The sequence below is a fragment of the Oerskovia gallyi genome (genome assembly GCF_014836745.1).
Taxonomy (GTDB): domain Bacteria; phylum Actinomycetota; class Actinomycetes; order Actinomycetales; family Cellulomonadaceae; genus Oerskovia; species Oerskovia paurometabola.
Genome location: NZ_JACSQE010000002.1, coordinates 1 through 100,425 on the forward strand (window position 1 = coordinate 1; position 100,425 = coordinate 100,425).

A 100,425-nucleotide genomic window follows, 5' to 3' on the forward strand; every position below is an offset into this window, starting at 1 on the left:
GCCCGGCTCCCGGGCGAGGCGGCGCTCCCGGGGACGTGGCGCCGTCGGGCTCGCGGTCCTGGGGGCGGGTCGTGACGATCGCGCCCGTGCTCGCTCCGTCGCGCATGAGGACGACCAGGTCGTCCCAGATCGCCCGCAGCGTCTCGGCGGGCACGTCCCTGCCCGGGGTCAGCGGGTCCAGCCCCGCGCGGAACAGCACCTCGGCGCGGTAGATGTTGCCCACCCCGGCGACGACGTCCTGGTTCATGAGGAGCTGCCCGACGGTCGTGCGCGAGCGCCGCACGGCCGCCACGAAGCGGTCGGGCCCGCCGGCGGGGGCGGGGTCGTCCCGGATCGGGTCGGGGCCCAGGCGCGCCTCGACCGCGCGCACCTCGTCCGCCGAGACGACCTCGCAGGCCGTGGGCCCGGTGAGGTCGGCGACCGCGTGCTCGCCGACCAGGCGCACCCGCACCGCGCCGCGGGGCGCGGGAGGGGCCCAGTCGTCGCCCGGGGCGGGAAGCGACGCGAGCGGACCGGCCGGGACCGAGTCCCGCTCGCCGATGCGCTTGCGCGGCGCACCGATCGCGTGCACGACGGCGGCGCTCCCGTCGCCCGCGAACGTCCAGGCCCCGTAGAGGCCCAGGTGGACGCGCAGCCAGCGCAGGTCGTCGTCGGACGGCGGCCCGCCGGGTCCCGCGGAAGGGTCCGCGAAGCCCAGGAAGAGCTGCTTGCCCCACGCGCGGGACGCGACGAGGCGCGCGCCGTCGAGCAGCGCCGCCCCGGCCGCGAACCGGCCCTGCGGGCTCGAGACCGCCAGGACCTGGCCCGCGAAGAGCTCGGCGAAGGTGCGCGCGAGGCGGTGGACGGTGTGGCCCTCAGGCACGGCCCGCGCCGCCCACCGCGAGCAGGGTGCGGTCGGACGTCACGCCTGGTGGCGCGAGGCCTCGTAGGCCGCGAGCTGGTCGATGCGGCGCTGGTGGCGCTCGTCACCGCTGAAGGGCTCGGCGAGGAACGCGTCGACGAACGACGTGGCCTCCTCGACCGTGTGCTGGCGCCCGCCGACCGAGATGACGTTGGCGTCGTTGTGCTGGCGGGCCAGCCTCGCGGTGTCGAGGTTCCAGGCCAGGGCGGCGCGCACGCCGTCGACCTTGTTGGCGGCGATCTGCTCGCCGTTGCCCGAGCCGCCGATCACGACGCCGAGGCTGCCCGGCTCCGCGACGACGGCCTCGCCGGCCGCGATGCAGAACGACGGGTAGTCGTCGAGGGCGTCGTACTCGTGGGCACCGTGGTCCACGACGTCGTGACCCGAGCTCTTGAGGTGCGTGACGAGGTGAGCCTTGAGCTCGTACCCCGCGTGGTCCGCTGCAATGTGAACGCGCATGCCCCCATCATCCCCGATGCGCTCCCCGCCCGCGCCACTGCTCGCATAACCTGAGACGCATGACACAGACCTCACCCTCCGCCGCGGGCCAGGCAGCGAGCGCCGCGGACGCCGCGCGCACGACGGCCTCCGGTATCGACCTGTCCGCCCTCGACCCGGCCGTCCGCCCGCAGGACGACCTGTACCGGCACGTCAACGGCCGCTGGCTCGAGACGCACGAGATCCCCGCCGACCGGTCGATGGACGGCGCGTTCCGCGCGCTGCACGACCAGGCCGAGGAGCACGTGCGCGAGATCATCAACGACAGCGCCGCCGCGGCGCAGTCCGGGGACGCCACGGGCGTCCAGGCGCAGATCGGCGCGCTCTTCGCGAGCTTCATGGACACCGACGCGATCGAGGCACGCGGTGTGAGCCCGCTCGCGCCGGACCTCGCCCTGATCGCCGCCGCCACGAACCAGGCCGAGCTCACGGGCGCACTGGGCGCGCTGCAGCGCACGGGCGGGGCGGGGGCGTTCGGGTTCTGGGTCGACAACGACGCCAAGGACCCCGAGAAGTACGTCGCCTACCTGTACCAGGGTGGGCTCGGACTGCCTGACGAGGCGTACTACCGCGAGGACCAGTACGCCGAGATCCGTGCGAAGTACGTGCCGCACGTCGCGCGCATGCTCACGCTCGCGGGCGTCACGGCAGACACGTGGGGCGCGTCCCCCCAGGACGCGGCCGAGCGTGTGCTCGCCCTCGAGACGCAGCTCGCGGCACACCACTGGGACGTCGTGCGCGACCGCGACGCCGACCTCACGTACAACCCCATGACGCTGCGCGCGCTGGCCGACTCGGCCCCGGGCTTCGACTGGCACGCGTGGGTCCTGGCCCTGGCCGCCCCAGCCGGGTCGCTCGACGAGCTCGTGGTCCGCGAGCCCGGCTTCGCGACGGGCTTCGGGGAGCTGTGGCAGACGGTCCCGGTCGAGGACTGGAAGCTGTGGGCCGTCTACCACCTGGTCTCGGCGCGCGCGCCGTACCTCACGGACGAGCTGGTCGAGGCGAACTTCGACTTCTACGGCCGCACGCTCTCCGGGGCGCAGGAGGTCCGTGAGCGCTGGAAGCGCGGTGTCTCGCTCGTCGAGGGCGCACTGGGCGAGGCCGTCGGCGCGGTGTACGTCGAGCGGCACTTCCCGCCCGCGCACAAGGCGCGCATGGAGGAGCTCGTCGCGTACCTCGTCGCGGCGTACCGCGAGTCCATCGAGGGCCTCGACTGGATGACCGAGGAGACCAAGGTCAAGGCGCTCGCCAAGCTCGAGGCGTTCACGCCCAAGATCGGGTACCCGGTCAAGTGGCGCGACTACTCGGCCCTCGTGATCGAGGCCGACGACCTGCTGGGCAACGTGCGCCGCTCGAACGCGTTCGACCAGGACCGCGAGCTCGGCAAGATCGGCAAGCCGCTCGACCGCGACGAGTGGTTCATGACCCCGCAGACGGTCAACGCCTACTACAACCCGGGCATGAACGAGATCGTGTTCCCGGCCGCCATCCTCCAGCCGCCCTTCTTCGACCCGGACGCCGAGGACGCGGTCAACTACGGCGGGATCGGGGCCGTGATCGGCCACGAGATCGGGCACGGGTTCGACGACCAGGGCTCCAAGTACGACGGCGACGGCCGCCTCGAGGACTGGTGGACGCCGCAGGACCGGGCCGAGTTCGAGGTCCGCACCAAGGCCCTCATCGCGCAGTACGACGCGTTCCGCCCGGTCCAGCTGCCCGACGACGGCCCGCACGTCAACGGAGCGCTGACGATCGGGGAGAACATCGGCGACCTGGGCGGTCTGTCGATCGCGCTCAAGGCGTACCGGATCGCGCTGGGCCGTCCCTTGTCCGAGGCGCCGGTGATCGACGGCCTGACGGGCATCGAGCGCGTCTTCCTCGGCTGGGCACAGGTGTGGCAGTCGAAGGGCCGTGACGAGGAGGTCGTGCGGCGACTCGCGACGGACCCGCACTCGCCCAACGAGTTCCGCTGCAACGGCGTGGTGCGCAACCTCGACGAGTTCTACGAGGCGTACGACGTGTCGGAGTCCGACGCGCTGTACCTCGCCCCCACCGAGCGCGTGCGCATCTGGTGACGCCTGGGCGCCGCGGGTCTCGCGGCGTCACGGTCGAGCGACGACGGCCGGTGCAGCCCCCGCGGGGGCTGCACCGGCCGTCGTCGTCGCCGGGGGCGCCCGGGCCGCCGTCGGACCACCTACCGGGCGGCCGGTCGGAGCGGGACAAGCACGCCACTTCTTGTGAAGAAAAGTACAAGCCGCTTGTTTCCGCGCCTCGCGACCGTTCGTCTTAAAACCGACCGCCCGGTAAGCAGGTTCTTGCACTCAAGCTCGGCCGCTCCTCTACTCAGGTCCGCAGCGCCCCCTACGCACCTTGTCGTCATGACGCCGAAACCCTCCCCTGTCATCTCCTCGAGAGCGCAGTGTGGTCCACGTCGCACTACGAGAGTGCGTGACAGCTCTGAGGAGGGCACATGGCGATCGTCGCCAAAGGAGAGAAGAAGGCCGCAGACCTCACGACCTTCCGTCGGTGGTTCATCCTGATCCTGGTCAGCGCCGGGAGCAGCACCATCTACGGTCCGGCCTACCTGAAGCAGGCCTTCTACGACGCGCAGAAGACCGCGCTCGGCCTGTCCAACACGCAGATCGGCGCACTGCTCGGCGCCTACGCCATCACCGCGACGATCTGCTACCTGCCCTCGGGCCTCGTCGCCGACCGCGTCCGCATGCGCACCCTGTGCTCGACCGGGTTCGTCCTCACCGCGGCACTGACCTTCTGGTACGCGATGCTGCCGTCCTACGGCACGCTCCTGCTGATCTTCGTCGCCATGGGCATCACCACGATCCTGCTGTGGTGGGGCTGCCGCTACAAGCTCGTGCGGTTGATCTCGGCCGAGAACGAGTACTCGCGCAACATCGGCATCAGCTACGGCTTCTACGGCCTCGCGGGCTTCCTCGCCGGCCTCGTCGGCACCTGGGTCCTCGCCCGCGCGGCGGGCGACGCCGCCGGCGCCTTCCGGACCTTCCTCCTCTTCTACGCCGTGCTCATCCTCCTGCTCGGCATCCTCGCGTTCGTCATGATCCCGAAGTTCGAGGGCGAGATCGGCAGCGTCCGCTCCGCCAAGCAGGTCCTCGTCGACACCGGGCGCGCCCTGACGAACCCCGTCGTCCTCATCACCGCGGTCACCGTCTTCTTCGTGTACTTCTACTACACGGGCGTCAACTACGCGACGACCTACCTGACCTACCTCGGCGCCGACGCCACGCTCAACAACATCCTCAGCGTCCTGCGCCAGTACGGCGTGACCCTGTTCGCCGGCCCCGTCTTCGGCGCCCTCGCCTTCCGGGCGAAGAAGCCGTCGCGCGTCATCTGGATCGGTTCGCTGATCGCCGCCGCCGGCATCGCCGTGCTCGCGATCGTGCCCGTGCCGGGCGTCCTGCCCGCCGGCACCGGCCTGATCCTGTCCGTCGCGCTCATCGGCGTCGCGCTCGGCTTCATCGCCAACGGCGTGTTCGGCATCGTGTCGTCCCAGCTCACCGAGGGCAAGGTCCCGCTCGCCGCGTTCGGTGCCGCGACCGGGGTCGTGTCGCTCGTCGGCTTCCTGCCGGACACCTTCTCGAGCACCTGGTTCGGCTCGATCATCGACACGGCCGACGCCGCCGGGAACGAAGGCGCCGCCTACCCGCAGATCTTCTGGATCCTCGTGGGCTCCGCCGTCGTCGCGTCCGCCTGCGCACTGCTGCTCAACCGCTACGTGCGCGCCAACCAGGCGAAGCTCGACGCGCGGTACGAGGCGGCGCAGGCTCTCGCTGCCGGCGAGTCCGCCGAGCCCGAGCCCGTGAACGCCTGATGTCCGCCGTCGACGTCCTCGCCCGCCTGACGCCCCGCATGCGCGAGGTCCTCGCCCTCCAGGAGCGGCTCCAGGGAGCAGCGCTCGCCCCCGACGCCACCGTCCGCGAGCAGCGCTGCCGGTACGCCACCGAGCGCGTGTACTGGAACGAGGGCGGCCCCCGCATGGCGCGGACCGTCGACGACACCGTGGCCGGGCCGTACGGACCGGTCCGGACCCGCCGGTACCACCCCGTCCAGCAGACCGACGGCGCCGCGCTCCTCTACGTCCACGGCGGCGGCTTCGTCGTCGGGAGCCTCGACACGCACGACCGCATCATGCGAGCCCTCGCGGACGCGACCGGGGCCGTGGTCGTCGGTGTGGACTACGCACTGTCCCCCGAGGCGAAGCTCCCGCAGGCCGTCGAGGAGTGCGCAGCCGTCGCCCGTCACGTGGCGGAGCACGCGGACGAGATCGGGGTCACCGGTGGACGCGTCGCGTTCGCCGGCGACTCCGGCGGGGCCAACCTGGCCCTCGCCGCGACCCTCTGGCTCCGTGACCACGGCGGCCCCGCGGTCGAGTCCCTCCTGCTCTACTACGGCCTCTTCGGCCTGCGCGACTCCGCGTCCCGCCGACTGTTCGGCGGGGCGTGGGACGGGCTGACCCCGGAGGACCTCGACGGCTACCTGGCCGCGTACACCTCGGGCCCGCAGGACCTTCGCAGCCCCTCCCTGGACTGCCTCTCCGCGGACCTCTCGCAGGGCATCCCTGCGACGTACCTCGTGGCGAGCGCGCTCGACCCCCTGCTCGACGACAGCCGAGCCCTCGCCGCACTGCTCGCCGCGCACGGCGTCGAGCACCGCCTGCACGTCGTCGACGGCGTCCTGCACGGCTTCCTGCACCACTCGCGGATGCTGCCCGAGGCCCGCGAGGTCCTCGCGGAGGGCGCCGCGTTCCACCGGCGCGTAGCCGCCGCGCTCGTCTGAGCGCACCACGACTCCCCCACCACCCCGAACGAAAGGCCCTCTCATGGACTTCTCCCTCACCGAGGACCAGGAGCTGATGGTCCAGGCCGTCCGCGAGCTCATGGCCCGCGAGAGCTGGGACACCTACTTCGCCCAGTGCGACAAGGACCACGAGTACCCGGAACGGTTCGTCGCCGAGCTCGCCGAGCTCGGCGTCGACACGATCCTCCTGCCCGAGGACCGCGGCGGCCTCGACGCCGGCTGGACCACGATCGCGGCGGTCTGGGAGGAGCTCGGACGCCTCGGCGTCCCCACGTACGTGCTCTACCAGCTCCCCACGCTCGAGACGGTCCTGCGCGTCGGCAGCCCCGAGCAGATCGAGAAGATCCTCGCCCTGGTCGGCACCGGCAAGCAGATCTGGAACTTCGCGATGACGGAGCCGAGCGCCGGCTCGAGCTTCGCCAAGATGGCCACGACCTACACGCGTCGCGACGGCAAGGTCTACCTCAACGGCCACAAGACCTTCATCACGTCGTCCAAGCACGTGCCCTACCTGGTCGTCATGGCGCGCAACGCCGAGGACATGGACCAGTACTCCGAGTTCTTCGTCGACATGACGCTCCCCGGCATCAGCAAGGAGCCCCTCGACAAGCTCGGACTGCGCATGGACTCGTGCTGCGAGATCTACTTCGACGACGTCGAGCTCCGCGAGGAGGACATGTTCGGCGGCGAGGGCGAGGGCTTCGCGCGCACCGTCGCGGACTTCGACCTGGAGCGCTTCCTCGTCGCCGCGTGCGACTACGGGTGGGCGTTGTGCGCGTTCGAGGACGCCGCACGGTACGCGAACCAACGGGTGCAGGGTGGCGAGGCGATCGCGCGCTACCAGCTCATCCAGGAGAAGTTCGCGAACATGAAGATCAAGCTCACGAACATGCGCAACATGGTCTACGAGATCGCCTGGAAGGCCGAGAACGGGCTGCTCGGCAAGGGCGACTGCTCCATGGCCAAGCTGTACTGCACGCGCGCCGCGTCCGAGGTCGTGGACGACGCCATCCAGGTGCTCGGCGGTATCGGCGTCACCGGCGACCACCGCGTGGCCCGCTTCTACCGCGACCTGCGCGTGGAGCGGATCTCCGGCGGCACCGACGAGATGATGATCCTCGCCGCCGGCCGCGCCGCACTCAAGGAGTACCGCTGATGTCCGGCGCGATCCCAGGGTTCGGCGTCCTCGAGGGCGTCAAGGTCGTCTACTCCGCGGTCGAGATCGCGGCCCCGTCCGCGGCCGCCGTCATGGCCGAGTGGGGAGCCGACGTCGTCTGGATCGAGAACACGCGCACGGGCGACTCGATGCGCGACACCACCTTCGTCAAGGAGATGGAACGCCGCAACCAGCGCTCGATCTCGATGAACCCGTTCACCGAGGAGGGCCGCGAGGTCCTGTTCTCGCTCGTCAAGGACGCGGACGTCTTCATCGAGTCCTCCAAGGGCCCCACCTACGCCCGCCGAGGGATCACCGACGAGATCCTGTGGGAGCACAACCCGCGCCTGGTCATCGTGCACGTGTCGGGCTTCGGCCAGTACGGCGTCGAGACGCGCGTCAACCGCGCCGCGTACGACCTGACGGTCCAGGCCTACAGCGGGTACATGGCGCAGAACGGCACCCCCGATCAGCCCATGGCCGCGGTGCCGTACGTGGGCGACTACTTCACGTCGCTCATGGTGACCTCGTCCGCGCTCGCCGCGCTGCAGAAGGCGCGCACGACCGGCCAGGGCGAGAGCGTCGACGTCGCGATGTACGAGGTCCTGATGCGGGTCGGGGCCTACTACATGATGGACTTCCTCAACGCGGGCACCGTCTACCCGCGCCCAGGCGCCCGCCACCCCAACCTGTGCGGGATCGGCGAGTACCGCACGTCGGACGGCTTCGTGGGCCTGTGCGTCTACGGCGTCAAGCAGAACAAGTACCTGCTGGAGCGCATCGGCCTGGGACACCTCTGGGGCACCGAGGAGTACCCCGAGGACACCAGCGCCCTGTGGCTCGACGGACCGCAGGCCGAGCTCATCGAGCGCCACCTGGACGCGTTCTGCCTCACGCAGAAGGCCCTCGAGCTCGAGGAGGAGTTCTCCGCCGTGGGTATCGCCGCCAACGCCGTGCTGGAGTTCGACCAGCTCCTCGCCGAGGACCACGTCGCCCAGCGCGAGGCGATCGTCGAGTGGGACACGCTCGACGGGACGCCCGTCAAGGGGGTCGGCATCGTGCCCAAGTTCTCCCGCAACCCCGGCAGGATCTGGCGCCCCATGCCCTCGCTCGGCATGGACACCGACGCCGTGCTGACCGAGGCCGGCTGGACCCCCGAGCAGATCCAGGCGCTCGAGGAGAACGGCACGATCCGCAGGGGCTGAGCGACAGGGTGCGCGCGGGACGAGGACCGCGCGCACCCGCCGACCGACACAGCGCGCCCGGAGAGCCGGGCGCACCGAGGAACGGGTGAGGTGGATGGACATCGTGGGCAGCAGGACGCTGCGAGACCTGTGGGAGGAGCTCGCCCGCACCTCCGCGGACAGGACCTTCCTCGTCTTCGAGGACCGGGACGGCGTCGTGACGGAGTGGACGTACGGCCAGTTCGCCGTGCGGATCGTCCGCACGGCCAACCTCTTCCGCTCCCTTGGCGTCGCCCCGGGCGACCACGTCGGCGTCCACCTCGGCAACTGCCCCGAGATGCTGGAGTGCCTCTTCGGCCTGGCGCTCGTCGGCGCCGTCAGCGTCCCGTTCCACCCTCGCAGCACGGCGACCGAGTGCAACGACATCCAGCGCCGGGTCGGGGCGCGCGTCGTGGTCGCCGAGCCCGACGTCCTGCCCGAGGACGGCTACGCCGGCGACCCGCGCATCCTGCTCGCCCGCTCGCAGCACGACGTGCCCGGCACGACGCCGTACGGCCCCGCCCGCGACGCCCAGCCGGACGTCCTGGTGGACCGTGTCCCGGTCGCGAGCGAGGACCCGGTCGGCATCGTCTTCACCTCCGGTTCCACCGCGTGCCCCAAGGGCGTCGTGCTGACCCACGCGAACCTGCTGTTCAGCGGGCTGTTCGTCGACTGGCAGGCCACGATGACGGCGCAGGACCGCCTCCTGACGACCATGCCCGCGTGCCACGTGAACTTCCAGCTCAACGCCCTGATGCCCGTGCTCACGGCCGGGGCGACGCTGGTCGCCGTCGAGCGGTTCAGCGCACGGCGCTTCTGGGCGCAGGTGCGCGCGCACCGCGCGACCGTGGTGCAGAGCATCGCCATGATGCTGCGCACGACCATGCTCCAGCCCGTCGCCCCGGACGAGCGCGACCACCAGGTGCGCGAGATCCTCTACTACCTGCCCGTCACGGACGAGGAGAAGTCCGCCTACGAGCAACGCTTCGGGGTGCGCCTCCTCAACTCCTACGGCACGAGCGAGACCCTCGTCGGCGTCCTCACGGACCCTCCCGTGGGCGAGCGCCGCTGGCCGTCCGTGGGCCGCGTCGGTCTCGGGTACGAGGTGCGCATCGCCGACGGCGACGGGCACGAGGTCCCGGTCGGCACCGTGGGCGAGATCCAGGTGCGCGGGATACCCGGCCGCACGCTCATGAAGGAGTACTTCCGCGACCCCGAGGCCACGGCGGCCGCGATCACCCCAGAGGGCTGGTTCCGCACGGGCGACCTCGGTCGCGTGGACGCCGACGGCTGGCACTGGTTCGTCGACCGCCGCACGCACTTCGTCAAGCGGTCGGGCGAGAACGTCTCCCCGACCGAGGTCGAGGAGGTGCTCACCCGGCACCCGGCGGTCGCCGAGGCCGCCGTGATCGGCGTCCCCGACCCCGTGCACGACGAGGCCGTCAAGGCGTTCGTCGTGCTCGTCCCCGGCCAGGTCGTCACCGTGGCGCAGGTGCGCGCGCACTGCGCCGCCCACCTCGCCGGCTTCAAGGTCCCCACGATCGTGCAAGTCGTCGACGACCTGCCCCGCACCACCACCTTCAAGGTCGCCAAGGCGGCGCTGGTCTGAGGTCGACGTCACGGGGGCCGGTCGGCTCCCGCACCCCGAACCCCGCGCACGTCCCCCGGCGCGCGCAGAGCACGCAGAGAGTAGGAAACGATGGTCATCAAGACCGAGATGGTCGGCCAGTGGTTCGGCCCGTTCGAGCGCGAGTACACCTTCCGCGACCTGAGCCTGTTCGCCCTCGGCTCCGGCTGCGCGATCGACGGGCGCACCGACCTCGAGTACGTCTACGAGAAGGACATGAAGGTCCTGCCGACCTTCGCCGCGATGCCGATCGTCGACTCCGAGGTCACCCGGACCATCGACTACGGCTACGACTACGCCGGGTCGCTGCACTGGAGCTTCGACGTCACCTTCCACCAGCCGATCACCCGGCTGAACGGCAAGCTCTCGACCAAGGTGCTGCTCAAGGGCCTGTACGACCGCGGCGAGGGCAAGGGGCTGCTCGCCCAGCACGTCGGCGACACCTACGACGACGCGGGCAACCTTCTCTTCACGAACGAGAGCTGGGACTGCCTCATCTACGACGGCGGGTGGGGTGGACCGGCCGCACCCAAGGACATCGTCGAGATGCCCGACCGCGAGCCCGACGTCGAGACCATCGAGACCATCCCGGAGAACCAGGCGCTGATCTACCGCCTCTCGGGCGACTACCACCCGCAGCACGTCGACTGGGAGTACGCGGCCGAGAACGGCCAGCCCCGCCCGATCCTGCACGCCGTGAGCTTCGCCGGCATCGTGTGCCGCCACTTCGTGCGCGCGTTCGTCCCGGGCGAGCCCGAGCGGCTCAAGCGCTTCAAGACGCGCATCACCGCCTCCGTCCTGCCGGGGACCCGGGTGGCGACGCAGATGTGGCGCATGGAGGACGGGCGGGTGCACTTCCGCCTGGTGGACGCCGACGACCCGTCGGCCAAGCCCTTCCTCAACTTCGGCGTGATCGAGTGGGCCTGAGCCAGGACGACCGTCGCCCCACGGGGGCGGCGGTCGTCACCGCGGCCCCCGCGCGGGTCATGCTCGACGACGTCGAGATGACCCCGTTCCTCAAGCGGGTCACCCTCTTCTCGTCGGGGGGCCCGTTCCTCGACGGCTACGTGCTGTCCATCATCGGCGTCGCCCTCATCCAGCTCGGCCCCGCGCTCGACCTCGACGCGACCTGGACGGCCGTCGTCGGGGTGGCCGCGCTCGTCGGCCTCTTCCTGGGGACGTCGGTCGGCGGTTGGCTGACCGACGTCATCGGGCGCAAGAAGATGTTCGTCATCGACATCGTGGCGATCGCCGTCCTCTCGGTCGGCACCGCGTTCGTGGGCACGCCGCTCATGCTCGTCGTCATGCGGTTCCTGATCGGCATCGTCATCGGTGCCGACTACCCGATCGCGACGTCGCTCATCGCGGAGTTCACCCCGCGCAAGCACCGCGCGATCTCCATGGGCATCGTCGCGGCCGCGTGGTACCTCGGTGCGAACGTCGCCTTCCTCGTCGGCTACCTCCTCATGGACGTCGACGGCGGCTGGCGGTGGATGCTCGCGAGCGCCGTCGTGCCGTGCCTCGTCATCCTCGTCGGCCGTTGGGACATCCCCGAGTCGCCCCGCTGGCTCGCCCGCAAGGGGCGGGGCGAGGAGGCGCGCGCGATCGTGTGGCGCATCTTCGGCGCGGACGTCGAGCTCGAGCCCGAGACCACCTCGAAGGTCGGGTACGCGACGCTCTTCCGCCGCGGGTACGTCGGCAAGATCCTGTTCGTCGGGACGATCTGGATGTGCCAGGCCGTGCCCATGTTCGCCATCTACACGTTCGGCCCTCGGATCATGACGGAGTTCGGGCTCGGAGCCGGCCAGACGGCGACGATCGGCGAGATGATCATCGGCACGTTCTTCATGGTCGGGTGCATCCCGGCCATGTTCTGGGCGAACTCGATGGGGCGCCGCAAGCTGCTCGTCGGCAGCTTCGCGATCATGACCGTCGCGCTCGCGGTCCTGGGCATCCTGCCCACCGCCGCCATGCCCGTCGTGATCGTCTGCCTCGCCCTGTACGCCTTCTTCTCGGGCGGCCCCGGCAACCTGCAGTGGCTGTACCCGAACGAGCTGTTCCCGACGGACGTCCGGGCCTCCGCCGTCGGGGCCGCCATGGCCTTCAGCCGCATCGGCACCGTGGTCTCTACCTACGTGCTGCCCGGTTTCCTCGCCGCCTACGGCACCCGCGCCACGATGGCGGCCGGCGCCGTCATCTCCGGCCTGGGCCTGCTCGTCTCGGTGCTGTGGGCACCCGAGACCCGCGGCCTGACCCTCGTCGAGGCCAGTGCGCTGCGCCTCGGCGTCCGAGGCCGGCGGGCGGGCTCCGGCCCCCGCACGGCCGGGACGCCCGACTCCCCGGCGGGTACGGGCGCCCCCCTCACCACCAGCGACCGCGGACCCCGCGGCGACCTCCAAGGAGATGGATCACGATGAAGATTGCCGTTGCCTACAAGTGGGCACCGAACCCGCAGGACGCCGCGGTGGGAGCCGACGGGACCGTCGACTGGGGCCGCGCCAAGGCGTCGGTGTCCGAGTACGACCCGGTCGCCGCGGAGCTCGGCCGCCGCCTCGCGGACGCCACGGGCGCCGAGCTCGTCGGCATCAGCGTGGGCGGCCCCGACGTCGCGTCGCCGATGGCCCGCAAGTCCGCGCTGTCCCGTGGGTTCGACCGCGCGGTCGTCGTCGCGGACCCGGCCCTCGAAGGTGCCGGCCCGACGCTCACCGCGACGGTCCTCGCCGAGGTCGTCAAGCACGTCGGCGACGTCGACCTGGTCCTGACGGGCGACTCGTCGCAGGACGTCGGCGCGCAGCTCGTGCCCGCGATCCTCGCCGGCGCGCTCGGCTGGCCCGCCCTCGCGAACGTCACGGCGATCTCGGGCGGCGCGGGCGACCTCGTCGTCGAGCGCCTGCAGGACTCCGGTTCGCAGGTGCTGAACGCCACGGGCCCCGTCGTCCTCGCGGCCGCGACCGACGCCGTCGTGCCGCGCGTGCCCGGCATGAAGGACATCCTGGCCGCCGGCAAGCGCCCCGTCGAGGTGCTCTCCCTCGCCGACGTCACGCCTGCCGCACCCGTCGCCGCCACCGCGGTCGTCGCCACGGCCCGCCCCGCCCTCGCAGCGCGCAAGCAGCACGTGATCGACGGTTCCGACCCGGTGGCCGCGGCCGCCGAGCTCGTCGCCGCCCTGCGCGCCGACAACGTCCTCTGACCACCCCGATCTCCCGGGAAGGAACACCCTCATGAGCAGCACCTACATCCTCGTCGCCGGGGACGCCCGCATCGACGCCCTCGTCGAGCTCGCCCAGGGCACCAGCACCACCGCGGTCGTCGTCGGGACGCGGTCCGTCGCCGAGGCCGTCGCGGCCTCGGGCGTGGACGCCGTCACCTGGCTGGGCGAGCCGGGCGACGCCCCGGTCGAGGCCTACGCCTCGACGGTCGCCACCCTGGTCGCGGCCGCCCAGCCAGACGTGGTCCTCGCCTCGAGCCGCCCGGCGGACCGTGTCCTCGCGGGGGCCGCGGCAGCCGTTCTCGGCGCACCGGCGTTCACGCAGGTCTCCGCGGTGGCGGTCGTGGCCGACGGCGTCGAGCTGACCCGGTCGGTCTTCGGCGGCATCGCGCAGGAGACCGACCGGGTCTCCGGCCCGGCGGTCGTCGTGGTCGACGGCGGTGCCGTCGCCACGGGCGGCTCCGCCGCGATCGCCGAGGTCACGGCCTCGGCCGTCCCCACGCTCACGGTCACGGAGAACCGCCCGGCCGAACGCGCGGTCGTCGACCTCGGTCGCGCACAGCGCATCGTGTCGGCCGGCCGCGGCGTCAAGGCGAAGGACGACCTCGGGCTCGTCGAGTCCCTCGCGGCGGCGATCGGCGCCGAGACCGCGTGCTCCCGCCCCCTCGCCGAGGGCCTCGGGTGGTACACGCACGACCGCTACGTCGGCGTCACCGGCCAGCAGGTCTCTCCCGAGCTGTACCTCGCGATCGGGATCTCCGGGCAGCTCCAGCACACGGTCGGTGCCCGTGGCGCGCGCACGGTCGTCGCGATCAACTCCGACAAGGACGCGCCCTTCTTCGCCGAGGCCGACTACTGCGTCGTCGGCGACCTGTACCAGGTCGTCCCGGCCCTCACGGCGGCGCTGTCATGACGAGCGAGGCGGTCGAGCCCGACTTCGACGTCATCGTCGTCGGTGCCGGCGTCGCCGGGTGCGTGACCGCGTACCGGCTCGCCGAGGCCGGCCGCTCGGTCGTGCTCATCGAGCGGGGCGAGGCGCCCGGCGCCAAGAACCTGTCGGGCGGGGTGCTCTACTCGCGGGTCATGGAGGAGGTCTTCCCCGACTTCCTCACGCAGGCCCCGGTCGAGCGGCGCATCACCCGCAACTACGTGCAGTTCCTCAACGGCACGTCGTCGGTCGGGATCGACTACCAGGACTCGCGGCTGTCCGACCCCGTGAACGCGGTGACCGTGCTGCGCGCCAGGCTCGACGCGTGGCTGGGCGAGAAGTGCGAGGAGGCCGGCGTGTTCCTCATGCCGGGGGTCCGCGTCGACGAGGTCCTCACCGAGGGCGGCAAGGTCGTGGGCGTCCGCGCCGGCGACGACGAGCTGCGGGCCCACGTGGTCGTGGCCGCCGACGGCGTCAACTCCTTCCTGGCGCGCGCCGCAGGCCTGCGCCCCCAGGAGCCGACGAACCACCTGGCGCTGGGCGTGAAGGCGGTCGTCTCGCTGCCCGCGTCGACCATCGAGGAGCGGTTCCACTGCGCCGACGACGAGGGCGTGGCCTACGCCGTGGTCGGCGACTGCACGCTCGGGATCGGCGGCGGCGGGTTCCTGTACACGAACCGCGACTCGATCTCGGTCGGGGTGGTGCTGCGGCTGGACGACCTCGTCGCCAAGGGCGTGCCCTCGTCCGAGGTCTTCGAGCACTTCCTGACCCACCCGTTCGTCGCCCCGCTGCTCGCGGGCGGCGAGGTGTCGGAGTACGCGAGCCACCTGGTCGCCGAGGGCGGCCTGGACATGGTCCGTGAGATCACGACGGACGGCATGGTCGTCGTGGGCGACGCCGCGGGCCTGACGCTCAACACGGGCCTGACCGTCCGCGGCATGGACCTCGCCACGGCCTCCGGCATCGCCGCGGCCACGGGGATCGAGTCGGCGCTCGCCGCCGGCGACACGTCCAAGGCCGGGCTGGCGGGCTACCGGACGGCGCTGACGGCGTCGTTCGCCGGCCAGGACATGCAGACCTACGCCAAGGCGCCCGCGTTCCTGGAGCGCGAGCGCATGTACGAGCAGTACGGCTCGCTCCTCGCCGACATCATGTACGGCGCCTTCAACCACGACCTCAGACCGCGTCGCCACCTGCGCGACGTGGCCAAGAGGGCCTTCAAGCGCTCTCCCGTGCGCCTGCGGGACCTGTTCTCCGACGGGCTGGCGGGGGTGCGTGCGCTGTGACGACGTCGACTGGATCCGTGACCCGGGGGCTCAGGATCGGGACCGTGGCCGAGCGCCTGGCCGGCAACCGGTACGAGACCGACGAGGAGGAGAGCCACATCCACCTCGACCAGGGCCTCGCCCGCGCCACCGGGTGCGCGCGACGGCTGGTCGCGGTCTGTCCGGCCAAGGTCTACGCGGAGGAGGCCGACGGGACGATCTCCGTCGAGTACGCCGCGTGCTTCGAGTGCGGCGCCTGCGCCGCGGTGGCCGAGCCCGGTGTGCTCACCTGGCACTACCCGCGCGGCGGCATGGGCATCTCGCTCCGCGAGGGCTGAGCCCTCGCGCCCCAGGTGGTCCGGGCGCCCCCGGGCGGGATGCCCGGACCACCCCGACAGGGCCCTGCGCCGACGTCAGCGCCGGCCGCACGTGAGCCAGGTGCGCGCCGCGCGCGCCAGCCCTTCGCGACCGTCCGCACCGACCTTGTGGCTGGCGCTGAAGACGTGGTTCTCGACCGTGCGGACGCTGAGCACCATGCGTGCGGCGATCTCCGGCAGCGAGTACCCGCGGGCGACGAGCACGGCCACCTCGCGCTCGCGCACCGTGAGGTTCACCGCGCGGTCGAGCGGCGCGAACAGCCCGCACAGGTCTCGCCCGCGCAGGCCCGCCTGGCTCCAGGCGGAGTCCGCGTGCTCGAGCGCGGCCCGCGCCTCGCCCGCCTCGAGCAGGAGGACGGACCGGGCGACCGCGGTCCGCACGGCGAACTGGCGCAGACCTGCGCGGTTCAGCGCCGACTCCTGCACGGCGAGCTGCTTCTCGTCGGCCGACGCGATCGCGACGGCGTAGTCGGCGAGGCGGCTGAGCAGGGGCGCGTCGCAGGTCGCCGCCATCGCGGACACCTGGGCGGCCCGTCCGGCCGACGGTGACCGCTCGACGGCGCGCACGCCGGCCGTCACCGCGGCGGCGAGGAACCCGGCCTCGGCCCGCTCCAGGGCGACCTGCCAGATCGCGTCCGCGGCCGCGTCGTCGTCGGGGTCGTGCACGAGCGCCGAGAGCAGGTCCGCGGACATCCACGGGTGCGGGCCGCGGGGGCCGCGCAGGGCCGAGGCCTGTAGGGCCGTGGTGCGGGCGTAGTCCCGCCTGCCCTGCCACTCGGCCGCGTTCGCGGCGAAGGTCAGCAGCGCCGCCTGGACGTGCGGCAGGTGCCGTGGCGCCGTGCCGAGCGCGAGGACCGACGACGTGAGCTCGTCGAGCTCCACGACCCTCCCCTGCAGCTGCATGCCGTAGCCGGCGACGTACGCGTGCTCGTGCAGCGCCTCCGGTGCCAGGTCGCGGCGGGCGCGTTCGACCCCGGCCAGGGCGTCGTCGACGGCGCCGCGCACGTCGCAGGCCAGCACCCTGGACAGGGCGCGCAGCGAGGCGACGTGCTCCCGGCGCCCGTCCACGTCGGGGACGGCGTCGAGCAGCTCGTCGGCGCGGGCCGGGCGTCCCGCGGCGAGCGCGGCCTCGGCCCGGCTCACGAGGAGGGCCGCGCGGGCGACGGGCTCGTCGTCGGCGGGAGGTGCTGCGGCGTCGAGCGCGGCGGCGGGCACGTCGCCCACCAGGAGGCTGACGTCGATCGCCGCCGCGTCGAGCAGGCTCTCGCAGCCCGGCAGCGTGCCCCGGTGCTGGTCGACCTCGTCCAGGGCTCCGGCGGCCGTGCCGGACGACAGGGCGCGGTGGGTCGCGGTCCACGCCACGAGCCGGGCGCGGTCGAGCGCGGAGCCCCCGGAGGACGTGCCCTGCAGCACGGCCTCCACCTCGTGGTGGGCTCCCGTGGTGAGGACGACCGACTCCAGGAGCGCGACCGCCGCCGCGGGCGTCGCGTGCCTCTCCCAGGCATCCCGTCGGGCGACGCGCTCGGCGGTCCAGTGCTGGGCGAGGAGGCGTGCCTCGAGCGGGCCCCCTGCTACCTCCGCGCCCCGGTCCACGTGCACCACGGGGACGACGTGCCTGTCTACCTCGGCGAGCCGGTCCCGGGCCAGGAGGTTGCGCATGGTCGCCCCCTCGTGGGTGATGAACTCTGCGACGAGCGGCGGGAACACGCCCACGACCGGCTCGTCGCCGTCGGCCAGGACCTGCAGCAGCCCGGCGTCGTCGAGCGACGCGAGGGTGTCGGGCGCCACCATGCGCTGTGCCGTGCGCAGTGGCAGGGTCCCGGCGCAGGACAGCAGGGTCACGGCGTCGAGCCCGGCGTCGTCGATGTCGGTGAGGAACGGCTCGACGGACTGGGACATCGCCGTCGTCCACAGGCTGTCCCGCGTGACCCAGAGCCCGTCGCGCTGGACGATCCGGTTCTCCCGGCGACCCGTGTCGACGACGGCCGCGACGAGTCCTGGCAGCCCTCCGGACTTCGCCGCGACGCGCGCGACCGTGGCCGGGTCGACGGCGCCGCCGAGCAGGTCGTGGACGAGGGTGTGGACCCCCTCGAACCGCAGCGGGGAGAGGGTGACGCGTGCTCCTGGCTGCAGCTCGGCCGTCAGGGCGCTCGTGCCCGGCTGGCGGCGGCCGCCGGGACGGGACGTGGTGAGCACGGGCGTCCGGGCGCGCGAGTGGACGGCGACGATCGCGCCGACCGTCGTGGGGTCCAGGTCGTCGGCGTCGTCGATGACGAGCACGGAAGGGCGCGCGGACAGCAGGACCTCGAGGGATCCGACGGCGGAGCTGAGGGCCGGCAGCTGCCCGGGGGTGGCGGCGATCTGCACCCCTGCGACGGCGAGCGCGCTCAGCGGACGGTCCTGCAGCGCGCGCACCCCGCAGATGCGGGTCACCGAGGCTCCGCCCGCGTTGAGCCTCTCGACGACGCGGCGCACGAGAGCCGATCGACCCGAGGACCGCATGCCGACCACGTTGACGTTGGTGCCGTCGCGCAGGTATCCGAGCACCTGCTCGAGATGGCGGGCGTGGAGCACGACGTCGTCCTTGGTGGGACGGACCGGCGAGGGTTCTGGGTGGGTCGCGGGGGCGGACCCGGGAACGGGCTTGGGCATGTGGGGCGTCTCCCTCCGCCCTCCATTCTGCCTACCGTTGCGGCGGGTGGGCCAAGAGACCGGTGCGTGGTCGGTTCGTGTCCGCGGGCGGCGGCCCTGTGGTCCGTTCACCCTGCCCGACGGCGTCGCTCCCCCGGGTGCGTCGCTCGCCCGGGCGCGCACCTGGGTGTCCGACGCCGTCGGGCGGGCGAGGGCGGTCGCGCGGGCGAAGGGACCGGCGGCCGCGGGAGCAAGCCCTCCCGGACCTGCTCCCGCGTGCTCAGCCCTGCTCGGGGAGGCTCACCGCCCCCGCTCAGAACGAGGAGAGCCCGGCCTTCGCCACGTTGAACCCCTTGCCGGTCTCGCTGTCGGAGCAGCGCATGCCCGTCTTCGAGCTCGTGCAGGTGAACGAGCCGACGGTCTTGCTCTGGTCGTAGTCGAGCACCGCGACGTCGTCCCCGGCCTTCTTCGGCTGGTCCGCGGTCGGGACGCAGGGGATCTCGACGCCGCCCGAGGTGAGCGTCACCAGGTATCCCGTGGTGCCGGTGCACCCGTCCACCGGTGCCGGCTGGGTCGCGAGCTCGGCGATACCGCACGAGACGCCCTGCTCGCCGATCGTGCACGTGATGTTCCGGCTGGGGCTCGTCACGGACTCGCCCGTGACCGCGACGGGGCCAGGGTTCTCGACCGGGGCGTCGGGTGCCTGCGCGGGCGCCTCGGCGGACGTACCCGGCGCGTCGGCCGCGTCCTGGCCCGACGCGCCCCCCGCGAGGTTGATCGCGAACGCGATCACGATGCCGACGAGGATCACGTCGACCGCGATGAAGGCGATCCACCCGGGACTGAGGCGACGCCTGCCGCTGCCCGGGCGTCCGCCCGAGCCGCCGCCCGGGGCCGACGGCTGCTCGGCGTAGGCGGGCTGGTAGGCCTGCTGCGGCGGCTGCTGCGCGGCGTACTGCGGCTGGGCCGCGTACTGCGTCGGCTGCTGGGCCGCGTACTGCGCCGGCTGCTGCGGGGCGTACGCCGGCTCGGGGGCGGCCGACTGCGCCTGGTAGGCGCCCTGCTGGCCGCCGCCGGGCGCGAACGCGGGCGGCGGTTGATACGCGGGCGGCGGCGCCTGGTACGCGGGCTGGGCCGGCGGCTGCTGGTAGGCGGGCGGCTGATAGGCGGGCTGCGCCGGCTGGTACGCCGTGGCCTGCTGGTCGGGGGCTGTCGGCACCGGGGGCAACGGGCTCGCCGACGGCGTCACGGGCTGCTGCGACCTGGGCTGGAAGACCGGAGGCTGCTGGGCAGGCTCGGAGTGCGGGGGCGGCGGAGGCACGGGGGCGTTGCCGGACATCACAGCTCCTCAGGGGACTCGGACCCCGCATTTTCGGGGCAGAAGTACGCAGCATTGCACGGCCGTCCCGCCGCGGTCGAACTGCGAACGTGTCCGATCGGTCCCGTATGCCCCCGACGCGAGGTCGGTTCCCCAGGGGCCGCGCGGCCGGCCTGCCTCTGCGTCAGTCCCGCTGCTCCACGACCTGCACCCCGGCGCCCGGACGCCACGTCTCGACCCGCGTCGCGTCGCCCTCGACCGTCGTGAGCACGACCCGGGACAGGTCGAGCCAGAAGAGCTGGAACGGCTCGGTTCCGCCCGTCGCGGCCAGGACCGCGGACCGGCCCGGGTCGTCCTTCGGAGCGCTGCGGACCGTCCCGTCGACCTTGACGTCCCCGTCGGTCCGCGAGCCGTCGCCGGGGTTCGAGTGGAGCACGAACCGCGGGTCGACGAGCAGGTCCATCGACCTGCCCGAGCGTGACGTGGAGCCGACCCACACGTCGTCCTGCCAGAACCCGACCTCGGTACCGCTGACCCGCGGGGAGCCGGTGAGCGTCCGTGTCGCCAGGACGTGCCGACCAGCGGCCTCGAAGCGGGAGCGCACACGCGCGGCGAGGTCGGGGGCGTCGTCGACGAGCTGCTTCCAGGAGGCCATGGCGTCGATCCTTCCACGGCCCGTCGGGTCCGGTGCACGTGCCCCGGCTCGTCCGGTCGCCCCGGCAGCCTCCCCCGACGCGGTCGCCCAGGCGCACGGACGGCGCACCCTCGCGCACGAGCGAGGATGCGCCGTCGGGCGGGAAGCCCAGCGCGGCCGCTACGGCCGGGTGTTGCCCGTCAGTCGAAGACCGGGCCCTGCGTGCGCGTGCGCTTGAGCTCGAAGAAGCCGGGCGTCGAGGCGACCAGGACGCACCCGTCCCACAGCCGTCCGGCGTCCTCGCCCTTGGGCGCGGGCGTCACGACCGGGCCGAAGAACGCGACGTCGCCGAACGCGACGACGGGCGTACCCACGTCCTCGCCCACGCGCGAGATGCCCTCGGCGTGCGAGGCGCGCAGCTCGGCGTCGTAGCGGTCGCTCGTCGCGTGCTCGGCGAGCGACGCGGGCAGGCCGACCTCGGCGAGCGCCTCGGCGATCACGGCGTCGAAGTCGCTGCGCCCGCCCGGGTGCAGGCGCGTGCCGATCGCGTCGTAGAGGGGCTTGACGACCTCGTCACCGTGCTCCTGCTGCGCCGCGACCACGACCCGGACGGGGCCCCAGCCGCGCTCCATGAGGTCCTGGTACTTCTCGGGCAGCTCGCGGCCCTCGTTGAGGACCGACAGGCTCATGACGTGCCAGCGCACGCTCACGTCGCGGACCGCGGAGACCTCGTCCATCCACCGGCTCGTCATCCAGGCCCAGGGACACAGCGGGTCGAACCAGAAGTCGGCGGTGCGCACGGGCGCGTCGTTCTCGTGCAGGTCTCGCGCGGTGTCCGACGTCGTCACAGCAGTCACGGGGCAGGTCTCCTCAGCGGGTGGGAAGGTCCGGAGGGGGTGCGGGCCCGCTCCCCCGGAGCCTCAACACGCCCGACGACCCCGACATTCCGACCGGCAGGACGGTGCGTCAATCACGGCGACCGGCGGGGCGCCCCGTGGGAGAATCGACGCGGCCCACCCGGCCAGCCCGATCCGTACTGAGGAGATGTTTGTGCCCGGAGAGAACCTCACCCGCGCCGAAGCCGCCGAGCGCGCCGGTGTCGTCACCGTCCGTTCCTACGAGGTCGCCCTCGACCTCACGACCGGACCCACGACGTTCGGCTCGACCACGGTGGTGCGGTTCGCCGCGACCGCCGGGGCGAGCACCTTCATCGACCTGATCGCGCCGACGGTGCGCGAGGTCGTGCTCAACGGCGAGGAGCTCGACGTCGCCCGCGTCTTCGCCGACTCCCGCATCCAGCTCGACGGTCTCGCCGCGGAGAACGAGCTCCGCGTCGTCGCGGACGCCGCGTACACCAACTCGGGCGAGGGCCTGCACCGCTTCGTCGACCCGGTCGACGGCGAGGTCTACCTGTACAGCCAGTTCGAGGTCCCCGACTCGCGCCGCGTGTTCGCCGCGTTCGAGCAGCCCGACCTCAAGGCAACGTTCCAGTTCACCGTCACGGCCCCCTCGGCCTGGCAGGTCGTGTCGAACTCCCCGACGCCCGAGCCCGTCCCCGCGACGCACGCCACGGACCCCGCGGTCGACGCCTCGACGTGGACGTTCGAGCCCACGCAGGTCATCTCGACCTACATCACCGCGATCGTCGCGGGCCCCTACGTCGTCGAGCGCTCCGAGCTGACCTCGTCGGACGGCCGCGTGATCCCGCTCGGCGTGTTCGCGCGCAAGTCCCTCGCGCCCCACCTCGACGCCGACTACATCTTCGAGAAGACCCGCCAGGGCTTCGCGTTCTTCGAGGAGAAGTTCGACTACCCGTACCCGTTCGCGAAGTACGACCAGCTCTTCGTCCCCGAGTTCAACGCCGGGGCCATGGAGAACGCGGGCGCCGTGACGTTCACCGAGACGTACGTCTTCCGCTCCAAGGTGACGGACGCGATCAAGGAACGTCGGGTCGTGACGGTCCTGCACGAGCTCGCGCACATGTGGTTCGGCGACCTGGTCACCATGAAGTGGTGGAACGACCTGTGGCTCAACGAGTCCTTCGCGGAGTGGGCGTCGACGCTCGCGACCGCCGAGGCCACCGAGTGGCACGAGGCCTGGACGACGTTCGCGGCCATGGAGAAGTCCTGGGCCTACCGCCAGGACCAGCTCCCCTCCACGCACCCGATCGTCGCGACCATCAACGACCTCGAGGACGTGCAGGTCAACTTCGACGGCATCACCTACGCCAAGGGCGGCTCGGTCCTCAAGCAGCTCGTGGCCTGGGTCGGCATCGACGCGTTCATGGCCGGTGTGGCGCAGTACTTCAAGAAGCACGAGTACAAGAACACCGAGCTCACGGACCTGCTCACCGAGCTCGAGGCCACGAGCGGTCGCGAGCTCGGCTCGTGGGCGCGGCTGTGGCTCGAGACCGCGGGCGTCAACACGCTGCGCCCCGAGATCGAGCTCGACGCGCACGGACGCATCGTGTCGTTCGCGGTGCTCCAGGAGGCGCCGGCCGACTACCCGACGATCCGCCCCCACCGCCTCGCGATCGGCTTCTACAACGTGGTCGACGGGAACCTGGTGCGCGAGCACCGCGTCGAGATCGACGTCGACGGCGAGCGCACCGAGGTCCCCGGGCTCGCGGGGCTCGACCGCCCGCAGCTGGTCCTGCTCAACGACGACGACCTCGCGTACGCCAAGATCCGTCTCGACGAGGCGTCGCTCGCGGTCGCGGTCGAGCACCTCGCCGACATCACGGACCCGCTCGCACGCTCGCTCGTGTGGGGCTCGGTGTGGGACGCGACGCGCGACGGCGAGACGCCCGCGAGCGAGTACGTGCGCCTGGTCCTGGGCAACATCGCCAGCGAGACCGAGTCGACGACGATCCGCACGACGCTCAACCAGCTCGCGCTGGCCGCGAAGTCCTACGTGACGCCCGGCAAGCAGGCGGCGACGCTCGCGGTCGTCGGCGACGAGCTGTGGCGTCTCGCGCAGTCGGCCCAGGCCGGCACGGACTCCCAGTTCCAGTTCGTGAAGTTCTTCGCGCACCTCGCCTCGACGCCGGCCCACGCCGACGCGCTGCGCGGGCTGCTCGACGGCTCCCTCGCCCTGGACGGCCTCGAGATCGACACCGACCTGCGCTGGGAGATCCTCGAGGGCCTCGTCCTCCTGGGTCGTGCGGACCAGGCCGAGGTCGACGCCGCGCTCGCGCAGGACCACACGGCCACGGGTCAGCAGTCCGCGGCCCGCGCGACCGCGACCGCGCCCACGACCGAGGCCAAGCTCGCCGCGTTCGCGTCCCTCGTGGACTCGGACGAGGCGCCCAACGCGATCGTGCGCGCCACGACGCAGGGCTTCCAGCACGTCAACGACCCTGCGGTCCTGGCGCCCCTGGTCGAGAAGTACTTCTCCTCGTTGACCACGCTGTGGGCCGAGCGGAGCTACCACATCGCCGAGACGCTCGTCGTGGGCCTCTACCCCGCGCCGCTCGCGAACGCCGATCTGCGCGACGCGACGCAGGCCTGGCTCGACGCCCACACCGACGCGGCCCCGGCGCTGCGACGCCTGGTCGTCGAGAACCTCGCGGGCGTGGAGCGGGCGCTCACCGCGCAGGGCGCGGACTCCTGACGCACTGACGCACTGACGAACGGCGGACGCCGGGGTGGAGGGACGGTTCCCTCCACCCCGGCGTCCGCCGTCTCCGCTGTCGACCGCTGGCCGAGGTCTACCTCGGCGGAGAAGACATCGACTCCCGCATGACCTTCGCGAGCGAGAGCAGCCGGGCGTTGTCGAAGAGGTCCTCGAGCAGCACCACGTTTCCCGACGAGTCCCCCAGCGGCACCTTCCAGTTGGGGTACTCCTGGTCCGTCCCCGGCTGGTTCTGCGTGCGACGCTCCCCCACCGCGTCGGCGAGCGATACGCCGACCAGCACGGCGGGCGTCTGGGCGATCAGGACGTGCAGCGCCTCGACGAGCTCGCGCTCGGACGGGTCCTCACCGATCAGCCCGCGCTCGGCGAGGAGCGCGACCATGCCGTCGCGTTCCGCACGCGCCGCCTGGCGGACCTGCATCGCCGACTCGGTGAGCAGGCCCAGCCGTTCGCGCAGGTCGACGTGCTCGCCCGCGAGGTAGCCCGCGGTCGGCGGCAGGTCGTGCGTCGTGACCGTGGCCAGCGCGAGTCGGCGGTACGCCTCAGGGGCGAGCGGGCGGCCGCCCTCGCCCTTCTCGAACCACAGCACCGAGGTGCCGAGGATGCCACGCTCGGCCAGGTAGTCGCGGACCCAGGGCTCGTACACCCCGAGGTCCTCGCCGATCACCAGCGCACCGGCGCGCTGGGCCTCGAGGCACAGGATGCCCACGAGCGCCTCGTGGTCGTAGCGGACGTAGGCTCCGGCGTCGGCGCGCGCCGCGCCCGGGATCCACCAGAGCCGGAACAGGCCGATGACGTGGTCGACCCGGACCGCGCCCGCGTGCCGCAGCACGGTACGGAGCAGGTCGCGGAAGGGGGCGTACCCGGCACGAGCCAGAGCACGGGGGTCCCACGGCGGCTGCGACCAGTTCTGGCCCTGCTGGTTGTACATGTCGGGCGGTGCGCCGACCGTCACGCCGCCCGCGAGGACGTCGTGGTGCGCCCAGGCGTCGGCCCCGTGCGGGTGCACGCCGACCGCGAGGTCGTGCATGATCCCGATCGACATGCCGGCGTCGAGGGCCGTGCGCTGCGCGACCTCGAGCTGCTCGTCGGCGACCCACTGGAGCCAGCAGTAGAACTCGACCTGGTCGTCGAGCTGCTCGCGCAGCGCGGCGATCGCGGGCGACGACGGGTCGAGCGCCTGCGGTGGCCAGTCGCGGTCGCCGAAGTGGTCGGCGAGCGTGCACCAGGTCGCGAAGTCCTCGAGCCCCTTGCCCTGCTCGGCGCGGAACGCGTCGAACGCCGCCTGGCGAGCGGTCGACCGGGGCGCCGCGAACACGACCTCGAGGGCGGCCTTCTTGGCCTCCCACGCGGCGTCGCGGTCGATCGGGCCGGCGTCGGCGCTCAGGTCACGGACCGGGTCGAACGCCCACTCGACGAGCGAACGGTCCGCCGCGGACAGGTAGCCCGTCTCGCGCACGTCCTCGACCCGGATGTACAGCGGGTTCACGAAGCGCCTGCTCGTCGGCAGGTACGGGGACGGGGTCATGGGAGTGCGGGGTTCGGCCGCGGCCAACGGGTTGACGAGGACGAAGTCGGCCCCCGCCCGGTGCGCGCCGAGCCAGGCGAGGTCCGCGAGGTCCGCGAGGTCCCCGACGCCCCAGGACGCCTTGGACCGCACCGAGTAGAGCTGGGCCATGAGCCCCCACGCCCGCCGCTCGCGCACGACCTCGGGCAGCTCGAGCCGCTGCGGTGTCACGACGAGGGTGGCCCGCGCCTGCGTGCCCTCGCTCGCCGCGTGGATCTCGTGCCAGCCCAGCGGGAGGTCTGCCGGGACCGCGAACGTCGCCCGCCCGATCGCCCGCCCGTCGACCGTGCGGGGCTCGACGTACGCGTCGACCTGCGCCAGCGCGCGGCGCTCCCGCACCGCGGGGGCCGTCGACCGGTAGCCCGGACCCTCGACGGGCTCGAGCTCTGCCCACACCTCGACCGACGCGCCGTCCGCGACGTGCACCGGGAACCGCACCTCGTCGCCCTGTCGCACCACGACCGTCGGGGGCAGCATCTGCCGCCACTCGTCGTCGACCGAGTGCTCGAGGCTCACGGCGACCTTCTCGGGGGACGACGCCGGCACGCCCAGCGCCTCGAGCACCGCGACGAGCGTCTGCGCGCTCACCTGGCGCTGCGTGCCGTCGAAGCCCCAGAAGTCGGGCGCGACGCCATGGGCCGCGGCCAGCTGGACCAGCGGTTCGGGCACGTCGGCCGTGACATGTTGTGGAACGCTCACGAGGGTGATCCTGCCAGAGCGCGGGGGCGACGGCAGACCTTGGGCGCGGTGTGGCGCGCGTGGTCGCCAGGTTCAGCCCCTCGAGCACGTGCGCACACCGCCCGCCCACCCTCCACACAGGCCCTCCGCAGGACCCGCCCGCCGGCTCCCGGTGAGGCTCGTCACGTGCGGCGAGAGACGCCGTCGGGGGGCGCGTCGGGGCGGGTAGCCTGCCCAGATGGCTTCTCCGACCCCGTCCCCCACAGACCTCGGCGACCAGATCGCCGGACAGGCCAACGTCTGGCTCGAGTGGTTCCTCGGCACCCCCCTGAGGATCATCCTCATCGTCGTGATCGGTTCGATCCTGCTCGCGATCCTTCGCCGACTGATCAACCGCGTCGCCGAGCACATCGCCGACGGCACGCCCCTGACCGAGCGGCGCGGCATGAAGGGTCTCAAGGGCCTCAGCCAGTCCGCGGTGGGCAACGTCCTGCTGCGCGCCAACCCGCTCGCGAACGCCCGTCGCGCCCAGCGGGCCCGCACGATCGGCTCGGTGCTGCGCTCGACCGCCAACATCCTCGTGGGGACCACGATCGTCCTCATGGTCCTGACCGAGCTGGGCATGAACATCGCCCCGTTCCTCGCGTCGGCCGGGATCGTGGGCGTGGCCCTGGGCTTCGGTGCGCAGAGCCTCGTCAAGGACTTCCTGTCGGGCACGTTCATGCTGCTGGAGGACCAGTACGGCGTGGGCGACTCGGTCGACTTCGGGGTCGTGTCCGGGACGGTCGAGGAGGTCGCGCTGCGCGTCACCAAGGTCCGCGACGGCGACGGCACCCTCTGGTACATCCGCAACGGCGAGATCCTGCGCACGGGCAACAAGTCGCAGGAGTGGGGCCGCGCCTCGGCCGAGGTGCACGTCGCGTACTTCGCGGACCTCGCCCAGGTCGAGCGGGTGCTGCGCGAGTCCGGCGAGGCGGTCGCCGCGGACCCCGTGCTCGGCACCTACCTCCTGGAGCAGCCGGCCGTGTCCGGCATCGAGTCCATGACGCCCGAGGAGATGGTCCTCAAGGTCTCGGTCAAGACCCAGGCGTCGATGCAGGGCGAGATCTCCCGCGCGCTGCGCACGACCGTCCGCGAGCGCCTCGCCGCAGCCGACGTGCCGCTGGCCGGGGCCGAGCGTCCGGCTGTCGCCGACGAGGCTCCCTCGTTGGCGGCCCCGTTGGCGGCCCCGGTGGCGGCCGCGGCGCCCGGACCGGCCCAGGTGCCTGCCCACGGCACTCCCCCGGTGCCCGCCGGGTCCGTCGCCCGAGACGCGGTGAACAACCGCGACACCGCACAGAACCAGGACTCCCTGCAGGCTCGTGACGCGGTGCAGCCGAAGGACGAGGTGCAGGTCAAGGACTCGGTCCAGACCCGCGACACGCTGCGGGACGACCCCTCGCAGTCCGACCGGTAGCCTGCTCGGTCGTCAGGTCCAGGACAGGACGGGTTCTCCGGCGCCGACCGTCCGGCCGGGTTCGACCAGCAGCGTCAGGAGCGACGGGTCGCCCTGGAGGGCGATGACCGAGCAGAGGGTCGAGAGCCCCAGCGCGGCCACGCGCGGCGGCTCCCAGGAGAGCAGGGTCGTACCGGCCTCCACCCGGTCTCCGGGTTCGACGTGGAGCTGGAAGCCCTCTCCCCCGAGCCTCACGGTGTCGATGCCCAGGTGGACGAGGATCGTGCGTCCGCCCGAGGCCTCGAGCGCGAAGGCGTGCGGGAAGAGGGAACCGACCGTGCCCGCGGCGGGGGCCACGACGGTCGCGATGCCGTCTGGGTCCACCGCGGGTTCGATCGCGAGGCCGGGCCCCGCGAAGGACTGCGCGAACACGGGGTCAGGGACGTCGGCCAGAGCCACGACCGTGCCGCTCAGCGGTGCTCCGACGCGCAGGACCGGCTCGTCGGTCGACGAGCCGGCCCTCGCGGGAGGAACGGTCGGTGGCATCTGCTCGGGTCAGCGCAGGGTGTCGAGCTCGGCGGCGAGGTTGTCTGCCTCGGGTCCCACGATCACCTGGATGACCTTGCCCGAGCGGACCACGCCGAACGCACCCGTGGCCTTGAGCCCGACCTCGTCGACGAGCGCGGGGTTGGTCACCTCGACGCGCAGCCGGGTGATGCAGGGTTCGAGGTCGACCACGTTCGACTGTCCGCCGAGCGCCTCGAGGATCTGCTGTGCCTTGCTCATCTACGAACTCCTGACTCCTGTGCTGCGGGGCGCCATTGCCGGGGCGACGGCCTGCGAGCAGGCCTCTTCCTCCCACCCTAGTCTCACGACCCGGCGCGGTGAGGGACAAGGGCGGGCGATTTCCCCTGCCCGACGACGCCGCGCGCCACCTGCGCGCACGCCCGCGGCGACCGGGTGCCCGCTTGGCGCTCCGCTCACGGCTGGGGAACACTGCCAGGTAGGGGAACCCGGCCGACCGCCGGGACCGGGCGAGCTCAGGAGGACGTCGTGGCCAGCGAGGAACAGCGGACGATCACCGGCATCGGGGTGTGCCCCGGGAAGGTCGTCGGACCGGTCGTCTTCCTGCCCGAACCGCTCGCCGAGCCCTCCCCCGGGCTCCGCCTGCGCCCCACGGCCGACCTGCGCGCCGAGGCCGACCGCATCCCGGTAGCGGCTGCCCAGGTGCAGGCCGACCTCGAACGGGCCGCGGCTGCCGCCTCCGGGGACACGCGCGACGTGCTGGAGGCCACGGCCGCGATGGCCGCCGACCCGACGCTCGCGGGCGACGCCGCACGGCGCGTGGTCGACGAGCACCTGATCGCCGAGCGCGCCGTGTGGGAGGCCGCCGACTCCGTCGCGCAGCAGTTCGAGGCCCTCGGCGGGTACTTCGCCGAGCGTGCGCGTGACATCGCGGACGTGCGCGACCGGATCGTCGCCGCGCTCTCGGGCCGCCCCGCGCCGGGGGTCCCGGACCACCCCGAACCGTTCGTGCTCGTCGCGCTCGACCTGGCCCCGTCGGTGACCGCGGGCCTCGACCCGGCACGCGTGCTCGCGATCGTGACCGACGGCGCCGGCCCCACGTCGCACACCGCCATCGTCGCGAACGCCATGGGCATCCCCGCGGTGGTCGCCGCGGTCGGCGCGAGCGAGGCGCTCAACGCGGGAGACACGGTCCTCGTGGACGGGTCGGCCGGGACCGTGCTCGTGCACCCCACCGACGAGCAGGTCGCGACCGCACGGGCGCTCGCCGCGACCGTGCGGACCTTCTCGGGAGAAGGACGCACCGCGGACGGCCACCGGGTCCAGCTCCTCGCCAACATCGGCGACCCCGCGGGGGCCGAGCCCGCCGCGGCCGCCGGGGCCGAGGGCGTGGGGCTCTTCCGCTCCGAGTTCGCCTTCCTCGACCGCGAGGAACCGCCGACGGTCGACGAGCAGGTCGCGGCCTACCGGACGGTCTTCCACGCCTTCCCCGGCCGCAAGGTCGTGATCCGTACCCTCGACTCGGGCGCGGACAAGCCCCTGCACTTCCTGTCGGTCGACGACGAGGAGAACCCGGCCCTGGGGGTGCGCGGGCTGCGCACGGCCGAGAAGTGGCCCGACCTCCTGGAGCAGCAGCTCGAGGCCGTCTCGCTCGCGGCCGCGGCCGAGGAGGCCGTGGTGTGGGTCATGGCCCCCATGGTCTCGACCGTCGCCGAGGCCGAGTGGTTCGTGTCCCGGTGCGCGGCCCACGGGCTCGACACCGCGGGCGTCATGATCGAGGTGCCCAGCGCAGCCCTGCTCGCCGGTCCCGTGCTCGCCCGCGCGCACTTCGCCTCGATCGGCACCAACGACCTCACGCAGTACACCATGGCGGCCGACCGCCTCCTCGGCTCGCTCGCCGAGCTGAGCGACCCGTGGCAGCCCGCAGTCCTCCAGCTCGTCGCCGCGACCTGCCGCGGCGGGGACCTCCAGGGGCGGCCCGTGGGCGTGTGCGGTGAGGCGGCGTCGAACCCCGTGCTCGCGGCCGTGCTCGTCGGGCTGGGCGTGTCCTCGCTGTCGATGACGGCGCGCGCGATCCCCGACGTCGCCGCGCTGCTGGGCGCGGTGACGATCGCCGAGTGCCGCGAGGTCGCACAGCTCGCCCTGGCGGCCGAGAGCGCGGCCGACGCACGCGCCTCGGTCCGGGCAGCCCTCCCGCAGCTCGACGAGCTGGGGCTGTGAGGAGCCCGACAGCGGCGAGCGTCACGTCGCCCGGACGCCCGGGCGTGCGCGACCGGGTGGGATGATGGCCGCGTGACCAGCGATCCCGTCCCTGCCCCCGGCGGCACGCCCGCACCGCTGCCAGGCGGCTCTCCCGCTGCCCTCCCGGTGAGCGCCGCGACCCCGCGCCTGCGCGAGTCCGTCGCGTCCTCGGACAGCTTCTACGACGCGATCGGGGGGCACGAGACCTTCGTGCGGCTCGTCGACGTGTTCTACGAGGGCGTGGCCGCGGACCCCGTGCTCAAGCCCATGTATCCCGAGGAGGACCTCGGCCCCGCCAAGGTCCGGCTCACCATGTTCCTCGAGCAGTACTGGGGCGGCCCCACGACCTACTCGGAGCAGCGCGGCCACCCCCGCCTGCGCATGCGCCACGCCCCCTTCAAGGTCAACCCCGACGCGAGGGACCGCTGGCTCGCGCACATGCGTGCCGGCGTCGACTCGCTCGACCTCGCCCCGCTGCACGAGGCCACGCTCTGGGACTACCTGGAACGTGCCGCCCACTCGCTGATCAACACCTTCGAGGAGTGACGTGACCGACGTGACGGCCCCCCGCGCCCACCAGTCCGAGCAACGCGACCAGCCCGAGCCCTTGCGTACCAAGGTCACGGCGGACGAGCTCGCGCGCGACCCGCTCGGCAACCTGCTGCGCGCGCTCCGGCTCGAGGAGAAGCCCGCCGACGACTCGCGTTCCGACGGCGCCGACGTGCGCTTCGGCGGCCTGAGCGTCGACCAGCCCAACGCCCGGATCTACGGCGGTCAGGTGCTCGCCCAGGCGCTCATCGCCGCGGGCCTGACGGTCGAGGGCGACCGTCGGCCCCACTCGATGCACGGGTACTTCCTGCGCGCGGGCGACCTCGACGCCCCCATCGAGTTCGCGGTCGAGAAGCTGCGCGACGGCCGCTCGTTCAGCGCGCGCCGCACGCACGCCGTCCAGCACGGCAAGCCGATCCTGTCGATGATCGCGTCGTTCCAGGAGGAGCAGGACGGTGTCGAGCACACCTCACCCATGCCCGAGGCCCCGGACCCCGAGACCCTGCCGTCGGCGTTCGACGAGCTCGGCAAGATCCCGCACCCCGCCGCGCGCTCGCGCTCGCACGAGGCCGCGTTCGACCTGCGCCACGTGGGCGGCTCGCTCTACCTGGGCCCGGGTGCCGAGCGCACCGACCAGCAGATGGTGTGGATGAAGGCCCGCGGGCCCGTCGAGGGCGACCAGCTCCTGCACCGCGCCCTCATGGCGTACGCGTGCGACCAGATCATGCTCGAGCCCGTGCTGCGCAAGACCGGGTCCAGCTGGGTCACTCCCGGTGCCTCGATCGCGAGCCTCGACCACGCCATGTGGTGGCACCGCGACGCTCGCGTCGACGAGTGGCTCCTCTACGTCCAGTCCTCCCCGAGCGCGCAGGGCGGGCGGGGCCTGGGCGCCGCACGCGTCTTCACGCGCGACGGTCGCCTCGTGGCGAGCATCGCGCAGGAGGGCATGCTGCGGCTGCCGGTCTGACCGGACCGCTGACGAGCGAGTCGCCGGGACGCGGGGCAGGATGACCGGATGGTCCGCCTGCGCCGCGTCTCGGTCTCCTCTCCCGGGTACGGCCGACGCCGCCACGGCAAGGGGTTCTCGTACCTCGACGTGGACGGCTCCCGCTTGACCGACCCGGACGAGCTCGCGCGGTGCACGCGCCTGGTCGTCCCGCCCGCCTGGTCCCAGGTGTGGATCTGCCGGTACCCGGACGGTCACATCCAGGCGTTCGGCTACGACGCGGCGGGGCGCGGCCAGTACGTCTACCACGAGCAGTGGCGCGAGCGCCGGAACCGTCGCAAGTTCGACCACGTCCTCGAGGTCGGTGCCCGGCTCCCTGCCGCACGCCGCCGGGTCGCCAAGGACCTCGCGCTGGACGGCATGCCCCGGGACAAGGTCCTCGCGCTCGCGTTCCGGCTCCTGGACCTCGCGTACTTCCGGGCGGGCAGCGAGGCGTACGCGCGGCAGAACGGCAGCTACGGGCTCGCGACGCTGCGTACCGAGCACGTGCGCGTGCGGCGCGACGGCTCGGTCCACTTCCACTACCCCGCGAAGTCGGGGCAGGTGCGCGACGTCGTCGTCGAGGACGAACGGGTCCGCGAGATCGTCACGACGCTCGTGCGGCGTCGGGACGCGGGCGACCTGCTCGCGTGGCGCGAGGAGACGCCGGGCGGCGTCGTCTGGCACGACGTGACGAGCGCGGACGTGACCGCCTACCTCAAGGAGCGCCTGGGCGAGGACGCGACCGCGAAGGACTTCCGCACCTGGCACGCCACGGTCCTCGCGGCCCGTGCCCTCGCGGACGCGGGCGCGCCGCCCGCCTCGGCCCGCGCCCGGCGGGCCGTGGTCGCGGGCGTGGTCCGGGACGTCGCCGAGGAGCTGGGCAACACCCCGGCCGTCGCGCGGTCGTCGTACATCGACCCGCGACTGATCGACCTCTGGGAGCGGGGGCAGACCATCGCGCCGCTCCTGGGCAGGCGGCGCGGCCAGGCCGCGTCCGAGCGCGCCGTGCTGGACCTGCTGGCCTAGACGTCGGCATGGTACGAGCCGTCCCGAAGGTCACCGGGCCCCACGGGACGAACGCCCCTCCCTGGGAGTCTCCTGAACGTGCTACCTTCTGCCGCCATCTCATCACGTTCAAGCAGGAGCATCGACGATGATCTTCTTCGGCCGGGGCCGCAAGGCCAAGTCACAGCACATCTCCCCAGAGCAGGCCCTGGTCCTCGCCTACACCTACGTCCACATCTTCTGGCTCTTCCGCATCACGGTGCCGCGGGAGTACAGCCTCGCGACGCTCACGCCGTCGGGCTGGGCCCAGCGGCCGCTGACCGCGGACGAGGCGACGGACGCTCGTGGTGAGCTCTCGATCCACTGGTGGTGGAAGTGGGGCCTGGCGATCATCGGCGTCCCCCTCTTCGCGCTCTTCGTCCTGGCCCTCGCTCTCCCGGCCTGACGCGAGACCTCCGGAGCAGGTCCGGGAGACGGCCGGTCGCGAGCGGCCGCCCCCCGGGTCACCATGGGGAGCATCATGACTCCAGCCGACGCCGCCGCTCCCCCGCCCTCCGTGACCGCCCCTGCCGACGGACCCACCGCCCCTTCCGGGCCCACCCCGCTGACCGTCGCCGTCACGGGGGTGACGGGCTACGTCGGCGGCCGCCTGGTACCCGAGCTCCTGGACGCCGGGCACCGCGTCCGCGCGGTCGCCCGCCGCCCGGAACGCCTGGCCGGACGCGACTGGGCCCAGCACGTGGACCTCGTGCAGGCCGACGCGTCCGACCTCGACCAGATCCGCGAGGCGCTGCAGGGCGCGGACGTCGCGTACTACCTGATCCACTCGCTCGGCACGGGGCGCTCGTTCGCGGCCCGCGACCGCCGCACGGCCCTGACGTTCGCCCGGGCGGCACGCGAGGCGGGCGTCGGGCGGATCGTCTACCTGGGCGGCCTGTTCCCCGACGTCGACGACGCCGACCTGTCCCCGCACCTGGCCTCGCGCAAGGAGGTCGGCGAGATCCTGCTGGCCTCGGGCGTCCCGACGACGGTGCTCCAGGCCGCAGTGATCCTCGGCTCGGGCTCGGCGTCGTTCGAGATGATGCGCTACCTCACCGAGCGCCTGCCCGCGATGACGACGCCGCGCTGGGTCGACAACCGCATCCAGCCGATCGCGATCCGCGACGTGCTGCGCTACCTGGTCGGTAGCGCGACGATGCCCGCGGACGTCTCGCGCGCGTTCGACATCGGCGGACCCGACGTCCTGACCTACCGGCAGATGATGCAGGGCTACGCGCAGGTCGCGGGCCTCCCTCGACGGCTCATCGTGAGCGTCCCCGTGCTGACCCCGCGCCTGTCGAGCCACTGGGTGGGGCTCGTGACGCCCGTGCCCGCGAGCATCGCGCGGCCCCTCGTCGAGTCCCTGGTCCACGAGGTCGTGTGCGACGAGCACGACGTCGCGCGGTACGTCCCCGACCCGCCCGGCGGGCTGATCGGCTTCCGTCGCGCGGTCGAGCTCGCGCTCGAGCGCATCCACGACGGGGAGGTGACCACCCGGTGGTCGTCGGCTGCGGTCGAGGGGGCGCCGAGCGACCCCCTGCCCTCCGATCCCGACTGGGCGGGTGGCTCGCTCTACGTCGACGAGCGCCGACGCGTGGTCGACGCCCCGGCAGACGTCCTGTGGTCCGTGATCGAGTCGATCGGCGGGCAGCGCGGCTGGTACTCGTGGTCGCTCGCGTGGCGGGTGCGCGGCCTCCTCGACCGGCTCTCGGGCGGGCCGGGCCTGCGCCGCGGGCGCCGCGACGAACGCACGCTCGTGGTCGACGACGTCCTGGACTTCTGGCGGGTCGAGGCCATCGAGCCCGGCCGGCGCCTGCTGCTGCGCGCCGAGATGCGGCTGCCGGGTCTCGCGTGGCTCGAGCTGCGCGTCGACGAGGCGGCCGAGGAGATCACCGGGCCCGACGACGTCGGTCCCGCTCCCGAGGAAGCGTCCGGTCCGGGCCGGAGCTACTTCGCGCAGCGGGCGCTCTTCCATCCCCACGGCCTCGCCGGGCAGGCCTACTGGTGGTCGGTCAAGCCGTTCCACGGCGTGGTCTTCGGAGGCATGCAGAAGAACATCGCCGAGGCTGCCGAGCAGGCTGCGCGCCGGACGGAGGAGCAGGCCCGGCGGCCCACCGCTACTCCTCGAGCGCGGTGAGCATCCGGTCCACGAGGGCGAACGCGGTCTCGCTGACGACCATCCCGGCGAGCGTGACGTCCGTCAGGTCCGCGTAGTCCTCGATGAGCTCGCGGATGTCCTCGTCGAGCACGCCGGGCCGGTGCACGGCACCACGCGCGGGGACCGCGCCCGAGACCAGGTCGAACGTGAGGGACGCGATCGCGGCGAGCAGCGGCTCGTCGGCCGCGACGAGCCGTGCGATCGCGGCACGGCCGGCGGCGGACGTGGCCTCTCCCGTGACGGCCTGGAACGCGAGCAGCGCGACCTGGAGCGTCGCGGGACCGTGGAGGAAGGACGCGTCGAGGCCGGGCAGGACCTCCTGCGCGGCGAGCAGCACCTCGAGCTGGAGGTCCACCTGGTCGGCGGGCTCGCCGGGCAGGTGGGCTGCCCCCATCGTCAGCAGGAGCAGCGCGACCCCGCTGCGCACGTCCTCGGGCTGGTGGTCGTCCCGGACGACGGCCGCGAGCACGCGCAGCGCGGGCACCGAGACCTCGTAGAGCGCTCCCTCGTGGTTCACGACCTGCCACAGCAGGTCCAGTGCCTCGTCCTGCTCGGCACCCGCCGGCCCCACCACGGCGCGTACCAGGGCAGGGATCACGTCGGCCGCGCCGAACGCCCCCTGGTAGGCGGCCCAGTCCACGGCGCCGAGCTCGACCTCGACGTCCGAGACCGACGCCGCGGACCGGGGCAGAACGGGCAGAACGTCTTCGGGTCCGGCATCGACGGCCACGTCGGCGCCCACAACCTCTACGGTGTCCACGCGCGCATCATGACATCAACCAGGGGCATCCGTCACGGTCGTGTTCGTCACCGGACCTGCGGACGTCTCACCGGGGGGTCCGGACGGGGCAGGACGGCGGCGCGGCCGAGCGCCTCAGCGCCCCCGACGACGGAACTCGAGCGGTTCCTCGACGAAGGGCTGCCAGGCGGCGCGCTCGGGCTCGGTGATGCGTCGCGGGGCACCCGTCGCCGCGTCCACGACCACGATGGTCGTCGCTGCCTTGGCGTAGGGCCTGCTGCCGATCGAGGGCCCCGTGCGCTCGGCGCCGTCCGGCCACTCGGTGTGCACCTCGTAGCAGACCTCGAGGCTCGCCCCGCCCAGGTGCCCGAGCCACATCTCGACGCGTACCGGGCTCCGCGTGAACCCCAGGGGCCGCAGGTACTCGATCTCCTGCCGGGCGACCAGGGTGTGCGACGTCGCGTGCGGTCCCGTGTCGAGGACCGCCGTGGGCCAGCTCTCCTCGATCGAGGCCTCGGGGTGGCGCCAGAACGCGGTGATGCGGGCATCCTCCAGGAGCCGCAGCATCTCGACGTTGTTGACGTGCTGATAGGCGTCGAGGTCGGACCAGCGCAGGGCGACGGGGACGTGCAGGCGGGTCATGGAAGTCCTTTCTTCGCGAGGGGCACGCGCCTCTCGTCCGCCGGAGATCGGTGGGGAGGCACCCGGGTCACCTTACGCCCGCCTCAGGTCGCCGCGACCTGGGCGGCCACGCGGCAGGTCGTGAGCGCCGAGAGCTCCTCCGCGACGGGCAGCCAGACGAGGTGCCCCGCGACCTCCCCGATGCTCTCCCGCAGCCTGCGGCGCGCGCGGGCCGCCCGCCGTCGGGCACCGAGCGCTCCCGCGACGCGCGACGCGAGGGCCAGCACGACGCCGACCACCACCCCGCCCAGGGCCAGGAGCGTCGGCCAGGGAATCCCCCGCCACACCGGGGTCGCCGGGGCCGGGAGCTGGAGGTAGGCGAGCACCGCGAGCACCCCCAGCCACGCGAGCCCCGCGACCAGCGCCCCCAGCACGACCCACTGCAGGAAGCTCACGACGCCCCACCAGCGCGGGCGGCGCGTGGCCTCGAGCTCGGTGCCCGCGACGGCCTGGTCGAGCGCGTCCGCCAGGCCCCCCGTGCTGTCGGTCACGCTCGCCCGCGCCGCGAGCACCCAGTCCTGCGGGGCCCCGGCCGTCATGGTCGAGACGTACTCGCGGACCGCGACCTGCGCGCGGGCCGCGACCGTGGGCGAGGTCCGCGGGATCGACGTGCGCGCCAGGTCCGGCCGGTCCGTGCCGCGCGTGAGGCCCAGGCGCCGCAGCGGGTCCACCCGCAGCCGCCCGATCCACCGCGTGGGAGGCCACCCGGTCGCGGCGCGTGCGCGGCGGTTCGCCGATCCCCGCACGGCGTCGACCACGGTGGGCACCCCGGCCGCGGCCTCGAGGGTGTCCACGAGGCGGGCCCGTGCCGCGTCCTGCGAACGCGCGGGCACCGTGTCGCCGCACGCGTCCGCGATCCGCCTCGCGACGCCGCGCACGTCCGCGGCCATGCGCGCGACCGCGGCCTCCCGGCGGGCCGCCGCGCGGTCCAGGAGCGCGTCGAGCTCGTCGATCCCCTGCCCCGTGGTCGCCGAGACGCCCAGCACCCGCGCGGCGGCCAGGCCGTCCTCGGCCACGAGCCGGCGCAGGTCCGCGAGGCACGCGGTCGCCTCCTCGGGCGTCAGCCGGTCGATCTGGTTGAGCACGACCACGACGACGTCCCCGTGCCCGGCGAGCGGGCGCAGGTACCTCTCGTGGAGTGCCGCGTCCGCGTACTTCTGGGGGTCGACGACCCACACCAGCAGGTCGACGCGCTCGACCAGGCGCTCGGCGACCGCCCGGTGCTCGGTCACGACCGAGTCGTGGTCCGGCAGGTCCAGCAGCACGAGCCCGTCGGTGGCCACGGCCGCACGATCCGCGGCATGGTGCCGGTCGCCCACCTCGAGCCAGCTCAGGAGGGGGTCCGCGCCCGGCCCCCAGACGACCGCCAGGGGGCGCGACGTCGTCGGGCGCGTGATGCCCGCACGCGCGAGCGGCGCGCGCGCGATCGCGTTGAACAACGACGACTTGCCGGACCCGGTGGACCCCGCGAGCGCGACGACCGTGTGCTCGGCCGACAGCGCGCTGCGCGCCGCGGTCCGCGCGAGGACGGCGCGCGCGTCGTCGAGAAGGTCGTCGGGCAGGCGCGCCGTGCCGGCCGAGACCGCGGTCTCGAGCGCCGCGACACGCGCCGAGAGGTCGAGGCGGGCCATCAGCGCTCTTCCCCGGTGGTGGTGGCGTCGCCCGGCTCGTCCGTGCGGGCGCCGAACAGGCGGCGCCAGAACCCGGGACGCTCGGTCGCCACCGCGTCGTCCGGGGCCGCTGGTGCGGTCGCAGGACGGGTGTGCGCGCCGCGCAGGGCGCCCGCCTGCCCGACGACGCCGCTCGCCTCTCCCGCCACGCCCGCCCGGTCGCGGCTCTTCTGCTCGCGCCGCGCGGCCTGGCGCACGTCGTACGCCGCGGCACGGAGAGCGGCGCCCGTCGTGTCCCCCGTGCCGAGCGCGTCGAGCTGCGACGTGTAGCGCCGGGCCTCGCCGTCGAGGACTGCCGTGACGCGGTCCACGAGCCGGTCCTGCGCGGTGCGGGTCAGGCGGCGGACCGCGTCGTCCCCGAACACGGCCTCCAGGAGCTTCTGCGCGAGCACCGCGGTCCCGCCCGCGATGCCGATCTCCGCCCCGGTGATGCCGCCCGTCGAGGCGAACACGAGGATCATGAGCGCCACGCCCAGCCCGTTGAGACCGAACGACAGCGCCCTCGCCTTGCCGCGCCGGGCCGCGGCCTGCTCGCCCACGAGCGCCAGGACGTCGGACTGCCAGCCCCGGATCTCCTCCGCGACCCGGGCGCGCAACGAGGCCGAGGCGCGGGACAGGTCGAGCCCGTCGAGCAGTGCGGAGCCGGCCGGGTCGGCACGCCACGCGCGGTACGCACGTTCGGCGGCCTCCTCCGCGGCGTCGAGCACCACGGACTCCAGGCCGTGCGAGATCGCCTCCTCGACACCCGGGACCTTGCGGCCCTTGCCGCGGAAGAACCCGCCGATCGCGTCGCGCACCGAGCCGACCTTCTGCTCGACCGCCCGGAAGAACTCGCCCGTACCCACGAAGTCCTGCCAGCGCGCGAGGACCTCACCGCGCAGCATGGCACCGTCGCTCGTCGCGGCCAGGACCGTGCGCCGCGCGTCGTCGTAGGCCGCGTCGACCGCGGACCTCAGGTGGTCGTCGGCCTCGTGCTGCACGTCGACCGCGCCCGCGAGCCGCAGCGCACGCCGCACCAGGTCGTCGACCACGCCGTCGCGCGTCGCGTCGATCACGGCCGAGCGCGCGCCCGCGTCGCCGCCGAGCGCGGTCAGCCAGCGCGAGATCTCCCCGACCGCGGTCTCGGGCAGCAGACCGTCCGTGAGCGGAGCCTCGGGCACGAGGAAGATCGGCGCGTCGCCCAGACCGTTCTCGGAGGCCAGACGCTGGAGGTCCGCGCCGACGGCCTCCGCCCCCGGGTCGACGCGGTCCAGGACGAGCGCGACCTGCGCGCGCCGGGTCGCCGCCTCGACGAGCAGGTCCCACGGCACCGCGTCGGCGTAGCGCGCGGCCGTGGTCACGAAGAGCCACAGGTCCGCGGCACCCAGGAGCTGCGCCGCGAGCTCGCGGTTCTCGACCACGACCGAGTCGACGTCCGGGGCGTCGAGGAGCGCGAGGCCCTGCGGCAGGACCTCGGACCCGACCAGCCGGACGGACCGGTGCGATCCCTCGGCCGCCCCGTGGTCCGCGGGACCCGTGACGCGTGCGAGCCCCGGCAGGATGCGGTCCGTGCTGAACCAGCGGACGTCGAGCGGGTGGTGCACCAGCACGGGCGAGCGGGTCGTGGGCCGCAGGACCCCCGGGACCGTGACCCTCTCCCCCAGGACCGAGTTCACGAGCGTCGACTTGCCCGCCCCCGTCGAGCCGCCCACCACCACGAGCAGCGGCGCGGACCTCGACCGCAGGCGCGGGAGGAGGTAGTCGTCGAGCTGGTCGACCGCGAGGGCGAGCGTCCGCCGGTCCTCCTCGACCCCCGGCGTCACGAGAGGCAGGCGCTGCGCGGTGAGCTCGCCCCGCAGCACGTCGAGGGCCGCGACGAGCTCGTCGGTACCCTGCGCCGTGCGCGCGGCATGCCCCACGACCGGGTCGTCCTCGGCGACGTGGCGACCGTGACCGGCCTCGTCGAGGCCCCGCCCGACGGAGCCGGCCTCGTCGGAGCGGTCGTCTGCGCCGTCGGGAAGGCCGCCGTCAGGGGCGCCGCCGACGGACGGGGCGACGTCGTCGCTCGGGAGGGTCATGGGCCTCAGTCTGCCGGACGCGGCGCCCGAGCGACCGGTGAGCGCGCCGGGACGCCGAAGGGCCCCGGCGCAGCTCGCCGGGGCCCTTCGGTCGCGGTGCCGTCCGTCAGGGGACGAGCACCGGTCGTGCGCTGGTCAGTCGCGCGTCAGCTTGCGGTACGTGACGCGGTGCGGGCGCGCCGCGTCGGCACCGAGGCGGCCGATCTTGTTCTCCTCGTACGAGGCGAAGTTGCCCTCGAACCAGTACCAGTTCGCCGGGTCCTCCTCGGTGCCCTCGTACGCGAGGATGTGCGTCGCGACGCGGTCGAGGAACCACCGGTCGTGCGAGACCACGACGGCGCAGCCCGGGAACTCGAGCAGTGCGTTCTCGAGCGAGCCCAGCGTCTCGACGTCCAGGTCGTTGGTGGGCTCGTCGAGCAGCAGGAGGTTTCCACCCTGCTTGAGGGTCAGCGCGAGGTTCAGACGGTTGCGCTCACCGCCCGAGAGCACGCCGGCCGGCTTCTGCTGGTCCGGACCCTTGAAGCCGAACGCCGCGACGTACGCGCGCGAAGGCATCTCGACGTTGCCGACCTTGATGAAGTCGAGCCCGTCCGAGACGACCTCGAACAGCGTCTTCTTGGGGTCGATCCCGCCGCGCGACTGGTCGACGTAGGAGATCGACACGGTCTCGCCGACCTTCAGGTCGCCGCCGTCGAGGGGCTCGAGGCCCACGATCGTCTTGAAGAGGGTCGTCTTGCCGACGCCGTTGGGGCCGATCACGCCGACGATGCCGTTGCGCGGCAGCGTGAAGCTGAGCCCGTCGATGAGCCGGCGGCCGTCGAAGCCCTTCTGCAGGTTCTGAGCCTCCAGGACGACCGAGCCCAGGCGCGGGCCCGGCGGGATCTGGATCTCCTCGAAGTCCAGCTTCCTGGTGCGGTCCGCCTCGGCAGCCATCTCCTCGTAGCGCGCCAGACGCGCCTTCGACTTGGTCTGGCGGCCCTTCGCGTTGGAGCGGACCCACTCGAGCTCGTCCTTCAGGCGCTTCGCGAGCTTCTGGTCCTTCTTGCCCTGGATCGCCAGGCGCTCCTGCTTCTTCTCCAGATACGTGGAGTAGTTGCCCTCATAGGGGTACAGGCGACCGCGGTCGACCTCGCAGATCCACTCCGCGACGTGGTCGAGGAAGTAGCGGTCGTGGGTCACGGCGAGGATCGCGCCGGGGTAGGACGCGAGGTGCTGCTCGAGCCACAGGACCGACTCGGCGTCCAGGTGGTTGGTGGGCTCGTCGAGGAGCAGGAGGTCGGGCTTCTCGAGGAGGAGCTTGCACAGTGCCACACGGCGGCGCTCACCGCCCGAGAGCACCGACACGTCGGCGTCCGGCGGCGGGCAGCGCAGCGCGTCCATGGCCTGCTCGAGCTGCGAGTCGAGGTCCCACGCGTCGGCCGCGTCGATGGCCTCCTGCAGGGTGCCCATCTCGGCGAGCAGCGCGTCGAAGTCCGCGTCCGGCTCGGCCATGAGCGCCGAGATCTCGTTGAAGCGGTCGAGCTTGCCCTTGATCTCGGCCACGCCCTCCTCGACGTTGCCGAGGACCGTCTTCTCCTCGTTCAGCGGCGGCTCCTGCAGCAGGATGCCGACCGAGTAGCCCGGCGAGAGCCGGGCGTCGCCGTTCGAGGGCTGCTCGAGGCCGGCCATGATCTTCAGGATCGTGGACTTGCCGGCACCGTTGGGGCCGACCACACCGATCTTGGCCCCGGGAAGGAAGTTCAGGGTGACGTCGTCGAGGATGACCTTGTCACCGTGCGCCTTGCGCGCCTTGTACATGGAGTAGATGAACTCAGCCACTGGCTCTGTTCCACCGTTCGATCGCTCGCGGGATGCTGTGCGCCCGCCCCGGACCCGGGGTGGCCCCCGGTGGGGCGGGCGTCTTCGACCCCCCAGCCTACGCGGTCGGGCCTCAGCGCGTCGCCAGGAGCTCGCCGGTCAGCAGGCCCTCGCCGTCGTCGTCGGCCTCGGCCTTCTCGTCGGTGAGGCCCGCGTGGTCGGCACCCGAGCCTCGCTCCCCCAGCGCGTCGTCCACCAGGCCGTGCTCGGCGTCGTCGTCCTCGGGGAACGGCTCCCCCGGCCGGCCCAGGTCCCACGCGGTGCCGTCGCCCGGTCCCTCGTCCAGACCGCCCGAGCGCCCACCGGCCCCCGTGGCCCCCGAGCCCGGAGCGCCCCCGGGCGACCCGGACGCCGGGGCGTCGGTGACGCCGTCGGGCTGGGCCGTGCGATGGACCGTGTGCTGGAACTGCGCACGACCGCGCGTCAGGTCCGGGCCGAGCGCGCTCGCCTCGATCACGAGGTTGGTGCGCGGACCCTCGGGGCTGGTCCACTCGTCGACCGCGAGGCGGCCCGTGACCACGACCGCGTCGCCCTTGCGCAGCGACGCCGCGACGTTCTGCGCCATGGCCCGCCACGCCTTGACCGTGAACCAGATGGTCCGCCCGTCGACCCACTCGCCGCGCGAGCGGTCGAGGTAGCGCGTGGTGCTCGCGATGCGAAAGCTCGTGAAGTCGTTGCCGGTCGGGGACGTGAAGAGCTTGGGAGTCGTGCCCATGAAGCCTGCCAGCGTCACCGTGACGTCGTTGCCCATCGTTCCTCCTGGGTGCGGGGTCGGCCTGGTGCCGACCGCGCACTCAGGCTGACGGTTCGCGCGTCGCGGTGTCCTGGGCCGAGGGGGCTCCTGTGGACGCGTCGCCCAGATCCTTGCCTGTGGGCAACGTCAGAGGCCCGGTGAGCGGCAGCTCCTTGCCCGTCTCGCGCGCCGACTGCGCCAGCTCGCGGACCCTGCGGTGCTCGTCGAGGAGCTTCTGCGTGGGCTTGCCCATGGTCTCCTGGACCACGCGTTCGACGGCGCCGCGCCCCGACGCCAGCACCGTCGCCTCGCGGCGGCGCGCCAGCGTGCGGCGGATCTGGACCCCCGCGAGGAAGAACCCCAGGGCGACCAGGACCGCGGCCCCGGCCACGATCGCGGACGTCGCGACGATCGCCCTGTCCAGGTCCAGCACCCCCAGCGAGCTGAGGATCGCGAGAGCTCCCGTGACCACCGCGACGCCGATCGCCACGAGCGCCGTGACCCGCGTCGCCCGAGCCGAGGACGGCCCGCGGGTGTCGAGCGAGACCTTCGACAGCGCGCGCTGGGTGTCCTCGACGAGCCGGTCCGCAGGCGCCACGGCCTCGTCCAGCGCACGCTTCCAGCCCGGGCGCAGCGCCTTGCCCGCGCGCGCGATCCACCGGCTGCGTGACAGCGCGACGGCGTCGGCCTGCGGCGGGGCGAACTCGGGGCGCCCGTACCCGTTGCGCACCGCTGCCGCGACCTGCCCCGCGACGGCCGCCAGGCCCGTGGCCTCGCCGATGGCGACGACCTCCTCCTCGACCGCGGTGCTCATCGTCCACGGCACCTCGCCCGGGGTCTCCTCGAGCAGCAGCGCGCCGGCGCGGTCGAGCTCGCCCGCGACACGGCTCGCGGCCACGCTCCGGCGCGCCACAGCCTGCTCCAGGAGCTCGCGCACCTGCCCCAGGCCCTCGCCCGTGCGTGCCGAGACCATGGTCACGTACACACCCGAGAGGCCGTCCTCCTCCAGGAGGCGGCCCATGTCCGCGACCAGGTTCCCGCGCTGCGTCGTGGGCACCGTGTCGATCTGGTTGAGCGCCACGACCATCGACGCCTCGAGCCCGACCGACTTCTGCAGGTAGCCCGAGTGCAGCGCGTCGTCGGCGTACTTCTGCGGGTCCACGACCCACACGAGCAGGTCCACGAGCGGCAGGACGCGGTTGACGACCTCCTGGTGCGCGGGCTCGATCGAGTCGTGGTCCGGCAGGTCCAGCAGGACCAGGCCCTCCAGACCCTGCTCGGCGTCGCCGTCGAGCTCGCTGCCGCGCGTGATCCGGCGCTCGGGGTCGACCTCCAGCCAGTCCAGCAACGCCGTCGCCTGGTCGCTCCACGAGCACGCCGTGATGCGGGCCGTCGTGGGCCGCTTGGCACCCACGTCCGCGAAGTTGAGGCGCGAGATGCGGTTGAACAGGCTCGACTTGCCGGAGCCCGTGCCGCCCGCGAGCGCCACGACCGTATGGTCCACGCCGAGCGCCAGACGCTCGCGCACCCCGTCGATCGCGGTCCGGATCCGAGCCGCGACCTCGGGGTCGAGCCGGTCGCCCGCGAGGTCCAGGGCCTTGGCGAGGTCGTCCGTGCGGGACCTGAGCTGGGTGTCGTGGGACGTCATGAGAGCCTCCTGAGCTCGGCGAGGCGCAGGCGCAGCCCGACGGCGGCATCCGGTGCGAGGGCGGGGACGTCGAGGCGTTCGTGCAGGTCGAGGGACTCGCGGGCCACCATGGTCGCGGCGCGGTCCGCGAGGTCCGACGCGAGGGTCGCGACCGACGCGTCCCCCGCGTCGCCGAGCAGGCTGCGCACGAGGCGCGCGGCGTCGTCGGACCCTGCGGCGGCCGTGAGGAGGAGAGCCGCCAGGCCCGTGGGCCCGAACGCCTTGCCCGCGGCCTCGGCCCGGCGCGTCTCGGCGGTCTCCTGCGGCGCGATGCCGGGCTCGTCGATGCCGCGCAGGGCCTCGACGGCACGGTCGGCGACCGCGACCCACTCGTGGACCTGCGTCGCCGCGGCCTGCTCACGTGCTGCCTCACGGACCGGGTCACCGTGCTCGGGCGCGAAGGCCGGGCCACCGGGAGGGGCCGTAGGTCCCGAGAGCGCGACCCGCAGGGCGTCGTCCGCGGTCGCGCCCGCGGCGACGAGAGTACGGGTCGCTGCGGCGCGCACCTCGTCGAGCAGCGGTTCGAGCGCGACCTCGCGCGAGCGCCCCCGACGCTTGGTCGAACGGGCCAGGCCGTGGCGGACCTTGACGCGGTCGATCTTCTCCGCACCCGCGAGCTGGGCCCAGCGCGAGGCGACCGACCCCTCCGCCACGACGCCCGAGGCGACGGACGCACGGGCCGAGGCCTCGGCACCCGGCAGGGCACGGTCGATCGTCTCGCGCAGGACCTCCGCGGCCTCGACCTGCTCCTGCACGGCGCCCGCGATGCCCGTGACCCATGCGGGCAGCGCCGCGAGCGACCCCTTGAGCGTGCGCACGATCACGGCGCGCGAACGGTCCGGGCCCGCGAGCATCGTCAACCAGCGCGCGATGGGCGCGACCGTCGCAGGGTCGAGCATGCCCTCGTGCGGACCCACGTCAGGGATCACGAACAGCGGGACGCCCTCCATGCCGTGCTCGCGCAGGCGGGCCAGCAGGTCGCCACGGATCGTCGTCAGGTTGTGCTGCGGGACGCGGTTGAGCACCATCGCGACGCTCGCGCCGCGCTCCATGGCCTGACCCAGCGCGACCCAGGGCAGGGCGTCGCCGTAGCGGGCCGCCGTGGTCACGAACAGCCACAGGTCCGCGGCCTCGAGCAGCTGCGCAGCGGTCGACCGGTTCTCCGCGAGGAGCGAGTCCAGGTCCGGGGCGTCCAGCAGCGCCGTGCCGCGCGGCACGCCGTCGTGCTCGACGACGCGCGACATGGCCGTCGTCGGGCTGTGGACCAGGACGTCGACGTCGAGCGGGTTGTAGGCGAAGACGGGCTCACGGGTCGTCGGGCGCAGGACCCCCGCCGTGGAGACCTCCTCGCCCAGCAGCGAGTTGTACAGGGTCGACTTGCCCGCGCCCGTCGACCCGGCGATCACGACCACCGCAGGCGAGGACAGCTCCTTGAGCCGGGGCAGCAGGTGCTCGTCGAGCTGGTTCAGGAGGCGCTTGCGAGCCTCCTCCGCGTCTGCGGCCCCGTCGAGGTCCAGCGGCAGGCGGGCGTCGGCGACGTCACGACGTAGGTCCCGGCCCACGTCGTAGACGGTCGTCCCGATCTCCTCGGGGGCGTTGCCAGGCGTGTTGCCGGGCGTCCTGCCCGAGGCGGAAAGGGCCCGCGAGGCAGGGTCGGCAGCATGTCGGGTCGTCACCCGTTCATCTTCTGTGGTTACCGAGGCGATGCCAAACGCGCGCGCCGATGACCGGGTGACGGACTGCGGCCGGGGCGGGTGAGTTGGCTGGCCGGGGACGCGCGGCCGAGAGGAGGTGGTGTGCGACACGTCGTCCTCGCGCGCGTGCGCGCAGGTCACGGCCGGTTCCCACTACGATGGTCCCCGCGCCCCGATAGCTCAATGGATAGAGCAACGGCCTTCTAATCCGTAGGTTGCAGGTTCGAGTCCTGCTCGGGGCACCCCTGCGCCTCCCCGAGGAGCCCCACCAGCTCCGCCCCGCTCGCGACCACCCGCGCCTCGTCCGCGAGGCCCTCGGGCAGGTCGTCCAGCAGGCTGGGGTCGGCAACGACCACGAGCCCACCGAGCATGATCGTGAGCCCGCAGGTGCTCGCCGCCGCCACGAGGAAGTCCCAGGCGGCCCTGCCCCCGACGTGGTTGACCATGAATCCACGGCTCAGGTCCCGCACTCCGTACAGGTCCGCCCGGCCGTCGGGGAACGAGAGCTCGACGTACCCCGCCTCGAGCTCCTGGCGAGAGACCAGAGGCTCGATCAGTGCGGCGAGCGCCCCGACGTCGACCTGTCCTGCGTCACCGTCGACGAACCGTTGGACGAAGATGTCGAAGCTCATGTGCAGAGCATGCCCGACGGGGCGGACACCCCAAGGGGGCCGGTCCTCGCTCGTCGGTGGCGTGGCCGTGCGGGCCCAGCGGTGGACGCCTCCCCGAGCCGTCCGCTCTCCTGACCACGACCTCACGTCCCGGTGGCCCGCTCCGTCTTCAGGACGAGCCCGTCCACCCGTCGCGGAGGTACTCCCATGCTGGCCGTCCAGAGCACCGAGCACGTCACGATCGACCCGTCCATCCTCTACTTCGGGACCCCGGTGGTCCTCGTCAGCACCGTCGGCGACGACGGACGGCCCAACCTCGCCCCGCTGTCGTCGATCTTCTGGTTGGGCCACACCGCGGTGATCGGGGTGGGGGCCAGGTCGCAGACGGCGATCAACCTTCGGGAGACGGGCGAGGTCGTCCTCAACCTCCCCTCGGTCGAGCAGGTCTCGGCGGTCGACCGGATCGCGCTCACGACGGGCCGCGACCCGGTCTCGGCGCGCAAGTCGTCCGTGGGGTACCGGTACGAGCCGGACAAGTTCGGGCGCGCGGGCCTGACGCCCGTCGCGTCGGACACGGTGTCGGCGCCGAGGGCGGGCGAGTGCCCGGTGCAGCTCGAGGGTCACGTGGTGGACGCTCATCCGTTGCGCGGCGACGACCCGGTCGCGGCGGGGAGCATCCTCGCGGTCGAGATCGCGGTCACGCGGGTGCACGTGCACGAGTCGATCCGGCTCGCGGGCTCGGCCCACCGGATCGACCCCGACCGGTGGCGCCCGCTCATCATGAGCTTCCAGCAGTTCTACGGGCTGGGTGACCGGGTGCTGCCGTCGAGGCTCTCGTCGATCGACGAGGAGTGGTACCGCTAGCCGTCGTCGCCCAGGCGATCTCCGCCGTCGGGACCGCGGTGCCGACCGCTCCGCTGTGGGCGGCGTCCCGGCCCGTCGTGGCGGTCCGGTGACGGGCAGCGCTTCCGTGGTCGGCTGAGCGTGAACTGTTCGGGTCGGGGGCCGTGCCCATAACTGACAACAATTGTTGGCACTCTGCGGCAACACCACCCCGCCCCCAGCCCCTGGTGCCCCCCAGGAGAGGGTGCGCCCCCGGCGGAAGGAGGCGTCAGCCCCCGAGCCCGGCGCCTTCGAGCACCCCGTCCAGGAACACCGACACGTCGGCGAGCTCCTCGGCGCTGATCGAGTGCGGCAGCCCCGAGTACTCGACGTCGGTCACGGCGGTGAACCGCGGCAGCCAGGCCGAGGTCCGCGCCGTCGCGTCGGCCGAGATGACCCGGTCCGCGTCGCCGTGCCCGAAGAAGACGGCCGGCCGCCGTTCCGCGAGCGCCTCGTCACCGGGCAGCACCGCGTCGAGCACGAAGCCCGAGAGCACGACCCCCGCGGCGAAGCGCTCGGGTGCGGTGCGCAGGAGCTGGGTTGCCATCAGGCCGCCCTGCGAGAAGCCCACGGGCACGACGACCGTCCCGGGGGTCACGTTCGCGTCGAGCCACGCGAGCACCGCCTCGGTGGACTCCGCGACGGGTGCCGGGTCGGGGCGTCCCGGCACGCCCAGCGGGAACCACGAGAACCCGCCGTTGCCCGCGTCGAGGGGCGCGCGCAGCGACGCCCAGTCCCAGACCGGGTGAAGATGACCGGCGATCGCGGGCAGGTCGTGCTCGTGCGAGCCGAACCCGTGGAGCAGCAGCAGGAGGGGGCGGCCCGCCTGGTTGCTGCCGCGGACGTGGACCGTGATCGGGGTGCTCATGCCGAGAATCCTGGCATGGGGAGTTCTCTCCTCTCCCGGGGCGTGAAAGAGTAAAGAACCGGCCACCTGTCGCGGATATACTCCCCGGACCGGCCGGTCGACCGGCTTGCCCGGTTCGCCGGGTTCCAGGGGTGGTCTCGCACCGACCCCGGTCCAAGACGAGCGAAGGATCACGATGACCGAGGCAGCACCGCTCCAGCCCCCCGCCGCGACCGAGCACCTGGTGCTCTCCGCGCCCGAGCCCGTGAAGCCCGTCGCGACCACGCAGGCCCCCGCGATGGCTCCGCGCGTCGACGAGGCCGCGATCCCCGGTCTGGACCAGAAGGTCACGTCCTACCTCGACGCGCTCATGGCCTCCGACGCGCGCTCGCCCGAGTTCGCGGCCAAGGCGAACGACGTGCGCACCATGGGCGACCAGGACATCCGCACCGCCGCCGACGCCTCGAACCGCCTGCTGGCCACGCCCGTGCGCGCGCTCAAGGAGGGCGGGCTGTCGGAGGGCTCCAAGGTGGGCAGCACGCTCCTGGAGCTGCGCCGCACGGTCGAGAACCTCGACCCGTCCGAGGCGAGCATGGGCCGCAAGCTCCTCGGCTTCATCCCCTTCGGTGACAAGCTGACGGACTACTTCCGCCGGTACGAGAGCGCGCAGGGCCACCTCAACGCGATCATCCGCGCGCTCTACGACGGCCAGGACGAGCTCCGCAAGGACAACGCCGCGCTCAATCTCGAGAAGCAGCACCTGTGGGACACCATGGCGCGCCTCAACCAGTACATCTACGTGGCCGAGCGCCTCGACGCGCAGCTCTCCGCGAAGACCGCCGAGCTCGACGCGACGGACCCGGAGAAGGCCAAGGCGCTGCGCGAGGACGTGCTGTTCTACGTGCGCCAGAAGCACCAGGACCTCCTGACGCAGCTCGCCGTGTCCATCCAGGGGTACCTCGCGATCGACATCGTCATCAAGAACAACGTCGAGCTCATCAAGGGCGTCGACCGCGCGACCACCACGACCGTCTCGGCGCTGCGCACGGCCGTCATCGTGGCCCAGGCGCTCGCCAACCAGAAGCTCGTCCTGGACCAGATCACGGCGCTCAACACGACGACGTCGAACATGATCGCCTCGACGTCGAAGATGCTCGCGGACCAGTCGGCGACCATCCAGGCGCAGGCTGCGAGCGCCACGGTCGGCCTCCCCCAGCTCCAGGCCGCGTTCCAGAACATCTACGCGACCATGGACTCGATCTCGACGTTCAAGGTCCAGGCGCTGGACTCGATGGCGCAGACCATCGGCGTCCTGGAGACCGAGACGACCAAGGCCCGCGAGTACCTGGACCGTGTGGCCCAGGGTGACCAGTCGGGTGCGGCCTCGGGCGCGCTCGACCTCGGGAAGGTCTGACCCGGACGCCATGGGCTGGTTCCAGAACCTGTTCGGCGGCGGGCGCAGTCGCCCGCCGGAGGTCCCCGTGCTGCCGCCGGCACCCACGAGCGCGGACATCCTCGCCTCGGTCGACGCCGTGCAGGCGCAGATCGACGGCCGGGTCCCGCCCGCGGTCACGGCGCGCGTGAACCGGATCGCGAGGACGGTCGACGACATGGCCCCGCGCCTGGACCGCCTGGGTGGCGGCAGCGCGCAGGCGCACACGGTCGTCGCGACGGCCACGAGCTACCTGCCGGAGGCCGTGGGCGGCTACCTGCGCCTGCCGCGCGACTTCGCGGACACCCGCGCGGTCAACCGCGGCAAGACGTCGCTCATGATCCTGTGCGACCAGCTCGACCTGCTGGGCGTGACGCTCGACAAGATCTCGGACGCGGTCTCGCGCGCGGACGCCGCGGCCCTCGTGGCGCACGGTCAGTTCCTCGCGGAGAAGTTCCAGTCCTCCTCGATCGCGCTCGCGCCCGACGCCGGGACGGGCACGGCCCAGCCTCAGGCACCGGGCAGCCCGGGCGGGTTGGAACGGCCGTGAGCGCCGCGCGCCAGGGGGCGCTCGCACGGAGCATCGAGGCGCTCGTCGCAGTGGGTCGCGGTGCGGGCCTCGTGCCCGACGACGTCGCGCACGAGGGCGAGCGGCTCGCCGCCGCGGTGGCCGAGTCGTCCACGGGCGCGGCTCCCGCGTGGCTCGAGGCCGTGGGGCGTGACCCGGGCGACTTCACGGCGTTCTTCGAGGCCGCGCAGCGGGGCCGGCGGTGGCGCTCGGCCCCGACCGACCAGCTCACGGCCCTCGTCGTCGCGGGCTCGGAGCATGCCGCCGCGTATGCAGAGGCCCTCGCGGCCGTGATCTCCGCGGCCGGTGCGCTGGGCTCCCCCGGGCTCTCGTCCTCGGCGAACGCCGCGTCCACGACGGCCGTGCAGCGCGCCGCGGCCCAGCCGCACACGGCCCCACCGCGCGCCGCCCGGCCGCAGGGCACTCCTGTCCACTTCCCGACGCCGTCGTTCGACCCGACCCTCCCGAGCGCGTCGAACCCGTTCGACCTGGGCTCTCTCGTCGGCGCGGGCGGCCTGCGTCCTCCGGCGCAGGACGTCGTCCCGACGGTCGACGCGATCCTCGACGCGCTGGGGGCGCGTACCCCGGGCGACGCAGGCCCCGCGACGCACGCGACGCCGTCGGGCAGCGTGGACGGTGCGACCACCGGCGGCGCGCAGAGCGCGACCACGGGCGACTCCCCCGCCGAGAAGGAGACCGAGACCGAGCCGCCCCGCTCGCTCGAGGAGCTCCTGGCCGAGCTCGACGCGCTGATCGGGCTCGACCGGGTCAAGCACGAGATCCGCCAGCAGACCGAGCTCCTGCGCGTCGAGAAGCTGCGCACGGCCGCGGGCCTGACCACGCCCACGCTCACGCGCCACCTCGTGTTCCTCGGCAACCCGGGCACGGGCAAGACGACCGTCGGACGCCTCGTCGCGGGCATCTACCGCGCGCTCGGGCTGCTCAGCAAGGGGCACCTGGTCGAGGTCGACCGCTCCGAGCTCGTCGCCGGCTACCTGGGGCAGACGGCCGTCAAGACGTCCGAGGTCGTGGCGACCGCGATCGGCGGCGTGCTGTTCATCGACGAGGCGTACGGCCTCGCGGAGGACCAGTACGGCGCCGAGGCCGTCAACACGCTCGTCAAGGACATGGAGGACCACCGCGACGACCTCGTGGTGATCGTCGCGGGGTACCCCGGCCCCATGGCCGGGTTCATCGCGACCAACCCCGGCCTCGAGTCACGCTTCTCCACGACCATCACGTTCGACGACTACTCGGACGGCGAGCTGCGCGGCATCTTCGAGCGCATGGCGACCTCTGCGGACTTCGAGGCGCTGCCCGAGACCCTCGACCGGTTCGAGGAGTTGGTCTCGCTCGTGCCGCGCACCGAGGGGTTCGGCAACGGTCGCCACGCGCGCAACGTCCTGGACGCGGCCATCGCGCGCCACGCGTGGCGCCTCAAGGACACCCCGGAGCCCACGCTCGACGAGCTGCGCCGGCTCCTGCCCGAGGACCTGCTGCCCGAGGACGGGACCGCCGCCGAGGGCTCGGCCGGCATCCTGGCCGAGCCCGAAGACCTGCCGGAAGACCTGCCGGAAGACCTGCCCGAGAACCCGACCGTCTCCCCTCAGGAGGAGCCTGCATGAGCCAGACCCTGACGCCGCCGCCCGGGTCCGCCCCGGCGCCCGGTCGGGCCGTCCAGCCCTCCTACCCCGGGCAGCCCGCCACGCCCCCGGGCGCACCCGCCGCCACGCAGGCCGAGGAGCGGGCCGCCCGCCGCGCGGGGGTGCGCAGCGCGCTGCGTCGATCGCCGGGCAAGCTGCGGATCGCGCTCGCGCTGTGCGTGCTCGCGGCGGTCGTCTTCGGCGCGCTCGGCTTCCAGGCCGCGCGTGTCCAGGGGATCGCGCTCGACGACGCCCGCGCGGACACGAGCCAGCTCCTGGGGGTCCAGGACGTGCGCAACAACCTGGTCGTGGCGGACGCCGCGGCGACCAACGCGTTCCTGGTCGGCGGCCTCGAGCCCGTGGACCAGCGCGAGCGCTACGACGACGCGATCGCGAACGCCTCGATCCGCATCGCCGAGCTCGCGGGGTCCAACAGCGCGGACGCGACCGAGCTCGGCCGGGTCGCCTCGCAGGTCGCGGTCTACACGGGCCTGATCGAGCAGGCGCGCGCGAACAACCGCCAGGGCTTCCCGGTGGGGTCGGCCTACCTGGACCAGGCCTCGACGCTGCTGCGCGACGAGATCCTGCCGACGCTCACGACGCTCGTGGACGACAACGCCGACCGTGTGGCGTCCGACCTGTCGATGGTGCGCAACGCGCTGTGGATCCTCGCGGCAGGCGTCCTGTGCCTGGCGCTGCTCGTCGCGACGCAGGTGTGGCTGGCCAAGCGCACGCACCGCGTGCTCAACGTGGGGCTGCTCGCGGCGAGCGCGGTCGTGCTGGTCGTCGGGGTCGTGGGTGCGGTCCTGCTGAGCCAGACCAACGGCGCGGCCGCCGCGGTCCGCGACGGACCGTACGCGGCGACGCTCGCGGCGTCGACCGCGTACTCGGAGGCGAACGACGCCAAGGCCATGGAGAGCTTCACGCTCATCAAGCGCGGCTCGGGCCAGGCGTACGAGGAGTCGTTCGTCGAGCTCACGGCCGACGCGACGCAGCGCCTCGACGACGCGGGGGCTGCCGGGGTCCTCGACGGGACCGCGGCCGGACACCTGGGCGACTGGGTCACGCAGCACCAGGCGATCCGCGCGCTCGACGACGCGGGCGACTGGGACGGGGCGGTCGCGCTCGCGACGAGCTCTGCCGAGGGCAGCCCGAACGCCGCGTTCGCGGCCTTCTCCCAGTCCGTCACGAACGACATCACCGACAACATCAGGGCCACGCAGGCCGACCTCGCCTCGGCAGGCACGAAGTCCGCCCTCGCGGGCTGGCTGCTGCTGGCCGCGGGCCTCGTCGCGGCGGTCCTCGCCTGGCGCGGCCTGAACGTCCGACTGGAGGAGTACCGGTGATCACCACGACCTTCCGCAAGAGCGGGCGCCTGGGCGCCCTGGTGGCGCTGGGGGTCTCGGGCGCCCTGGTCCTGGCCGGCTGCGCCACGCCCGACGCCGGACCGTCCGCGGGTGCGTCCGTGGCCTCGGTCGTCGGCACCGCGGGCAGCGCAGCGGCCGGCAGCGGCCCGGCCGGCAGCACCGTCTCGGCTGCCGCGGCGTGCGAGAACCCGGTCGCGTCCTACGCGCCCGACGGCCCGCTGCCGGGACCCGGTGCGCTACCCGCAGGCAGCACCATGGCGGCGATCCGCGACCGCGGCTCGCTCGTCGTGGGCGTCTCCGCCGACACCCTCCAGCTCGGTGCCCGCAACCCCCTGACGGGGCAGATCGAGGGCTTCGACATCGACGTGCTGCACCAGGTGTCGACCGCGCTCTTCGGCGACCCGAACCGGCTCCAGTTCCGTGTCATCACGTCCGGTCAGCGGCTCGAGGCCCTGGAGAACGGCGAGGTGGACATCGTCGCCCGGGCGTTCACGATCAACTGCGAGCGCTGGGAGACCATCGCGTTCTCCTCGGAGTACTACCACGCGGGCCAGAAGGTGCTCGTGACCAGGGACTCCGAGGCGCAGGGCATCGCGGACCTCGCGGGCCAGCGGGTCTGCGCCCCGGACGGCACCACGACGCTCGAACGCCTCCAGGAGTACCCCGACATCGAGGCCGTGCCCGCGACGACCCACACGGGCTGCCTCGCCCTGTTCCAGCAGGGCAAGGTCGACGCGATCACGGGCGACGACACGATCCTCGCGGGCTTCGCAGCACAGGACCCGTACGCGAAGGTCGTCGGACAGGCGATCTCCGACGAGCCGTACGGCCTGGGCATCCCGGCCGCGAACGTCGACATGGTCAAGTTCGTCAACGGCGTGCTGGAGCAGATGCGCACCGACGGCACCTGGACCGCGCTGTACGACGAGTGGCTCGGCGTCCTCGGCCCGGCCCCGGCCCCGCCGGTCGCCGTGTACGGCCGCACGCCGTGACCCCAGGCTCCTCGCCCTCCCCTGCCGCTGCTGGGCCGCCCGTGGCCCCGCGCACGCAGCAGGCACCGAGCGCGCCCGGACGTCTGGGCGAGGCGAGCCCGGCCGCTGAGCTCTTCACGTACCTCGCGGCGCTCGAGGAGTGGTTGCGGGCTCGGCGGACCGAGCTCGACCGCCTCGACGCCGCAGCACAGGCCGCGGCGTCCCCCGAGACGTACACCGCCGACATGCTGCTCGCCATGACCCTGTGGCAGGCGGCCCGCACGCGCGCCGACGAGATGGCCGTGGTCTGGGACTCGGGGCGCGCGGACACGGTCGCGCGCGAGAAGATCTCACAGCTGATCTGGGGGCGCCTGAGCTCGCCCGACGGCTCGTCGCTCGTGTCGTTGGTCGAGGCGACGCGGCTGTGCGACGCGATCGTGGCCGCGCTGCGCACGCGCCTGTCCTTCGACCCGAACGCCGCCGACGAGGTCGCCCGGTTCCGTGGGCTGCGCGCCGAGCTGGCCCGGTGCGACGAGCTCGCCGGCTCCGACACCGAGGCCCGTGGCCGGGTGGAGAAGCTCCGTGAGCGCTGGACGCGGCTACGCGACAAGGCGTCGCACGGCGCCGACGTGACCGGCCCCCTGACCGAGCTCGAGGCCGAGGTCGCCCGCACCGAGCGCGACCTCATCGTGGGTGCGTCCGAGCGTCGCGAGCTGGCCCGCGACCGCAAGCAGGCCGTCGAGCGCTACGCGGCCCTGGAGGCGCGCGAGCCCTCGCTGCGCGAGCTCGCTGCCCGTGCCCGTCGCGAGATCGCCGCTCCCCCGCGCCTCGCGGTGCCCGACGTGTCGCGCCTGGGCGAGGTCCCGCACGACCGCGCGGGACTCGACGGGTTCCTGACGCGGCTCGCGACCGTCGCGCGCGCGTTCGACACGGTCGAGTCCGCGTACACCGCGCCGCTGCGCGAGCGGGCAGAGCTCCGCTACCGGCTCGACGCCTACCGCGTGAAGGCCGACGCCAACGGCCGCAGCGCCTCCCCCACGGTCCGCTCCGGGCTGGCCGAGGCCCGCGCGGCGGGCGAGGCCGTGCCCTGTGACGTCGTCCTGCTGCGCTTCCTCGTCGAGCAGTACCAGTTCCTGTCCCGTCCGCTCCCGGCGCACCTCGCGTCGCCCGGATCGTCACCCGCACCGCCGCCCGCACCGGGCCAGGAAGGATCGTCCCGATGACCACGACCGCTCAGGAGCCCTGCTCCCAGCCGGGCTGCACCGGCTTCATCGAGGACGGCTACTGCAACGTGTGCGGCTCGCCCGCCGCGCCCTCGGCCGGGGCTCCCGGCCCGGCAGGGTCGTCGACGACCGCGACCGCAGCCGCCGCGTCGCCGTCGGCCATGCTCGGCACGGGCATCGCGCAGGCCGCCCCGGACTACGCGGCCGGCCCGGGCCCCGAGGGCGAGGCCGTCTCGACCCGCACGGGGCGCACGAGCTCGACCCAGCTCGCGAGCGCCGCGCTCGGCTCGGCCCGCTCGGCCGTGACGGGCACCAAGTCCACGCGGCGCGTGGGGACGTCCTCGACGCGTCTGCGCGGCCACCGCCTGGGCGCGGGCCTGACGACCGTGCCGAGCGCGCCGGTCCGCGACCCGCTCCAGGCCATCATGGCCGTGCCCGAGCTCGCGGAGTCCAAGCGGTTCTGCCCCACGTGCGGCGCCAAGGTCGGCCGGTCGCGCGACGGCGTCCCGGGCCGCACCTCGGGCTTCTGCCCGCAGTGCCGCACCGCGTTCTCGTTCGACCCGCAGCTCTCGCCGGGCGACGTCGTGGGCGGCCAGTACGAGGTCGTGGGCTGCCTGGCGCACGGCGGCCTCGGCTGGATCTACCTGGCCCGCGACCAGAACGTGTCGGGCCGGTGGGTCGTGCTCAAGGGTCTGCTCAACTCGGGCGACCCCGACGCGTTCGCGGCCGCGATCTCCGAGCGCCAGTTCCTGGCCGAGGTCGAGCACCCGCTGATCGTCGAGATCTACAACTTCGTGATGCACGACGGCGCGGGCTACACCGTCATGGAGTACGTGGGCGGCAAGTCGCTCAAGGAGATCCTCAAGGACCGCCGCGACGACAACGGCGGCGTGGTGAACCCTCTACCCGTGGACCAGGCGCTCGCGTTCGTCCTGGAGATCCTCCCGGCGTTCGCGTACCTGCACGACCTGGGCCTGATCTTCTGCGACTTCAAGCCCGACAACATGATCCAGCAGGGCGACGGCGTCAAGCTCATCGACCTGGGCGGCGTGCGGCGCCTGGACGACATGACGTCCGCGATCTTCGGCACGGTCGGCTACCAGGCTCCCGAGGTCGCGGAGATCGGGACGTCGGTCGCGTCCGACATCTACACGATCGGGCGCACGCTCGCCACGCTCGTGCTGGACTTCCGCGGGAACCAGACGACGTACGTCGCGTCCCTGCCGCCGGTCGCCGAGACCCCGGTCTTCCAGCAGTACGACTCGTTCTACCGCCTGCTCGCCAAGGCCTGCGCGCTCGACCCGTCGGACCGCTTCGCGACGGTCGACGAGATGCGCGCCCAGCTCATCGGCGTGCTGCGCGAGGTCGTCGCGACCGACCGCGGCCCGGGCAGCGGCGCGCTGCACTCGGCGGCCTCCGTCCTGTTCGAGGCGCCCGTGTCCGACGACGCCGACCACCCGCTGACGTGGGACGCCCTGCCGACGCTCAAGATCGACGAGTCCGACCCCATGGCGAGCTGGCTCGCGGGCGTCAACATCGCCGACCCCGCGGCTCGCATGGCGGCCCTCGCTGCGGCCCCCGAGTCGACGGTCGAGGTGCGGCTCGCGTACGCCAAGGCCGCGATCGAGCACCGCCGGTTCGCCGAGGTCGACAAGACCATCGTCGAGATCCTCGCCGACGACCCGTGGGAGTGGCGGGCGGCCTGGATCGGGGGGCTGGCCGAGCTCGCGCGCGGCGAGGCCGCGGACGCCCGCGCCTCGTTCAACGCGGTCTACGGCCAGGTCCCCGGCGAGCTCGCGCCCAAGCTCGCGCTCGCCGTCGCGTGCGAGGTCAGCGGTGAACCGGACATCGCCGAGTCGCTGTACGTGATCTGCGCCCGGTCGGACGCCAACTACACCGCGCCCGCGGCGTTCGGGCTCGCCCGCATCCGGCAGGCGCGCGGCGACCTCGACGGGGCGCTGCACGCGCTGGACCTCGTGACCCCGACGCGCAGCTCGTACACCGACGCGCGCATGCGCCGCGCACGGCTCCTTGCCGGGTCCGACCGGGGGCTCACGGCCCTGGCCGAGGCGCTCGCGAGCGTCGAGTCGGTCGCGATCCCCCAGCGCGACCGCGTCGCCCTCTCGATCGACGTCCTGAGCTCCGCGCTCGAGGAGGTCACGGTCAAGAAGCAGGTCGGCACGGCGCGCCTCGGCGGGGTCGAGCCCAAGGAGCCACCGCTGCGCGACGCCCTCGAGGGGGCCTACCGCGAGATGGCGACGCTCACCGAGGACCGGGTCGCGAAGATCGACCTCGTCGACCGGGCGAACGCCGTGCGCCGCTGGACGACGACGTGAGCGCGCAGGAGAGCTCGCCCGGCCTGCTCGCGCCGTGCGCCACGTGCGGTGAGGTGCCCGCACCCGGGGCGAGGTTCTGCGAGAACTGCGGCTCCGACGTCGGGCCGGCGGTGGCCGCCGGGGACGGGCCGCCCATCCTGGCGCGCCCGCCCGTGCCCGCGCTGCCTCCCCTGACCCTCCCGACGCCTCCGCCGGACCTCAAGCCCACGGACCCCGACTCGGGCGCCGTGCCGCCGCCCCCTCCGCCGCCGCCCACAGCCCGACGTCCCTGCACGAGCTGCGGCGGGACGGTCGCGGACGACGGCTACTGCGAGCAGTGCGGCGAGAAGGCCCAGGTCGAGCGCGACCACTGGGCCGAGCAACCCGCCCCCTGGGTCGCGGGCGTGTGCGACCGCGGCATCCGGCACTCGCGCAACGAGGACGCCATGGCGCTCGCCGCGTCCGGTGACCCGGCCACGGCCGGGCGGTTCGCGGCGCTCGTGGTGTGCGACGGCGTCTCGGCCGCGCCGGACTCGGACGTCGCGAGCCTCGCGGCGGCGCGAGCGGCCCGCGACGTGCTCGCGTCCGGCGGGCCCGACGGCGCCGCGCCCGTCACGGGGGACGTCACCGAGCGCATCCAGGCGTGGCAGGCCCTCATGGTCGCCGCGTCGACGACCGCGAACGACGCGGTCCTGGTCGCGGTGGGCGACAAGGCCGAGCGGGCCGAGCCGCCGTCGTGCACGTTCGTCGCGGCCGTCGTCGACGGTCCGCTGGTCGTCGCGGGCTGGGTGGGCGACTCGCGCGCCTACTGGATCCCCGACGCCGGGACGGCCCGCCAGCTCAGCGTCGACGACTCGTGGGCGCACGAGCTCATGGCCATGGGCACCCCGCGCCACGTCGCCGAGAACGCGCCGCAGGCGCACGCGATCACGCGCTGGCTCGGGCCCGACTCGACCGACCCGGCGGCCCGCTGCGCCCCGACCGTCCCCGACTCGTCGGGCTGGTTGCTGGTCTGCTCGGACGGCCTGTGGAACTACTGCTCGGCGGCCGACGACCTCGCGGACCTCGTGCGCTCGACCGAGGCCACGACGGGGCGCGAGCCCCGCACCCTGGCCGCCGAGCTGGTCCGCTGGGCCAACGCCCAGGGCGGCCGGGACAACATCACCGCGACTCTCGCGCGTTTCGAGGCGCTCGCCGCCCCGGACACCTCCGATAACCTGCACACAGACGCGTTCTCGGGCGACGAGCCCGCGACGCGCGCCCTCTGATCCACGAAGGAGCCCAGAACCCATGGCCGAGTTCTCCGCCGAGGTCTTCCAGAACGAGTTCCTGTCCGAGGGCGCCACGGATGTGCACGCCATCGTGACGGTGACCGCCCGAGGGGCAGGTCAGGCGGGGGCCGCGACCTCGGGCGGCGGCGTCGCCGAGATCATCATGGTCGACACGTCCGGCTCGATGTCCGGGCGCAACATGGAGTCCGCCAAGTACGCCGCGCAGGTCGCGGTCGACCAGATCCTCGACGGGACCTGGTTCGCGATCGTCGGCGGCAGCCACGTCGCGCAGCGCGCGTTCCCCTACCCCAACGCGCGCGTCGCGATGGTGCAGATGGAGCCCGCGGCCCGTGAGGAGGCCAAGCGGGCCATCGCCATGATGAGCCCGTCGGGCGGCACCGCGATGAGCACGTGGCTCCAGCTCGCGGCCCAGCTCTTCGACACCGTGCCCCAGGCCGCCCAGCGCCACGCGATCCTCCTGACCGACGGCAAGAACGAGTCGGAGCCGCGCGAGAACCTGTCGCAGGTCGTGCGCGCCGTGACCGGGAAGTTCCAGTGCGACGCGCGCGGCGTCGGTTCGCGCTGGCAGGTCGACGAGCTGCGCGAGATCTCGACGGCCCTGCTCGGCACGGTCGACCTCATCGCCGACCCGAGCGAGATCGCTGCCGACTTCTCCTCGCTCGTCCAGAAGTCCATGTCGCGTGGCGTTGCCTCCGCGGACCTGCGCGTGTGGGCCCCGCAGGGCGCCCAGGTGCTGTTCGTGCGCCAGGTCGCCCCGACGGTCGAGGACCTCACGACGCGCCGCGCCGTGGTCAACCCGCTCACGGGCTCCTACCCCACGGGGTCGTGGGGCGACGAGACGCGCGACTACCACGTGGCCGTGCGCGTGGCCTCGAAGCCCGTGGGCTCCGAGCAGCTCGCGGCGCGCGTCCAGCTCGCTGTGAACGGCGAGGTGGTCTCGTCGGGGCTCGTGAAGGCCAAGTGGTCCGACGACGGCGCGCTCACCACGCGCATCAACCCGGAGGTCGCGCACTACACGGGTCAGGCCGAGCTCGCGTCCGCGATCCAGGAGGGCCTCGCGGCCAAGGCGGCCGGCGACGAGGCGACCGCCACGGTCAAGCTCGGCCGCGCCGTGCAGCTCGCGGCCGAGACCGGCAACGACGAGGCGACCTCGCGCCTGCGCAAGGTCGTCGAGATCGAGAGCGAGGAGCAGGGCACCGTGCGCCTCAAGCGCAACACCGACAAGCTCGACGAGATGGCCCTCGACACCGCCTCGACCAAGACCACGCGGGTCAAGCGATGAGCGCGATCTGCCCCAACGGGCACGCGTCCGAGTCGACCGACTACTGCGACGTGTGCGGCGAGCCCATGGGCGCCGCGTCGAGCGGTGCGTCGGCGGCGGTGGCCTCCGGGTCCGTCGGGGCCGCGGCCGGTGCTGCCGTCAGTGGTGGCGCGGCTGCGGGTGGCGAGCCCATCGCGTGCCCGCACTGCTCCTTCCCGGCTGCGGCCGGGGCGCTGTTCTGCGAGAACTGCGGCTACGACTTCACGACGGGCTCGCTGCCCGAGCCCGCGGGGGCGCCCTCGGCCGCGACCCCGGTGTCGGCGGGTGCGCCCGCCGGGTCGCAGGGGCCGCTCGATCCCTCGGCGTCGTCGCTCGACCTCGACCCGGTCGCGCCCCCTGCGGGGTCGCCCGCGGCCGCGCCGTCGGCGGACCCGTTGTCGGCCCCGGCGGCGCTCACGCCGCCGGTCGGCGACCCGGAGTCGGGTGATCCGTCGTCCACGCCTGTCGCTGCTCCCGCCGACCCGGCCGAGGGCGAGGCGACGTCCACGCGGACGGGCGCGACGCCGTCGGGGACGGGGACGCACCTGCCCACCCCGCCCGTGCCGGGTGAGGACCAATGGGTCGTCGAGGTGTGGATCGACCCCGACTGGTACCAGGCGCAGAAGGCCGAGGACCCGCTGCCGTCGGCCGGGCTGCCCGGGCTCGTGGTCCTGCGCGAGCGCAGCGTGCTCGTGGGACGCCCCTCGGTGTCGCGCAACATCCACCCGCAGATCGACTGCGGCGCCGACACCGGCGTCTCGCGACGGCACTGCCAGCTCAACACCGACGGGCAGCGCTGGTGGGTCGAGGACCTCCAGTCCTCCAACGGGACGTACCTGAGCCCCGCGGGCGGCGAGCTGCCCATCGACCCGATCCCGGCCGGTCAGCGCCGCGAGGTCGCCGACGGCGACCGCATCTACCTCGGCGGCTGGACGCGGCTCGTGATCCGCAAGGCGCTGCCTGGGGAGGTCTGAGCCTCGTGGCGTGACGGACGATGGCGACGAGGCCGCCGTGGTTCAACTCCGCTGGGGCGGGGTGTGGTGTTCGTGGATCACCCACAATTGTGGGTGATCCACGAACACCACACAGCGGCTGAGGCCGGAGCCGCGCCATCTCCACGTCGCTACGCGGGTCCCCGACCGGCGTCGGCCTTCGCCACCCAATCCCGCGCGACGAAGAACTCTGCGGTGACGACGAGAACCCCGAGCCGACTGCCCTGGCTTCGAGCCCGGAACGCCGTCGATCGCCTCACTATCGCGCAGTGAGTCACCAGCCCACCCGGGATGCCGGCCGCCAGCCCCATGAGCACCACACTCCACACGTCGAAGGCGATCCCTATGCCGATCATCGCGAACGACAGCACGTAGTTCCCGATCCAACCGATCTGGTTCACCCGGTCGAGAAAGACAGCACCTCGAGCAACGTCACGATCCATCGAGTCTCACCCCACCGTTCTGACCGTCCACGCAGGCGACATCCTCGCCGCCCACCACTGGAACAGACACGCCTCCTTCAACGAACCCGACGCCCTGATCGGACAACGGAGCCACCACGCGATCCAGGAATCGGGCCCCGGGATCGACGAGCAGCACCCGGACCACCTCGACCACGTCGGCACCCAGACCTCCCGGGGCAGCACGGGACGGGGCCCAGGGGCCCGCCGAGGCTGAGACTCAGCGCGCGAAGGCCGTCCGCTGCGAGCCGTCTCATCACGCCGTCGTCGGCCGTTTGGTCAGTTCCTCCATCAGGCAGCCAGGACCCCCTGCTGTTCTTGGTGGTTTCCTCCAACCGGTTGTCGACTTCCGCCAACGCACCCTGCTCTACCTGATTCGTGCCGCCGACGCACCGGCCTCCCGCCTCCGACCAGAGTGGACACGTGCCACCCGGCACCTCACGCCCTTCCCGAGGAGACCCCGTGGCCCGCGCAGTGCGCTCCGACCTGCCCGCAGACGTCCCCACCGACGTGCCCAACGTGCCGACCGCGCCGGACCCGTCGGCCGCGCCCCCGGACCCTGCGACCTCCCGCTGGAGCATCAGTGCGGCCGACGCGGCCCGCATCGCGACCTTCGCCGCGCTCACCGCGGTCCTCGGCATGCCGGGGAGCCTGGCCCTGTTCGGCAACGCCGTCCCGATCACGCTCCAGACCCTGGGCGTCATGCTCGCCGGTGCACTCCTCGGCGCGTGGCGCGGCGCGCTCGCGATGCTCACGTTCCTGGCCCTGGTCGCCGCAGGCCTCCCGCTCCTGTCGGGCGGCCGCGGCGGCCCGGGGGTCTTCGTGGGCCCGTCGGCCGGCTACCTGATCGGGTTCGTGGTCGGTGCAGCGGTCGTCGGACTGATCGTCGAGCGCTTCCGCACCCTGACGTTCTGGCGCGTCCTGGCCGCGTGCGTCGTCGGCGGCATGCTCGTCATGTACGCCCTGGGCATCCCGCTCCAGGCGCTCGTCACGGGCTTCTCGCTCCAGACGGTCGCGACCGGCTCGCTCGTGTACCTCCCGGGCGACCTCCTCAAGGCCGTGATCGCGGCCTCGGTCACGGTGGGTGTGGTCCGTGCCTACCCCGCCGCGTCCCCCCTGCGCCGCACCGAACACGCGACCGAGCGCCAGCCCGCCCCGAGCCCCGCGGCCTGATCGCCCTACGATCCCCTCATGCCCGTCGCCCACGCCGTCATCGCGCACGCCCGCAGCTCCGCAGGGGGTCGCTGCGCGCTGCGCTCACCGGAACGCTCTCGCACCTACCGAGCCCTCGCCGCGGACGTCGCGGCGGGAGCGGAGTTCCTGCGGGCGACCGGGACGGTCGTGGGCGACGTCGTCGCGATCTCCCTGCCCGACCCGGTCGATCTCCTCACGGCCCTCCTCGCGGTCGACCTCGCGGGCGCCACGCCTCTCGTCTGCGACCACACGTGGTCGCGCGCCCAGCGCGCCGAGGTCCTGCGGACGATCGCCCCGGCGGGCTTCGTCGAGGTACCGCTCCCGCGGGGCGGCGCGGCGGACGCGCTCGTCCCGCTCAGCGGCCCGGTCGTGGGCAGCGCGCCCGACGACGTCTCTCCCGTCGAGCCGACGGCGTCGGATCTCGCGTGGTCCGGGTTCTCGTCGGGCAGCACGGGTCGCCCCCGCGCGGTCGTGCGCACGCGCGGTTCCTGGACGGGGTCGTTCCCTGCGGCCGCACGGCTCACGGGCACCCGGTCCGAGGACACCGTGCTGGTGCCCGGCCCGCTCGCGTCGTCGCTGTACTGCTTCGCGGCCGTGCACGCGCTCGCGACGGGGGCGTGCGTCCAGCTCGCCAAGGGCGACGCCGCGATCACGACGGCCCTGGCGACCTCCGACGTCGTGCACCTCGTGCCCTCCGCGCTCGAACCGATCCTCGACGCGGTCGAGGCGGGCGCCCCGAGCCGCCTGCGGACCGCCGTGGTCGGCGGCGCCTCGCTGCCGGACGACGTGCGCGAGCGCGCGGCCCGCGCCGGGGTGGGCGTCGTGACCTACTACGGGGCCGTCGAGCTGTCGTTCGTCGCGATCGACACCGACGGCACGGGACTGCGCCCCTTCCCAGGCGTCGAGGTCGAGGTGCGCGAGCTGCCGGGGGCGACGCTCGGCGAGGTCTGGGTGCGGTCGCCGTGGGTCGCGCAGGGGTACCTCGCCCGCGCGACGGGACCGTTCCGCCGCGACGGCGAGTGGTGCACCGTGGGCGACCTCGCAGAGGTCCCCACCCCGAGGAGCGAGGGCGGCGTCCCGCTCGTCCTGCGCGGCCGGGGCGACGGCGCGATCCTCACGGGCGGCGCGACCGTGGTTCCCGAGGACGTCGAGGTCGTGCTGCGCGCGATCCCCGGTGTCGAGGACGTCGTGGTCGTGGGGACCCCGCACCGCCGCCTCGGCGCGGTCGTGACGGCCGTGGTGCAGTGCGCGGACCGGCCGGGGCTGCGCGCGCACCTCGAACGCGTGGCCCGGGCCTCGTTGTCCTCGGCCCAGCGCCCGCGCCACTGGTACGGCGTGCGCGAGCTGCCGCGGACGCCGTCGGGCAAGGCCGCGCGCGGCGCGATCAGCGAGGCGCTGCTGTCCGGGGAGCCCGCGTACGAGGCGCTGCGGTGAGCGCGTCGCCCGGCTCCCCCGTGGTCGTCGCCGCGCGGCGGACCTGGATCGGCACGGCGGGCCACGGGCACGCGGACCTCTCGGCGACCGACCTCGCCGCGCCGGTCCTGGGCGCGACGCTCGCCGACCTCCCGGCGGGCCACGGCCTGGGCGTCGAGGACGTCGTGCTCGGGAACTGCACGGGACCCGGCGGGAACCTCGCACGGCTCGCGGTGCTCGCGGCCTCGCTGCGCGACCCGGACGGGCCGTTGACCGAGCACGTCCCCGGGGTCACGGTCGACCGGCAGTGCGGCAGCGGGCTGGCCGCGATCCTGCTCGCGGCCCAGGGTGTCCGCGCCGGGGACGCCGACCTGGTGCTGGCCGGCGGCGTCGAGAGCGCCTCGACCGCCCCGCAGCGCGCCCACCGCCCGCCGCGCGGATCGAAGACCCTGCCCGTCCTCTACGACCGCGCCCCCTTCACGCCGCCCGAGCTCGGCGACCCCGACATGGGCGCCGCCGCCGACGCCCTGGCCCGCGAGCGGGGCATCGACCGCGAGCGCCAGGACGCCTACGCCGCACGCTCGCACGCGCTCGCCCTCGCGGCCCACGCGGCGGGCCGCTTCGCCGACGAGACGGTCCCGGTCGGGCCGCTCGCCCGCGACGAGCGCGCTCGCCGGCTCGACCCGGCGCTGCTCGCACGCCTCCCGGCCGCGTTCACCCCGGGCGGGACCGTGACCGCGGGCAACGCGAGCCCCATCAGCGACGGGGCCGCCGCCGTCGTGATCGTCCCGGAGCGCGTGCGCGCCCGGCTCGGGGTGCCCGGCCTGCGGCTCGTGGGCGGATTGACGCGCGGCTGCGACCCGCGCCTGCCGGGCTGGGGACCCGTCCCGGCGGTGCGCGAGCTCGTCGCCCGGACGGGCCAGACCCTCGACGACCTCGCCGCGATCGAGCTCGTCGAGGCCTTCGCGGCGCAGGTCCTGACGTTCACCGACGCGCTCGGTCTGCCCGACGACGACGCCCGCCTGTGCGCGGACGGCGGCGCCCTGGCGCTGGGTCACCCGTGGGGGGCGAGCGGAGCCGTGTCGGTCGTGCGGCTGTTCAGCAGGCTCGTGCGCGCGGGGGCCCCGGCGGGCTCGCTCGGTCTCGCGGCCGCAGCCGTGGGCGGCGGCCTGGGTGTGGCCGGGATGTTCGAGGTGGTCCGATGAGAGGGGCACGCATGCACAGGTCGACCGTCGAGAACCCGGCCCGGGATCCGGCGACCGCGACACCCGAGGTGGGCTGCGTCGTCGGGCTCGAGGACGTGCACGTGCGCCTGGGCGAGCGCGACGTCCTGCGCGGGGTCACCACGGAGCTGCGCGAGCGGCGCATCGGGATCGTCGGCGCGAACGGCTCGGGAAAGAGCACCCTCGCGCGGCTGCTCAACGGGCTCGTGCTGCCCACGCGCGGCACCGTGCGGGTCGACGGCCTCGACACACGACGCTCGGGGGCCCAGGTCAGGCGACGCGTCGGCTTCGTGTTCTCCGACCCCGACGCGCAGATCATCATGCCGACCGTCGCCGAGGACGTCGCCTACTCGCTCCAACGCAGCGACCACGACCGCGCCGGCCGCGACCGGCTCGTCGCGGACTGGCTCGCGCGCCACGGCCTCGACGGCCACGCCGACCACCCCGCGCACCTGCTCTCGGGCGGCCAGAAGCAGCTCCTCGCGCTCACGTCGGTCCTCGTGACCTCGCCGCGCCTCGTCGTCGCCGACGAGCCCACGACCCTGCTCGACCTGCGCAACACGCGACGCGTCGCGGCGCTGCTGGCCGAGATCCCGCAGCAGGTCGTGCTCGTCTCGCACGACCTCGACCTCATGACGGGCTACGACCGCGTGCTCGTGATCGACGAGGGCCGGGTCGTGGCCGACGACGAGCCCGCACCCGCCGTCGCGTACTACCGCCGTCTCCTGGACGAGCGGCCGTGACCCCTGTGAGCGCGGCCCGGCCGAGCACGGCGGCGGGCACTTCGGCGGGCACGGCGACGGGCACGGCCGGTGCCTACGTCGTCGGGCGCTCGCCGCTGCACCGCGCCCCCGCCGGGCCCAAGCTCGCCGCGCTCATGGCGTGCTCGCTGGCCCTGCTGCTCGTGCGTGACGCCGTGGGCGTGGGCCTCGCCGCTCTCGCGGTCGCAGGGCTCTACGCGGTCGCGGGCCTCGGGTGGCGGGCCGCGTGGGGCCAGGTGCGACCCCTGCGCCTGTTCCTGCCCGTGGTGTTCGCGCTCCAGTGGTGGCTCATGGACCTCACGTCCGCCGCGGTCCTCAGCACGCGCCTCCTGGTGCTCGTGGCGCTCGCGGGCCTCGTGACCTGCACGACGCGGGCCTCCGACCTGCTCGCGGCCATCGAGCGCGGGCTCTCCCCGCTCGCGCGCGTCGGTGTGGACGTCGGGCGCATCGCGCTCGTGCTTGCCCTCGCGCTGCGCAGCGTGCCCGTGATCGCAGACCTGGCGGGACGGGTCCGTGACGCGCAACGGGCCCGCGGTCACGAGCGCGACGTGCGGGCCTTCGCCGTCCCGCTCGTCGTGGGCGCGATGCGGCAGGCCGACGCGCTCGGCGAGGCCCTGCGGGCGCGCGGCTTCGACGACTGAGCCCGGGTCAGCGGGCAGGGTCAGCGGCCCGGGTCGCCGGAGGTGGCCGTCCGGGCGAAGCGTTCGGCGAGCTCCCCGAACGCGGCTCGGAGCTCCGGTGGCTCGACGACGTGCACGTCCGCCCCGAAGCGTCCGAGCAGTGCGGCCAGGGCCGTCCACGACCACGACCCGACCTCGACGCCGCAACGCTCGGCCCCCAGGTCCTCGACGACTCCGTCGTCGACGAACGGCGCGACGGCCCGTGCCGGGAGGTCGACGACGACCTTCCCGCGGCACGGCCAGTCGTTCGAGGGTCCTCCCTTGAACCGGGCCGCGACGAACTGCTGGACGTCCTCGCCCGGCACGGTGCGCGGCGTGAACCGCGGGCCGGTGTGCGCGCGGGGGACCATGCGGTCGACGCGGAAGATCCGCCACTCCGCGGCACCCAGGTCCCATGCGACCAGGTACCAGCGGCCGCGGGCAGCCACGAGATGGTGCGGTTCGGCCTGCCGCGGCGGCCGAGGGTGCTCCTGGGGTGTCCGCGTGCTCCCGAGATAGTCGAAGCGGACGACCTCGCGGGTGCGGATCGCGGTCGACAGCAAGGCCAGGTCGTCGGTCGCCACCTCGCGCACCGAGGCGTCGTCGGCGAGCGTCGTGAACTGCACCGCGTCGACCCGGGTGCGCAACCGGGTCGGCATGACGCGGCGGATCGTGGAGAGCGCCCGTCCCGCGGCGTCCTCGACGCCGGCCGCCGCGAGGGGCACCGCCTGCAGGGCCACGGCGATGGCCGTGACCTGGTCGTCGTCGAGCAGCAACGGCGGCAGCTCGGCGCCGGCGTCCAGGCGGTACCCGCCCACGGACCCGCGACCGGCACGGATCTCGTAGCCCATGTCGCGCAGGCGGTCCACGTCCCGGCGCACGGTCCGGAGGCTGACGCCCAGGCGCTCGGCGAGCACCGGGCCGGGCCAGTCCCGGCGCGCCTGGAGCAGCGACAGCAGTGCGAGCAGTCGTGGGGCCGTACCGGCGGGCTGGCTCATGTCCTCCATGCTACGAACCATGAGGACAGAACCTGACCTCATGGCTCGGCACAGTGGTCCTCGACGGGGCGCCCGCCCCGGCACGGACCGACCGAGGAGCCGACATGACCGTCGCCACCACCACGCACCTGAACTTCCGCGGGACCGCCCGCGACGCGCTGACCTTCTACCAGGAGGTCTTCGGCGGGCACCTCGCCGCCGTGACCTATGCCGACGCGCACGCCGTGACCGAGCCCACCGAGGCCGACCAGGTCATGTGGGGCCAGGTCGCCTCCGACGCCGGCTTCCGGGTCATGGCCTACGACGTGCCTTCGCACACGAGCCACGAGCCGGGGGTCATCCCGGTCTTCGTGTCCATCCGCGGCACGGACACCGACGAGCTCCGCCGCTACTGGGGCGGGCTCTGCGACGGTGCCACGGTCCTCGTCCCCCTCGCCCAGGCCCCGTGGTCGCCCCTCTACGGCATGCTCACGGACCGCTTCGGCGTCACCTGGGTGCTCGACGTCGAGGTCCCTTGGAACGGCTGACCCCTGCCCCTCGCGTTGCCCCCGTCGCCCGGGGCCCGCCCCGTCCCGCTGTTCAGGCCCTCCGCTGCTCGAGCCACTCGATCGCGACGACGCCCTGCCGTCGCTGGAACGCGCGCAGGGTCGGCATGTTCAGCGGGGCGGGGTGACGTGCCGCGTCGAAGAAGTACCCGGCGAGGCCCGCGAGGAACGCGTCGACGTCCTCCCGCGTGGCCCCCCGGAACAGCGGGTGGGTCGCCGTGATCCGGTCGACGTCGACCGTGCTGCCGTTGACCCGCGCGTCGAGCAGCAGGGTCACACCGTCGATCCAGCGCGCGCCCGTCCCGGCCCACGGCCAGTCGACGACCCACACGCGCGCGGACGTGTCGACCAGCAGGTTGTCGAACCGGAGGTCGAGGTGGACGAGCCGGTCGCCGTGCGCAGCGCGGGCCGCCCCGGCCGCGAGCGCCTCGAGCTCGTCGAGGTGGCTGGCGGCCCAGGCCGGGAGCGCCGACAGGTCACCGTCGGAGCGCAGCCGCATCCAGCCGCCGAACGACGGGGCGAGCTCGGCCGTCGCGTCGGGGAACGGCGAGGAGCCCGAGGGGTCCCGGACCACGGGCTGCTCGAGGAGCGCACCGAGGAGCGCGATGAGCTCGCGGCGCTCGGGCGGTAGGCCGGGGTGGCGGCCGTCGACGTCCTCGATCACGAGTGCGACCCACTCGTCGGACTCGTGCGCGCCCAGGAGCCGGGGGGCGGGCGCGGCGCCCGGCAGGCGGCGCAGCACGTCGAGCTCGCGGCGGTGGATGTCGTACGCGTCGGCGTTGCGCGAGCGGCTCACGGCCTTGACGAAGGCCCGGTCGCCCGCAGCGGTGCGCACGCGGTCGGCGCTGCCCGGGGAGTACCCGTGCGCCTGGCTCTCGGCCAGGACCACCTCGCCGCCCAGGATCTCCTCGACGTCCGCGCGCACCTGCGGTGCGAGCTCCTGCCAGGTCGTGCGCCGCGTCGAGACGGTGCGTCGTGTCGAGTCCATCCGGGTGACAGTAGTCGGCGCGCGGGGCGGGACCGCTGAGCGCGCGCCCGCGAGTCCTGTCGTGTTCTCGCAGGTCACCGCATCTCACCCGCACCCGACCTGCAGCCGGCCCTACGTCGCCGCCGGGGTCGGCTGCTGCTCGATCTCGACCCTCGTGAGCTCGGGCGTGAACGCGTACACGTCCTCGCCGTCCGCGGAGGTCCACCACTTGCCGCACATCACGGTGCTCGCCCTCTCCTGCCCGTCGGGCCACCACGTGGCCAGCAGCGTGGCGTCCGTCCGGTAGTCCTCGGCCGTGAACCCTTCGCGCTCGGGTTGCGGGGTGAGAGGGTTCTCGGCCGAGACGGTCGTGCAGTCGGCCGGCAAGCCGTCGAGGCTCCCCCGGTACGTGAGCAGGCGCTCCGTGCCCGTGGTGCGGAAGATCCCCTGGACGGTCGCGGCGTCGTCGGGCACCCAGGCCGGGACGACCTCGTCGGCCTTGCCCTCCTTGCCGGTGTCGAACGCGTAGGTCTTGGTGTGGCCGTCGTTGCGCTCCGAGAGGCTCTCGGAGAGGCCCCCGCACGCGCTGAGCGCGAGGGCTGCGAGGCCTCCGAGGGCGACGACGGCGAGGGTGCGGGAACGGCGGGCGAGGGACGGGGACGTGGTGTTCGTGGTCATGGCATCGACGCTACGGAGGCTCCCTGGGCCGACGCGTCGGGTCCTGGTCGGGTCCTGCGCGCGCCCGCCTGCGCCGCTCGCGGGACCTCGCGACCGACGGCCTCCACCTCTCGTCGCAGGCTCACGGTCGGCGCCCCAGGGTCATCCCCTAGGCGCCGGGATGCCGGATTCGTCGCGTACGCCCCATCGGTCATCCGGCGGCCCTCGTCCCGTCGGCCGCCGTTCACCGGCTCGACACCGGCCGGGCCTAGGTTCCGAGCGTCTGCCCTGCACCCTGCAGGGCCATCGGAACGAGGAGCACGGAATGCGCGTGGTTCACCAGTCCCGCCTGCCGTACCCGAAGGCGGTCGGCATCGTGGCCGCCGGCCTCGCGGTCGCGGTCGCCGCCGGGACGTTCGGGGGCGTCGGCACGGCCGTCGCGGCCCCCGACCCGTCCGTCCCCCCTGCCGTCACGCTCTCGCCGCTCGGCACGTACTCGACGGGCCAGCTCGACGAGTCCGCAGCGGAGATCGTCGCGTTCCACGCGGCCTCGAAGCGCCTGTTCGTCGTCAACGCGCAGTCCGGCAAGGTCGACGTGCTCGACGCCCAGGACCCCTCGGCACCGACCAGGCTGTTCGAGCTCGCGGTCGGCGGCACGGCCTCCGCGGACGGCTCGGTCGTCGCGGCGGACGCCGTCGTGAACTCGGTCGCGATCCGCCCCGACGGCCTCGCGGTGGCCGCGGTCGAGTCGAGCACCAAGACCGACGACGGATGGCTCGTCCTCTTCGACGCCGCCGCGCCCGTGACCACGCCGGGTGCCGCCCCCGCGAACGCGATCCTCGGCGCCGTGCGCGTGGGCGCGCTGCCCGACATGGTGACGTTCTCGCCCGACGGCTCGCGCATCGCGGTCGCGAACGAGGGCGAGCCCGCGGACGACTACGGCGTCGACCCCGAGGGCTCGATCTCGATCGTCGCGGCGCCCGCGAGCCTCGCGAGCGCCGCCCAGGCGGACGTCCGTACGGCGACGTTCCACGCGTTCGAGGCGGGTGGCGCCAAGCCGCTCCCGGCCGGGGTCCGCGTGTTCGGCGGTCGGGAGGCCGCGGGCACCGGCACGCCCGATCGCCCGGTGTCGGAGAACCTCGAGCCCGAGTACATCGCGTGGGACGCGACCGGCACCCTCGCCTACGCGAGCGTCCAGGAGGCGAACGCGCTCGCGGTCGTCGACGTCGCGAGCGCGACCGTGACGGACCTGCTGCCGCTCGGGACGCAGGACCACCTCGCCGCGGGCAAGGGCCTCGACGCGTCCGACAAGGACGGGAAGATCGACATCCGCGCGTGGCCGGTCAAGGGCCTCTACCAGCCCGACACGATCGCCTCCTACCAGGCGGGCGGCGCGACGTACCTCGTCACGGCCAACGAGGGCGACTCGCGCGACTGGGCCGGGTACTCCGAGGTCGCGCGCGTCAAGGACCTCGGCAAGAAGGGTGTCCCGGGTCTGTGCGCCGACGCGTTCTCGACGTTCGTCGGCGCGCCCGGCAACCCGGCGACGCTCGCCGACCTCACCGCGGACGCCCACCTGGGCCGGCTCAACGTCAGCACCGCGAGCGGGCTGCGCGCCGACGGCTCGTGCTACGACGAGCTGTACTCCTACGGGTCGCGGTCGTTCTCGATCTGGTCGACCGACGGCCGTCAGGTCTTCGACTCGGGCGACGCGTTCGAGCAGCTCGTGGCCTCGGTCAACCCCGACTTCTTCAACTCGAACCACACCGCGTCCGGGTTCGACGGGCGCAGCGACGACAAGGGCCCCGAGCCCGAGGGGCTCGCGCTGGGCGCGGTCGGCGGTCGCACCTACGCGTTCATCGGCTTCGAGCGCGTGGGCGGCATCGCGGTCTTCGACGTCACCGACCCCGCGCGCGCGACCTACGTGTCCTACGTCAACCACCGCGACTTCTCGGTGAGCGCCGAGGCGACGCCCGATCGGCTCGCCGAGGCGGGCGACCTGGGTCCCGAGGGCCTCACGTTCGTCCCCGCGAGCGACTCGCCCACGGGCACCCCGCTGCTCGCGGTCGGGAACGAGATCTCGGGCACCACGACGTTCTACGGCGTCGACGTGCCCGGTGCCGAGCCCCACGACGGCCGGATCGACCTCACGGTCACCGTCCCCGCCGCGCCCGTCGAGCCGGGCGAGTTCGTGTGGACGGTCGACGGCGGCAGCCGCGTCGTGGACCTCGGAACCGCACGGCTCGCGGGCGACCACCTCGCGGCCGCCGGGCGGCTGAGCGCCGTGACGGTCACCGACACCCGGGCGACGGCGCCCGCATGGTCCGTCTCGGCCCAGGTCGACGACTTCACGAGCGGTTCCGGCGCGGGCGCGGGCGCGCTGCCCGGCAAGCACCTCGGCTGGACCCCGGCGCTCGTGACGCCGGGCGGCGGGACGCTCGCGGGCGCCCCCGTGGCCTCGGGCCTCGTGAGCGGCAACGGCCTCGCCGACTCGGCCCTCCTGGGTTCGGCCGCGGCGGGGCACGAGCCGGGCAGCGCGGTGCTCGGGGCCGACCTCGACCTGCGCTTCCCGGTCGACGCCGCCGCGGGCACGTACACCGCGACGCTCACGCTGACCGCGATCGGCTGACCGGCCGTGGACCGTCGCACCGCGTCCTCCCGTCGTCGTCGCGGTGCGGCGGCCGTCCTCGCCGGGGTGGTCGCAGCGCTGCTGTCGACCACCCCGGCCGGGGCCCTCGAAGCGCCCGACGGCGCGGCACCGGGCAGCACACCTGTGACCTGGGGCGTGGCCCCCGCCTCGGCCCCGACGTTCGACCTCGCCCTCGACCCCGGGGCCACGATCACGGACGAGCTCGTCGTGACCAACCGCGGCGACGTGCCGCTCGACCTCGCGGTCTACGCGGCCGACGCCTTCACCTCGCCCACGGGTGCGCTCGACGTCCTGCCCGCGGGCGCGACGTCCGTGGACCTGGGCGCCTGGATCTCGACCGACGTCCCGCAGGTCGCGGTCGCCCCCGGCGAGCGCGCGACGGTCCCCTTCACGCTGAGCGTCCCGGCCGACGCCACGCCCGGCGACCACACGGCCGCGATCGTGACCTCGCTCGTGACGGGCGCCGGCGAGGGCGGGGTCGCGGTCGACCGACGCCTCGGCACGCGCGTCCTGGTCCGGGTCGCAGGAGACCTCGCTCCGTCGGCGACCGTCACGGCCGTGCACGCCGACTACGCCGGGTCGTGGAACCCCGTGGGCACCGGGGACGTGCAGGTCTCGTTCACGGTGACCAACACGGGCAACGTGCGCCTGGCGGGTCCGCTCTCGGCGTCGGTCGCGGGCGGTGTCGGCAGCGTGGTGGTCCCGCTGGGCGACCTGCCTGAGCTCCTGCCGGGCGACGCGCTCACCCTCACGGGGACGGTGAGCGGCGTCGCGCCCCTCGGGCGGCTCGGGGCGTCGGTGACCCTCGCGCCCGTCGTCGCCACGACGGCGAGCACCACCCTGCCCGACGGCGCCGCCTCCTCCCGCGTGGCCCCCGCCACGGGCGAGGGCCGGCTGTGGGCGGTGCCGTGGTCGGCTCTCGCCCTGGCGACCCTGCTGGTGGGTGCGGTGCTGGGCTGGCGGGCGCTGCGTCGTCGGGCACGCGTGCGGTTCGAGGCCGCGGTCGACGCGGCGCTCGCGGCCCGCTGAGTGCGTGGTTCGGCGGCGGCTCGCCGGGCGTGTCGCGGCCGCACCACGCCCTCAACGGCCGGCGGCCTGCGCGGGCTCCGCGGCCTCCTCTGCCGCCGACGCGCGCGAGCCCTTGAGCGAGAGCAGCATCGAGACCGCGAGCCCCGCCGCGGTGACCCCGACGAGCAGGCGGTAGTCGACGGCCCCGACGACGGCCGCGGCGACCACGGTCATGACGAGCTGCGGCACGTTGAGCAGCATGTTCGTCGCGGCCGACGTGCGCCCCTGGAGCGTCGACGGGGTCTTGAGCTGGCGCTCGGTCACGAAGCCCACGATCGCCCACGTGACGCCCAGCCCGATCGCGCCCATCCCCACGATGATCGCGACGAGGTTCGTACCCAGGGCTGGCAGGATGCCGAGCGTCACGATCCCGAGCGCGAGCGCGACCAGGCGCTGCGACCCGATCCGCTTGATCATGCGCGCGGCCGTGAGGCCCGCGACGATCGCGGTGACGCCCTGGACGCTCGAGATCGGACCGAGCATCTCCGGACCCAGCCCCAGGCCGTTCTCGATGACCGCGAAGCTCACCGCGTTGAGGACGCCCACGGCCCCGAACGCGACCGCGAGCGCGACGGTCAGGACCCCGAGCGGGGCCGTGCGGATCAGGTGCCGGAAGCCCGCGGTGATCTCGGCGAGGAACGGTTCGCGCTCGTCCTGCGGCGTCGGCGGGGTCTCGATGAGCACGATCCGGGACACGACGAACGCCGCGACGGCGAACGCGACGACGGCCGAGACCACGAGCGGCAGCGGGCCGACCGCGACGTACACGCCCGCACCGATGACGGGCATGACGAGACGGAAGGTCTGGTCGATCGTCGTGAGCCGGCCGTTGGCGGACCCGAGCGCCTCGTCGGGCAGCAGGTCGCGGATCAGGCCGGACTGGGCCGCGGCCGTCGCGAACCCGATCCCTGAGTACAGCACCGTGACGACGAAGATCAGCCACACCTGGTCCGGACCGCGGACCGCAAACAGCGAGAGCAGAGAGACCGCGCCGACGAGGTAGGCGACGATCATCATGCGGCGGCGCGAGACGCGGTCGGCGACCTGGCCGAGCAGCGGCGAGACGAGCGCCGGGAGGCCCAGCGCCGCGAACACGAGGCCCGCGGTGCCGTTCGATCCCGTGAGGTCCTTGACCCACACCGCGAAGATGACCGCGAGGACCGAGTCCGCGAAGTTCGTGAAGCCCCACGCGACCGTCAGGAGACGGAAGGGGCGCGTGCGCAGCGCCTGCTTGACCAGAGCCGCGGTGTCGGTGTCCGTGGTCATGCGCCGGCCTCCTCGCCGGTCGGCAGCTCGATCGTGACCGAGCCGGGGGTGGACGTGCCCGCCCCGGGAGCGGGCGGGGCTGCGGCGGACGCCGGGACGTCGGGGTCGAACGGGTCCGCGTTGACGACGCCGAAGAGCCGGGCGGGCCGCGAGCCCTCGGGGCGCAGCTCGGGGTGCGCCCAGCGGCCCTCGAAGCGGTCGGTGATCGCCTGGAGCTCGCGCGAGAGCTCGGTGAGCTCGGCGGGCGTCGCCCAGAACGAGCTCTTGGTCATGACCGAGGCGAGCAGCCACTCGTGGGGCTGGCGAGGCGCGCCGTCGATCCAGTGCGCGATCCGCGCGGCCTCCTGGTCGACGACGATCCGTGCGAGCTCGCCCGCGGCGCGCAGCGACTCGGGCTGCTCGGGGTCGTAGCGGCTGGTGCGCCCCGTGCCCACGGGCTTCCACGGCTTCTCGCGCCCGACCCGCTCGGCGGGCTCGACGAACCCGTACTTGGCGAGCATGCGCAGGTGGAACGAGCAGCTCGCGACCGACTCCCCCGTGACCTGCGCGCAGCGCGTGGCGGTGGCCTGGCCCTCGTCGTCGAGCAGGTCGAGGATCGCGAGGCGCAGCGGGTGCGCCAGGGCGCGGATGCGCTCCGGGTCGGAAGTCGTGACGGCCTCGTCGCGCTGCGCCGGAGCCGGGGGCTGCGCGGGCTGGTGAGCGGCGTCGTCGGGCGGGGTGGTCTGCGGCATGGCAGCCACGCTACAACTCTAAAGAAGTCTTGCGCAAGACTTCTTTAGAGTGTGCAGCGGCTCCGGACGTCGCTACCGACGCGCCCGGCTACTCGCAGCCCACCCCGTCCTTGTCACGGTCGAACTTGCCCTGGAACCCCGGGTCGCCGGCATAGATCGGGGCCGCACCCGCGGCCCGCACGGCGTCGCAGTTCTGGTAGAAGACGTCGGCCGGTGCGGGCTCGGGCACCGGGGCGGGTGCCGGAGCAGGCGCTGGAGCGGGCGCGGGTGCAGGCGCCGGAGCCGGAGCCGGAGCCGGGACCACCGGCGCGGGGGCGGGGACCGGCACGACGGGTGCAGGCTCGACGACCGCCGCGACGACCCCCTGCGCGGCGTACGCGCTGTCCCCGGTCGGCAAGAGCTGCCCGGGGCACGACGACAGGACGCGGGCGATCGCGTCGCGCTCGGCCTGCGTGACCCACAGGCCGTAGCCGACCTTGACCGCGACCTGCCGGGCGACGTACTCGCACCGGTAGGCGGTGTTCGGCGGCAGCCAGGTCGCGGCATCACCCGCGCCCTTGGCCTGGTTGGACGGTCCGTCGACGGCGAGCAGGTTGAGCGGGTCGTTCGCGAACCTCTTGCGCGTGTCGGCGTCGAGCTGCTGGGCGCCCTTCTGCCAGGCGTCGGACAGGGCGACGACGTGGTCGATCTGCACGGCGCTCGACGTGGCGTTGCCCCGCTGGAAGGCGATGGTCGTGGCCGTGTACGGGTCGGCGAGGGATCCGGTGAGCACGACGCAGTCCTTCGTGCCGGGCTTGAAGGTCTCGTCGACCAGGTCCCGCGCCAGCATGTCGTTGCGGGTGTCGCAGCCGTTGCGGTCGGTGTCGGCCCACGCGGGGCCGAACTGGTCGCGGTCGTACCCGGTCTTGGGGGCACGCCCCTTGACCTCGAGCGTCCCGAGCGCGGCGAGCGCGGTCTCGGCACCCGCGGTGGTCACGGCGTCGTCGAAGCGGACGAGCTCGGCCGGGTCGGCCGTCGCGGCGTCCCCCGCGGCGACCACCTCGGGGTCGGCCTCGACGAGCCCGGTCTCGGGGGCGTCGACGAGGTCGACCGGCGCGGCGCCGTCGGCCGCGGCGACCGTCTGCGGCACGGAGGGCGCGACCTTGATCCCGACCGCCACGGCCCCCGTGGACACGAGCGCGGTCGCGGCCACGGCGGCGACGCCGATCCCGACGAGACGCCCCGGCACGGGCCTGGTCCGGGCACCGGCCGGCGAGCGGCGCGCCGTGAGCCAGCGGACCGCGACGACGGCGAGCACCGCGAGGTACAGGACCTCGAAGACCCACCCCAGGACGGATCGCTGCGTCGACGGGAGCCCGGCCCCCATCTGGACCGCGAGCCAGGTCCCCACGAGGTAGGGCCAGGCCACCGCGTAGTACGCGACCGCGACCCCGATGATCAGGGCGATCACGCCCGGGGCTCCACCGGCAGACTTCTTCGCCATCGCTCAGTCCTTCTGTTCGTGCCGAGCGGTGCGGTGAAACCGGCGCGCGGGGTCGGGGTGTGCGCGCTCAAGGTAGTGGACGACGCACGGGCCCTTCAGCGCCGCTCGGCTCGGAACCCAGGCGGCACAAGGAAACAGGCCGGTCCACAGGCGCCCTGGCCCACGGAATTCACCCGCGAGGGGGCCTCAGGCGATGCTCCGGGCACGCGGCTGGTCGTCCCGCAGGTCGTGCAGCCGGTCGATCACGACCACGCCTCCGAGCACCGCCACGGCCAGGCTCGCCCCCGCCAGGACGTCCGTCACGAAGTGGTAGCCGAGGTAGAGCCGACTGCCGCCCACGACGACGATGACGACGACGCTCACCACGACCCACAGCGCGAACACGATCCGGCGCTGGCGCCCTTCCTTCCACTGACGCCACACGAGGTATCCCCCGACGAGCACGAGGGTCGCCGCGCCGATCGTGTGCCCCGACGGGAACGAGAAGCTGCGCTCGACGCCCGCCACGACCATCGCGGACTCGTCGGGTCGTGGCCGGGCGACGACCGCCTTGAGGACCGTCGAGACGATCGTCGAGGTGATCATGGCCCCGACGAGCAGCCCCGGCTCCCACCAGCGCTTGGTCGCGAGCCCCCACCACAGGCAGCCCACCGCGACGAGGATCGGCAGCACCACGGGCCCGAACATGTTGGTGATGAACGTCAGCACGGTCGTCGCGCTCGCGCTCCGGTGCGCGACCATCCACTCCAGCACCACGTCGTCGGTGAACCAGAGGTCGTCGCGCTCGCGCACGGAGTCGTAGACGACCAGGAAGCCCAGGACGCCGATCACGATCAGGACCAGGCCGGGCAGCGCGGCGACGAGCCGCGAGCGCCACACCTCCCGCGCGCCCGACGGCGTCCCCTCCCCCGCACTCAGGTCACCTCGGGCGTCGCGCGCCTCGTCGTCAGGGTTCATCCCGAGAGCCTAGGGAGAAAAAGGGGTGCGCCGCTCGGCGAGGAGGTGGAAGTGTGGCACCCATCACCGCGGTGGCGTCCGTCCGGTCAGTACTGGGCGGTGGAGGGCCCGGCCAGGTCCACGAATCCGACGTCACGAGAGACACCACCATGCATCCCCAGCTCATGTACGACGTCGCCGACCTCGGTCGGCGCGAACAGCTCCAGGAGCAGACCCGCCGCCGCAGTTCGCTGCGCCGGACGACGACGCGCCTCCCGGAGCACACCCGGCGATCCCGCCGACCCCGTCACACCGCATGACGCGGCTCGACCCCCCGGCGCCGCCCGCCGACCGGGTCCCCGCACGCCGAAGGCCCTGACTCCCCACGGGAGCCAGGGCCTTCGTGCTGTCCGCGGACTCGCGTCAGGCGCGCTCGGCGCGCTCGGCCAGGACGGCGTCGATCTCGCGCAGGAAGTCGGGGAGGTCGCCCGGGTCGCGGGACGTCACGAGCGTCCACCCGCCCGCGTCGTCCCGGACCACCGGCCTGTCCTCCCAGGTGCCGCCCGCGTTGCGCACGTCGGTCTGCAGGGACGCGTACGTCGTCAGGGTCTTGTCCGTGAGCACGCCCGCCTCGACGAGCACCCAGGGACCGTGGCAGATGGCCGCGACCGGTCGGCCGGTCGTGGTGAAGGACGTCACCGCGTCGACGGCCGCGCTCTCGAGCCGCAGCGAGTCGGCGTTGAGCGTGCCGCCGGGGACGAGCAGCAGGTCGTAGCCCGCGGGGTCGACGTCCTGCAGCCGAAGCGTGGGCGGGACGGTGGTGCCGGGGTCTTTGTCCCCCACGAGGGTCTCGACGGGGTCGATCGTCACGGCGGCGACGTCGACGTCCACCCCTGCCGAGCGCAGGTGCTCGAGCGGCACCACCAGCTCGTCCTGCTCGACGCCGTAGTTCGTCACGATCGCCAGGACGCGGCGGCCCGCCAGGTCCGTGTCAGCCATGGTTGTCTCCTTCTCGTCGTCGTGGGAGCACCCGGGCGCGTCGCGTCCGGGTCCTCCTCGACCGTAGGTCGGGCCCGTCCGGCTCGCAGCACGGGCGTCCCGGGCACCGGCCCCGGCCCCCACGGCCTAGGCTGTGGGCGTGAGCCCCGTGAACACCAACGACCGCATCGTGTGGATCGACTGCGAGATGACCGGCCTCGACCTGGGCGCCGACGCGCTCATCGAGGTCGCCGCCGTCGTCACCGACTCCGAGCTGAACGTCCTGGGCGAGGGGGTCGACGTCCTCATCACCCCGCCGGACGAGGCGATCGAGCAGATGGGTGACTTCGTCCGCGAGATGCACACCACCTCGGGGCTGCTCGAGGAGCTGCCGGGCGGCACGACCATGGCCGACGCGCAGGCCCGCGTGCTGGAGTACGTCCGCACCTGGGTGCCCGAGCCCGGCAAGGCCCCGCTCGCGGGGAACTCGGTCGGCACCGACAAGACGTTCCTCGAGCGGGACATGCCGGACCTGGTCGGGCACCTGCACTACCGGATCGTCGACGTCTCCTCGATCAAGGAGCTCGCGCGTCGCTGGTACCCGCGCGTCTACTTCGCGTCCCCGGCCAAGACGGGCGGCCACCGTGCGCTGGGCGACATCCTCGACAGCATCGACGAGCTGCGGTACTACCGTGAGGCCCTGTTCGTGCCCCAGCCCGGGACGGACTCGCGGACCGCGAAGGCGATCGCCGAACGGATCAAGGCGACGAGCGTCGGTACGACCCTCGGGACGATCGTCGCGCCCCTGCCAGGAGCCGCCGCGGGAGACACCCCGACCCCCGGTTCGGCGCCCACCGGGGCCGACGCCGAAAACCTGTCCTGAGACCCCTCAGAAACCAGGTACACTTTTCGACGGCTGCTAGAACGGTTCCTCGGAACCCGAGCAGGCCGTGGTGGGTATAGCTCAGCTGGTAGAGCACCTGGTTGTGGTCCAGGGGGTCGCGGGTTCAAGTCCCGTTACTCACCCCACGGGAAGAGGCTCCTCGCGTTCGCACGGGGGCCTCTTCTGCTTTTCGCACCGCCGCATCACCCCCGCGAGGCGCCCGACGGCGACTGTGATTCCGCTCACCGGTGGCGGCTCCGCCAGCCTTCCCTACAGTGGGTGAGGTGTCAGCCCCCGCGAACACCGTTGTCCGTGGCGAGCACCAGCACGCGCAGGCCGTGGCCACGTTGGTGCGCTCCGCCGCTGCCGTCGACCCCGGCCGCCCGTTGCGCCTGGCGAAGCGGACGACGAACCTGTTCCGCCCCCGACGCCCGTCCGCCGGCCCCGGCCTCGACGCGTCGGGACTGACCGGGGTGATCTCGGTCGACGACGCCGCGGGCACGGCCGACGTGCAGGGTATGTGCACGTACGAGGACCTGGTCGCCGTGACGCTGCCGCACGGGCTGGTCCCCACCGTCGTCCCGCAGCTGCGGACCATCACGGTCGGTGGCGCCCTGGCGGGGCTCGGCATCGAGTCGAGCTCGTTGCGCAACGGCCTGCCGCACGAGGCCGTCCTCGAGATCGACGTCCTGACGCCGGCCGGCGAGCTCGTCACGGCCAGGCCCACGGGCGAGCACGCCGACCTCTTCCACGCGTTCCCCAACTCGTACGGGACCCTCGGGTACGCGACGCGCGTGCGGCTGCGCCTCGACCGGAGCGAGCCGTTCGTCGCGGTCCGCAACGTGCGCTTCGGTGCGGTCGCGGAGGTCGCCGCGGCGGTCGGCAAGATCGCGGCGGACGGTTCGTGGGAGGGGCAGCGGGTCGACTTCTGCGACGGTGTCCTGTTCGCCCCGGGCGAGGTGTACCTGTGCCTGGGCCGGTTCGCGTCGCGCGAGGAGGCACGGTCGCTCGCGCCCGCACCGAGCGACTACACGGGCCAGCGCATCTACTACCTCTCGGTGCGCGAGCGCCCGCTCGACGTGCTGAGCACGCACGACTACCTGTGGCGCTGGGACACGGACTGGTTCTGGTGCTCGCGCGCGTTCGGGGTGCAGAACCCGGTGGTGCGCAGGCTGTGGCCGCGGCGGTGGCGACGCTCGGACGTCTACCGCCGGATCGTGGGCCTCGACGAGCGCCTGGACCTCACGGGCCGGCTCGCCGACCTTCGCCGTCGGCCCCGCAACGAGCGGGTGGTCCAGGACGTCGAGGTGCCGCTCGACCAGCTCGAGAGCTTCATGGCGTGGTTCACGGGCCACGTCCCCATGACGCCGGTGTGGTTGTGCCCGCTGCGCCTCGCGTCGCCCGAGCCGTGGCCCCTGTACCCGCTCGAACCGCACCGCGTGTACGTCAACGTGGGCTTCTGGGGTGGCGTGCCGATCGCCGAGGGCGGGCGCGACGGCGACGTGAACCGCCTGATCGAGATGGCGGTCGCGGTGCGGCACGGCCACAAGTCGCTCTACTCGACCTCGACGTACGGGCGCGAGACGTTCGACACCTTGTACGGCGGCATCGACTACGCGGCGGTCAAGGACCGGTACGACCCGGCGGGACGCACGCCGACGCTCTACGAGAAGGCGGTGCAGGGAGCATGACGCAGATCGCGGTGGCCGAGGTCCTCGACGAGCTGGCGGACGGCCCGCTGCCGTTCGGCTTCAGCGCGTACGACGGGTCCAGCGCAGGTCCGGCCGACGCCCCGTTCCACGTGCACCTGGCGAACGAGCGGGGCCTGCGGTACGTCGCGACGTCGCCCGGGGGGCTGGGGCTCGGCCGCGCGTACGTCGCGGGCGACCTGCAGGTGGACGGGGTGCCGGGCGGGGACCCGTACCCGTTGCTCCGGGCTGCCGCCGACGGGCTGCGGCTGCGCCGTCCGAGCCCGGTCGAGGTGGCCCGGTGGGCGCGCGGTCTGGGCCTGGGCGTCCTGCGGCCTCCCGAGCCACCGCCCGAGGAGCACCTGTCGCGCCTGCGCCGGCTCACCGAGGGGCTGCGGCACTCTCGGCAGCGCGACGCCGAGGCGATCAGCCACCACTACGACGTCTCGAACACGTTCTACGAGCACGTCCTGGGGCCGTCGATGACGTACACGTGCGCGTGCTTCCCCACGTCGCAGGCGACGCTCGAGGAGGCGCAGGAGCACAAGTACGCGCTGGTCGCGGGCAAGCTGGGCCTGCGCAGGGGCATGCGCCTGCTCGACGTCGGGTGCGGATGGGGCGGCATGGTCCGGCACGCGGCGCGTGCAGGGGTGCGCGCGCTGGGGGTCACGCTGTCCCGGCAGCAGGCCGAGTGGGGGCAGGCCCGGATCGAGGCAGAGGGGCTGGGCGACCTCGCGGAGGTCCGGTACGGCGACTACCGCGACGTGACCGACAGCGGCTTCGACGCCGTGAGCTCGATCGGGCTGACCGAGCACATCGGGGTCGCGAACTACCGCGCGTACTTCACGTTCCTCCAGGGTCGTCTGCGCGACGGCGGTCGGTTGCTCAACCACTCGATCACGCGCCCGACCAACACGGCCCGTCCCCGCGCGGGCGGCTTCATCGACCGGTACGTCTTCCCGGACGGCGAGCTCACGGGCTCGGGCCGGATCATCTCGACCATGCAGGACGTGGGTCTCGAGGTGCGGCACGAGGAGAACCTGCGCGAGCACTACGCGATGACGCTGCGCGAGTGGGGCGCGAACCTCACGCGGCACTGGGAGGAGTGCGTGGCCGACGTCGGGATCGGCACGGCCCGCGTGTGGGGCCTGTACATGGCGGGGTCGCGGCTCGCGTTCGAGCGCAACGAGATCCAGCTCCACCAGGTGCTCGCGGTGCGCCCCGAGCCGGGTGGGGCGTCGGGCTTCCCGCTGCGCCCGGACTGGACCCCGTAGCCCGACGGCGCCGCGCCCACTCTCGAGGTCGTCTCGGGTCGGGCACGGATCGCCAGGCCTGGTCACGAGCCGAGACTCGACGAGATGCTGCCCGTTGCCGCTTCGAGCACGGGAGCCGCGGCAACCGGCAGCATCTCGGCAAGCGCCACGAAACCGGTCAGGGACATCCAGCGGCTCAGGACGCGCCGCGGGCCGCCGTGAGGTGCGTGTGGGCGCACCGCCACCCGTCGGCACCCCGGACGAACACGTCGGTGATCCACTCGTCGGAGCTGAACGCCTGGCCCTGGTAGTGGCCGGTGTTGGTGCCGCGCCCGACGAGCACGGCGACGTCACCGAGCGAGCGCACGCTCCCGGTGATCTTGCCCATCGACTCGTGCGTGAGGTCCCCCGAGCGGACGAGGGCCAGGAAGTCCTCGCGGGCCGTGGCGCCGTCCTCGCCGACGATCTGCCAGTCGTCGGTCATGAACCGGCCGATCGCGTCGGCGTCGTTGGCGACGATGGCCCGCCCCCAGGCCGCCTCGACGGCTTCCAGCTCGTCCCGCAGGGCGCTGGTGTCGCGTCCCATGCCGTTCTCCCGGTGCTCGTGGGCCGATTCCGGGGCCGCTCGGGACCTTCGTCCCGGGGGTGGGGAACCTTCGGCCCTACGCTCGCGATCAGCCCGTCCGACCACTTTTCTCGACATTGACACTCTGTCATCTCCGCGTGACGGAGGCCACAGAAACTCGCTTGTGAAGACGTTCACAAGGTCTGTAGGGTCGACTTATCGAAGCGCTCCCAGCATAGGGATCGCAACGAAGTTCGATCCTTTCGCACCTCATCTCAGGTCGCCTCGACCTCTTCTTCTGGGAGTCACACCATGAGCACCAGCACCGCTGGTCCCGCCCGCTCCGTCCGCCTCATCGGCCTCGTCACGATGATCGCAGGCCTCGTGCTGCTGCTCGCCGGCGCAGCCACCTGGGCCACCATCACCTCGCAGCTGGCCGCCGAGAAGATCACGGTCTCCGAGGACGCCTCGATGCTCGCCGGCTCGCCGGTCCGCGGCCCCTTCAGCGCCTACGCCCAGGCCGAGATCATCAACGAGCACGCGCTCAAGATGAGCGACGGCAAGACCTACGCCGAGCTCGACAAGGAAGACCCGACCCGCGCGACGGTCATGAACGGCTCGTTCCTCCGCGCCTCGCTCTTCACCTCGGTCGTCTCCTACGGCGTCAGCGCACTGGTCATGGGCCTCGGTGTCCTGTTCGGCCTCCTCGGCTACGCCCTGCGCCGCATCGGAGCAGCCCCCGCACTGAGCGTCGGCACCGCGAACCCCACGCCTGAGGTCGTCAACGCCTGACGCAGCAGCACCAGCACGACCAGCTCGGCAGATCACCCGGCAAGAATCTCCCGGCGTGGTGAGGGCCCGACGGGCACCCGCTCGTCGGGCCTTCATCACGTCCGGGGCCGCGGGCCCGGCAGCGCCTGTCGGTCGCGCCCGGGGCCGGGCTCGGGGGGGTCAGGCCTCGGGGCTCGCCACGAGCCGCCGCGCCACCGCGTCCGCGAAGCGGTCGAGCGATCCCTTGCCGAGCGAGAAGAAGAGCGAGGGCTCGGTGAGCTCGGCCTCGATGACCATGGGGGCGCCGTCGTCGCCGTTCACGAGGTCGACGCGTGCGTAGAGGTTCGGCTCCTGCCCGGGGACGGCCTGCGCGGCGACCGCGAGCGCCTGCTCGGCGACCGCGAGCTGCTCGGGGCTGGCCTCGAAGCGGCTCATCTCCTCCTGCTTGTACAGGCCCTGGGTGGGACGGTGCGGGCCGGTGAGCAGCGCGTTCTTGCGCACGGCGTGCGAGAACTCGCCGTCGATGAAGACGAGCCCGGTCTCCCCCGCGGTGTCGACGCTGCGGACGTACGGCTGGACCATGACCTGACGCCCGGAGGCGAGGAGGTTCTTGGCGTGCTGGATCGCGAGGCCGCGCGAGTGCGCCTCCCCCGACTGGTAGCGGCCCGTGTCCTTGGCCCCGGCGCTCACGACGGGCTTGATGACGAAGTCGCCCTGCGCGGGCAGGCGCGTGTGGATGGCGCGCGAGGACAGGTTCTGGCTCGGGTCGAGCCAGAGCGTCGGGATGACCGGGACGCCCTGCTCCTCGAGCTCCTTGAGGTAGCGCTTGTCGGTGTTCCAGCTGATGACCGCAGCGGGGTTGAGCACGCGGCCCGCACGCTCGGCCCAGGCGACGAACTCGTCGCGGCGAGGGGCGTAGTCCCAGGCCGAGCGCACGACGACCGCGTCGAACGAGGCCCAGTCGACCGACTCGTCGTCCCACACCGACGGCACGGCTTCGATCCCCCGGGCGGCGAGCGCTCCCACGAGGGGGGCGTCGTCGGGATCGAGGCGGGGCAGGACGGAGCAGGTGGCGAGGGCGATGCGCGCTGTGGTGGTCACGCGTACGAGCCTAGACGCCCCGCGCGCGCCGTACACGCGCGGGCGATGAGATCTCCGTCGCGCCCGCTAGACCGCGGCGGCGTCCGCGGTGCGCCGCAGGGCGGCGAGGATCCCGTCCGCGGTCAGGGACCCGACGACGTCGCCCGCCTCGTCCGCGACGGGCACCCGGCCCATCGCGGCCCCGGGCAGCGCCGCGATCGCCTCGAAGGCGACGGACAGCGGCGCGCCCAGGCGGATCGCGTCGGGGGCGGGCGCGGAGATGAGGTCCACGCCCTCGAGGTCCGCGCGCTGCACCATGGCCAGCCCGAGCATGCGGACCGGCGCGCCCTCCCCGATGAACTCCCGGACGGCGTCGCTCGCGGGGTGCGCCAGGACGGTCAGGGGCTCGGCGAGCTGTTCGAGGTGCCCGCCGAAGCTGAAGACCGCGATGCGGTCGGCAAGATGGACGGCCTCGTCGATGTCATGGGTCACGAACAGCACGGTGGTCCCGAGCTCGCGCTGGATGCGCCGGAACTCGGTCTGGAGCCGACGCCGCCCTGCGGGGTCGACGGCACCGAAGGGCTCGTCCATGAGCAGGACCGGCGGGTCGGTGGCGAGCGCCCGGGCCACGCCGACGCGCTGGCGCTCGCCGCCCGACAGCTCGTGCGGGTATCGCTTGGCGTAGGTGTCGGGGGCCAGGCCGACGAGCTCGAGCAGCTCGCCGACACGGGAGCGCGTGCGCGCCTTGTCCCAGCCGAGCAGCCCGGGGACTGTCGCGATGTTCTGGGCGACGGTGCGGTGCGGGAAGAGGCCGACGTTCTGGATCACGTACCCGATCCGCCGCCGCAGGGCCACGGGGTCGCCCTGCGTGATGTCCTCGCCGCTCAGCAGGATGCGCCCGGCAGAGGGTTCGACGAGGCGGTTGGTCATGCGCAGCGTCGTGGACTTCCCGCAGCCCGAGGGCCCGACGAGCGCGAGCATCTCGTGCTCGCGCACGCTCAGGGACAGGTCGCCCACGGCGACGGTCCCGTTGGGGTACTCCTTGCGGACGCCGTCGAACACGATGGCCGCCTCGTCGGTGATCGTCGGGAACGCTCTGGTGGCCTCGGTGGTGCCGGTCGGGGTGCTCGCCATGCCTCGACGCTACCTGGCGCGCCACCCCGTCGCGCGAGCGGTGGGTGGCTCGGGATAGGTTCGACGGCATGCCGCCCAACCCGTGGTTCTCGTGGAGCTACGTCCAGAACAACTGGGGAGAGATCTCCCAGGCGCTCGTCGAGCACACGACGATCACCATCCAGGCCGTGCTCATCGCGCTCGTCATCGCCCTGCCGCTCGCGGCCCTCGCGCACCGCGTGCGCTGGCTCGCGGTCCCCGTGCTCGGCACGACGGGCGTCATGTACACGATCCCCTCGCTCGCACTGTTCTCGATCCTCGTCCCGTTCACGGGGATCGGTCGGACGCCCGTGCTCATCGGTCTCGTGATGTACGCCCTGCTCATCCTGGTGCGCAACATCCTGGTGGGCCTGCAGGGCGTCGACCCGGACGTGCGCGACGCGGCCAAGGGCCTGGGCTACGGTCCCACGCGGCTGCTGACCTCGGTCGAGATCCCCAACGCGCTGCCGAGCATCATGACCGGGGTACGGCTCGCGACGGTCTCGACCGTGGCGCTCGTCACGGTCGGGTTCGTGGCGGGGTACGGCGGGCTGGGCACCCTGATGTTCCGCGGCTTCCGGTCGAGCTACAACGCCCAGATCATGACGGCGACGCTGCTGTGCCTGCTGCTGGCGGTCGTGCTCGACCTGCTCCTCCTGCTCCTGGGCCGGGCCCTGACCCCGTGGTCACGGACCCGTGCGCCGGGCTCGACGGACCGCTCGACGGGACGCGTCGCGAGCGAGGCGGCCGTCGCGCAGGCGGCCGGAGCGGCGAGCGAGCGGACCGCATGAACGTCGTCCAGGAAGCCCTGACGTGGCTCAACGACCCGCTCAACTGGACCGGCCCCGACGGGCTGCTCGTGCGCACGGGCGAGCACCTGGAGATGACCGCGATCGCGGTCCTGCTGGCGGCACTCATCGCTCTGCCCGCGGGGATCTGGCTCGGCCACTCGGGCAAGGGCGCGGGTCCGACGATCGTGGTCGTGAACACCTCGCGCGCCCTGCCGACGTTCGGGATCCTGCTGATCCTCGCGGCAGGCGGGCTGTTCGGGGATCGCGCTGCAGTCATCTCGGCCGTGATCTTCGCGATCCCGCTCATCCTCGCCAACGCCTACACGGGCGTCGCCGAGGTCGACCCCGACGTCAAGGACGCTGCCCGTGGCATGGGCATGAGCTCGCAGCGCTCGCTGTGGCTCGTCGAGGTGCCGCTCGCGGTGCCGTTGATCGCCGCCGGGCTGCGGACCGCGATCGTGCAGGTCATCGCGGTGCTCACGCTCGCCGCGTTCGTCGGCGGCGGGGGGCTCGGCGTCCCCCTGCGGGTCGGCTTCTCCAACCAGCGCTACGGGCAGGTCCTCGCGGTGGGCGTCGTGATCGCGGTGCTGTGCCTCGTCGTCGACGCGGTCCTCGCGCTCGTCCAGCGGGCCGTGACCCCCGCACCGCTGCGCGTCAAGGCAGGCACCGTCCGCTGAGGCACCCCTCGGGTTGCCGGTGCCCTCCCCCGGGGGTGGAATGGGTTGTCCGTGCGAGACGACGACCCGAGAGGCACCTGACACCCATGTCACGGCGATCCACCACCTTCCGCACCCTGACCGCTTCCGCCCTCCTCGTCGTCGCTCTCGCGGCGTGCGGCGAGGCCGGATCCTCCGGCACCGAGGCGTCCGGGGGCTCCACGTCCACCGCGAGCGGCACCGTGTGCGAGCCCGTCGCGGGCGACGCGCTCGTCGTCCTCGAGGACGACAAGCACCTGCAGACCGTCGACAACATCATCCCGGCGGCCAACGCGGCGGCGGTCGCGAACCAGCCCGCCGTCCTGGAGCTGCTCGACACCGTGTCCGCAGCGCTCGACACGGACAAGCTCATCGCGCTCAACAAGGCCGTCGACGTGGACCGGCAGACGTCCTCGCAGGTCGCGCAGAAGTTCGTCGAGGACGAGGGCCTCGCGGCGACGTCGACCCCGGGCACCGGGACGTCGCTCGTCGTGGGCGCGGCCAACTTCTCCGAGAGCACCACGCTCGCCGAGATCTACGCGGCGGTCCTGCGCTCGGGCGGCTACGACGTCACGGTCCAGACGGTCGACGCGCGCGAGACGTACCTGCCGGCGCTCGAGTCGGGCCAGCTCAGCGTGTTCCCCGAGTACGTGGGGACGCTCACCGAGTTCCTCAACAAGGAGATCAACGGCCCCGACGCCGAGCCCCTCGCGAGCGGGGACCTCGACACCACGGTGACCGCGCTGCGCGACCTGGGCACCCAGAAGGGCCTGACGTTCGGCGAGCCGTCGGCAGCCCAGGACCAGAACGCGTTCGCCGTCACGACGGCCTTCGCCGAGGAGCACGACGTGTCGACGCTCAGCGAGCTGGCCGAGGCCTGCCCCGGCGGCATCACGCTGGGCGCCGGACCGGAGTGCCCCGAGCGCGCCTTCTGCCAGCCGGGGCTCGAGGAGACCTACGGCCTCAACATCACCAACTTCGTGAACCTCGACGTGGGCGGGCCGCTGACCAAGTCGGCGCTCCTCCAGGGCGAGATCGTGCTCGGCCTCGTGTTCTCCTCGGACGGCCAGCTCGGCTGACCGAGCAGGCGGCTGCTCGGGGCCTTCGCGGCTACAGGCCGTAGGTCTCGAGCAGCCGTAGCCAGACCTCGCTGATCGTCGGGTAGGCGGGCACAGCGTGCCACAAGCGTGCAAGCGGCACCTGCCCGACGATCGCGATGGTCGCGGCGTGCAGCATCTCCGCCGCGTCCGGACCGACGAACGTCGCGCCCACGATCACCTGCCGGTCGGTGTCGACCACGATCTGCGCGGTCCCCTCGTACCCCTCGGCGACGAGCACGGCCCCGGACACCGACCCGAGCTTGTACGACACCGCCTTGACCGTGAGCCCTGCCTTCCTGGCCTCGGCCTCGGTCAGCCCCACCGACGCGACCTCGGGGCGGGAGAACACGACCTGCGTCTTCGCACCGTGGTCGGCGGTCGCGGCGTAGCGGCTCCACGGCTCGGGGGTCTCACCGGCCGCCCCGGCCGCCGCAGCCTCACCCGGCTTTGCGCTCCCGAACCTCGCCGCGACCACGTCGCCCACGACCCGCCCCTGGTACTTCCCCTGGTGCGTGGTCGCCACACGACCCGTCACGTCGCCGCACGCGAACAGCCAGCCGCCGTCCACGCCCTGGACCTCGAGCTGGTCGTCCACCGCGAGCGCCTTCCCGGGCTCGAGCCCGACGACGTCGACCCCCAGGTCCGCGGTGCGCGGCACGCGGCCCGTCGCGACGAGCACCTGCGCCGCCGCGACCGACCCCTTGCCCTGCGGACCGTCGTACGCGAGGCGCGCGCCGCCGTCGGGCAGGGACGTCGCTCCCGTGACGCTCACGCCCAGGCGCACGTCCACGCCGATCTTCTTCAGGCCGGCCGCGACGGCCTCGCTCGCGAAGGGCTCCGAGCGTCCGAGCAGGCGTCCGCGCGAGAGCAGCGTGACCTCCGAACCCAGGTCGCGGAACGCCGTCGCCATCTCGACGCCCACGACTCCCCCGCCCAGGATCACGATCGAGGTCGGGACGTCCTGGACGCTCGTGGCCTCGCGGCTGCTCCACGGGTCGGTCTCGGCCAGCCCCGGGGTGTCGGGCAGGACGGGCACGCTGCCTGTCGCGACGATCACGGCGTGCCGGGCGGCGAGCAGGCGGGTCTCGGGGAGGTCGTCGACGTCGGCGTCGGGATCCTCGGGGCTGACCTCGACGAGCTTCGACCCGACGAGCCGGCCCAGGCCGCGCACGAGCGAGATCCCGGCGCCGTCGAGCCACTGGACCTGCCCCGAGTCGTCCCAGTGCGAGACCATCTCGTCGCGGCGCGCGAGGATCGGTGCCGGGTCGAGCACCGGGTCGGCCGCGACTCCCGGGACCGCGCGGGCGGCCGCGAGGGCGGCGCCGGGGCGCAGCAACGCCTTGGACGGCATGCACGCCCAGTAGGAGCACTCCCCTCCGACGAGCTCGGCCTCGACCACGGCGACGCTCAGCCCGGTGCGGCTCGCGCGGTCGGCGGCGTTCTCGCCGACGGGCCCACCACCGATCACGATCACGTCGTAGGTCTCGTCCGGGGTGGCCTGGGTGCGTGGGTCGGTGCTCATGCCTCCCATCGTGACCCGGACCTCGCGCGGTTGCCTGCCGGGGCGCGGGGGCGGTTGCCCAGAGCGCAGAGCCCGGGCCCCTAGCGGCGCGCGGCGTGCCCCGTGACCAGCTCACGCAGCAGGGCGACCAGCACGTCGCGGTCCTTGCCCGGCAGCGACGAGAGGAGGGCGTCCTGCGCGTCGCCGAGCGCTGCGCCGAGCTCGTCGAGCCGTCGCACCCCCCTGGGGGTCAGCGTGACGACGTTGCGGCGCCGGTCGGACGGGTCGGGGCGGCGCTCGACGTCACCGTCGGCCGCCAGTCTGTCGAGCAGCGCGACCATGTCGCTCCGGTCGATCCCGCACCGGCGCCCGAGCGCGGCCTGGCTCGCCGGGCCGAACTCCTCCAGGGCGGCGAGCACGGCGTAGTGGGACCGGTGCGCCCCCACGGCGGACAGGTGCTCCGAGACGGTCCGGGCCGCCTCCAGCGCCGCCTGGGAGAGCAGCCAGCTGGGAAGCTCCCGGAGGCGTTCAGGGGCGGTCTCGGTCTCCATCCCCAGATCCTACGCTTTGTTGGCTCAACCTATTGTGGGCGCCACCAACAATGGTTAACGTTGGGGGCTCCAACGATTCGCCGTGGTATCCACCTCCCGGAGGCTCTCATGCCCGTGCACGACGACGCCCACCTTCCCGCCACGCACCACGACGCCCTGCGCGGGCTGCTCGACCGCGAGGACGTCGCACGCCTCGTCTCCCGGCTCACGGCCGCGCTCGACGACGGCGACACCGACCGGCTCCGAGACCTGCTCGTCCCGGACGCGCACGCCAGCACCCCCGGTGGAACCGCGCAGGGGATCGACGCCGTCGTCGCCCAGGCCGCGCGCAACCACCGGCCGGAGGACGGAGTCCAGCACCTCGTCGGCAACGTCCTGGTCGATCTCGCACCCGACCACGCAGAGGTCCGGGCGAACGTGGTCGCCACGTTCGCCCGACGCGAGCCGCAGGCGGACAGACCCGTCACCCTCGGAGCGGTCTACCGGCTCGGGGCGCGCCGGACCGACGCCGGCTGGCGACTGACGCACATCACGACGGAGCCGATCTGGACGTCGACCACACCCGTCACGCGCGCTGGACCGGCCTAGCGGCACCTCGCGCGGTCGCCTGCCGGGCGGGGTGGCGCTCGCCTCAGGCCGCGTCGTCGACGCGGGCCTCGTCGAGGCGGTCGAGGATCTGCGCGACCGTCTCCGCGACGGTCCACCCGGTCGTGTCGAGGTGCAGGCCGCCCGGGGTCTCGCGCGCGTACGCGGCGAACTCGTCGGGCGTCCACGCGCCGTACGCCTGCTTGTGCCGGGCGGCGTCCCGGGCGGCGAGGGCCGCGGCGCTGGGCGCCAGCACGACGGCGTAGCACGGCCGGGTGCGCAGGCTCGCCGTGAAGCGGGCCAGGTCGGGCCCCAGCAGGATGTCCTGGACCACGGCCGTGATCCCCGCGGCAGCGTAGGTGTCGGCGGCGTGGGCCGCGAGCGCGTGCCGCAGGTCGAGCTGGGCGCGGGCGCGGGCGGAGAGCGGCGGGTCCATCGACGCCTGCCCGCTCACGACGAAACGGCGGAACATGTCACCGCGCACGTGCGCAGCGAGGGGGAAGGACGCCGCCAGAGCCTGCGCGACCGTCGACTTCCCGGAGGCCATGGCGCCGGTGACGACGAGGACGGGAGCGGACGCGCCGAGGTGAGCGGCGCCGTCGGGCAGGGACGTCTCAGGGAGCATGCCACGGACCCTAGGACGCGCGGCAGGCCGGACGCGAGCGGAGTGTCGCGCGCTCGCCGCGTGCGCGGCCTAGTGGACGACCGCCTTCTCGGAGCCCGCTCCCGTGAGCGACAACGAGAAGACGGAGCCTAGGAGCGCGGTTCCATATGTGCACGATGAACGCGGACAGCGCCCGAACCCACCGGCGTCACACCAGATCAGATTGCTCAAGCCGCCGCAGCTCACACTAAGTCACTCGTGAACCCTGCCTCACTACACCGCTCGCTACACGATCACCATCCCAGCAGGGTCGGAAGATGCCAAAAATCACATGGAAGAGGACTAGTCTGAATCAGCAGCGGTCGCAGCAGGTACATCCGATAGTGGAAGCCTCACGTCAACCCGCGCCATAAACTCATGCTCCACCCGAACCATCTCCGCAAGTCTGGCATTCAAGAAACCTGACGCGTCCGGAATCTCCAACAGCTCGGCATCACGCACCGGCAATGCGTGACTCCGCCAGATCGCGTTTCGAGCCTCGCCCCGCAATTCACCTAGCCAGTTTCGAGCTTGCCCCCGATCTTGCGGATCATCGCGAAGGATCCGATTTGCCGGGCTCCTAGCAACGTCCCGCATTCCAACATTGCTGGCGAGATACCCCAATGCCTCGGGCCCAAACCGAGCGACAAGCGCCGCAGGATCAGCCACAGGACGACCATCGCGCGCCTTGGGATTGAGACTGAAGAGCACCAACAAGAGCACGCGCGTTCGGGCGCTCCGCATATCAAAGGAAAGCGGCAGAGGCGACGCCGGGACATCTAGATCGAAGTCCGAAAACTCCGGATTGTTACGCTCAAGCGATACATTATCAATCACGTCTCGCACCAGCGCATTTACGCGAGAAGGATTCGCTCCGCCGAACCATTGCGAAAACGACGTGGTCCAGAACCACCTCGAAATTAGCCTTCTCTGCGCCACGGAAGGATCAGGCGTCCCGTAAAAGAGCGACGAAATGATCACTAACTGCATCGCATAGGGAAGCAAGCGATCCGTCGTGACGTTCAGCTCCTCACGGAGGAATTTTGCTGCGCTCTCCAGACTTGCGTTGACTGCTGGCAGAACGCGTTGGAGGCGCGATAGCAATTCCTCCCTGCGAGTCTGCGCAATCCGTGTCCAGTCGGTTCGATAGATGTCCTCACCCGCCGCGGCCAAGACCGCACGCAGGACCAGAGTTCGGTCAACCCCCCCGAAACCGTACGAAGTGAGGATCTCCATGGACGCAGTGATCTCCGAAGCTAGATCAAAATCACGAGAACCTCCCTGCCGATACAAGAGAGCGGAGACCATCTGGTCCGCCGTCATCGACTGACCCTTCGAGTTCAAGCGCGCAAAGATCTCAACAGCCTCAGTAAGACCAGTCTGTTTGATCTGAATTACCGGAATCTTGTAGTTCTGAAACGCCCTGGCTACGTCCTGAATCTTCTGAAGATAGGATTTCCCATCTTCTCCGCCAGTTTCGAGAATCCGCTGACTTTCTGCAAGGAACTCGAATGTGTCCAGAAGCCGCGCCATGGGAAACTGGTACGGCAACGGATCCTGACCGAGTTCAAGATGCTCGAAAAGCCCGTCCCGCGCGTTAAAGAATATGTGCCACAGGGCCGGGTCGTCGCCAGTCGTGTCGCGCCGAGAGCGGTCAGCACTTGATACAAGCGCACCAGCAATCGTCGAGAGTCTCTGATGTCCGTCCAGAAGATATGCCGCGCTCCCCTCGCCCGAGCGAGCCGCGAGGTCTACTGGCCCGATGTGGTCAAGGCTTAGGATGTCCGTATCAGTCTCCCACGTAAGGAGACTTCCGATCGGGTACTGATTGTAGATACTATCGAGCAAATCGAGCATCTGCTGACGACGCCAAACAAACGGGCGCTGAAATCTCGGGATCCGCACCCTCCCCTCAACCAACTGCCGAACAAGATCGAAGAGAAAAACAATCTCTGGTCGAAGTTCAGGGCTACGGCTCTGAGCAGCCATCAAATCTCCTCATCTAGTTTTTCGGCAATGAGCGCGAACTCGTCATAGCTATCACGTGCTGTTAGGTGAGCGGAAGTGAAGGCGGGTCGCTGTGAGAGTACGAACTCCATGACACGCTTGAGCTTCGGGCTGAAATCTGACGGCCATACGACTCCTGCGTAAAGCTGACGTTCCTCGTCCGAGATGTCCGTGGGAACCCCTTGACGCACGGCGATACCACTCTTCACCGGGAAATAGTCCCTTTGGGTCGAATCTAGTCCCACAAGGAAGTTCACCGATCCTCGAACATCGGGAAACCGGGTCGCATACTCTTGAAGTTGAGCGTTGCTTACATAGTTCTCGATGGAACGCTTCCGAAGCAAGAATAGAGGGACTTCAAACTTCTCGCAGACTCTCTGCAAGTCCTGCGATTCCGCTGTTAAGTGTCCGGAGAAACGCGAATCGCTATCCACGATAATAAACAGCCTGGGCGGAACGCTACTTCCTTCGAGAGCTGCAGAGAAGCGGCTTTCGATCAATCTTAGAACTTCAGCCTTTCCGCCTCCGTGGCCAAATCGGACACCTGGCCGCACGCCGCCGAACCGTGCAGCTACCGCCGGCATTGTCGCCTCAAAGACGGAAAGAAAGAACACACCGTCGTTACGCTCGTTCTCCACCAACACTTCAAGCGGCTGCGCCAGATAGGCGAGAGCGGTACGGAGAGTCCAGGCGCCGCTCGACGAGGCGTCGGGATCTGCCTCCCTCACTGAGATTGGAATCTTCCGAGCAGAGAGACGGCCGTACGCGAAAGCGGACATGTACGACTTTTCCAGTAGTTCCCGGTGGGTCGGATTCTGTTGAAAGTAGGGCTCGAAACGTACATCCGCTGGGTCAGGGGCGACAAGCTCATGCCACCCATCCTCGACTCCTCCGACCACACGGGCGATGCCTGCAATCTCGTGGTCACTCAGTACCGTGAAGTCGTCTCCAAAATAGAATTCGATTCTCAACGGCGCGCCACTCGCGCAATCGCGCGAACCTCATTAAGGTCCTCGGAGAAGACGCCGTCCGGCCACTCAGAAACGGATCCGTCGCGTCTTATGTCAATTTGCAATGCACTGGCACCATCTGAATCTCCATCGAACCAAAGTATATTAACCATCGAAGGATCTAGGTTTCCCTCGGCAACATGCCGTCGGACCCTCAGTACAAGATTCTCCGAGTGGGTCTCGACGATCACTTGTCCTGCCGCGCCATTTCGCGTCACGGCTCCGACTGCCAAATCGGCAATTCCTCCGTGTACCGCCGGATGGAGGTGCAGTTCGGGCTCTTCAATAACCAGAGTGTCGACCGGGAGCAGACCGGTCTTCATACCGGATAGGTATACAACCACAGGCAGCACCTGCTGGAGTCCTTGTCCGGCGCGTGCGAGATTTGCACCTGTGCGGTCGGTCGAGATTTCGAGACTAAAAGAACTCGCCTCCGATGCGATCTCAACACGAACTCCAAGGTAGCGATGGTACCAGTTTGACACCGCCGTCAGAAGCATGTCTCGGTCTGAAAGCAGGTACGCTGCCTCCGCGCCGGTGGCCTCGCCTTGCCAGTCTATTTCGCGCTTCTCATAGACAGCGGCTAGCGGCGTTCGAATTGAAGACAGATGCATCAAGTCGACATACGTTTGTTCAAGCCGGTCTCGCAGCAGACCAACCATTGCGGACATGCTGCTGTCAGAGAACTCGGGGTAGATTCCCGAGAAGGCTCTCACTCGGTCGTCTGTGTATTGTTCGTGCGGCGCGCCAGGGCCACTATTCCACTCGATGGGATTCACATATGGGAGAGCGGAGAACTTAGAGACGAAACTGTGAACGCCCTCGCGAAGAGTCTGCGCGAGTTGCGCACGCAGGTCGAGTGTGATCGGCGTGTCGCGCGAGTTTTCAATTGTTAGTCCAAGTTCGAAGGCGCCATGCGCAAGACCTCCGTGGAGTAGATCAACGCTGCTCGATCCATAGGTCAATCCTCGAGATCTCAATGGAATCGGTTCGGGTGAGCGCGTTCTTCTCGCGGCTGCGCTCAGGAGCAAGAGCGGCAGCCGGGCAGCCGCAGTTTTTCCACTGCTGTTCTTGCCGAGCAGGATCGTGAGGGGACGAAGCGGGAATGTGCTCGGAGTACTGAATGGCTTGTATCCGGCGGCTCGCAACTCTGTGATCACCCGCGAATAATACCGGATGATTGCGGCCGGGGATAGCCCTGACAGAAGTTCTCTCCGTAACGTCCGGGTGAATCCCGTGCGCAGATGGCCGCCCCAGGGGGGTACAGCCCGGTCTATGGTGTCCTGCCGCGTGCCGCTTGTTCTTTTCGTCAAACGGGCGATCCCGTTGGAGCGTGCGCTACGCGGCCGGCATGTTGGGCGACGGCCTTGGTGCTCGATCCGGGCAGCAAGTGTGTCGTTTGGGCTGTCCGCCGGCGTCCGCGACGACCAAAAGTGCACGCTCAACAACGTGCCCACGGCCTGCAGCGCCAGCGGGCCGACGAGGGCGCGGCGGCGCGACGCTGCGCGCGAGGCGATCAGAAAGCGCCGTCGGCCCGACGGCGGCGCCCCGCAGCGTGCTCAAACCCGGCGGAGCTCCAGGTCCGTGATGACCCGGCCCGCCGCACGGCCCTTGTTCTCGAAGCTCGTGAGCACACGCCCCTCGAAGCGCGGCGCGACCGCACCGACCCCGTGGACGTTCACGAACGATGGGTTCGCCCCGACGACCTCGAGCATCTGGTCCGCGTACTCGGCCCAGTCCGTCGCGAGCCGCCACGTCCCCCCGGGACGGATCACGCGTGCGGCGAGCTCCGCGAGCTCGGGTGTCACGAGACGGCGCTTGTGGTGGCGGGCCTTGTGCCACGGGTCGGGGAAGAAGACCCAGAGCTCGTCGACCGACCCCTCGGGCAGGGCCGTCGTGAGCACCTCGGCCGCGTTGGCCTGCACCAGGCGCAGGTTCGTCAGCCCGCGCTGCGTCGCACGGAGCACCGTCTGCGCGAGTCCCGGCGTGTAGACCTCGACGGCCAGGAAGTCACGCTCGGGCGTGGCCTCGGCGGCGGTGACCACGGCCTCCCCCAGCCCCGACCCGACCTCCACCACGAGGGGAGCCGAGCGCCCGAACGTCGCTGCGACGTCGAGCACGTACGCCGGGTCGACCGAGGTGCGGGCCACGGCCCGAGGCACGTCCAGGACGAACTGCTCGGCGTGGTCGTCCCAGGCGCGCTGCTGGCGGGTGTTGAGGCGACCGCTGCGGCGGACGAAGGACACGATGTCGGTACGGAAGCCCTGCTCGCGGGCCTCGGAGAGGGTCTCGGGCACCCGCCCAGTCTAGGCGGGCACCCGAGCCCCTCTCCCACGGAGCGTCAGACGTACTGCGCGTACGCCGGCAGGTCGAGCTGCCCGTTGCCGGACAGACCGATGACCACGACCTCGGGCTCGGTGACCGTGCGCGCGTACGCCATGGCTGCCGCGACCGCGTGCGTCGACTCGGGCGCCGGGAGGATGCCCTCCGACCGGGCGAACTCGAGCCCCGCCCGGAACGCCTCGTCCTGGTCGATCGCGACCGCGTCCATGAGGCCCAGGTTCACGGCGTGCGACACCATGGGCGACATGCCGTGGTAGCGCAGGCCACCCGCGTGGATCGCCGGCGGGACGAAGTCCTTGCCCAACGTGTGCATCTTGAGCAGCGGCGTGAGCCCCGCGACGTCACCGTGGTCGTAGCGGTACTCGCCCTGCGTGAGCGACGGGCACGCCGCGGGCTCGCACGCGACGAGCCGGGTCGACGTTCCCTCGCGCAGGTTGCGCCCCAGGAACGGGAACGTGAGCCCCGCGAGGTTCGACCCGCCGCCCGCACAGCCGAACACGACGTCCGCGCTCGTCTCCCCCGCCTCCTCGAGCTGGACCAGGGCCTCCTGACCGATGACCGTCTGGTGCAGCATCACGTGGTTGAGCACGCTGCCCAGCGAGTAGTGCGCCTGCGGGTCCTGCGCCGCGACCTCGACGGCCTCGCTGATCGCCATGCCGAGCGAGCCCGTGGTGTCCGGGTCGCTCGCGAGGATCGCGCGCCCCGACGCCGTCAGCTCCGAGGGCGACGAGTGGCACACGCCCCCGTAGGCCTCCATCTGGAAGCGCCGGTACGGCTTGGACTCGTACGACGCACGCACCTGCCACACCTCGCACGTGAGCCCGAGCAGCGCCGCCGCCATCGAGAGCGACGCCCCCCACTGCCCGGCGCCCGTCTCGGTCGTGAGCCGCGTCGTGCCCTCCATCGCGTTGTAGTACGCCTGCGCGATCGCCGTGTTGGGCTTGTGCGACCCGACAGGGCTCACGCCCTCGTACTTGTAGTAGATGCGGGCGGGCGTGCCGAGAGCGCGCTCGAGGCGGTGCGCGCGGATGAGCGGCGCCGGCCTCCACATCGCGTAGATCTCACGGATCGTCTGCGGGATCTCGATGTAGCGCTCGGTGCTCACCTCCTGCTCGATCAGCGCCAGGGGGAACAGCGGCGCCAGGTCGGCGGGCACGAGCGGCTCGAGCGTTCCCGGGTGCAGGTGCGGCGGGACAGGCTCCGGCAGGTCCGCGTTCAGGTTGTACCAGTGCGTCGGGACGGTGGAGGGGACCTCGACGCCGAGCGGCTCGAGCGAGCGAGCGGTCGGGGCGGCGGGCGCCGGGGGCGCCGAGGCGGGGAGGGGGGACGTCGACAAGGAACTCTCTCCTTCGTGGATGGGCACGTGCAGGGGGCACGTTCCGGGCGATCCACTCCGGGAGACCTGCTGGACCGCCCGTCGTCGGGCTCGGTCAGCACGCCACAGCGTCCGACCGTCAGCGGTCGGGCCACCAGGTGTGTGCGGTGAGCAGGTTCACACGGGCGACCATAGCCCCTGGGGCGGTGGGTTGTGAAGCGCGTCTCGCGGGTCGTGCGCCGGGGACGGCGAAGGCCCCTCCCCCGCGTCTGCGCAGGTGAGGGGCCTTCGTGGTGGTGCGCCATCATGGACTCGAACCATGAACCCGCTGATTAAGAGTCAGCTGCTCTGCCAATTGAGCTAATGGCGCGTGGTGGAGCTGGTCGTGCGGTACCGCCCGCCCGCCGGTGCGGACGTCACGACGGCCCCGTCTCCGGGGCCGCGATCGTGGTGCGCCATCATGGACTCGAACCATGAACCCGCTGATTAAGAGTCAGCTGCTCTGCCAATTGAGCTAATGGCGC

Annotated in this window: 85 protein-coding genes and 4 tRNA genes; 49 read left to right on the forward strand and 40 right to left on the reverse strand. The window is 72.7% G+C overall.

Going from position 1 to position 100,425, the window contains the following annotated elements; genetic code table 11:
* The coding region (locus H9640_RS02440) for an Fpg/Nei family DNA glycosylase (protein WP_191789171.1) at positions 1–862 on the reverse strand (862 nt) is incomplete at its 3' end.
* A gap of 39 nt (positions 863–901) precedes the next feature.
* Positions 902–1,360: a ribose-5-phosphate isomerase gene (locus H9640_RS02445; protein ID WP_191789172.1), complete on the reverse strand. Its 459-nt coding sequence runs from the start codon at positions 1,358–1,360 to the stop codon at positions 902–904.
* Positions 1,361–1,419: 59 nt separating this feature from the next.
* Between H9640_RS02445 and H9640_RS02450 the strand changes: the two genes are divergently transcribed.
* The 12 genes from H9640_RS02450 to H9640_RS02505 all read left to right on the forward strand — a co-directional run bounded on the left by H9640_RS02450 (position 1,420) and on the right by H9640_RS02505 (position 15,977).
* Positions 1,420–3,474 (forward strand): M13 family metallopeptidase, encoded by a 2,055-nt coding sequence (locus tag H9640_RS02450; RefSeq protein WP_191789173.1) that lies wholly within the window; start codon positions 1,420–1,422, stop codon positions 3,472–3,474.
* Positions 3,475–3,869: 395 nt separating this feature from the next.
* Positions 3,870–5,246, forward strand: a complete 1,377-nt coding sequence (locus H9640_RS02455; RefSeq protein ID WP_191789174.1) for an MFS transporter — start codon at positions 3,870–3,872, stop codon at positions 5,244–5,246.
* On the forward strand, positions 5,246–6,211 hold the full coding sequence (locus H9640_RS02460; RefSeq protein ID WP_191789175.1) for an alpha/beta hydrolase fold domain-containing protein: 966 nt from the start codon (positions 5,246–5,248) through the stop codon (positions 6,209–6,211). Before H9640_RS02455 ends, H9640_RS02460 begins: the two co-directional genes overlap by 1 nt.
* A 43-nt stretch (positions 6,212–6,254) precedes the next feature.
* Positions 6,255–7,388 (forward strand): crotonobetainyl-CoA dehydrogenase, encoded by a 1,134-nt coding sequence (gene caiA / locus H9640_RS02465; RefSeq protein WP_191789176.1) that lies wholly within the window; start codon positions 6,255–6,257, stop codon positions 7,386–7,388.
* Complete coding sequence (gene caiB / locus H9640_RS02470) at positions 7,388–8,593, forward strand: L-carnitine CoA-transferase (RefSeq protein ID WP_191789177.1); 1,206 nt, start codon at positions 7,388–7,390, stop codon at positions 8,591–8,593. The genes caiA and caiB overlap by 1 nt, the downstream gene beginning before the upstream one ends.
* Positions 8,594–8,687: 94 nt before the next feature.
* Complete coding sequence (gene caiC, locus H9640_RS02475; protein ID WP_191789444.1) at positions 8,688–10,220, forward strand: crotonobetaine/carnitine-CoA ligase; 1,533 nt, start codon at positions 8,688–8,690, stop codon at positions 10,218–10,220.
* Positions 10,221–10,310: 90 nt separating this feature from the next.
* Positions 10,311–11,165: a MaoC/PaaZ C-terminal domain-containing protein gene (locus tag H9640_RS02480; RefSeq protein WP_191789178.1), complete on the forward strand. Its 855-nt coding sequence runs from the start codon at positions 10,311–10,313 to the stop codon at positions 11,163–11,165.
* A complete protein-coding gene (locus H9640_RS02485; RefSeq protein ID WP_318243607.1) occupies positions 11,156–12,655 on the forward strand; it encodes an MFS transporter in 1,500 nt (499 codons plus the stop codon). The genes H9640_RS02480 and H9640_RS02485 overlap by 10 nt, the downstream gene beginning before the upstream one ends.
* Complete coding sequence (locus H9640_RS02490; protein ID WP_191789179.1) at positions 12,652–13,428, forward strand: electron transfer flavoprotein subunit beta/FixA family protein; 777 nt, start codon at positions 12,652–12,654, stop codon at positions 13,426–13,428. The genes H9640_RS02485 and H9640_RS02490 overlap by 4 nt, the downstream gene beginning before the upstream one ends.
* A 31-nt stretch (positions 13,429–13,459) precedes the next feature.
* A complete protein-coding gene (locus tag H9640_RS02495) occupies positions 13,460–14,359 on the forward strand; it encodes an electron transfer flavoprotein subunit alpha/FixB family protein (protein ID WP_191789180.1) in 900 nt (299 codons plus the stop codon).
* A complete protein-coding gene (locus tag H9640_RS02500; protein WP_191789181.1) occupies positions 14,356–15,660 on the forward strand; it encodes an FAD-dependent oxidoreductase in 1,305 nt (434 codons plus the stop codon). Before H9640_RS02495 ends, H9640_RS02500 begins: the two co-directional genes overlap by 4 nt.
* 44 nt (positions 15,661–15,704) lie before the next feature.
* Complete coding sequence (locus H9640_RS02505) at positions 15,705–15,977, forward strand: ferredoxin family protein (RefSeq protein ID WP_225226636.1); 273 nt, start codon at positions 15,705–15,707, stop codon at positions 15,975–15,977.
* Positions 15,978–16,052: 75 nt separating this feature from the next.
* On the opposite strand, the gene H9640_RS02510 is transcribed toward H9640_RS02505, so the two are convergent.
* The 4 genes from H9640_RS02510 to H9640_RS02525 all read right to left on the reverse strand — a co-directional run bounded on the left by H9640_RS02510 (position 16,053) and on the right by H9640_RS02525 (position 21,447).
* Positions 16,053–18,668: a helix-turn-helix transcriptional regulator gene (locus H9640_RS02510; protein WP_191789183.1), complete on the reverse strand. Its 2,616-nt coding sequence runs from the start codon at positions 18,666–18,668 to the stop codon at positions 16,053–16,055.
* A gap of 292 nt (positions 18,669–18,960) precedes the next feature.
* Positions 18,961–19,986 carry a hypothetical protein gene (locus H9640_RS02515; protein WP_191789184.1) on the reverse strand — a complete coding sequence of 342 codons (1,026 nt, stop codon included), beginning with the start codon at positions 19,984–19,986 and terminating at the stop codon, positions 18,961–18,963.
* Positions 19,987–20,149: 163 nt separating this feature from the next.
* Positions 20,150–20,620, reverse strand: a complete 471-nt coding sequence (locus H9640_RS02520; RefSeq protein ID WP_191789185.1) for a pyridoxamine 5'-phosphate oxidase family protein — start codon at positions 20,618–20,620, stop codon at positions 20,150–20,152.
* A gap of 179 nt (positions 20,621–20,799) precedes the next feature.
* Entirely contained in the window at positions 20,800–21,447 is a 648-nt protein-coding gene (locus H9640_RS02525; protein WP_400274867.1) for a mycothiol-dependent nitroreductase Rv2466c family protein, read from the reverse strand.
* Between the two features lie 202 nt (positions 21,448–21,649).
* Between H9640_RS02525 and pepN the strand changes: the two genes are divergently transcribed.
* On the forward strand, positions 21,650–24,211 hold the full coding sequence (pepN, locus tag H9640_RS02530; protein WP_191789186.1) for an aminopeptidase N: 2,562 nt from the start codon (positions 21,650–21,652) through the stop codon (positions 24,209–24,211).
* 97 nt (positions 24,212–24,308) lie between these two features.
* Here the strand turns inward: pepN and malQ are convergent, their stop codons facing one another.
* Positions 24,309–26,498: a 4-alpha-glucanotransferase gene (malQ, locus tag H9640_RS02535; protein WP_191789187.1), complete on the reverse strand. Its 2,190-nt coding sequence runs from the start codon at positions 26,496–26,498 to the stop codon at positions 24,309–24,311.
* A gap of 217 nt (positions 26,499–26,715) precedes the next feature.
* Here malQ and H9640_RS02540 point away from each other — a divergent pair, with 217 nt between their 5' ends.
* Positions 26,716–27,933, forward strand: coding sequence for a mechanosensitive ion channel family protein (locus H9640_RS02540; protein WP_191789188.1), 1,218 nt, complete (start codon positions 26,716–26,718; stop codon positions 27,931–27,933).
* A 12-nt stretch (positions 27,934–27,945) separates the two neighbouring features.
* Here the strand turns inward: H9640_RS02540 and H9640_RS02545 are convergent, their stop codons facing one another.
* The gene (locus tag H9640_RS02545) at positions 27,946–28,458 is read right to left on the reverse strand and encodes a PTS sugar transporter subunit IIA (protein WP_191789189.1); all 513 of its coding nucleotides are present in this window, start codon (positions 28,456–28,458) and stop codon (positions 27,946–27,948) included.
* Between the two features lie 9 nt (positions 28,459–28,467).
* Positions 28,468–28,698, reverse strand: a complete 231-nt coding sequence (locus H9640_RS02550) for a glucose PTS transporter subunit EIIB (RefSeq protein WP_191789190.1) — start codon at positions 28,696–28,698, stop codon at positions 28,468–28,470.
* Between the two features lie 267 nt (positions 28,699–28,965).
* On the opposite strand from H9640_RS02550, the gene ptsP reads away from it, so the two are divergent.
* The 6 genes from ptsP to H9640_RS02580 all read left to right on the forward strand — a co-directional run bounded on the left by ptsP (position 28,966) and on the right by H9640_RS02580 (position 35,396).
* Positions 28,966–30,657 (forward strand): phosphoenolpyruvate--protein phosphotransferase, encoded by a 1,692-nt coding sequence (gene ptsP / locus H9640_RS02555; RefSeq protein ID WP_191789191.1) that lies wholly within the window; start codon positions 28,966–28,968, stop codon positions 30,655–30,657.
* Between the two features lie 168 nt (positions 30,658–30,825).
* Positions 30,826–31,224, forward strand: coding sequence for a globin (locus H9640_RS02560; protein WP_030150930.1), 399 nt, complete (start codon positions 30,826–30,828; stop codon positions 31,222–31,224).
* Between the two features lie 61 nt (positions 31,225–31,285).
* Positions 31,286–32,194, forward strand: a complete 909-nt coding sequence (locus H9640_RS02565) for an acyl-CoA thioesterase (protein ID WP_191789447.1) — start codon at positions 31,286–31,288, stop codon at positions 32,192–32,194.
* Positions 32,195–32,242: 48 nt separating this feature from the next.
* The gene (locus H9640_RS02570) at positions 32,243–33,241 is read left to right on the forward strand and encodes a DNA topoisomerase IB (RefSeq protein ID WP_191789192.1); all 999 of its coding nucleotides are present in this window, start codon (positions 32,243–32,245) and stop codon (positions 33,239–33,241) included.
* A 127-nt stretch (positions 33,242–33,368) separates the two neighbouring features.
* The gene (locus tag H9640_RS02575) at positions 33,369–33,665 is read left to right on the forward strand and encodes a hypothetical protein (protein ID WP_191789193.1); all 297 of its coding nucleotides are present in this window, start codon (positions 33,369–33,371) and stop codon (positions 33,663–33,665) included.
* Positions 33,666–33,740: 75 nt separating this feature from the next.
* On the forward strand, positions 33,741–35,396 hold the full coding sequence (locus H9640_RS02580; RefSeq protein WP_225226638.1) for an SDR family oxidoreductase: 1,656 nt from the start codon (positions 33,741–33,743) through the stop codon (positions 35,394–35,396).
* On the opposite strand, the gene H9640_RS02585 is transcribed toward H9640_RS02580, so the two are convergent.
* From H9640_RS02585 to H9640_RS02620, 8 genes are all read right to left on the reverse strand, one after another.
* The gene (locus H9640_RS02585) at positions 35,377–36,177 is read right to left on the reverse strand and encodes a hypothetical protein (RefSeq protein WP_191789195.1); all 801 of its coding nucleotides are present in this window, start codon (positions 36,175–36,177) and stop codon (positions 35,377–35,379) included. The genes H9640_RS02580 and H9640_RS02585 overlap by 20 nt on opposite strands.
* A 114-nt stretch (positions 36,178–36,291) precedes the next feature.
* Positions 36,292–36,798, reverse strand: a complete 507-nt coding sequence (locus H9640_RS02590; protein ID WP_138824940.1) for an acyl-CoA thioesterase — start codon at positions 36,796–36,798, stop codon at positions 36,292–36,294.
* Between the two features lie 83 nt (positions 36,799–36,881).
* Positions 36,882–38,468: a GTPase family protein gene (locus H9640_RS02595; protein ID WP_191789196.1), complete on the reverse strand. Its 1,587-nt coding sequence runs from the start codon at positions 38,466–38,468 to the stop codon at positions 36,882–36,884.
* Positions 38,468–40,564: a dynamin family protein gene (locus tag H9640_RS02600; RefSeq protein WP_225226639.1), complete on the reverse strand. Its 2,097-nt coding sequence runs from the start codon at positions 40,562–40,564 to the stop codon at positions 38,468–38,470. Before H9640_RS02600 ends, H9640_RS02595 begins: the two co-directional genes overlap by 1 nt.
* A 135-nt stretch (positions 40,565–40,699) precedes the next feature.
* On the reverse strand, positions 40,700–42,382 hold the full coding sequence (gene ettA / locus H9640_RS02605) for an energy-dependent translational throttle protein EttA (RefSeq protein ID WP_191789197.1): 1,683 nt from the start codon (positions 42,380–42,382) through the stop codon (positions 40,700–40,702).
* Positions 42,383–42,494: 112 nt separating this feature from the next.
* Positions 42,495–43,172 carry a single-stranded DNA-binding protein gene (locus H9640_RS02610; RefSeq protein WP_191789198.1) on the reverse strand — a complete coding sequence of 226 codons (678 nt, stop codon included), beginning with the start codon at positions 43,170–43,172 and terminating at the stop codon, positions 42,495–42,497.
* A 43-nt stretch (positions 43,173–43,215) separates the two neighbouring features.
* Positions 43,216–44,802 (reverse strand): GTPase, encoded by a 1,587-nt coding sequence (locus H9640_RS02615; protein ID WP_191789199.1) that lies wholly within the window; start codon positions 44,800–44,802, stop codon positions 43,216–43,218.
* Positions 44,799–46,517 carry a GTPase gene (locus H9640_RS02620; protein WP_191789200.1) on the reverse strand — a complete coding sequence of 573 codons (1,719 nt, stop codon included), beginning with the start codon at positions 46,515–46,517 and terminating at the stop codon, positions 44,799–44,801. The genes H9640_RS02615 and H9640_RS02620 overlap by 4 nt, the downstream gene beginning before the upstream one ends.
* A 187-nt stretch (positions 46,518–46,704) precedes the next feature.
* Here H9640_RS02620 and H9640_RS02625 point away from each other — a divergent pair.
* Positions 46,705–46,777: transfer RNA gene (locus tag H9640_RS02625), tRNA-Arg, on the forward strand.
* A 576-nt stretch (positions 46,778–47,353) separates the two neighbouring features.
* On the forward strand, positions 47,354–48,010 hold the full coding sequence (locus H9640_RS02630) for a flavin reductase family protein (RefSeq protein WP_191789201.1): 657 nt from the start codon (positions 47,354–47,356) through the stop codon (positions 48,008–48,010).
* A gap of 247 nt (positions 48,011–48,257) precedes the next feature.
* Here the strand turns inward: H9640_RS02630 and H9640_RS02635 are convergent, their stop codons facing one another.
* Entirely contained in the window at positions 48,258–48,896 is a 639-nt protein-coding gene (locus H9640_RS02635; protein ID WP_191789202.1) for an alpha/beta hydrolase, read from the reverse strand.
* A 175-nt stretch (positions 48,897–49,071) separates the two neighbouring features.
* Here H9640_RS02635 and H9640_RS02640 point away from each other — a divergent pair, with 175 nt between their 5' ends.
* Genes H9640_RS02640 through H9640_RS02685 form a run of 10 tightly spaced genes read left to right on the forward strand, consistent with a single transcriptional unit; the run spans position 49,072 to position 61,960 of the window.
* Positions 49,072–50,289 (forward strand): toxic anion resistance protein, encoded by a 1,218-nt coding sequence (locus H9640_RS02640; protein WP_191789203.1) that lies wholly within the window; start codon positions 49,072–49,074, stop codon positions 50,287–50,289.
* Between the two features lie 10 nt (positions 50,290–50,299).
* Positions 50,300–50,857: a hypothetical protein gene (locus H9640_RS02645; protein WP_225226640.1), complete on the forward strand. Its 558-nt coding sequence runs from the start codon at positions 50,300–50,302 to the stop codon at positions 50,855–50,857.
* A complete protein-coding gene (locus tag H9640_RS02650) occupies positions 50,854–52,500 on the forward strand; it encodes an AAA family ATPase (protein WP_191789204.1) in 1,647 nt (548 codons plus the stop codon). Before H9640_RS02645 ends, H9640_RS02650 begins: the two co-directional genes overlap by 4 nt.
* Positions 52,497–53,864 carry a hypothetical protein gene (locus H9640_RS02655; RefSeq protein WP_191789205.1) on the forward strand — a complete coding sequence of 456 codons (1,368 nt, stop codon included), beginning with the start codon at positions 52,497–52,499 and terminating at the stop codon, positions 53,862–53,864. Before H9640_RS02650 ends, H9640_RS02655 begins: the two co-directional genes overlap by 4 nt.
* Positions 53,861–54,877 (forward strand): transporter substrate-binding domain-containing protein, encoded by a 1,017-nt coding sequence (locus tag H9640_RS02660; protein WP_191789206.1) that lies wholly within the window; start codon positions 53,861–53,863, stop codon positions 54,875–54,877. The genes H9640_RS02655 and H9640_RS02660 overlap by 4 nt, the downstream gene beginning before the upstream one ends.
* Complete coding sequence (locus H9640_RS02665) at positions 54,874–56,079, forward strand: hypothetical protein (RefSeq protein WP_307824039.1); 1,206 nt, start codon at positions 54,874–54,876, stop codon at positions 56,077–56,079. The genes H9640_RS02660 and H9640_RS02665 overlap by 4 nt, the downstream gene beginning before the upstream one ends.
* Positions 56,076–58,415 carry a serine/threonine-protein kinase gene (locus H9640_RS02670; RefSeq protein ID WP_191789207.1) on the forward strand — a complete coding sequence of 780 codons (2,340 nt, stop codon included), beginning with the start codon at positions 56,076–56,078 and terminating at the stop codon, positions 58,413–58,415. The genes H9640_RS02665 and H9640_RS02670 overlap by 4 nt, the downstream gene beginning before the upstream one ends.
* Positions 58,412–59,662: a PP2C family protein-serine/threonine phosphatase gene (locus H9640_RS02675; RefSeq protein ID WP_191789208.1), complete on the forward strand. Its 1,251-nt coding sequence runs from the start codon at positions 58,412–58,414 to the stop codon at positions 59,660–59,662. Before H9640_RS02670 ends, H9640_RS02675 begins: the two co-directional genes overlap by 4 nt.
* A gap of 22 nt (positions 59,663–59,684) precedes the next feature.
* Positions 59,685–60,968: a VWA domain-containing protein gene (locus H9640_RS02680; RefSeq protein WP_191789209.1), complete on the forward strand. Its 1,284-nt coding sequence runs from the start codon at positions 59,685–59,687 to the stop codon at positions 60,966–60,968.
* Positions 60,965–61,960, forward strand: a complete 996-nt coding sequence (locus tag H9640_RS02685; protein ID WP_191789210.1) for an FHA domain-containing protein — start codon at positions 60,965–60,967, stop codon at positions 61,958–61,960. The genes H9640_RS02680 and H9640_RS02685 overlap by 4 nt, the downstream gene beginning before the upstream one ends.
* Positions 61,961–62,109: 149 nt before the next feature.
* On the opposite strand, the gene H9640_RS02690 is transcribed toward H9640_RS02685, so the two are convergent.
* Complete coding sequence (locus tag H9640_RS02690; protein ID WP_191789211.1) at positions 62,110–62,421, reverse strand: hypothetical protein; 312 nt, start codon at positions 62,419–62,421, stop codon at positions 62,110–62,112.
* A gap of 480 nt (positions 62,422–62,901) precedes the next feature.
* On the opposite strand from H9640_RS02690, the gene H9640_RS02695 reads away from it, so the two are divergent.
* From H9640_RS02695 to H9640_RS02715, 5 genes are read left to right on the forward strand one after another with little or no spacing between them, the layout of a single operon-like run.
* Positions 62,902–63,612 (forward strand): biotin transporter BioY, encoded by a 711-nt coding sequence (locus tag H9640_RS02695; protein WP_318243608.1) that lies wholly within the window; start codon positions 62,902–62,904, stop codon positions 63,610–63,612.
* A gap of 18 nt (positions 63,613–63,630) precedes the next feature.
* Positions 63,631–65,067 (forward strand): AMP-binding protein, encoded by a 1,437-nt coding sequence (locus H9640_RS02700; protein WP_191789212.1) that lies wholly within the window; start codon positions 63,631–63,633, stop codon positions 65,065–65,067.
* On the forward strand, positions 65,064–66,251 hold the full coding sequence (locus H9640_RS02705; protein WP_318243609.1) for a thiolase family protein: 1,188 nt from the start codon (positions 65,064–65,066) through the stop codon (positions 66,249–66,251). The genes H9640_RS02700 and H9640_RS02705 overlap by 4 nt, the downstream gene beginning before the upstream one ends.
* 11 nt (positions 66,252–66,262) lie before the next feature.
* A complete protein-coding gene (locus tag H9640_RS02710; RefSeq protein WP_191789213.1) occupies positions 66,263–67,012 on the forward strand; it encodes an energy-coupling factor ABC transporter ATP-binding protein in 750 nt (249 codons plus the stop codon).
* Positions 67,009–67,671: an energy-coupling factor transporter transmembrane component T family protein gene (locus H9640_RS02715; protein WP_318243610.1), complete on the forward strand. Its 663-nt coding sequence runs from the start codon at positions 67,009–67,011 to the stop codon at positions 67,669–67,671. The genes H9640_RS02710 and H9640_RS02715 overlap by 4 nt, the downstream gene beginning before the upstream one ends.
* 20 nt (positions 67,672–67,691) lie before the next feature.
* Here the strand turns inward: H9640_RS02715 and H9640_RS02720 are convergent, their stop codons facing one another.
* Positions 67,692–68,687, reverse strand: a complete 996-nt coding sequence (locus H9640_RS02720) for a helix-turn-helix transcriptional regulator (protein WP_191789214.1) — start codon at positions 68,685–68,687, stop codon at positions 67,692–67,694.
* A 104-nt stretch (positions 68,688–68,791) separates the two neighbouring features.
* Between H9640_RS02720 and H9640_RS02725 the strand changes: the two genes are divergently transcribed.
* Complete coding sequence (locus H9640_RS02725; protein WP_191789215.1) at positions 68,792–69,214, forward strand: VOC family protein; 423 nt, start codon at positions 68,792–68,794, stop codon at positions 69,212–69,214.
* 52 nt (positions 69,215–69,266) lie between these two features.
* Here the strand turns inward: H9640_RS02725 and H9640_RS02730 are convergent, their stop codons facing one another.
* Both H9640_RS02730 and H9640_RS02735 read right to left on the reverse strand, forming a co-directional pair.
* Entirely contained in the window at positions 69,267–70,220 is a 954-nt protein-coding gene (locus H9640_RS02730; protein WP_191789216.1) for a phosphotransferase, read from the reverse strand.
* A gap of 111 nt (positions 70,221–70,331) precedes the next feature.
* Positions 70,332–70,877 (reverse strand): hypothetical protein, encoded by a 546-nt coding sequence (locus H9640_RS02735; RefSeq protein WP_191789217.1) that lies wholly within the window; start codon positions 70,875–70,877, stop codon positions 70,332–70,334.
* A gap of 304 nt (positions 70,878–71,181) precedes the next feature.
* Between H9640_RS02735 and H9640_RS02740 the strand changes: the two genes are divergently transcribed.
* Positions 71,182–73,485 carry a choice-of-anchor I family protein gene (locus H9640_RS02740; RefSeq protein ID WP_191789218.1) on the forward strand — a complete coding sequence of 768 codons (2,304 nt, stop codon included), beginning with the start codon at positions 71,182–71,184 and terminating at the stop codon, positions 73,483–73,485.
* Between the two features lie 6 nt (positions 73,486–73,491).
* Complete coding sequence (locus H9640_RS02745) at positions 73,492–74,535, forward strand: WxL protein peptidoglycan domain-containing protein (RefSeq protein ID WP_191789219.1); 1,044 nt, start codon at positions 73,492–73,494, stop codon at positions 74,533–74,535.
* A 51-nt stretch (positions 74,536–74,586) separates the two neighbouring features.
* Here H9640_RS02745 and H9640_RS02750 read toward each other — a convergent pair whose 3' ends face one another.
* From H9640_RS02750 to H9640_RS02770, 5 genes are all read right to left on the reverse strand, one after another.
* On the reverse strand, positions 74,587–75,840 hold the full coding sequence (locus tag H9640_RS02750) for an MFS transporter (protein ID WP_191789220.1): 1,254 nt from the start codon (positions 75,838–75,840) through the stop codon (positions 74,587–74,589).
* Complete coding sequence (locus H9640_RS02755; protein ID WP_191789221.1) at positions 75,837–76,571, reverse strand: ArsR/SmtB family transcription factor; 735 nt, start codon at positions 76,569–76,571, stop codon at positions 75,837–75,839. Before H9640_RS02755 ends, H9640_RS02750 begins: the two co-directional genes overlap by 4 nt.
* 88 nt (positions 76,572–76,659) lie before the next feature.
* The gene (locus H9640_RS02760; RefSeq protein WP_225226641.1) at positions 76,660–78,054 is read right to left on the reverse strand and encodes a GmrSD restriction endonuclease domain-containing protein; all 1,395 of its coding nucleotides are present in this window, start codon (positions 78,052–78,054) and stop codon (positions 76,660–76,662) included.
* A 186-nt stretch (positions 78,055–78,240) separates the two neighbouring features.
* Positions 78,241–79,011, reverse strand: coding sequence for a phosphatase PAP2 family protein (locus H9640_RS02765; protein WP_191789222.1), 771 nt, complete (start codon positions 79,009–79,011; stop codon positions 78,241–78,243).
* A gap of 402 nt (positions 79,012–79,413) precedes the next feature.
* Positions 79,414–79,989 carry a DJ-1/PfpI/YhbO family deglycase/protease gene (locus H9640_RS02770; protein ID WP_191789223.1) on the reverse strand — a complete coding sequence of 192 codons (576 nt, stop codon included), beginning with the start codon at positions 79,987–79,989 and terminating at the stop codon, positions 79,414–79,416.
* Between the two features lie 187 nt (positions 79,990–80,176).
* Here H9640_RS02770 and orn point away from each other — a divergent pair, with 187 nt between their 5' ends.
* The 4 genes from orn to H9640_RS02790 all read left to right on the forward strand — a co-directional run bounded on the left by orn (position 80,177) and on the right by H9640_RS02790 (position 83,813).
* Positions 80,177–80,851, forward strand: coding sequence for an oligoribonuclease (orn, locus tag H9640_RS02775; protein WP_225226666.1), 675 nt, complete (start codon positions 80,177–80,179; stop codon positions 80,849–80,851).
* Positions 80,852–80,921: 70 nt separating this feature from the next.
* A tRNA-His gene (locus H9640_RS02780) sits at positions 80,922–80,997 on the forward strand.
* 138 nt (positions 80,998–81,135) lie between these two features.
* The gene (locus H9640_RS02785; protein WP_318243611.1) at positions 81,136–82,542 is read left to right on the forward strand and encodes an FAD-binding oxidoreductase; all 1,407 of its coding nucleotides are present in this window, start codon (positions 81,136–81,138) and stop codon (positions 82,540–82,542) included.
* Positions 82,539–83,813: a class I SAM-dependent methyltransferase gene (locus H9640_RS02790; RefSeq protein ID WP_191789225.1), complete on the forward strand. Its 1,275-nt coding sequence runs from the start codon at positions 82,539–82,541 to the stop codon at positions 83,811–83,813. The genes H9640_RS02785 and H9640_RS02790 overlap by 4 nt, the downstream gene beginning before the upstream one ends.
* 175 nt (positions 83,814–83,988) lie before the next feature.
* Here the strand turns inward: H9640_RS02790 and H9640_RS02795 are convergent, their stop codons facing one another.
* Positions 83,989–84,378, reverse strand: a complete 390-nt coding sequence (locus H9640_RS02795; RefSeq protein WP_191789226.1) for a nuclear transport factor 2 family protein — start codon at positions 84,376–84,378, stop codon at positions 83,989–83,991.
* A gap of 291 nt (positions 84,379–84,669) precedes the next feature.
* On the opposite strand from H9640_RS02795, the gene H9640_RS02800 reads away from it, so the two are divergent.
* Complete coding sequence (locus H9640_RS02800) at positions 84,670–85,149, forward strand: aromatic ring-opening dioxygenase LigA (protein ID WP_191789227.1); 480 nt, start codon at positions 84,670–84,672, stop codon at positions 85,147–85,149.
* 159 nt (positions 85,150–85,308) lie between these two features.
* Here the strand turns inward: H9640_RS02800 and H9640_RS02805 are convergent, their stop codons facing one another.
* Positions 85,309–86,229: an ATP-grasp domain-containing protein gene (locus H9640_RS02805; protein WP_191789228.1), complete on the reverse strand. Its 921-nt coding sequence runs from the start codon at positions 86,227–86,229 to the stop codon at positions 85,309–85,311.
* A 66-nt stretch (positions 86,230–86,295) separates the two neighbouring features.
* Complete coding sequence (locus H9640_RS02810) at positions 86,296–87,342, reverse strand: ABC transporter ATP-binding protein (RefSeq protein ID WP_191789229.1); 1,047 nt, start codon at positions 87,340–87,342, stop codon at positions 86,296–86,298.
* 68 nt (positions 87,343–87,410) lie between these two features.
* On the opposite strand from H9640_RS02810, the gene H9640_RS02815 reads away from it, so the two are divergent.
* The 3 genes from H9640_RS02815 (at position 87,411) to H9640_RS02825 (ending at position 89,925) form a co-directional block, all read left to right on the forward strand.
* Positions 87,411–88,151, forward strand: a complete 741-nt coding sequence (locus H9640_RS02815) for an ABC transporter permease (RefSeq protein ID WP_191789230.1) — start codon at positions 87,411–87,413, stop codon at positions 88,149–88,151.
* Positions 88,148–88,828, forward strand: coding sequence for an ABC transporter permease (locus H9640_RS02820; RefSeq protein ID WP_191789231.1), 681 nt, complete (start codon positions 88,148–88,150; stop codon positions 88,826–88,828). The genes H9640_RS02815 and H9640_RS02820 overlap by 4 nt, the downstream gene beginning before the upstream one ends.
* An 86-nt stretch (positions 88,829–88,914) precedes the next feature.
* The gene (locus H9640_RS02825; RefSeq protein ID WP_191789232.1) at positions 88,915–89,925 is read left to right on the forward strand and encodes a glycine betaine ABC transporter substrate-binding protein; all 1,011 of its coding nucleotides are present in this window, start codon (positions 88,915–88,917) and stop codon (positions 89,923–89,925) included.
* A gap of 31 nt (positions 89,926–89,956) precedes the next feature.
* Here the strand turns inward: H9640_RS02825 and H9640_RS02830 are convergent, their stop codons facing one another.
* Positions 89,957–91,468, reverse strand: coding sequence for a dihydrolipoyl dehydrogenase family protein (locus H9640_RS02830; RefSeq protein ID WP_191789233.1), 1,512 nt, complete (start codon positions 91,466–91,468; stop codon positions 89,957–89,959).
* Positions 91,469–91,548: 80 nt separating this feature from the next.
* Complete coding sequence (locus tag H9640_RS02835) at positions 91,549–91,998, reverse strand: MarR family winged helix-turn-helix transcriptional regulator (protein ID WP_191789234.1); 450 nt, start codon at positions 91,996–91,998, stop codon at positions 91,549–91,551.
* Between the two features lie 108 nt (positions 91,999–92,106).
* Here H9640_RS02835 and H9640_RS02840 point away from each other — a divergent pair, with 108 nt between their 5' ends.
* Positions 92,107–92,586, forward strand: a complete 480-nt coding sequence (locus H9640_RS02840) for a nuclear transport factor 2 family protein (RefSeq protein ID WP_191789235.1) — start codon at positions 92,107–92,109, stop codon at positions 92,584–92,586.
* Positions 92,587–92,629: 43 nt separating this feature from the next.
* On the opposite strand, the gene H9640_RS02845 is transcribed toward H9640_RS02840, so the two are convergent.
* The 8 genes from H9640_RS02845 to H9640_RS02880 all read right to left on the reverse strand — a co-directional run bounded on the left by H9640_RS02845 (position 92,630) and on the right by H9640_RS02880 (position 100,425).
* The gene (locus tag H9640_RS02845; RefSeq protein WP_191789236.1) at positions 92,630–93,208 is read right to left on the reverse strand and encodes an AAA family ATPase; all 579 of its coding nucleotides are present in this window, start codon (positions 93,206–93,208) and stop codon (positions 92,630–92,632) included.
* Between the two features lie 321 nt (positions 93,209–93,529).
* Positions 93,530–95,215 (reverse strand): DUF262 domain-containing protein, encoded by a 1,686-nt coding sequence (locus H9640_RS02850; protein WP_191789237.1) that lies wholly within the window; start codon positions 95,213–95,215, stop codon positions 93,530–93,532.
* Positions 95,215–96,204, reverse strand: a complete 990-nt coding sequence (locus H9640_RS02855; RefSeq protein ID WP_191789238.1) for a hypothetical protein — start codon at positions 96,202–96,204, stop codon at positions 95,215–95,217. Before H9640_RS02855 ends, H9640_RS02850 begins: the two co-directional genes overlap by 1 nt.
* Positions 96,201–97,403: an AAA family ATPase gene (locus H9640_RS02860; RefSeq protein ID WP_191789239.1), complete on the reverse strand. Its 1,203-nt coding sequence runs from the start codon at positions 97,401–97,403 to the stop codon at positions 96,201–96,203. The genes H9640_RS02855 and H9640_RS02860 overlap by 4 nt, the downstream gene beginning before the upstream one ends.
* 399 nt (positions 97,404–97,802) lie before the next feature.
* Positions 97,803–98,540: a tRNA (guanosine(46)-N7)-methyltransferase TrmB gene (gene trmB / locus H9640_RS02865; RefSeq protein ID WP_191789240.1), complete on the reverse strand. Its 738-nt coding sequence runs from the start codon at positions 98,538–98,540 to the stop codon at positions 97,803–97,805.
* A 44-nt stretch (positions 98,541–98,584) separates the two neighbouring features.
* The gene (locus H9640_RS02870; RefSeq protein ID WP_191789241.1) at positions 98,585–99,922 is read right to left on the reverse strand and encodes a TrpB-like pyridoxal phosphate-dependent enzyme; all 1,338 of its coding nucleotides are present in this window, start codon (positions 99,920–99,922) and stop codon (positions 98,585–98,587) included.
* Positions 99,923–100,195: 273 nt separating this feature from the next.
* Positions 100,196–100,271: transfer RNA gene (locus H9640_RS02875), tRNA-Lys, on the reverse strand.
* 78 nt (positions 100,272–100,349) lie between these two features.
* Positions 100,350–100,425 (reverse strand) — tRNA-Lys (locus H9640_RS02880).

What these genes read in the sequence shown, in the direction of transcription:
- H9640_RS02550 (WP_191789190.1), bottom strand. Translation starts at nt 28,698, where the DNA reads ATGAGCAAGGCACAGCAGATCCTCGAGGCGCTCGGCGGACAGTCGAAC.
- H9640_RS02655 (WP_191789205.1), top strand. Translation starts at nt 52,497, where the DNA reads ATGAGCCAGACCCTGACGCCGCCGCCCGGGTCCGCCCCGGCGCCCGGT.
- H9640_RS02575 (WP_191789193.1), top strand. Translation starts at nt 33,369, where the DNA reads ATGATCTTCTTCGGCCGGGGCCGCAAGGCCAAGTCACAGCACATCTCC.
- H9640_RS02795 (WP_191789226.1), bottom strand. Translation starts at nt 84,378, where the DNA reads ATGGGACGCGACACCAGCGCCCTGCGGGACGAGCTGGAAGCCGTCGAG.
- H9640_RS02840 (WP_191789235.1), top strand. Translation starts at nt 92,107, where the DNA reads ATGCCCGTGCACGACGACGCCCACCTTCCCGCCACGCACCACGACGCC.
- H9640_RS02815 (WP_191789230.1), top strand. Translation starts at nt 87,411, where the DNA reads ATGCCGCCCAACCCGTGGTTCTCGTGGAGCTACGTCCAGAACAACTGG.
- H9640_RS02480 (WP_191789178.1), top strand. Translation starts at nt 10,311, where the DNA reads ATGGTCATCAAGACCGAGATGGTCGGCCAGTGGTTCGGCCCGTTCGAG.
- H9640_RS02760 (WP_225226641.1), bottom strand. Translation starts at nt 78,054, where the DNA reads ATGGCGAAGAAGTCTGCCGGTGGAGCCCCGGGCGTGATCGCCCTGATC.
- H9640_RS02845 (WP_191789236.1), bottom strand. Translation starts at nt 93,208, where the DNA reads ATGCTCCCTGAGACGTCCCTGCCCGACGGCGCCGCTCACCTCGGCGCG.
- H9640_RS02750 (WP_191789220.1), bottom strand. Translation starts at nt 75,840, where the DNA reads ATGACCACGGACACCGACACCGCGGCTCTGGTCAAGCAGGCGCTGCGC.
- H9640_RS02735 (WP_191789217.1), bottom strand. Translation starts at nt 70,877, where the DNA reads ATGACCACGAACACCACGTCCCCGTCCCTCGCCCGCCGTTCCCGCACC.
- H9640_RS02595 (WP_191789196.1), bottom strand. Translation starts at nt 38,468, where the DNA reads ATGGCCCGCCTCGACCTCTCGGCGCGTGTCGCGGCGCTCGAGACCGCG.
- H9640_RS02610 (WP_191789198.1), bottom strand. Translation starts at nt 43,172, where the DNA reads ATGGGCAACGACGTCACGGTGACGCTGGCAGGCTTCATGGGCACGACT.
- H9640_RS02680 (WP_191789209.1), top strand. Translation starts at nt 59,685, where the DNA reads ATGGCCGAGTTCTCCGCCGAGGTCTTCCAGAACGAGTTCCTGTCCGAG.
- H9640_RS02670 (WP_191789207.1), top strand. Translation starts at nt 56,076, where the DNA reads ATGACCACGACCGCTCAGGAGCCCTGCTCCCAGCCGGGCTGCACCGGC.
- H9640_RS02640 (WP_191789203.1), top strand. Translation starts at nt 49,072, where the DNA reads ATGACCGAGGCAGCACCGCTCCAGCCCCCCGCCGCGACCGAGCACCTG.
- H9640_RS02830 (WP_191789233.1), bottom strand. Translation starts at nt 91,468, where the DNA reads ATGAGCACCGACCCACGCACCCAGGCCACCCCGGACGAGACCTACGAC.
- H9640_RS02710 (WP_191789213.1), top strand. Translation starts at nt 66,263, where the DNA reads ATGCACAGGTCGACCGTCGAGAACCCGGCCCGGGATCCGGCGACCGCG.
- H9640_RS02765 (WP_191789222.1), bottom strand. Translation starts at nt 79,011, where the DNA reads ATGAACCCTGACGACGAGGCGCGCGACGCCCGAGGTGACCTGAGTGCG.
- H9640_RS02540 (WP_191789188.1), top strand. Translation starts at nt 26,716, where the DNA reads ATGGCTTCTCCGACCCCGTCCCCCACAGACCTCGGCGACCAGATCGCC.
- H9640_RS02495 (WP_191789180.1), top strand. Translation starts at nt 13,460, where the DNA reads ATGAGCAGCACCTACATCCTCGTCGCCGGGGACGCCCGCATCGACGCC.
- H9640_RS02720 (WP_191789214.1), bottom strand. Translation starts at nt 68,687, where the DNA reads ATGAGCCAGCCCGCCGGTACGGCCCCACGACTGCTCGCACTGCTGTCG.
- H9640_RS02810 (WP_191789229.1), bottom strand. Translation starts at nt 87,342, where the DNA reads ATGGCGAGCACCCCGACCGGCACCACCGAGGCCACCAGAGCGTTCCCG.
- caiA (WP_191789176.1), top strand. Translation starts at nt 6,255, where the DNA reads ATGGACTTCTCCCTCACCGAGGACCAGGAGCTGATGGTCCAGGCCGTC.
- H9640_RS02570 (WP_191789192.1), top strand. Translation starts at nt 32,243, where the DNA reads ATGGTCCGCCTGCGCCGCGTCTCGGTCTCCTCTCCCGGGTACGGCCGA.
- H9640_RS02790 (WP_191789225.1), top strand. Translation starts at nt 82,539, where the DNA reads ATGACGCAGATCGCGGTGGCCGAGGTCCTCGACGAGCTGGCGGACGGC.
- H9640_RS02630 (WP_191789201.1), top strand. Translation starts at nt 47,354, where the DNA reads ATGCTGGCCGTCCAGAGCACCGAGCACGTCACGATCGACCCGTCCATC.
- H9640_RS02730 (WP_191789216.1), bottom strand. Translation starts at nt 70,220, where the DNA reads ATGGACTCGACACGACGCACCGTCTCGACGCGGCGCACGACCTGGCAG.
- H9640_RS02700 (WP_191789212.1), top strand. Translation starts at nt 63,631, where the DNA reads ATGCCCGTCGCCCACGCCGTCATCGCGCACGCCCGCAGCTCCGCAGGG.
- H9640_RS02615 (WP_191789199.1), bottom strand. Translation starts at nt 44,802, where the DNA reads ATGACGTCCCACGACACCCAGCTCAGGTCCCGCACGGACGACCTCGCC.
- H9640_RS02645 (WP_225226640.1), top strand. Translation starts at nt 50,300, where the DNA reads ATGGGCTGGTTCCAGAACCTGTTCGGCGGCGGGCGCAGTCGCCCGCCG.
- H9640_RS02510 (WP_191789183.1), bottom strand. Translation starts at nt 18,668, where the DNA reads ATGCCCAAGCCCGTTCCCGGGTCCGCCCCCGCGACCCACCCAGAACCC.
- H9640_RS02450 (WP_191789173.1), top strand. Translation starts at nt 1,420, where the DNA reads ATGACACAGACCTCACCCTCCGCCGCGGGCCAGGCAGCGAGCGCCGCG.
- H9640_RS02545 (WP_191789189.1), bottom strand. Translation starts at nt 28,458, where the DNA reads ATGCCACCGACCGTTCCTCCCGCGAGGGCCGGCTCGTCGACCGACGAG.
- H9640_RS02580 (WP_225226638.1), top strand. Translation starts at nt 33,741, where the DNA reads ATGACTCCAGCCGACGCCGCCGCTCCCCCGCCCTCCGTGACCGCCCCT.
- H9640_RS02460 (WP_191789175.1), top strand. Translation starts at nt 5,246, where the DNA reads ATGTCCGCCGTCGACGTCCTCGCCCGCCTGACGCCCCGCATGCGCGAG.
- orn (WP_225226666.1), top strand. Translation starts at nt 80,177, where the DNA reads ATGACCGGCCTCGACCTGGGCGCCGACGCGCTCATCGAGGTCGCCGCC.
- H9640_RS02820 (WP_191789231.1), top strand. Translation starts at nt 88,148, where the DNA reads ATGAACGTCGTCCAGGAAGCCCTGACGTGGCTCAACGACCCGCTCAAC.
- H9640_RS02490 (WP_191789179.1), top strand. Translation starts at nt 12,652, where the DNA reads ATGAAGATTGCCGTTGCCTACAAGTGGGCACCGAACCCGCAGGACGCC.
- H9640_RS02835 (WP_191789234.1), bottom strand. Translation starts at nt 91,998, where the DNA reads ATGGAGACCGAGACCGCCCCTGAACGCCTCCGGGAGCTTCCCAGCTGG.
- caiC (WP_191789444.1), top strand. Translation starts at nt 8,688, where the DNA reads ATGGACATCGTGGGCAGCAGGACGCTGCGAGACCTGTGGGAGGAGCTC.
- H9640_RS02800 (WP_191789227.1), top strand. Translation starts at nt 84,670, where the DNA reads ATGAGCACCAGCACCGCTGGTCCCGCCCGCTCCGTCCGCCTCATCGGC.
- H9640_RS02725 (WP_191789215.1), top strand. Translation starts at nt 68,792, where the DNA reads ATGACCGTCGCCACCACCACGCACCTGAACTTCCGCGGGACCGCCCGC.
- H9640_RS02755 (WP_191789221.1), bottom strand. Translation starts at nt 76,571, where the DNA reads ATGCCGCAGACCACCCCGCCCGACGACGCCGCTCACCAGCCCGCGCAG.
- H9640_RS02590 (WP_138824940.1), bottom strand. Translation starts at nt 36,798, where the DNA reads ATGACCCGCCTGCACGTCCCCGTCGCCCTGCGCTGGTCCGACCTCGAC.
- H9640_RS02850 (WP_191789237.1), bottom strand. Translation starts at nt 95,215, where the DNA reads ATGGCTGCTCAGAGCCGTAGCCCTGAACTTCGACCAGAGATTGTTTTT.
- H9640_RS02770 (WP_191789223.1), bottom strand. Translation starts at nt 79,989, where the DNA reads ATGGCTGACACGGACCTGGCGGGCCGCCGCGTCCTGGCGATCGTGACG.
- H9640_RS02500 (WP_191789181.1), top strand. Translation starts at nt 14,356, where the DNA reads ATGACGAGCGAGGCGGTCGAGCCCGACTTCGACGTCATCGTCGTCGGT.
- H9640_RS02635 (WP_191789202.1), bottom strand. Translation starts at nt 48,896, where the DNA reads ATGAGCACCCCGATCACGGTCCACGTCCGCGGCAGCAACCAGGCGGGC.
- H9640_RS02520 (WP_191789185.1), bottom strand. Translation starts at nt 20,620, where the DNA reads ATGGCCTCCTGGAAGCAGCTCGTCGACGACGCCCCCGACCTCGCCGCG.
- H9640_RS02685 (WP_191789210.1), top strand. Translation starts at nt 60,965, where the DNA reads ATGAGCGCGATCTGCCCCAACGGGCACGCGTCCGAGTCGACCGACTAC.
- H9640_RS02690 (WP_191789211.1), bottom strand. Translation starts at nt 62,421, where the DNA reads ATGGATCGTGACGTTGCTCGAGGTGCTGTCTTTCTCGACCGGGTGAAC.
- H9640_RS02740 (WP_191789218.1), top strand. Translation starts at nt 71,182, where the DNA reads ATGCGCGTGGTTCACCAGTCCCGCCTGCCGTACCCGAAGGCGGTCGGC.
- H9640_RS02600 (WP_225226639.1), bottom strand. Translation starts at nt 40,564, where the DNA reads ATGACCCTCCCGAGCGACGACGTCGCCCCGTCCGTCGGCGGCGCCCCT.
- caiB (WP_191789177.1), top strand. Translation starts at nt 7,388, where the DNA reads ATGTCCGGCGCGATCCCAGGGTTCGGCGTCCTCGAGGGCGTCAAGGTC.
- H9640_RS02515 (WP_191789184.1), bottom strand. Translation starts at nt 19,986, where the DNA reads ATGTCCGGCAACGCCCCCGTGCCTCCGCCGCCCCCGCACTCCGAGCCT.
- H9640_RS02455 (WP_191789174.1), top strand. Translation starts at nt 3,870, where the DNA reads ATGGCGATCGTCGCCAAAGGAGAGAAGAAGGCCGCAGACCTCACGACC.
- H9640_RS02445 (WP_191789172.1), bottom strand. Translation starts at nt 1,360, where the DNA reads ATGCGCGTTCACATTGCAGCGGACCACGCGGGGTACGAGCTCAAGGCT.
- H9640_RS02825 (WP_191789232.1), top strand. Translation starts at nt 88,915, where the DNA reads ATGTCACGGCGATCCACCACCTTCCGCACCCTGACCGCTTCCGCCCTC.